Source organism: Bradyrhizobium sp. 14AA, assembly GCF_054185205.1.
The window spans coordinates 905,463-1,013,696 of sequence record NZ_JAVAYM010000001.1 but is presented as its reverse complement, the minus strand read 5'-3'; the positions used below and the strand labels follow the sequence as shown (position 1 = coordinate 1,013,696).

At 64.7% G+C, this 108,234-nt stretch carries 121 protein-coding genes and 3 tRNA genes (2 of these 124 running past the window's edge); 52 read left to right on the top strand and 72 right to left on the bottom strand.

Annotation, left to right across the window (positions count from 1 at the left end):
• From RAD15_RS04840 to RAD15_RS04815, 6 genes are all read right to left on the bottom strand, one after another.
• Positions 1-164, bottom strand: the 5' portion of a protein-coding gene (locus RAD15_RS04840) for a lipid-A-disaccharide synthase N-terminal domain-containing protein (RefSeq protein WP_458174866.1). 175 nt of this gene lie to the left of the window's left edge; 164 of the gene's 339 nt are visible here — the first part of the coding sequence; it begins with the start codon at positions 162-164; the stop codon falls past the left edge of the window.
• Positions 161-913 carry a glycosyltransferase family 2 protein gene (locus RAD15_RS04835; RefSeq protein ID WP_458174864.1) on the bottom strand — a complete coding sequence of 251 codons (753 nt, stop codon included), beginning with the start codon at positions 911-913 and terminating at the stop codon, positions 161-163. Before RAD15_RS04835 ends, RAD15_RS04840 begins: the two co-directional genes overlap by 4 nt.
• A gap of 64 nt (positions 914-977) precedes the next feature.
• The gene (locus RAD15_RS04830) at positions 978-1,823 is read right to left on the bottom strand and encodes a phosphatase PAP2 family protein (RefSeq protein ID WP_458174862.1); all 846 of its coding nucleotides are present in this window, start codon (positions 1,821-1,823) and stop codon (positions 978-980) included.
• 1 nt (position 1,824) lies between these two features.
• Positions 1,825-3,567, bottom strand: a complete 1,743-nt coding sequence (locus RAD15_RS04825) for an ArnT family glycosyltransferase (protein WP_458174860.1) — start codon at positions 3,565-3,567, stop codon at positions 1,825-1,827.
• Positions 3,568-3,617: 50 nt separating this feature from the next.
• Complete coding sequence (pbpC, locus tag RAD15_RS04820; protein WP_458174858.1) at positions 3,618-5,678, bottom strand: penicillin-binding protein 1C; 2,061 nt, start codon at positions 5,676-5,678, stop codon at positions 3,618-3,620.
• A gap of 155 nt (positions 5,679-5,833) precedes the next feature.
• The gene (locus tag RAD15_RS04815; protein WP_458174856.1) at positions 5,834-11,038 is read right to left on the bottom strand and encodes an alpha-2-macroglobulin family protein; all 5,205 of its coding nucleotides are present in this window, start codon (positions 11,036-11,038) and stop codon (positions 5,834-5,836) included.
• 404 nt (positions 11,039-11,442) lie between these two features.
• On the opposite strand from RAD15_RS04815, the gene RAD15_RS04810 reads away from it, so the two are divergent.
• Positions 11,443-11,519: transfer RNA gene (locus RAD15_RS04810), tRNA-Arg, on the top strand.
• Between the two features lie 179 nt (positions 11,520-11,698).
• Entirely contained in the window at positions 11,699-11,917 is a 219-nt protein-coding gene (locus tag RAD15_RS04805; protein ID WP_458174854.1) for a hypothetical protein, read from the top strand.
• A 96-nt stretch (positions 11,918-12,013) separates the two neighbouring features.
• Here RAD15_RS04805 and RAD15_RS04800 read toward each other — a convergent pair whose 3' ends face one another.
• Positions 12,014-13,270 (bottom strand): hypothetical protein, encoded by a 1,257-nt coding sequence (locus RAD15_RS04800; RefSeq protein ID WP_458174852.1) that lies wholly within the window; start codon positions 13,268-13,270, stop codon positions 12,014-12,016.
• Positions 13,271-13,491: 221 nt separating this feature from the next.
• Positions 13,492-13,740, bottom strand: coding sequence for a hypothetical protein (locus RAD15_RS04795; RefSeq protein WP_458174850.1), 249 nt, complete (start codon positions 13,738-13,740; stop codon positions 13,492-13,494).
• A gap of 577 nt (positions 13,741-14,317) precedes the next feature.
• Here RAD15_RS04795 and RAD15_RS04790 point away from each other — a divergent pair.
• Positions 14,318-14,479: a hypothetical protein gene (locus RAD15_RS04790; RefSeq protein ID WP_458174848.1), complete on the top strand. Its 162-nt coding sequence runs from the start codon at positions 14,318-14,320 to the stop codon at positions 14,477-14,479.
• A gap of 89 nt (positions 14,480-14,568) precedes the next feature.
• Here the strand turns inward: RAD15_RS04790 and RAD15_RS04785 are convergent, their stop codons facing one another.
• The 3 genes from RAD15_RS04785 to RAD15_RS04775 form a co-directional block, all read right to left on the bottom strand.
• Complete coding sequence (locus RAD15_RS04785; RefSeq protein ID WP_458174846.1) at positions 14,569-15,342, bottom strand: hypothetical protein; 774 nt, start codon at positions 15,340-15,342, stop codon at positions 14,569-14,571.
• A 172-nt stretch (positions 15,343-15,514) separates the two neighbouring features.
• Positions 15,515-15,763, bottom strand: coding sequence for a membrane protein (locus RAD15_RS04780; protein ID WP_458174844.1), 249 nt, complete (start codon positions 15,761-15,763; stop codon positions 15,515-15,517).
• Between the two features lie 75 nt (positions 15,764-15,838).
• Positions 15,839-16,075, bottom strand: a complete 237-nt coding sequence (locus tag RAD15_RS04775; protein ID WP_458174842.1) for a hypothetical protein — start codon at positions 16,073-16,075, stop codon at positions 15,839-15,841.
• A gap of 262 nt (positions 16,076-16,337) precedes the next feature.
• On the opposite strand from RAD15_RS04775, the gene RAD15_RS04770 reads away from it, so the two are divergent.
• A complete protein-coding gene (locus RAD15_RS04770) occupies positions 16,338-16,685 on the top strand; it encodes a DUF6481 family protein (protein ID WP_458174840.1) in 348 nt (115 codons plus the stop codon).
• Between the two features lie 116 nt (positions 16,686-16,801).
• Here the strand turns inward: RAD15_RS04770 and RAD15_RS04765 are convergent, their stop codons facing one another.
• Entirely contained in the window at positions 16,802-17,044 is a 243-nt protein-coding gene (locus RAD15_RS04765) for a pentapeptide MXKDX repeat protein (RefSeq protein ID WP_458174838.1), read from the bottom strand.
• Positions 17,045-17,399: 355 nt separating this feature from the next.
• On the opposite strand from RAD15_RS04765, the gene RAD15_RS04760 reads away from it, so the two are divergent.
• The 3 genes from RAD15_RS04760 to RAD15_RS04750 are packed head-to-tail and all read left to right on the top strand — an operon-like array spanning position 17,400 to position 20,328.
• The gene (locus RAD15_RS04760; RefSeq protein WP_458174836.1) at positions 17,400-18,422 is read left to right on the top strand and encodes a TRAP transporter substrate-binding protein; all 1,023 of its coding nucleotides are present in this window, start codon (positions 17,400-17,402) and stop codon (positions 18,420-18,422) included.
• Entirely contained in the window at positions 18,419-18,973 is a 555-nt protein-coding gene (locus tag RAD15_RS04755; protein ID WP_458174834.1) for a TRAP transporter small permease, read from the top strand. The genes RAD15_RS04760 and RAD15_RS04755 overlap by 4 nt, the downstream gene beginning before the upstream one ends.
• Positions 18,970-20,328, top strand: coding sequence for a TRAP transporter large permease (locus tag RAD15_RS04750; RefSeq protein WP_458174832.1), 1,359 nt, complete (start codon positions 18,970-18,972; stop codon positions 20,326-20,328). The genes RAD15_RS04755 and RAD15_RS04750 overlap by 4 nt, the downstream gene beginning before the upstream one ends.
• A gap of 153 nt (positions 20,329-20,481) precedes the next feature.
• Here RAD15_RS04750 and RAD15_RS04745 read toward each other — a convergent pair whose 3' ends face one another.
• A complete protein-coding gene (locus RAD15_RS04745; protein ID WP_458174830.1) occupies positions 20,482-21,165 on the bottom strand; it encodes a GntR family transcriptional regulator in 684 nt (227 codons plus the stop codon).
• Positions 21,166-21,394: 229 nt separating this feature from the next.
• Between RAD15_RS04745 and RAD15_RS04740 the strand changes: the two genes are divergently transcribed.
• From RAD15_RS04740 to RAD15_RS04725, 4 genes are all read left to right on the top strand, one after another.
• Positions 21,395-22,003 carry a TRAP transporter small permease gene (locus RAD15_RS04740; RefSeq protein WP_458175041.1) on the top strand — a complete coding sequence of 203 codons (609 nt, stop codon included), beginning with the start codon at positions 21,395-21,397 and terminating at the stop codon, positions 22,001-22,003.
• Complete coding sequence (locus RAD15_RS04735; protein ID WP_458174828.1) at positions 22,003-23,268, top strand: TRAP transporter large permease; 1,266 nt, start codon at positions 22,003-22,005, stop codon at positions 23,266-23,268. Before RAD15_RS04740 ends, RAD15_RS04735 begins: the two co-directional genes overlap by 1 nt.
• Before the next feature lie 24 nt (positions 23,269-23,292).
• A complete protein-coding gene (locus RAD15_RS04730; protein WP_458174826.1) occupies positions 23,293-24,276 on the top strand; it encodes a TRAP transporter substrate-binding protein in 984 nt (327 codons plus the stop codon).
• Between the two features lie 74 nt (positions 24,277-24,350).
• The gene (locus RAD15_RS04725) at positions 24,351-25,277 is read left to right on the top strand and encodes a dihydrodipicolinate synthase family protein (protein ID WP_458174824.1); all 927 of its coding nucleotides are present in this window, start codon (positions 24,351-24,353) and stop codon (positions 25,275-25,277) included.
• Positions 25,278-25,408: 131 nt separating this feature from the next.
• Here the strand turns inward: RAD15_RS04725 and RAD15_RS04720 are convergent, their stop codons facing one another.
• From RAD15_RS04720 to RAD15_RS04705, 4 genes are all read right to left on the bottom strand, one after another.
• Positions 25,409-26,317, bottom strand: a complete 909-nt coding sequence (locus tag RAD15_RS04720; RefSeq protein ID WP_458174822.1) for a hydroxymethylglutaryl-CoA lyase — start codon at positions 26,315-26,317, stop codon at positions 25,409-25,411.
• A 1-nt stretch (position 26,318) separates the two neighbouring features.
• Positions 26,319-28,322 (bottom strand): acetyl/propionyl/methylcrotonyl-CoA carboxylase subunit alpha, encoded by a 2,004-nt coding sequence (locus tag RAD15_RS04715; protein ID WP_458174820.1) that lies wholly within the window; start codon positions 28,320-28,322, stop codon positions 26,319-26,321.
• 4 nt (positions 28,323-28,326) lie between these two features.
• Positions 28,327-29,931, bottom strand: a complete 1,605-nt coding sequence (locus RAD15_RS04710; protein ID WP_458174818.1) for a carboxyl transferase domain-containing protein — start codon at positions 29,929-29,931, stop codon at positions 28,327-28,329.
• Between the two features lie 66 nt (positions 29,932-29,997).
• The gene (locus RAD15_RS04705; RefSeq protein ID WP_458174816.1) at positions 29,998-31,170 is read right to left on the bottom strand and encodes an isovaleryl-CoA dehydrogenase; all 1,173 of its coding nucleotides are present in this window, start codon (positions 31,168-31,170) and stop codon (positions 29,998-30,000) included.
• 113 nt (positions 31,171-31,283) lie between these two features.
• Between RAD15_RS04705 and RAD15_RS04700 the strand changes: the two genes are divergently transcribed.
• Positions 31,284-32,312 carry an AraC family transcriptional regulator gene (locus RAD15_RS04700; protein ID WP_458174814.1) on the top strand — a complete coding sequence of 343 codons (1,029 nt, stop codon included), beginning with the start codon at positions 31,284-31,286 and terminating at the stop codon, positions 32,310-32,312.
• Positions 32,313-32,404: 92 nt separating this feature from the next.
• Here the strand turns inward: RAD15_RS04700 and RAD15_RS04695 are convergent, their stop codons facing one another.
• The 3 genes from RAD15_RS04695 to RAD15_RS04685 form a co-directional block, all read right to left on the bottom strand.
• Positions 32,405-32,701, bottom strand: a complete 297-nt coding sequence (locus tag RAD15_RS04695; RefSeq protein WP_458174812.1) for a DUF3551 domain-containing protein — start codon at positions 32,699-32,701, stop codon at positions 32,405-32,407.
• Positions 32,702-32,937: 236 nt separating this feature from the next.
• The gene (locus RAD15_RS04690; protein ID WP_458175039.1) at positions 32,938-33,420 is read right to left on the bottom strand and encodes an Lrp/AsnC family transcriptional regulator; all 483 of its coding nucleotides are present in this window, start codon (positions 33,418-33,420) and stop codon (positions 32,938-32,940) included.
• A 219-nt stretch (positions 33,421-33,639) separates the two neighbouring features.
• On the bottom strand, positions 33,640-33,945 hold the full coding sequence (locus tag RAD15_RS04685) for an ETC complex I subunit (RefSeq protein ID WP_458174810.1): 306 nt from the start codon (positions 33,943-33,945) through the stop codon (positions 33,640-33,642).
• Positions 33,946-34,199: 254 nt separating this feature from the next.
• Between RAD15_RS04685 and RAD15_RS04680 the strand changes: the two genes are divergently transcribed.
• Complete coding sequence (locus RAD15_RS04680; RefSeq protein ID WP_458174808.1) at positions 34,200-35,372, top strand: OpgC domain-containing protein; 1,173 nt, start codon at positions 34,200-34,202, stop codon at positions 35,370-35,372.
• 62 nt (positions 35,373-35,434) lie between these two features.
• On the opposite strand, the gene RAD15_RS04675 is transcribed toward RAD15_RS04680, so the two are convergent.
• Positions 35,435-35,629 carry a hypothetical protein gene (locus tag RAD15_RS04675; protein WP_458174807.1) on the bottom strand — a complete coding sequence of 65 codons (195 nt, stop codon included), beginning with the start codon at positions 35,627-35,629 and terminating at the stop codon, positions 35,435-35,437.
• 324 nt (positions 35,630-35,953) lie between these two features.
• Here RAD15_RS04675 and RAD15_RS04670 point away from each other — a divergent pair, with 324 nt between their 5' ends.
• Entirely contained in the window at positions 35,954-36,112 is a 159-nt protein-coding gene (locus RAD15_RS04670) for a hypothetical protein (RefSeq protein WP_458174805.1), read from the top strand.
• A 154-nt stretch (positions 36,113-36,266) separates the two neighbouring features.
• Here RAD15_RS04670 and RAD15_RS04665 read toward each other — a convergent pair whose 3' ends face one another.
• The gene (locus tag RAD15_RS04665; protein ID WP_458174803.1) at positions 36,267-36,647 is read right to left on the bottom strand and encodes a hypothetical protein; all 381 of its coding nucleotides are present in this window, start codon (positions 36,645-36,647) and stop codon (positions 36,267-36,269) included.
• Positions 36,648-36,907: 260 nt separating this feature from the next.
• Between RAD15_RS04665 and RAD15_RS04660 the strand changes: the two genes are divergently transcribed.
• Positions 36,908-37,129, top strand: coding sequence for an RNA-binding protein (locus RAD15_RS04660; protein WP_458174801.1), 222 nt, complete (start codon positions 36,908-36,910; stop codon positions 37,127-37,129).
• Positions 37,130-37,281: 152 nt separating this feature from the next.
• On the opposite strand, the gene RAD15_RS04655 is transcribed toward RAD15_RS04660, so the two are convergent.
• The 4 genes from RAD15_RS04655 to RAD15_RS04640 form a co-directional block, all read right to left on the bottom strand.
• Positions 37,282-37,358 (bottom strand) — tRNA-Pro (locus RAD15_RS04655).
• Positions 37,359-37,453: 95 nt separating this feature from the next.
• Positions 37,454-37,939, bottom strand: a complete 486-nt coding sequence (locus RAD15_RS04650) for a DUF192 domain-containing protein (RefSeq protein WP_458174799.1) — start codon at positions 37,937-37,939, stop codon at positions 37,454-37,456.
• 113 nt (positions 37,940-38,052) lie between these two features.
• The gene (locus RAD15_RS04645) at positions 38,053-38,688 is read right to left on the bottom strand and encodes a cold-shock protein (protein WP_458174797.1); all 636 of its coding nucleotides are present in this window, start codon (positions 38,686-38,688) and stop codon (positions 38,053-38,055) included.
• Between the two features lie 198 nt (positions 38,689-38,886).
• Positions 38,887-39,648, bottom strand: a complete 762-nt coding sequence (locus RAD15_RS04640; protein WP_458174795.1) for an SIR2 family NAD-dependent protein deacylase — start codon at positions 39,646-39,648, stop codon at positions 38,887-38,889.
• A gap of 243 nt (positions 39,649-39,891) precedes the next feature.
• Here RAD15_RS04640 and RAD15_RS04635 point away from each other — a divergent pair, with 243 nt between their 5' ends.
• The gene (locus tag RAD15_RS04635) at positions 39,892-40,056 is read left to right on the top strand and encodes a hypothetical protein (protein ID WP_162832225.1); all 165 of its coding nucleotides are present in this window, start codon (positions 39,892-39,894) and stop codon (positions 40,054-40,056) included.
• Between the two features lie 70 nt (positions 40,057-40,126).
• Here RAD15_RS04635 and RAD15_RS04630 read toward each other — a convergent pair whose 3' ends face one another.
• On the bottom strand, positions 40,127-40,408 hold the full coding sequence (locus tag RAD15_RS04630; protein WP_458174793.1) for a hypothetical protein: 282 nt from the start codon (positions 40,406-40,408) through the stop codon (positions 40,127-40,129).
• A 284-nt stretch (positions 40,409-40,692) separates the two neighbouring features.
• Here RAD15_RS04630 and RAD15_RS04625 point away from each other — a divergent pair, with 284 nt between their 5' ends.
• Both RAD15_RS04625 and RAD15_RS04620 read left to right on the top strand, forming a co-directional pair.
• On the top strand, positions 40,693-40,923 hold the full coding sequence (locus tag RAD15_RS04625; RefSeq protein ID WP_458174791.1) for a hypothetical protein: 231 nt from the start codon (positions 40,693-40,695) through the stop codon (positions 40,921-40,923).
• Between the two features lie 77 nt (positions 40,924-41,000).
• Positions 41,001-41,123 (top strand): hypothetical protein, encoded by a 123-nt coding sequence (locus tag RAD15_RS04620; RefSeq protein ID WP_458174789.1) that lies wholly within the window; start codon positions 41,001-41,003, stop codon positions 41,121-41,123.
• Between the two features lie 118 nt (positions 41,124-41,241).
• Here the strand turns inward: RAD15_RS04620 and RAD15_RS04615 are convergent, their stop codons facing one another.
• From RAD15_RS04615 to RAD15_RS04600, 4 genes are all read right to left on the bottom strand, one after another.
• Positions 41,242-41,439 (bottom strand): hypothetical protein, encoded by a 198-nt coding sequence (locus RAD15_RS04615; RefSeq protein ID WP_458174787.1) that lies wholly within the window; start codon positions 41,437-41,439, stop codon positions 41,242-41,244.
• A 355-nt stretch (positions 41,440-41,794) separates the two neighbouring features.
• A complete protein-coding gene (locus RAD15_RS04610) occupies positions 41,795-41,992 on the bottom strand; it encodes a hypothetical protein (RefSeq protein WP_458174785.1) in 198 nt (65 codons plus the stop codon).
• 233 nt (positions 41,993-42,225) lie between these two features.
• Positions 42,226-42,363, bottom strand: a complete 138-nt coding sequence (locus tag RAD15_RS04605; RefSeq protein ID WP_458174783.1) for a hypothetical protein — start codon at positions 42,361-42,363, stop codon at positions 42,226-42,228.
• 510 nt (positions 42,364-42,873) lie between these two features.
• Entirely contained in the window at positions 42,874-43,170 is a 297-nt protein-coding gene (locus RAD15_RS04600; RefSeq protein WP_007591377.1) for an HU family DNA-binding protein, read from the bottom strand.
• A gap of 350 nt (positions 43,171-43,520) precedes the next feature.
• Between RAD15_RS04600 and RAD15_RS04595 the strand changes: the two genes are divergently transcribed.
• On the top strand, positions 43,521-43,823 hold the full coding sequence (locus RAD15_RS04595) for a hypothetical protein (protein ID WP_458174781.1): 303 nt from the start codon (positions 43,521-43,523) through the stop codon (positions 43,821-43,823).
• Between the two features lie 130 nt (positions 43,824-43,953).
• Here RAD15_RS04595 and RAD15_RS04590 read toward each other — a convergent pair whose 3' ends face one another.
• A complete protein-coding gene (locus RAD15_RS04590; protein WP_458174779.1) occupies positions 43,954-44,289 on the bottom strand; it encodes a GYD domain-containing protein in 336 nt (111 codons plus the stop codon).
• A 68-nt stretch (positions 44,290-44,357) separates the two neighbouring features.
• On the opposite strand from RAD15_RS04590, the gene RAD15_RS04585 reads away from it, so the two are divergent.
• Positions 44,358-44,675, top strand: a complete 318-nt coding sequence (locus RAD15_RS04585; RefSeq protein ID WP_458174777.1) for a hypothetical protein — start codon at positions 44,358-44,360, stop codon at positions 44,673-44,675.
• 69 nt (positions 44,676-44,744) lie between these two features.
• Here RAD15_RS04585 and RAD15_RS04580 read toward each other — a convergent pair whose 3' ends face one another.
• The 3 genes from RAD15_RS04580 to RAD15_RS04570 form a co-directional block, all read right to left on the bottom strand.
• A complete protein-coding gene (locus tag RAD15_RS04580; protein WP_458174775.1) occupies positions 44,745-44,963 on the bottom strand; it encodes a hypothetical protein in 219 nt (72 codons plus the stop codon).
• Between the two features lie 14 nt (positions 44,964-44,977).
• A complete protein-coding gene (locus tag RAD15_RS04575; RefSeq protein ID WP_458174773.1) occupies positions 44,978-45,136 on the bottom strand; it encodes a hypothetical protein in 159 nt (52 codons plus the stop codon).
• A gap of 115 nt (positions 45,137-45,251) precedes the next feature.
• Positions 45,252-45,584, bottom strand: a complete 333-nt coding sequence (locus RAD15_RS04570) for a hypothetical protein (protein ID WP_458174771.1) — start codon at positions 45,582-45,584, stop codon at positions 45,252-45,254.
• Between the two features lie 125 nt (positions 45,585-45,709).
• On the opposite strand from RAD15_RS04570, the gene RAD15_RS04565 reads away from it, so the two are divergent.
• Complete coding sequence (locus RAD15_RS04565; RefSeq protein WP_458174769.1) at positions 45,710-46,204, top strand: hypothetical protein; 495 nt, start codon at positions 45,710-45,712, stop codon at positions 46,202-46,204.
• A gap of 39 nt (positions 46,205-46,243) precedes the next feature.
• Here the strand turns inward: RAD15_RS04565 and RAD15_RS04560 are convergent, their stop codons facing one another.
• Genes RAD15_RS04560 through RAD15_RS04550 form a run of 3 tightly spaced genes read right to left on the bottom strand, consistent with a single transcriptional unit; the run spans position 46,244 to position 46,961 of the window.
• Positions 46,244-46,501, bottom strand: coding sequence for a hypothetical protein (locus tag RAD15_RS04560; protein ID WP_458174767.1), 258 nt, complete (start codon positions 46,499-46,501; stop codon positions 46,244-46,246).
• The gene (locus RAD15_RS04555; protein WP_458174765.1) at positions 46,498-46,761 is read right to left on the bottom strand and encodes a hypothetical protein; all 264 of its coding nucleotides are present in this window, start codon (positions 46,759-46,761) and stop codon (positions 46,498-46,500) included. Before RAD15_RS04555 ends, RAD15_RS04560 begins: the two co-directional genes overlap by 4 nt.
• Complete coding sequence (locus tag RAD15_RS04550) at positions 46,761-46,961, bottom strand: hypothetical protein (RefSeq protein WP_458174763.1); 201 nt, start codon at positions 46,959-46,961, stop codon at positions 46,761-46,763. Before RAD15_RS04550 ends, RAD15_RS04555 begins: the two co-directional genes overlap by 1 nt.
• 122 nt (positions 46,962-47,083) lie before the next feature.
• On the opposite strand from RAD15_RS04550, the gene RAD15_RS04545 reads away from it, so the two are divergent.
• Positions 47,084-47,482, top strand: coding sequence for a hypothetical protein (locus RAD15_RS04545; protein WP_458174761.1), 399 nt, complete (start codon positions 47,084-47,086; stop codon positions 47,480-47,482).
• 232 nt (positions 47,483-47,714) lie between these two features.
• Here the strand turns inward: RAD15_RS04545 and RAD15_RS04540 are convergent, their stop codons facing one another.
• On the bottom strand, positions 47,715-48,572 hold the full coding sequence (locus RAD15_RS04540; protein WP_458174759.1) for a hypothetical protein: 858 nt from the start codon (positions 48,570-48,572) through the stop codon (positions 47,715-47,717).
• Positions 48,573-48,714: 142 nt separating this feature from the next.
• Entirely contained in the window at positions 48,715-49,431 is a 717-nt protein-coding gene (locus tag RAD15_RS04535; RefSeq protein WP_458174757.1) for a hypothetical protein, read from the bottom strand.
• A 655-nt stretch (positions 49,432-50,086) separates the two neighbouring features.
• On the opposite strand from RAD15_RS04535, the gene RAD15_RS04530 reads away from it, so the two are divergent.
• On the top strand, positions 50,087-50,539 hold the full coding sequence (locus tag RAD15_RS04530) for a VOC family protein (RefSeq protein WP_458174755.1): 453 nt from the start codon (positions 50,087-50,089) through the stop codon (positions 50,537-50,539).
• A 287-nt stretch (positions 50,540-50,826) separates the two neighbouring features.
• Positions 50,827-51,465, top strand: coding sequence for a glutathione S-transferase family protein (locus RAD15_RS04525; protein ID WP_458174753.1), 639 nt, complete (start codon positions 50,827-50,829; stop codon positions 51,463-51,465).
• A 133-nt stretch (positions 51,466-51,598) separates the two neighbouring features.
• Here RAD15_RS04525 and RAD15_RS04520 read toward each other — a convergent pair whose 3' ends face one another.
• From RAD15_RS04520 to RAD15_RS04510, 3 genes are read right to left on the bottom strand one after another with little or no spacing between them, the layout of a single operon-like run.
• Positions 51,599-51,766: a hypothetical protein gene (locus RAD15_RS04520; protein WP_458174751.1), complete on the bottom strand. Its 168-nt coding sequence runs from the start codon at positions 51,764-51,766 to the stop codon at positions 51,599-51,601.
• A 7-nt stretch (positions 51,767-51,773) separates the two neighbouring features.
• Positions 51,774-52,025 carry a hypothetical protein gene (locus RAD15_RS04515; RefSeq protein ID WP_458174749.1) on the bottom strand — a complete coding sequence of 84 codons (252 nt, stop codon included), beginning with the start codon at positions 52,023-52,025 and terminating at the stop codon, positions 51,774-51,776.
• Positions 52,026-52,082: 57 nt separating this feature from the next.
• On the bottom strand, positions 52,083-52,337 hold the full coding sequence (locus RAD15_RS04510; RefSeq protein WP_458174747.1) for a PilZ domain-containing protein: 255 nt from the start codon (positions 52,335-52,337) through the stop codon (positions 52,083-52,085).
• A gap of 227 nt (positions 52,338-52,564) precedes the next feature.
• Between RAD15_RS04510 and RAD15_RS04505 the strand changes: the two genes are divergently transcribed.
• The 8 genes from RAD15_RS04505 to RAD15_RS04470 all read left to right on the top strand — a co-directional run bounded on the left by RAD15_RS04505 (position 52,565) and on the right by RAD15_RS04470 (position 58,142).
• Positions 52,565-52,639, top strand: a tRNA-Glu gene (locus tag RAD15_RS04505).
• Positions 52,640-52,742: 103 nt separating this feature from the next.
• Positions 52,743-53,393, top strand: coding sequence for a hypothetical protein (locus RAD15_RS04500; RefSeq protein WP_458174745.1), 651 nt, complete (start codon positions 52,743-52,745; stop codon positions 53,391-53,393).
• Between the two features lie 204 nt (positions 53,394-53,597).
• Positions 53,598-54,224: a PilZ domain-containing protein gene (locus RAD15_RS04495; protein WP_458174743.1), complete on the top strand. Its 627-nt coding sequence runs from the start codon at positions 53,598-53,600 to the stop codon at positions 54,222-54,224.
• A 117-nt stretch (positions 54,225-54,341) separates the two neighbouring features.
• Entirely contained in the window at positions 54,342-54,599 is a 258-nt protein-coding gene (locus RAD15_RS04490; RefSeq protein WP_458174741.1) for a hypothetical protein, read from the top strand.
• A 59-nt stretch (positions 54,600-54,658) separates the two neighbouring features.
• A complete protein-coding gene (locus RAD15_RS04485) occupies positions 54,659-54,811 on the top strand; it encodes a hypothetical protein (protein ID WP_458174739.1) in 153 nt (50 codons plus the stop codon).
• 321 nt (positions 54,812-55,132) lie between these two features.
• Positions 55,133-56,173 (top strand): PrsW family glutamic-type intramembrane protease, encoded by a 1,041-nt coding sequence (locus RAD15_RS04480; protein WP_458174737.1) that lies wholly within the window; start codon positions 55,133-55,135, stop codon positions 56,171-56,173.
• 69 nt (positions 56,174-56,242) lie between these two features.
• Entirely contained in the window at positions 56,243-56,821 is a 579-nt protein-coding gene (locus RAD15_RS04475) for an HdeD family acid-resistance protein (RefSeq protein WP_458174735.1), read from the top strand.
• 235 nt (positions 56,822-57,056) lie between these two features.
• Positions 57,057-58,142 (top strand): 3-deoxy-7-phosphoheptulonate synthase, encoded by a 1,086-nt coding sequence (locus RAD15_RS04470; RefSeq protein WP_458174733.1) that lies wholly within the window; start codon positions 57,057-57,059, stop codon positions 58,140-58,142.
• Positions 58,143-58,194: 52 nt separating this feature from the next.
• On the opposite strand, the gene RAD15_RS04465 is transcribed toward RAD15_RS04470, so the two are convergent.
• From RAD15_RS04465 to epmA, 3 genes are read right to left on the bottom strand one after another with little or no spacing between them, the layout of a single operon-like run.
• Positions 58,195-58,452: a hypothetical protein gene (locus RAD15_RS04465; protein WP_458174731.1), complete on the bottom strand. Its 258-nt coding sequence runs from the start codon at positions 58,450-58,452 to the stop codon at positions 58,195-58,197.
• 42 nt (positions 58,453-58,494) lie between these two features.
• A complete protein-coding gene (locus tag RAD15_RS04460; protein WP_458174729.1) occupies positions 58,495-59,589 on the bottom strand; it encodes a lysine-2,3-aminomutase-like protein in 1,095 nt (364 codons plus the stop codon).
• Positions 59,586-60,650, bottom strand: coding sequence for an EF-P lysine aminoacylase EpmA (epmA, locus tag RAD15_RS04455; protein ID WP_458174727.1), 1,065 nt, complete (start codon positions 60,648-60,650; stop codon positions 59,586-59,588). The genes RAD15_RS04460 and epmA overlap by 4 nt, the downstream gene beginning before the upstream one ends.
• Before the next feature lie 162 nt (positions 60,651-60,812).
• Here epmA and efp point away from each other — a divergent pair, with 162 nt between their 5' ends.
• The 3 genes from efp (at position 60,813) to RAD15_RS04440 (ending at position 64,081) form a co-directional block, all read left to right on the top strand.
• Complete coding sequence (gene efp / locus RAD15_RS04450; protein WP_458174725.1) at positions 60,813-61,379, top strand: elongation factor P; 567 nt, start codon at positions 60,813-60,815, stop codon at positions 61,377-61,379.
• A 45-nt stretch (positions 61,380-61,424) separates the two neighbouring features.
• Positions 61,425-63,026, top strand: a complete 1,602-nt coding sequence (locus RAD15_RS04445) for a M23 family peptidase (protein WP_458174723.1) — start codon at positions 61,425-61,427, stop codon at positions 63,024-63,026.
• Positions 63,027-63,172: 146 nt separating this feature from the next.
• Complete coding sequence (locus RAD15_RS04440) at positions 63,173-64,081, top strand: amino acid ABC transporter substrate-binding protein (RefSeq protein ID WP_458174721.1); 909 nt, start codon at positions 63,173-63,175, stop codon at positions 64,079-64,081.
• A 110-nt stretch (positions 64,082-64,191) separates the two neighbouring features.
• Here the strand turns inward: RAD15_RS04440 and RAD15_RS04435 are convergent, their stop codons facing one another.
• Complete coding sequence (locus RAD15_RS04435) at positions 64,192-64,695, bottom strand: cupin domain-containing protein (RefSeq protein WP_458174719.1); 504 nt, start codon at positions 64,693-64,695, stop codon at positions 64,192-64,194.
• 21 nt (positions 64,696-64,716) lie between these two features.
• Positions 64,717-65,196, bottom strand: coding sequence for a carboxymuconolactone decarboxylase family protein (locus tag RAD15_RS04430; protein WP_458174717.1), 480 nt, complete (start codon positions 65,194-65,196; stop codon positions 64,717-64,719).
• A gap of 54 nt (positions 65,197-65,250) precedes the next feature.
• On the opposite strand from RAD15_RS04430, the gene RAD15_RS04425 reads away from it, so the two are divergent.
• On the top strand, positions 65,251-65,781 hold the full coding sequence (locus RAD15_RS04425) for a MarR family winged helix-turn-helix transcriptional regulator (RefSeq protein ID WP_458174715.1): 531 nt from the start codon (positions 65,251-65,253) through the stop codon (positions 65,779-65,781).
• Between the two features lie 27 nt (positions 65,782-65,808).
• Here RAD15_RS04425 and RAD15_RS04420 read toward each other — a convergent pair whose 3' ends face one another.
• Together RAD15_RS04420 and RAD15_RS04415 are read right to left on the bottom strand one after the other, a co-directional pair.
• A complete protein-coding gene (locus tag RAD15_RS04420) occupies positions 65,809-65,943 on the bottom strand; it encodes a hypothetical protein (RefSeq protein ID WP_458174713.1) in 135 nt (44 codons plus the stop codon).
• An 86-nt stretch (positions 65,944-66,029) separates the two neighbouring features.
• A complete protein-coding gene (locus RAD15_RS04415) occupies positions 66,030-66,281 on the bottom strand; it encodes a hypothetical protein (RefSeq protein ID WP_458174711.1) in 252 nt (83 codons plus the stop codon).
• Positions 66,282-66,445: 164 nt separating this feature from the next.
• Here RAD15_RS04415 and RAD15_RS04410 point away from each other — a divergent pair, with 164 nt between their 5' ends.
• On the top strand, positions 66,446-67,675 hold the full coding sequence (locus RAD15_RS04410; RefSeq protein ID WP_458174709.1) for a lytic murein transglycosylase: 1,230 nt from the start codon (positions 66,446-66,448) through the stop codon (positions 67,673-67,675).
• A gap of 6 nt (positions 67,676-67,681) precedes the next feature.
• Here the strand turns inward: RAD15_RS04410 and RAD15_RS04405 are convergent, their stop codons facing one another.
• From RAD15_RS04405 to recJ, 3 genes are all read right to left on the bottom strand, one after another.
• Positions 67,682-68,479: an aldolase gene (locus RAD15_RS04405; protein ID WP_458174707.1), complete on the bottom strand. Its 798-nt coding sequence runs from the start codon at positions 68,477-68,479 to the stop codon at positions 67,682-67,684.
• Positions 68,480-68,576: 97 nt separating this feature from the next.
• Positions 68,577-69,386 (bottom strand): SDR family NAD(P)-dependent oxidoreductase, encoded by an 810-nt coding sequence (locus RAD15_RS04400; protein ID WP_458174705.1) that lies wholly within the window; start codon positions 69,384-69,386, stop codon positions 68,577-68,579.
• 66 nt (positions 69,387-69,452) lie between these two features.
• Entirely contained in the window at positions 69,453-71,294 is a 1,842-nt protein-coding gene (gene recJ, locus RAD15_RS04395) for a single-stranded-DNA-specific exonuclease RecJ (RefSeq protein ID WP_458174703.1), read from the bottom strand.
• Positions 71,295-71,578: 284 nt separating this feature from the next.
• Between recJ and RAD15_RS04390 the strand changes: the two genes are divergently transcribed.
• The 4 genes from RAD15_RS04390 (at position 71,579) to RAD15_RS04375 (ending at position 74,797) form a co-directional block, all read left to right on the top strand.
• Entirely contained in the window at positions 71,579-72,655 is a 1,077-nt protein-coding gene (locus RAD15_RS04390; protein WP_458174701.1) for a methyl-accepting chemotaxis protein, read from the top strand.
• A 243-nt stretch (positions 72,656-72,898) separates the two neighbouring features.
• A complete protein-coding gene (locus tag RAD15_RS04385) occupies positions 72,899-73,411 on the top strand; it encodes a bleomycin resistance protein (RefSeq protein ID WP_458174699.1) in 513 nt (170 codons plus the stop codon).
• A 177-nt stretch (positions 73,412-73,588) separates the two neighbouring features.
• Positions 73,589-74,332, top strand: a complete 744-nt coding sequence (locus RAD15_RS04380; protein ID WP_458174697.1) for an SDR family oxidoreductase — start codon at positions 73,589-73,591, stop codon at positions 74,330-74,332.
• Between the two features lie 48 nt (positions 74,333-74,380).
• Positions 74,381-74,797: a cupin domain-containing protein gene (locus RAD15_RS04375; protein ID WP_458174695.1), complete on the top strand. Its 417-nt coding sequence runs from the start codon at positions 74,381-74,383 to the stop codon at positions 74,795-74,797.
• 40 nt (positions 74,798-74,837) lie between these two features.
• Here the strand turns inward: RAD15_RS04375 and RAD15_RS04370 are convergent, their stop codons facing one another.
• The 9 genes from RAD15_RS04370 to RAD15_RS04330 all read right to left on the bottom strand — a co-directional run bounded on the left by RAD15_RS04370 (position 74,838) and on the right by RAD15_RS04330 (position 83,741).
• The gene (locus RAD15_RS04370) at positions 74,838-75,836 is read right to left on the bottom strand and encodes a L,D-transpeptidase family protein (protein ID WP_458174693.1); all 999 of its coding nucleotides are present in this window, start codon (positions 75,834-75,836) and stop codon (positions 74,838-74,840) included.
• A 12-nt stretch (positions 75,837-75,848) separates the two neighbouring features.
• Positions 75,849-76,910 (bottom strand): glycosyltransferase family 4 protein, encoded by a 1,062-nt coding sequence (locus RAD15_RS04365; protein WP_458174691.1) that lies wholly within the window; start codon positions 76,908-76,910, stop codon positions 75,849-75,851.
• 134 nt (positions 76,911-77,044) lie between these two features.
• Positions 77,045-77,260 carry a hypothetical protein gene (locus RAD15_RS04360; protein ID WP_458174689.1) on the bottom strand — a complete coding sequence of 72 codons (216 nt, stop codon included), beginning with the start codon at positions 77,258-77,260 and terminating at the stop codon, positions 77,045-77,047.
• Between the two features lie 136 nt (positions 77,261-77,396).
• Complete coding sequence (locus RAD15_RS04355; RefSeq protein ID WP_458174687.1) at positions 77,397-78,401, bottom strand: 4-hydroxythreonine-4-phosphate dehydrogenase PdxA; 1,005 nt, start codon at positions 78,399-78,401, stop codon at positions 77,397-77,399.
• Positions 78,398-79,936 carry a tripartite tricarboxylate transporter permease gene (locus RAD15_RS04350; RefSeq protein ID WP_458174685.1) on the bottom strand — a complete coding sequence of 513 codons (1,539 nt, stop codon included), beginning with the start codon at positions 79,934-79,936 and terminating at the stop codon, positions 78,398-78,400. Before RAD15_RS04350 ends, RAD15_RS04355 begins: the two co-directional genes overlap by 4 nt.
• Positions 79,937-79,947: 11 nt before the next feature.
• Positions 79,948-80,430, bottom strand: coding sequence for a tripartite tricarboxylate transporter TctB family protein (locus tag RAD15_RS04345; protein WP_458174683.1), 483 nt, complete (start codon positions 80,428-80,430; stop codon positions 79,948-79,950).
• A gap of 199 nt (positions 80,431-80,629) precedes the next feature.
• Positions 80,630-81,622, bottom strand: a complete 993-nt coding sequence (locus RAD15_RS04340) for a Bug family tripartite tricarboxylate transporter substrate binding protein (RefSeq protein WP_458174681.1) — start codon at positions 81,620-81,622, stop codon at positions 80,630-80,632.
• 55 nt (positions 81,623-81,677) lie between these two features.
• Positions 81,678-82,937, bottom strand: a complete 1,260-nt coding sequence (locus RAD15_RS04335) for a CaiB/BaiF CoA transferase family protein (protein ID WP_458174679.1) — start codon at positions 82,935-82,937, stop codon at positions 81,678-81,680.
• A gap of 9 nt (positions 82,938-82,946) precedes the next feature.
• Positions 82,947-83,741, bottom strand: a complete 795-nt coding sequence (locus RAD15_RS04330; protein WP_458174677.1) for an enoyl-CoA hydratase/isomerase family protein — start codon at positions 83,739-83,741, stop codon at positions 82,947-82,949.
• 116 nt (positions 83,742-83,857) lie between these two features.
• Between RAD15_RS04330 and RAD15_RS04325 the strand changes: the two genes are divergently transcribed.
• Positions 83,858-84,523, top strand: coding sequence for a GntR family transcriptional regulator (locus RAD15_RS04325; protein ID WP_458174675.1), 666 nt, complete (start codon positions 83,858-83,860; stop codon positions 84,521-84,523).
• A 217-nt stretch (positions 84,524-84,740) separates the two neighbouring features.
• Positions 84,741-85,712 carry an MBL fold metallo-hydrolase gene (locus RAD15_RS04320; protein WP_458174673.1) on the top strand — a complete coding sequence of 324 codons (972 nt, stop codon included), beginning with the start codon at positions 84,741-84,743 and terminating at the stop codon, positions 85,710-85,712.
• Between the two features lie 52 nt (positions 85,713-85,764).
• Here RAD15_RS04320 and RAD15_RS04315 read toward each other — a convergent pair whose 3' ends face one another.
• The gene (locus RAD15_RS04315; RefSeq protein WP_458174671.1) at positions 85,765-88,902 is read right to left on the bottom strand and encodes an efflux RND transporter permease subunit; all 3,138 of its coding nucleotides are present in this window, start codon (positions 88,900-88,902) and stop codon (positions 85,765-85,767) included.
• A 5-nt stretch (positions 88,903-88,907) separates the two neighbouring features.
• Positions 88,908-90,110: an efflux RND transporter periplasmic adaptor subunit gene (locus RAD15_RS04310; RefSeq protein WP_458174669.1), complete on the bottom strand. Its 1,203-nt coding sequence runs from the start codon at positions 90,108-90,110 to the stop codon at positions 88,908-88,910.
• Positions 90,111-90,292: 182 nt separating this feature from the next.
• Between RAD15_RS04310 and RAD15_RS04305 the strand changes: the two genes are divergently transcribed.
• On the top strand, positions 90,293-90,964 hold the full coding sequence (locus RAD15_RS04305; RefSeq protein WP_458174667.1) for a TetR/AcrR family transcriptional regulator: 672 nt from the start codon (positions 90,293-90,295) through the stop codon (positions 90,962-90,964).
• A gap of 132 nt (positions 90,965-91,096) precedes the next feature.
• Positions 91,097-92,437: a TAXI family TRAP transporter solute-binding subunit gene (locus RAD15_RS04300; RefSeq protein WP_458174665.1), complete on the top strand. Its 1,341-nt coding sequence runs from the start codon at positions 91,097-91,099 to the stop codon at positions 92,435-92,437.
• A 10-nt stretch (positions 92,438-92,447) separates the two neighbouring features.
• On the opposite strand, the gene RAD15_RS04295 is transcribed toward RAD15_RS04300, so the two are convergent.
• From RAD15_RS04295 to RAD15_RS04275, 5 genes are all read right to left on the bottom strand, one after another.
• Entirely contained in the window at positions 92,448-93,167 is a 720-nt protein-coding gene (locus tag RAD15_RS04295; protein ID WP_458174663.1) for a haloacid dehalogenase type II, read from the bottom strand.
• An 87-nt stretch (positions 93,168-93,254) separates the two neighbouring features.
• The gene (gene glpX / locus RAD15_RS04290; RefSeq protein ID WP_011087135.1) at positions 93,255-94,256 is read right to left on the bottom strand and encodes a class II fructose-bisphosphatase; all 1,002 of its coding nucleotides are present in this window, start codon (positions 94,254-94,256) and stop codon (positions 93,255-93,257) included.
• A gap of 80 nt (positions 94,257-94,336) precedes the next feature.
• Entirely contained in the window at positions 94,337-95,653 is a 1,317-nt protein-coding gene (locus RAD15_RS04285) for a homoserine dehydrogenase (RefSeq protein ID WP_458174660.1), read from the bottom strand.
• Between the two features lie 29 nt (positions 95,654-95,682).
• Positions 95,683-96,903 carry an LL-diaminopimelate aminotransferase gene (locus RAD15_RS04280; protein ID WP_458174658.1) on the bottom strand — a complete coding sequence of 407 codons (1,221 nt, stop codon included), beginning with the start codon at positions 96,901-96,903 and terminating at the stop codon, positions 95,683-95,685.
• Positions 96,904-97,127: 224 nt separating this feature from the next.
• Entirely contained in the window at positions 97,128-97,403 is a 276-nt protein-coding gene (locus RAD15_RS04275) for a hypothetical protein (protein ID WP_458174656.1), read from the bottom strand.
• 254 nt (positions 97,404-97,657) lie between these two features.
• Here RAD15_RS04275 and RAD15_RS04270 point away from each other — a divergent pair, with 254 nt between their 5' ends.
• Together RAD15_RS04270 and RAD15_RS04265 are read left to right on the top strand one after the other, a co-directional pair.
• Positions 97,658-99,469, top strand: a complete 1,812-nt coding sequence (locus tag RAD15_RS04270) for a PHA/PHB synthase family protein (protein WP_458174654.1) — start codon at positions 97,658-97,660, stop codon at positions 99,467-99,469.
• Positions 99,470-99,532: 63 nt separating this feature from the next.
• A complete protein-coding gene (locus tag RAD15_RS04265; protein WP_458174652.1) occupies positions 99,533-99,931 on the top strand; it encodes an MAPEG family protein in 399 nt (132 codons plus the stop codon).
• A gap of 69 nt (positions 99,932-100,000) precedes the next feature.
• Here the strand turns inward: RAD15_RS04265 and argC are convergent, their stop codons facing one another.
• From argC to RAD15_RS04250, 3 genes are all read right to left on the bottom strand, one after another.
• Positions 100,001-100,984 carry an N-acetyl-gamma-glutamyl-phosphate reductase gene (gene argC / locus RAD15_RS04260; RefSeq protein ID WP_458174650.1) on the bottom strand — a complete coding sequence of 328 codons (984 nt, stop codon included), beginning with the start codon at positions 100,982-100,984 and terminating at the stop codon, positions 100,001-100,003.
• Positions 100,981-101,649 carry an FMN-binding negative transcriptional regulator gene (locus RAD15_RS04255; protein ID WP_458174648.1) on the bottom strand — a complete coding sequence of 223 codons (669 nt, stop codon included), beginning with the start codon at positions 101,647-101,649 and terminating at the stop codon, positions 100,981-100,983. The genes argC and RAD15_RS04255 overlap by 4 nt, the downstream gene beginning before the upstream one ends.
• Before the next feature lie 225 nt (positions 101,650-101,874).
• Positions 101,875-102,405: a DedA family protein gene (locus RAD15_RS04250; protein ID WP_458174646.1), complete on the bottom strand. Its 531-nt coding sequence runs from the start codon at positions 102,403-102,405 to the stop codon at positions 101,875-101,877.
• 275 nt (positions 102,406-102,680) lie between these two features.
• Here RAD15_RS04250 and parE point away from each other — a divergent pair, with 275 nt between their 5' ends.
• From parE to RAD15_RS04225, 5 genes are all read left to right on the top strand, one after another.
• A complete protein-coding gene (gene parE, locus RAD15_RS04245; RefSeq protein ID WP_458174644.1) occupies positions 102,681-104,726 on the top strand; it encodes a DNA topoisomerase IV subunit B in 2,046 nt (681 codons plus the stop codon).
• A 457-nt stretch (positions 104,727-105,183) separates the two neighbouring features.
• Positions 105,184-105,966 (top strand): outer membrane protein, encoded by a 783-nt coding sequence (locus RAD15_RS04240; RefSeq protein ID WP_458174642.1) that lies wholly within the window; start codon positions 105,184-105,186, stop codon positions 105,964-105,966.
• Positions 105,967-106,257: 291 nt separating this feature from the next.
• Positions 106,258-107,019: an outer membrane protein gene (locus tag RAD15_RS04235; protein WP_458174640.1), complete on the top strand. Its 762-nt coding sequence runs from the start codon at positions 106,258-106,260 to the stop codon at positions 107,017-107,019.
• 291 nt (positions 107,020-107,310) lie between these two features.
• A complete protein-coding gene (locus tag RAD15_RS04230) occupies positions 107,311-107,496 on the top strand; it encodes a hypothetical protein (protein WP_063194318.1) in 186 nt (61 codons plus the stop codon).
• 21 nt (positions 107,497-107,517) lie between these two features.
• Positions 107,518-108,234 carry the 5' portion of an SDR family NAD(P)-dependent oxidoreductase gene (locus tag RAD15_RS04225; RefSeq protein ID WP_458174638.1) on the top strand. 54 nt of this gene lie beyond the right edge of the window, so 717 of the gene's 771 nt are visible here — the first part of the coding sequence; the start codon lies at positions 107,518-107,520; the stop codon falls past the right edge of the window.

Sequence of the window (108,234 nt, the reverse complement as noted above, 5' to 3'; positions counted from 1 at the left end):
GGCACCACGCTGTTGCCGGCGCGTTCGCTCGCGATCCACTGCACGAGGAAGCGTGCCGTGAAGAACAGCTGCGCGACGAGACCAAACGCCAGCCAGAAATCGAACTTGGCGACGAAGACGTCGTAGAGATAGTTGCTCAGCGCCTGACCGAATTGAATGATCATGCGTTCACCTCAGTCACATCTGGTGTCGGTTTCTTGCGGCGGATCAGCCACCACACGCCGGCGAGATCCATGATGCCGATCCACAGCCGGTCGAAGAAGCCATAATTGGACACGCCGGAACGGCGTGGCCGGTCGATCACGTCGACATAGGCGATGTCGTAGCCTTCGCGGCGGACCAGCGCCGGCAGAAAACGATGCAGCCCGTCGAAATAGGGCATCATCAGGAACACCTCGCGGCGGAACGCCTTCAGCCCGCAGCCGGTGTCGCGCGTGCCATCGTTCAGGATCGTGTTGCGAACCTTGTTCGCCACGCGCGACTGGAATTTCTTGAAGCCGGTATCCTTGCGCCCGACGCGTTGCCCCGCAGCGAGGCCGACGCGCCCTGCCCCCTTCTCGACGGCCGCGATCAGGTCGGGCAGGAAAGCCGGATTGTTCTGGCCGTCGCCGTCGAGCGTCGCCACGATCACCCCGCGCGCCGCACGCACGCCGCTGCGCACGGCCGCCGACTGGCCGCCCGACCTGGCGTGACGCAGCTGACGCAGATTGCTCCGCTGCGCCATGATGGTCTCGAGCCGTTCGCCGGTCGCGTCCGTCGAGCCGTCGTTGACGTAGATGATCTCGTAATCCCAGCGGCCGTCGAGCGCCGTCGTGATCTCCTCGATCAGGGGCGCGATGTTGTCGGCTTCGTTGCGCACGGGAACGATGATGGAAACCGAGGGCTGGGAAACCGAAGGCTGGGACGTCGACAAATGAGGCTCGTGGTTGGAATTGGCCTGCCCTCGGGGAACCGGCGGTCCCGGCAGGCAGCCGCTTTTATGAGGCGGATGCCCCGCGGGCAACCCTTTTGAGACGCCCGCCGACCGGTCCCGGAAGGGCCAAGATGCTGCCGTCGGCGCGGATGGCAAAAGCGAGCCGCCGGGCCGCGAACCAGTAGCGGACGGCCATGGCACCGACCAGGCCGACCAGGGCGCCGGCCGTGACGTCGCTCGGGTGATGGGCCAGCAGCACCAGGCGCGTCAGCAGGATCACGATTGCGTAAGTGAACATGAACACGCGCAGGCGCGGCCACAGCGCCGAGACCGCAAACGCCAATGCGAACGCCGTCACCGCATGGCCCGACGGCAGGCTGGCATAGGCCCCGCTGCCCTCGAACGGGATGAAGTTGAACGGATCAGCCTTGCCGCCGACGAACGGCCGCCCGCGGCCGATCAGATATTTCAGGATCTCGGCGACGAATACCGACACGGCAACAGACAGAAATATGTACTGAAGGCGCGTGCCGAGGCCGAGCAGCAGCGCGCGGCGGGGACCATGAAGCCCGGCCGCAACGAGCGCCAGCGCCACCAGCGCAACTCCGAGCACCGAGAGCACATAGTCGTCCTTGCCGAAATCGGTGAGGATGCGGATCGGCCACAGGCTGGGCGTGCCGCGCGCCGGCATCAGCTGGATCTCGGTCAGGTCGAACGCGACCATCAGCGCGATGATCAAGGCCGCGCCCGCCGCGCTGAGCCACAGCGAGTGCCGCGCCAGCTTTCGCGCGGCCTCGGCGCGGCGCGAATGCGAGGGTGTGCGGACCAGCTGCGCCAGCGCACGCCCCGACACGGAGAGCAATTGCGCGGGGTAGCCCGCCTGCGGCGCGATATCGGTTGAGACCGGCATCCTATTCGGTGCCTTCGGAGCGGAAGATCGAGATCGAGATCGCGCGCCCTTGCGAGAAATTATAGCCGTCGATCCGCGAGCCGACCTTGTAGCGCAGCCCGATCGCCTCGGCGCGCTGCACGAAGCTGCGCTCCGAGCGCTGCTCGATCAGCGCGAAGCGGCAGCTTCCTTGCCGCAGGAAATCCGCAGCGCCCGAGCCGTCGGTGAGCAGCGTCTGGGTGCCCGTCAGGAAGACGAGGCTCGGCTCGTGATAGCCCGCCGCAGCCGCCTTCGGCCCGACACAGGTGACGTTGCGAAGCGCGCGCGCGACCTCGATGCTCGGAAACAGCGGCGTCAGCGACGGCAGCACGATGCCGTAGACCACGACCGCCAGCATCAGGGCCGCAACCAGCGCGTTGAGCACCGAGCGCTCGGCGCGGTTGGTGTCGAACAGCCACCAGGCGAACAGGCCGAAGATCAGCGAGGCCGCGATGAACGGCCAGGCCACGAAAGCCGGCTGCCGAGTCAGCATCACCGCGCCGACAACGGCGATGATCGAGGCGGCGGCGGGGATCGCGAACCACCAGGCCGAGCCGCGCATCAGCCAGGACCGCGACAGCACGCGCCGCTCCACTGCGCCGACGGTGAGGATCGCGATCGCCGGATACAGCGGCAGCACGTAATGCGGCAGCTTGGTCAGCACCGCCTCGAACACGATCCAGGACGGGATCAGCCAGGCCAGCAGGAATTGCGCACCGGGCTCGCGCCGCGCCCGCCACACCGCGGGCGCTGCCATCGCCGCCAGCGGCGCGCCGGGCCAGAAGGTGATCCAGAACAGCGCGAGGTAAAGCCCGGGCGGCGCACCATGGGATTCCTGGGCACCGATCTTGCTCAGCATGTCGCCGCCGACGGAGTCGGCGAAGAAGGCATCGCCCGCGCGCCAGAAGATCGCGACGAACCAGGGCAGCACCAGCACCAGCATCCACATCAGGCCCCAGAGCGGGCGCAGCTTCCAAAGCCAGGAGGCGTCGCGATCCAGGATCGCGAGCGTGACGATGGTGAACCCTGCGAACATCAGGATCAGCGGGCCCTTGATCAGGATGCCGACCGCGAGCGCGGTCCAGAAGATCGCGGGCCAGCTCCAGGGTGGATGCGTCTCGTCTTCGGCGCGTTGCCAGGACAGATAGGCCCGCGCCATCGCCCCCATCGCAGCGACGACGCAGAACAGCAGCATGGCGTCGGTCTTGGCGAGCCGCGCCTCGACGCCGAGCAGCACAGAGGCGCACATCAAGAGCGCCGCGAGCACCGCGGCGCGCCGCGTGACGAAGCCGAGCGCCGCCCAATAGGTCATGAGCACGGCGCCGATCGCACCTAACAGCGACGGCAACCGGTAAACCCAGATCCGCAATTCGGCCTTCGGCAGCTTGAGCGCCGAGGCGGCTTCAACCGCGGCCGACTGCAACCAGTAGATGCCGACCGGCTTCTTGTAGCGGACGTCCTCCTGGAAACGGATGTCGACATAGTCGCCGCTCTCGACCATCTGCTTGGTGGCCTGGGCAAAGCGCGCCTCGTCGCGGTCGACGGGGGGGATGGTGAAGAAGCCCGGCAGGAACAACAGCAGCGCGCACACCAGCAGGAAGCCAACGGCGCGGGCATGGCTGGCCGTGACGATGTCGAGCATGGCCACGAGCCGGCTGCCCGGATTTACGGGCGTTTTCGGCTCACGGGGCGCTCCAAAACGGGGAGTTGGGTAGGTCTCGGCCATTGGTTCCGCTTACGCTGAAACCGCCATCGCCACAACCGCTTGAGGCAGGGTCATTGAATTCGAATGACAACTGTGTCCGCGGCGCCCGTGGCATCGATCACGGTGAGCCGCGCAAAGCCGGGTCCTGGCGGATCGATCAGCCGCTGGCGGCGGCCGTCGATCTCTCCGCGCGTGGTTCCGTTAACCATGACGGTCATGGGCAGGACACCGCCGGCGACCTTGACCGGCATGGCCGCGCTGCCCTCGCCGCCGGAACGATCGACGTCGATGCGTGAGCCGTTCAGCGGGAACTGGATGTGGAGCGCCTGCTCGCCGCCGCTGCGCACCAGTTCCCCGACCGGGCGGAACCGCCTCAGCGGCAACGGCAACTTCGCGTTGCTGGCGACCAGGGTTCCCTTGGGCGACTTCGGCAAGGGAGCCAGCGTCTTGCCGGTCCGGGCGAAAGCATCGAACAGGATCGGTGCGGCGGCGACGCGGCCGATCAGGCCGGGAACCGGCGCGCCATCGGGCCGGCCGACCCAGACGCCAATGGTCATGCGGCCGTCGAATCCGACCGACCAGGCATCGCGATAGCCGTAGGAGGTACCGGTCTTGAAGGCGATGCGGTTGTGGGCAGCGTTCTCCGGCGGCGGCGTGCCCAGCAGCACGTTGCCGATCTGCCAGGCTGCGACCTGATCGAGCAGCCGCAGCGGCTCGCGGTCGTCCTTGGCGGCCATGACCTCGCGCAGCGGTTTGGTGGTGCCGAGCCGGGCGAAGCCCGCATAGAGCTGGACGAGGTCCTGCAGCGTGACGCCGACGCCGCCAAGGCCCATGGCAAGGCCCGGCGCCTCGTCCTTCGGCAAAATCAGATTGCCGCCGGCCTGCCGCAGCCGCGAGGCCAGCCGGCTCGCGCCGACGCGGTCGAGCAGCACGATCGCCGGCACGTTCAGCGACAATTGCAGCGCCTTCTTCACCGGCACCGTGCCCTGGAACGTCATGTCGAAATTTTCCGGCGCGTAGGAGCCGAAGCGGACCGGGCGGTCGTCGATCAAGCTGTCGGGATGGACAAAACCGTCCTCGAAGGCGAGCCCGTAGATGAAGGGTTTGAGCGTTGAGCCCGGCGAGCGGATGGCGCGGGTCATGTCGACCTGCCCTGCCCGGCTCTCGTCGAAATAATCTGCCGAGCCGACGCGCGCCAGCACGTCGCCGCTCTCATTGTCGACCGCGATGATGCCGACCGAGATGTTCGGCCCCAGCGCAATGGCGCGGTCGCGCGCCAGCGACTCCAGCACCTTCTGCAAGTTCGCATCCAGCGTCAGCTTGATGACCGGGGTGTCCTTGACGGTCGAGAGCGCGGTGTCGGAGGCGTGCGGCGCCAGGACCGGCATCGGCTTGCGCAGTTTTGGCACGGGCACGGTCTTGGCCTGCGTCGCGTCCTCGGTGCTGACCACATGCTCCGAGACCATGCGATCGAGCACGCGGTCGCGCGCCTTGCGTGCGGCTTCGGGATAGCGGTCGAGCCGGCGCGTCTCCGGCGATTGCGGCAGCGCGACCAGCAGCGCGGCTTCCGCCAGCGACAATCGTTTCGGCTCCTTGCCGAGATAGGCAATCGAGGCGGCGCGGATGCCTTCGAGGTTGCCGCCATAGGGCGCGAGCGCGAGATAGAGGTCGAGGATCTGCTCCTTGCTCATGCTGCGCGCGATCTCGATGGCGCGAACCATCTGCCGCAGCTTTGCATAGAGCGAGCGCTGCCGCCGCGGCTCCATCAGTCGCGCCAGCTGCATGGTGATGGTCGAGCCGCCCGACACGATGTGGCCGCGCGTTCCCAGCTGCAACGCGGCGCGGCCCAGTGCGAGCGGATCGATGCCGTCATGGGCATGGAAGCGCTGGTCCTCATAGGCGAGCAGCAGCTTCAGATAGGTTGGATCGACGTTTGCTTTGGCGTCAACCGGCAACCGCCAGCGCCCGTCCGCCATCGCATAGGCGCGCAGCAGCTTGCCGTTGCGATCGACGATGGTGGTGGAGACCTGCCGCGCCTCGTCGAGCGGGAGCGGACCGAGCGAGTAGACCCAGGCGACGAAGGCGGTGATGGCGAGGATGAAAGTGAGTGCGAAGGCCGATAGGATACGCATGGTCGCGCGCCGTTCTCCACGGCCGTCATTCCGGGGCGGCTCGAAGAGCCGAACTACGGTGCGCAATTGCGCACCGGAGAATCTCGAGATTCCGGGTCTGGTCCTTCGGACCATCCCGGAATGACGAGAGCTATTATCGGCTTCGCTCATCTCACTCACTTCGCCGCCCGCACCTCAACGGTGCCTGTGCCCGTCCGCCCGTAGCGCGAGGGATTGTACATGTCCTCGACATAGGCTTGCGGCAGCACGTATTTGCCGGGCGAGACCACGCGCACGACATAGGCGACGGTGAACACCGACTTCGAATCCGAGGCGCGATCGACCGCCGCCGTGAAGCGATCGTCGCGGAACTCGGTATCCTCGGGCTCCTCGCCGTCCTCGATCCAGTCCAGCGTGCCGCTGTCACCGGACGAGACCAGCTTCGGGTTGTCGATCTCGAGGCCCGCCGGCAGATAGTCGGACACCATGATGTGGCCGTACTCCGGCTTCGCCTCGGTGATCTTCAGCACCACCGCGAAGCGCTGGTTCTGCTTGACCTTGCTGATGTCGGCCGGCTTGCCGTCGAGCGTGAAGTAATTGCGCTCGATCTTGAAGCCGTTCGATGCCGCCGGCTCCGGCGTCACCGGCGAGCCCGACACCGAGACCACCGCCTGCACCGGTGCGTCGCCGGTGTTGGTGATCTTCAGCGGCTTGCCGTCCAGCGTCGCCGCCTTGTAGCTGCGATAGAGTGCAGTCTTGATCGGCTGGCCGTCGACCTCCATCGACAGGTTCTCCTTGGCGAGCGCGCGCGCCGCCAGCACCAGCCACGCATTCTCCTGCGTGGAGGTGTAGGGCGTGAGCCCGCGCGCGGTCTCGACCCGCGTCACTGCCTGCGTCAGCGTCGCCTTCGGCGCGTTGCCTTCGCTCGCGAGCGAGACCAGCGCTGCCGCATCGCGCAGCTGCGAGCCGTAGTCGGTGCGGCCGAACTCCAGCACCGGTTTTGGCGCGAGGCTGTCGAGCGCGGCACCATAGACGCGTTCGGCGCGGTTGCGGTCGCCGACCAGGGCAAGCGCCGCCGCGAGTTGCGACTTCGCGATCGGTGTTGCGAGGTTGCTGAGCTTGGTGTCGGCGAGATAGCGGAGGTCGCCGATCGGCGCGGCGCCGTTGCGTGCGAGCACGTAGAGGCCGTAGGCGAGATCGCGCCCGCCGTCCTTCTCCGGCTCGTTGCCGTTGACGACGGAGTTGCGGATGCGGTCGAGCGCGTTCTTGAACAGCACGTCCGGCACCGCAAAGCCCTTTTCACGGGCGCGGGTCAGGAAGTCCGTCACATAGGCATCTAACCAGGCGTCGTCGCCGCCGGCCGACCACAGCCCGAACGAGCCGTTCGGGCCCTGGCGCGCCAGCAGACGTTCGATCGCATCGCGAATCCGCTGGTCGACCTCGGTGTCCATGGCCAGATGCGCGCCGGCCGCGAGTTCGTTGACATAGAGCAGCGGCATGGCCCGGCTCGTGATCTGCTCCGAGCAGCCATAGGGATAGCGGTCGAGCGCTTTCAGGATCGTCGCCGCATCGAGCGCGGTCGACAGGCTGGCCGAGACCGAGACGCTGCCCGTGCCCGGCACGAGGTCGGAGAACATGTCCGAGGTCAGCGTCAGGCTCTCGCCCTTCGCTAGCGTCCGGATCGAGCGCCTTGCCAGCACCTGCGTCGCCGCCTTGACGTCGAACGCGTAGTGCCGCGCCAGCGCGAGGCCGTTCGGCCCCTTGATGTCGACGTCGAGTGTCGCCTGCCCCGCCGCGGTCGCGTCGACGGCAAGCGAGAACGCGTTGCGCTGCTTGGCGGCGAGCTTGACCGTGGTGGCGGGATTGCCGGTCATCTTCACCGGCCCGCCGGCCTTCACGTTGATGACGTAGTCGCCCGCCTGGCCCTCGACGTTGTCGATCTCGAGGTTGACCGTTCCGTGGTCACCATTGAGCAGGAAGCGCGGCAGGGTCGTGGTCAGCACCACGGGATCGCGGATCACGACATCCGTATTTGCGCGGCCAAGTTTTGTGGCGGTCCACGCCACCGCCATGACGCGCGCGGTGCCGGCGAACTCCGGAATATCGAAGCTCACTTCCGCGGTGCCATCAGCAGCAACCGTGACGATGCCCGAATAGAGGGCCAGCGGCTTTTGCGCGGGCGGCGAGCCCTGCAATTCACCAGCGCCGGCGTCGCCGCCGGACTTGATCTGTCCGCGCGTGCCCGACATGCCGTCGATGAGCTGCCCATAGAGATCGCGGATCTCCGCGCTCAGCCGGCGCTGGCCGAGATAGTAATCGTCCGGTGCCGGCGGCTTGTAATTGGTGAGGTTGAGGATGCCGACATCGACCGCGGCAATCACCACCTTGGCATCCTCGCCAGGGTTGAGACCGTCCAGCTTGACCGGGATCTTCAGCGTCGCGTTCGGCCGGATCAGCGTCGGCGGGGTCAGCTTCACCTGGAGTGTACGGGCCTGCTTGTCGATGCCGAACCATTTCAGCCCGATCGCCCGGCCCGGCATGCGCTGGGCAGCCGCGTCGAGCGGACGGCGCAGCGTCGCCACCACATAGGCGCCGGTGCCCCAGTCATTGCCGACCGGGAGCTTGACCTGCGCGGTGCCTTCCTTGACGTCGATGGTCTGCGTCGTCAGCAGGCGGTCGCCGAGCACGTTGACGGTGAGCTTGCCCGCGGAGCGGACGTTGATCGACACCGTCATGGTATCGCCGGAGGAATATTGCGGCTTGTCGATCGAGGTTTCCAGCAGATCCGGCGTGTCGGCGCTGCCGTCGGAATACCAGCCAACGTCGAACTGCACCGAGGTCACCGGGCCGTCGGCATCGTTCGACTTCACGTCCAGCCGGTAACGGCCCGGCCGCGGCGTGAGCGATATCCGCGACGGCTTGTCGGCTGCGATCGTGACATCACCGTCGGAGACGCGCGCGGTCGACTTGACCGGCTCGTACTCCCAATAATTGTTCTGGCGGTACCATTGGTAGCGCGACTCCATCTTCAGGAGCTCATAGCGCAGGCCGTCGCGCGGCAGCGTCTTGCCTTCCGGCGAGACGAACACGATGTCGAACTCGGCCTTGTCGCCCTCGGCGACGTTCTTGTCGCCGAACAGCGGCTTGATGCCGATCATCGCGCTCACGGGCGCGACCGGTAGCACGAGCTTGCGCTCCACGGCGCGGCCGCCGGTCTCGACCATGCGGACGAAGATCTGCGCCTCCTGCGGACGCGTCGAAGCCGGCTGCTTGTCCAGCGTCACCGGGAAGGTCGCAACGCCATTGGCGTCGGCCTCGGGCAGGTTCTCCAGCGGCGTGCGCTCGTTCGAAGTGGTCTCCTCGTCGGCGACGCCGAACTGGTAGCCGGCAAACCCCGGCCGTTCGCTCGCCGGCGCGACCAGCATGTCGCCTTCGAGCTGAAGCCCCGAGGCCGGCGCGCCATAGAGGAAATGGCCGTCCGCCTTAAGCTCCACTGGAGCGTTAGCTTTGATCAGCTTGTCCTTGGCGGACAAGTCGAATTCGATCCGATCAGGAACGTAGTCTTCGACCATGAAGGTGGTCTCGCCGACCGACGAGCCCTTCGGGTCGGTGAAGGCGCGCACCCGCCACGTCCCGGTCGGGACAGCGGAGTTGAGCGGCACAGAGAGCGTGCGGCCGCCGGCGCCCTGGTCGGCCAGCACGGCGCGGCGGAATTCGACGCCGTCGGGGCGCTCAATGACGAGCGTCAGCGGCCCGCCGCTGACGGCGTTGCCCTGCCCGTCGCGGAGCAGCGCAGTGAGATAGACGGTCTCGCTGGAGCGGTAGACGCCGCGCTCGGCATAGACGAAGGCGTCGGCGCCAACAGGCACCGCGCGCCCGGAGACGCCACGGTCGGACAGGTCGAACGCGGAGGTCTTCAGGCTGAGGAAGGCGTAGTCGGCCTTCTCGCCTGACACGGTGAGCATCGCCGGCGACAGCCCGCCCTCGCCTCGCGCAAGGCCGGCCTCGAACAGCACATGGCCGCTGTCGTCGGTCTTGCGGGTCGCCAGAATCTCGTTGTTGCGGGCGACCAGCCGTACCTCGGCCTTGCCGATTGGGTCGGTCGAGGCCAGCGAGTTGATGAAGACATGGATGCCGTCATTGCCGGAATAGGCGGAGACGCCGAGATCGGAGACGATGAACCATTGCGTGGCGAGCTGATACTCGTCGTCCGAGCCGGGCCCCTTGGCCGAAGCGGTCATGACATAGACACCGGGCTGGAGTTCGCCGAGCGCCTGATCGACCGGGAATGCGGTGGTGACGTCCTGGTTCAGCGTCATCGCGGTCGCGAGCTCGCCGGTCCAGACCTTGACGCCGCGCTCGTCGCCGAGATCGCTGAGCTGGTATTTCGACAGCGTCTTCTGGAAATCGCTGTCGACCACCGTGTTGATCAGGTTGCGGTCGCCGATCCGGAAGACGTTGATGTTGACCGCGGGCGTATTGACGCTGACCACGGGAATGCCGCGCTGGCCGGTCCTGGGCAGCACATAGGCGCGGCTGGTGAAGCGCACGAAGGGCTTGCGGTCGCGCACATAGATGTTGAACTCGGCCGATTTCGGCAGGCCTTCCTTGACGGTCGACGGCAGGCCGGCGCGCAGATTGATGTTGTAGCGCTCGCCGTGCTTCAGCCCGTCGACACAGAGCTGCTTGCCCTCGGCCGACAATGCCGGCTTGTCCTGCCCCGCCAGCGCCAGGAACGGCGCGAAGTCGGTGCGCTTGGCCAGCTCTTCCGAGAACTGGAAGCAGGCACGCGGGCTCGCCGAGTCCGAATCCACGGTATAGTCGAGCAGCCGGAAGCCGTGCTCGTCGCGCATCTTCTCATATTGCCCGCGGACGTCGGCGACCTCGCGCATGTCGAGCGACAGCCGCAGCGCATCCAGCGCCGGCCGCCACAGTTTCCGTTCGGCCAGCGATTTGCCGAGCACGGCGAGCGCGTCGGCCTCCTCGCCCGGGTTGCCGGCGCGCTGATAGGCGATGTAGGCGGCGGTCGAGGCGCGCTCCAGCAGGAATGTCTGCTCGCTCGAGTTCTTCGGCCAGATCTGGAAGATCACCTTGGCGAGGCGCAGCCAGTTGCCGGCATCGTCGGGCGTGGTGGCCGCGATCTGGCCGAGCACCGACAGGCCGGTGCGGTAATCATTGCGCTTGAAGGCGGCGTCGGCATCCGTGCGCAGCGTCGCACTGGTCTTGGCGACCGGCCCCGCCTCGCTCTTGATCTGCGCCTCCAGCTTGATCGCGGAATCGGCGAGATCGTCGCGTTTGAAGGCTTTGTCGGCGGCCTGCGCAGCCGAAAGGCCGAGCGCCAGCGCGGCGCAGATTGTGACGGCGCGAACAAGACCGATCATGGATGGACTCCCGGAAATCGCGGACGAACGCCGCTTGTCGCATGAAATGCGCGGAAAGGTGACGGACTCAAGGCGATGGAACCAAAGGTGCAAATCGTCGCATTCGCCATGACAAGGCAGGCCCAGAGGAGACCGGCCGAGATACCGCCGCGCACGCCGTCCTGATGGCGCAGCAATACCAGACCAGTCGACCGGCGGCCGTGTCCCGGAAGCTTGCCAGCGTTCCCGGCGATGTGATCCATCGTCCAGTCCGCTGCCGCTCAACCCGGCACCCTGACACCCCACCGTTCCGCTTTGTCGCGCCATTGAGGAAAACGGTTCGGTTCAGGCTTGGCGAAACGCCAGATTTTTCATATTGGCATGCTAGATGAACGGCCAGCCCCCAAACCGGGGCGGCTCAAGACGGTCCCGTAGCTCAACTGGATAGAGCATCAGATTTCTACTCTGAGGGTTGCAGGTTCGAATCCTGCCGGGATCGCCAGCCTCCTTTTTCGCGCACATGCGATGGCCTGATGCGGCACCTGGCTGCCAATCACCGTCTTTCACGAACGCGTGGGGCACCCCACTCCGGACTTTGAACCTCACACATCAGCGCCTACCTAAGCGCCGGGCGAATTGCGCCCGACAAGGACCCCGATGCCGCAATCTGACTGGACGAGAATGGCGATCGCATCTGCGGTTGCCGTGATCGCAATATCGTTTTTGGCCGTTGATGCAGGCGTCGTGAATTCCAGAGCGATCACGGAGCGCGTCGAGGTCGCGCGGGCTTCCATCGCGGGCGCGGCCGTGAGCCGGCATCAGCTCGCCTTCGCGGTTCAGGAGTGGGCGGGCCGCAGCGAGCAGAAGCCGGCCTTGGAAGAATGCCTGGCGACAGACTGATTCAGACGCGGCGATATATCGGCCGGCTAGCCGATCATTTGTTCGGAGGCCCGAACTCAGCGGTCGCCGGCACGCTTCTTTCACCTGCCCAAGCCCTCATTGATTCGACGCCCGCCACCACCGCGCAATCGCTGCGGTGAGATCGTCCCACAGCTCCGTCGGCAAATCCGGGACCGCGACCCGGACGCTGTACCGATCCGTGGTCGCATCGTGAAACCATTCGGTCGCGGCGAAGTCGAAACCGAAGCTGCCGGCGTGGCGAATCGGAAAACCCTCCCCGCTCAGATCACGGCTCATCAACTCGGCGGCCCGGCGCGCGCCGGCCTCATCGAACGGATGCCTGCCGCTCAGCGTGACGTAGAGGCCGTGGGTGAAGTGGAGTTCAGAGGAGAGCTGCGCCAATTGCGCGGCGAAGTATCGGCTCATGCGCCGGCCGTTGCGCAGGATCGCTGCGATGCGCTGTCGTGTCAGCCCCCAATAGGCGGCCGTGCCGACATAGGGCGGAAAGTGTGCCGGCAGAGCCGCGCCGCCGAGCAGGCGCACCGCATCGCTTGTTTCCTGCGCCAGGCGCCCGCACAACGAATGGCCCTCACCCGGGCCCACGAAAACCGCCGAACCAAGCCGGCCGTATTCCGCCCCTAACGAATCCAGCTTGGTATGGCTTCGCACCATCACGACGGGAATACGCCATCGCCGCGCCCATTCGCGGACACGGCGGATGCGGCCCGATCCGCCGGCGAAACATGTCGTGTCGAAAACGAGCAGATCGAGCCCACCCCAATCGGCGCGAAGAGCCGCCTCGAACGCGCCGGCCGGGACGCATGAATCCAGCAGCAGAATCTGCCGCGCGCCCGTCCGCGCGAACGCCTCGCCGGGCGGCAGCTTCAAGGTGACGCGCCGCAAATGCGGCACGAAGCGCTCGATCAACTCGATCGTTTCGCCGTAGCAGCCGGGCGTCACCAGGATGTCGGCCTTGCCGAGGACCCGGGCGCAAGCCAGCAGCAGCGCCGAGATCGCCGCCATGCCCGAGGCCGTGTAGATCGCCGCGTTGCTGCCGTCGCTCTCGCCTTGATAGAATGACGGACCGCGCACCTTCAGGTCCGCGCGCTGATAGTCGTAGCTGAACGTGAACGGGCCACTGCTGGGACGGGCCGCGTGCGACCATGCCGTCTCCGTCGCCTTCCACTGAAGCAATTCGTGCTCAGCCCGCAGTGCCGCCGTCACCTGGAATTTCGATTTGATGACGTCGTCGACCGATCGCGGGCAAGACAGCTGCACCGGATTGCTCAGGCAATCGTTCAACAACCCGAGTTCCCTGTGCTTCCGCCCCAGATAGGCTTGAATGGTCTCCATGCGCGTCTTGGCAAATCCGATCCGCGTTCAACGTTCGGCAAGCGCGTTGGGTCCAACGCGCGCCTGCTGCAGCGAAGATCGGCGATCGCCGACGCCGTGCCGAAGGCGGAAGCGGCATGAGACACTGAGCCCCTTCGGGGGCATTTTGTTTGTTCACGTTCCTGCTCCGCTTCGTTCTTCACAGCGAATCGCGGTCGCGAACTTCGTCGTCCGAACAAATCTTAACGCTGCGTTTCGCACAGCTCGCGCGTCAGGCATCGAAGGGTCACGAGCACGGGCCGAACTCGGTACGCGTCGATTGCCGAGTTCGACAGCAGCAATCTTCGCCTCTCTCCGCGCAGCATCATGCGATCGATTCTGTTCAGGATGAAGCGAGCCGATTCCCTGTGCTCGCCGGTGAGCAGGCCGGACTGGGCGAGAAATCTCCAGGCGATTTCGAAGGACTGCGCGCGCAATTCGGGATCAGTCATAGCCGCCCAACGTCGCCGCGGAACGAATGTTCCTGCGTGCGAGCGTCGCGCGTGACGTCGAGACCGTGGAATTGATGGAAGCGGAACGTACGCGCGACCGGCGCGTTGAGCCTGCGAATTGAGTGGTGCCGATCTGCCAGCCCCGATCGGCTTTGAAGGACCCTGTGCTCGTCCCCCGGGCACAGGGTTTTTCTCATGCTCGCCGATGCGGTTGGCCAAACTCGGCCGGTCATCGCTTGATGCGGGATTTCCCCGAGAGTGGCTTCAGTCCGCCTGCCCTTCGCGCCGATCCCGGGCGAGCTCGTGCCAGGCCAAAGCCAGTTGGATAAGTCTTTGCCGGTCGGGGCCTTCGGTTGCAGCGGCCCGCTTCATCGCGGCCTCGGCTTCGTGCTGTGGATCGTACTTGGGACACATGAGGCCGACACTAGCCGACCGATCTGGACAAGCGGATGGCAATTTCGTCCGTATGAATGCGGGGTGGCTCCACGGATCTGTGAATTGCGTCACAGCCTGCGCCCGGCGTCTGCGCTAACAAGGCATCAACGCGCCGGAAGCGCGACACAGCGTGGTGGCGGTCATGAGACAACAAACAGCAACCGAGGCTCACGCCCGGACAGGCCGGGAGCGGTCGGACCTGTTCGGCGTTACTGTCCTTGCGACGATCGGCGTCGTGATGCTGGCCTGGGTCGCGGGCCTGGTCTGGGCCGCGATCGCGTTCTTCGACTGGCTCGTGGCGTGAGGCGCAAAGCGACCATTGGTCGGCCGGCGCCAAAACAAAAAAGGCGGGGTTTTCCCCCGCCTCTTCGATTCGGATATTCGGCTGAAGTCTCAGTAACAGGCGCGCGGATCGGCCTGCACATACTGTCCGCTCGGATAGCGGTAGTAGCAGTTGCCCTCAGCCAGATAGTAGCCGGGGCGCGAAGCCGCGGTGGCGCCCGCGATGGCGCCGGTTGCGCCGCCGAGAACCGCGCCTGCCGCAGCCCCCGTCGCGTTACCCGAGATCAAGCCGCCCAGCACGCCACCGACGATGGCGCCGCCAAGCGCGCTGGCGCCCGGATCGGCCGGCGGCGGAGGCGGTGGTGGTTCGTAGGCGACCGGAGGCGGCGCCGGGGCATAGGCCACCGGCACGTCGTCGTAATATTCCTCCGAGATGTAACCCGGCGGACCGGCCATCCGCTGCGGATAATAGTACCAGACGCCGCCGACGTCCCACCACCAGCCGGAACGGCCGTTGTGGACTTCGCGGCGCCAGCGCCCGCCATCCCAGGCAACGTTGCCGCGATAGGCGTGTCCGCCCCAGTCGCGCGCCGGTGCGGGGCCCCTGGCGTAATTGCGTCCGGGCGGCGGGCCGCCCGCGGCGTGCGGAGCGGGACCGGGACCTGCGTGGGGCTGTCCGCCGGGCTGCAGTGCGGGCCGGGTCGCCTGCTGCGGCGGGGGGGCCTTGCGCATGGTCTGATTGTTCTGGGGCGGCCCACCGGCGCTGGGCCGGTCCGGCAGCTGGCCGGCATCCCTCGACCTTTCCTGCGCCTGCGCCGAGAGCGCGAGCAAGGACATGGCCGAAACCAAGGGAATGATGATCTTCATGCGGCTGGACGCACTCATGCGTGCTTAACCCCCTACTTTCTCGATTGCCGTGGTCCCTGGCGCGATAGACGATTCGCCCCGCGTCGGGGTGATGCCGGCTGGCATAACTGACCTGCCTGGTCGGCTATGTCCCGTTACAAATGATTAAAATCACGGCATTTTTTCGGCCCGACGGCGCTCTGGAGCGCTTCTAGCGCGCCGGCTCGATCACGTTGCAATTGCTCCGCCCCGACATCAGGCAGTCCTGCATCTTGCTGGCAGAGGTGAGATCGCGGGCCAGCCACCAGCCGACGCCGAGGATCACGATGGCGATGATCAGGCCGGCAATGGTGCCGCGACGGTTGTCGCCGGACTGGCGCCTGGGCTGGGTCTTCGGTCGGGAATTGGGCTTCTCGACGGGGTCAGACTTTGACTCGGATTGGGTCTCGGGCTTGGGCATGGCTACCTGGTCGCGCGGGCGAGCCGGCTTTATCACCTCTGCGGCGTGGCGTCACATCCCGAGCCAGCCCAATTCTCAGCCCCGGGTCGCCCGGATTGCATCCTTGCGCGAGGTCTCGACTGCCGGGATGGCCTGCTGGGCCCGCGGTGCACAGGTGGTCAGCACGAATGCAGTCGTGCTGCATTCCCAACCCGCCCCCAGGACGGCACTTTCGATCGGGTGCGGCCGCGCCAGCAGAAACGCGGCGCCGGCCACGGCTGCCACTGCGACGGTAATTGCGAGCGCCTTCAGGCTCTGTCGGGAGATCGTCATGCCCGTGCTCCGTATCGGGGCGGACGCTAGGCGCCGCCGCAGGTGGCCCTTTATGAGGGACATCACAATTCGGCAGTTTTTCCGGGCTACGAGAGATCGTCGGGGATGGCGATTTTCGTTGACCTGATCGGCTGCGATTATGGGTGGCTTCGCGACGCGCGCCGATGTACACGCTTCTGCGTCGCGTGGTGCCCGCTATGCCCAGCCGACGTACCAACAGGCGTTGATGTAGGATCGAAAGCGAGGAAGACAAGGCTCGTCGATGAGTGGATTCAGGGAACCCGGCTTCGCAGACCGGCAAAAGGCAGCGCAGGACGCTCGCAAAAATCTGTTGAATAAATTCAAGTCGCAGCCGGGGCAAGACGACCCGGCAGTGGCGGCGCGTCGCGCCGAGCGCGAGGCACTTGCGGCCAAGCGCGCCGAGGCAAAGGCCACGCGCGAAGCCGAAAAGGCCGAGCAGAAGCGTATTGCGGAAGAAGCTGCAACCGCTGAGGCCGCGCGGCTCGCCCGCGAAGCGGAAGAAGCGGTCGCCAAGGCGGCTGAACTCGAGGCTGAGCAGAAGGCCAAGCGCGACGCCCGTTATGCCGCCCGCAAGGCCAAGCGCAAGTAGCGTTGACCGGTCACGTTCAATTGAACTTGAACTGACGTCCGGGGCGGCCCACGTGACCGCCCCGGGCTTTTGACGCGCGGTCTGACTGCCGCAAACGCCGCGGCGACGGTAGCGGATCAGTTCTTCTTCATCATCCCGTCGTCTTTCTTCATTCCGTCCTTCGACATCGTGTCTTTCTTCATGCCGTCGTCCTTGGACATGTGATCCTTCTTCATGGCGTCTTTGGACATCGTGTCCTTCTTCATCATGCCGTCATCCTTGCCCATCTTGTCCTGAGCAAAGGCGGCCGGCGACAGCGCGAGGCCAAGCGAGAGAGCGGCAGCCGAGACGCCGAGCACGATGCGGGTACGAATGGTCATGACTAGTCTTCCCTTCGAGATGGTGTGTGTCAGCGACGGACGCCGCTACTCAATCTCGACGGATTGACGGCCGTCGTTGTTACGGCCTCGCCGATAAAATTCCGCGCGACCGGGGCCGTTGACCTCATCACGTCCGCGCGAGCGCGCCGATCCGTCAAACGGGTTGATGCCAGGCCGATGCGAAGTGTGCAGCGCAGCACGGCCGACACTTGCCGCGGCATTCGGTCTCGAACTATCAGATGAGAGAACATCGGGTGAAAGACCGGCTAGGATGGGCCCAAGCACCGGTCTCGAAGACCTGAACCCAATCACACCAACAAGAACCGTTCAAAGAAACGTTCAAGGGGATTACACCATGCTCACGCGCCGTCACCTGATCGCGACAGCCGTCGCCGCACCCGCCATCCTCCGCTTCGGCATTGGCACCGCGCATGCCGCGACCACGCTGAAGATCTCGCACCAATTCCCGGGCGGCACCATCGACAAGGGCGATTTCCGCGACCGCCTCTGCCGCATGTTCGCCGCCGAAGTCAGTAAGCGCAGCAATGGCGACATTGCCGCCGAGATCTATCCGAACTCCTCGCTGATCAAGACCAACGCGCAGTTCTCCGCCATGCGCAAGGGCGCGCTCGACATATCGCTCTATCCGATGCCCTACGCCGGCGGCGAATTGCCGGAAACCAATATCGGCCTGATGCCCGGCCTCGTCACCACCTACGACCAGGGCCTGCGCTGGAAGAAGGAGCCGGTCGGCAAGGCGCTGACCGACTTCCTCGCCGACAAGGGCATCATCCTGCTCACCTGGGTCTGGCAGGCCGGCGGCGTCGCCAGCCGCTCCAAGCCGATCGTTGCGCCGGAAGACGCCAAGGGCATGAAGGTGCGCGGCGGCTCGCGCGAGATGGACATGGTGCTGCAGACCGCCGGCGCCTCGGTGCTGTCGGTGCCCTCGAACGAAATCTACGCGGCGATGCAGACCGGCGCCTGCGATGCCGGCATCACCTCCTCCACCAGCCTGATCTCGTTCCGTCTGGAAGAGGTCGCGAAGTCGCTGACCTCAGGCGCCGGCGCCTCCTACTGGTTCATGCTCGAGCCCTTGATGATGTCGAAGGCGATCTTCGACAAGCTGCCGAAGAACCAGCAGGACGTCCTGCTCACGGTCGGCACCGAGCTCGAAGCCTTCGGCCGCAAGGGCGCGCAGGATGACGACGTCGAGGTCGCCAAGGTCTATGAGAAGGCCGGCGCAAAGGTCTCGGTGCTCGATGCCGCGACCGTCGGCAAATGGCGCGACATCGCCCGCGACACCGCGTGGAAGGATTACAGCGCCAAGACCGCGACGGCGGCGAACCTGCTCAAGCTCGCCACCGACGTCGCGGCATGAGCCACGGTCCGCTTCCGGATCGTGATGACCTGGCGAACGCTGCCGCAGGGACAGGCCTTGCGGCGGCGATCGATCGGGGTCTTGCCGTCCTCAACAGCATCATCGTCGTGTTCGCAGCGATCGCGCTGGTCGCGGCTTGCGCCATCCTCAGCTACAGCGTCCTCAGCCGCGCTTTGTTCAAGGCCGCCAATTACTGGCAGGACGAGGCCGCGGTGTTCCTGCTGGTCGGCGCCACCTTCATGACGGCGGCCTATGTGCAGCAGAACCGCGGCCACATCGGCATCGAGGCCTTTGTCGGCCTGCTTTCGCCGCTGGCGAACCGGATCAGGCTCTGGCTGGTCGACGCCGCGACCTTCCTGTTCTGCGCCTTCTTCACCTGGAAATCCTGGACGCTCGCGCATGAAGCCTATGTCGACGGCCAGGTCTCGAACTCGATGTGGTCGCCGCCGCTCGCCATTCCCTATTCGCTGATGGCGCTCGGCATGAGCCTGCTCTGCGTCCAGATTCTCGTGCAGCTTGTGCTGCCTTTCGCAGGAGCCAGGCGTTCATGAGCGTTTTCGGTATCGGCCTCGCCTACGGGATCGCGACGCTGCTCGTGATGTTTTCGGGCATGCCGATCGCGTTCGCGCTCGGCGCGGTCGCGGTCGTGTTCATGGGCATCTACATGCCCGCGGCGTCCCTCGATACGGTGACGCAGAACGTCTACGAGGAAATGGCCTCGATCACGCTGCTGTCGATCCCGCTCTTCATCCTGAAGGGCGCCGCGATCGGCAAGTCGCGCGCCGGCCAGGATCTCTATTCGGCGCTGCACGCCTGGCTGCACCGCGTGCCCGGCGGCCTCGGCGTCGCCAACGTGTTCGCCTGCGCGCTGTTCGCGGCCATGGCGGGCTCCTCGCCCGCGACCTGCTCGGCGATCGGCTCGGCCGGCATCCCCGAGATGCGCAAGCGCGGCTATTCCGGCGGCTTTGCCGCAGGGATCATCGCCGCAGGCGGCACGCTCGGCATCCTGCTGCCGCCCTCGATCACCATGATCCTGTTCGCGGTCGCGGCCGAGAAGTCGCTCGGACGGCTCTTCCTCGCCGGCATCGGCCCCGGCCTGCTTCTGGTCACGCTGTTCGGTACCTACGCCGTGATCCGCTTCCGCCGGGAATACAAGGCGGCTGAAGCCATCTACAAGAACGGCGGACCGGAGGCTGCGATCCTCGCCCGCGACGAATACACGCTCGCCGAACGCTTCAGCGTATTGCCTCGCGTAATTCCCTTCGTGCTGCTGCTCACCGGCGTCATGATCGCGCTCTATGGTGGTTATGCCACGCCGTCGGAAACCGCCGGCCTTGGCGGCCTCCTCGCGCTGGCGCTGATCGCGGCGATCTACAGCGTGTGGCGACCGAGCGACCTCGCGCCCATCATGAAATCGACGATCCGGGAATCGACCATGCTGATGATGATCATCGGCATGTCGCTGCTCTATTCCTACGTGATGAGCTATCTGCACATTTCGCAATCGGTCGCCGAATCCATCGTCGCGATGCACCTTCCGCGCTGGGAGCTGCTGTTCGCGATCCTGGTCATGGTCGTCGTGCTCGGCTTCTTCCTGCCGCCGGTCTCGATCATCCTCATGACCGCGCCGATCATCCTGCCGCCGCTCCGCGCCGCCAATTTCGACATCATCTGGTTCGGCGTGGTCATGACCATCGTGATGGAGATGGGCCTGATCCATCCACCCGTCGGCCTCAACATCTTCGTCATCCGCAACGTCGCGCCGGATATTCCCTTGCGCGAGGTGATCTGGGGCACCCTGCCCTTCGTGCTGCTGATGATGCTCGCGGTGCTGCTGCTCTGCCTGGTGCCGGGGATTTCGACCGGGCTGCCGGATCTGGTGATGGGACCGGACGGCAGCAGGTAGCGGCAATCCAAACTGCCGTAGGGTGGGTTAGACCTGCGGTCGCGCAAAGCGCGGTCCGCAGGGCGTAACCCACCTCTTCAGTTTCCCCGGAGACGAACAGCGGTGGGTTACGCCTTCCGACTGCGCGTTACGCAGCCGCAAAGCTAACCCACCCTACGATTTCTCCTTCCGCCGCGACCGCGGCGCGATCGCCACGACCTGCAACAGATCCTTGCGCACGGCTTCGATGTGCCGCTCCAGGAAGCGGCAGGCCTCCTCGACCTTCTCTGCACGGCACAGCGCGATCAGATGGGCGTGCTCCTTCTCGGCAGTGCCCATCGCTTTCGTATTGGAGAGCTGGAGGCGCGTGTAGCGGTCGCTGGTCTGGAGCAGCGACAGCACGATCGCGCGCGTGCGCGGTTGCGGCGCGTGCACGTAGAGCGCCATGTGGAAGTCGGCGTTGAGCTGGCCCCAGTCGCTGACATTGCGCGCCTTGATCGCCTTCTCGAAGCTCTTGTGGATGTCGTCGAGCCCGTCGAAATCCTCCGCTGTGAAACGCGGCGCCGACTGCGCCAGCAATCGCGGCTCCAGGATGCGGCGCAGGTCGAACACGTCGTTGATCTCGTCCAGTGACAATTCGGAGACGATGGCGCCCTTCTGCGGAACGATCCGCACCAGCCCCTCGGCCTCGAGCTGGAACAGCGCTTCGCGCACCGGGATGCGGCTGACGCCATAGGCCTCGCCGAGCGCATCCTGGCGCAGCTGCGAGCCGGCCGGATAGGTGCCGTCGAGGATCGCCTGCCTGAGCTGATCGACGATCGCTGCCGACAGGGTGCGATGCTTCAGAGGCTGTTTCATCTGATCGTCTGTTGTCCTTCCCGACTCATCGGAGCGAAGCGGTCCCTCTTCCATGTCGAGGGGGCCAGCAAAAGCCAAGCACCCACAAAAGCAAAGTGCCCAGCAAAAGCGCGCCCTGCCGCCGAAATGACCGCAATCTCCGTTTGACACCCAAAATGTATAAATTATACATTTGGCAATCGCACGACAAATCTTTGGGGGTTGGGGCCTCTTCATGATCGAGCAGACGATGCCGGCCACGCGCGCATTCAGCGTCCGACGTACAATCGTCCGGACCTCGAGCGCCCTGCTCGCCTTCGAGCGCCTGGCGCTGATGGGCCTGATGTACCTGCTCACCGGATTGATCCTGGTGAACGTCGTCACCCGTTACTCGCACTTTCCGATCTACTGGATCGACGAATCCGCGGTTTATTGCGTGGTCTGGCTGACCTTCATCGGCGCCTCCGCGATGACGCGGCTGCGGCTCGACTTCGCGGTCACCATGCTGACGGAACGGCTTTCGCCGCAGCACCAGAAGATCGCCAAAGTGATCTCGACCGGCCTCGTCGTGGTGTTCGGCGTCGCGCTGATCATGACCTGCGTGCTCTGGATGGATCCGGTCGGGCTCGCCCGCGCCGGCTTCGACGGGCGCAAGCTCGCCGCCGAGACCTTCAACTTTCTCTACACCGAGCACACCCAGACGCTGAACTGGCCGACCTGGGTGCTGTATCTGACGCTGCCGATCTTCGCGGTGTCGATGACGGTGCACGGCCTCGCCAACCTGCTGGAAGATCTCGGGCTGGTCCCGCGCACGCCGCCGAAGGGATTCCAGCTCTCCGAGCTCGACGGGGTCAACTGATGGTCACCTCGGCAGCCTTCGTCGCAATCATGCTGGTCGGCGTGCCGATCGGCCTCTGCCTGTGCCTCGCCGGCCTCGTCTATATCGCCGCGTCAGGCAATCCCGTGCTGTTCCAGTCCTATCCGCTCCAATTGTTCGGCGGCGTCGACAGCTACGGCCTGATTGCCATCCCGCTCTTCATCCTGATCGGCGAGATCATGAACGGCGGCGGCATCACCCGCCGCATTGTCGACATGGCGATGGCATTCGTCGGCTCGCTCAAGGGCGGGCTCGCCTACGTCAACATCCTCGCCAACATGTTCATCTCCTCGATCCTGGGATCGGCGACAGCGCAGGTCGCGATCATGGCCCAGATCATGGTGCCGGAGATGGAGAAGAAGGGTTACGACAAGACCTTTGCCGCGGGCCTCACCGCCTATGGCGGCATGCTCGGCCCGATCATCCCGCCCTCGGTGATGTTCGTGGTCTACAGCGTGCTCGCGCAGATCTCGGTCAGCGACATGCTGATCGCCGGAATCGTGCCGGGCGTCATCCTCACGGTGATGTTCTGTCTCGTCATCGCGCTGATGGGATACATCTACAACTATCCGCGCGCGGAATATCAGACGCCGCGCCAGCGCGTCATGACGATCCTGCGGACATCACCGACGCTGCTGATCCCGATCGTCATCGTCGGCACCATCCTCGGCGGCCTCGCCAACGCGACGGAATCTGCCGCGGTCGGCGCCGTGGCCGCAGCACTCGTCGGCAAGTATTGGACGAAAGAATTCGAGTTCTCGCAGCTGCCGCAGATGATGCTGCGCAGTGGCATCTATTCGGCGATCGTGCTGTTCCTGGTGGCGGCCGCGGCGGTGTTCTCCTGGGTGCTGATCTTCGGCAAGGTGCCGCAGGAAACCGCCGGCTGGATCCAGTCGGCCGCCAAGGACCCGATCAGCTTCATGCTGATCTGCAACGTGATCCTGCTGATCATAGGCACCGTGATCGACGGCATTCCCGGCCTGATCATGACGGTGCCGATCCTGCTGCCTGTTGCAACCGAGGTCTACCACATCGATCCCCGGCATTTCGGCGTCGTCGTGGTGATCAACCTCGTGCTCGGCTTGCTGTCGCCGCCGGTCGGGCTCTGCTTCTTCGTCGCGGCCGCCGTCACCGGCGCCAAGCCGGGCAAGATGTTCATGGTGACGCTGCCGTTCTTCGTCATCTCCTGCGTCCTGCTGGTGCTGCTCTCGCTCTATCCCTCGCTCTCGCTGATCCTCATCAAATAGGCCCGCACAAAAGGAAGCCCGACCATGCCGCTTACACGCCGCCGCTTTCTCGCCGCCAGCGCCGCCGCATCGGTGTTCGCGCCGTCGCTGGCACTCGCGCAGGCCAAGGAATTCCGCCTTGGCCTGATCACCCCGAACGGTCATTCCTGGAACAAGGCCGCGCTGAAATTCGGCGACGACCTCAAGGCTGCAACGAACGGCCGCCTGACCCTGACCGTGTTCCACTCCGGCCAGCTCGGCAACGAGCCCGCGATGATGCAGCAATTGCAGTCCGGCGCACTCGACATGGGCTTCATCCAGGCCGCCGAGCTCGGCTCGCGCGTGCCGCACATCGCCGCAATCAACGCGCCCTACATCGTCCGATCGACGCCGGCGGTCGCGAAATTCGTGCGGCATCCGGCAGCCGTCAAGCTGTTCGAGGTGTTGCCGCAGGAGACCGGCACCATCGGACTCGGCTGGGGCATCACCGGCATGCGCGCGGTGTTCTCGTCCAAGGATCTGACCTCGCTCGCCGACATCAAGGGCATGAAGCTGCGCATCAACCCGACGCCGGTCTATCGCGATTTCTATTCCTCGCTGGGCGCGGCACCGACGCCGATCCCGACGCCCCAGGTGTTCGACGCCATGGCCAACGGCCAGGTCGACGGGCTCGAGGCCGATCTCGAATTCTCCTGGAACCAGCGCTTCGACAAGGTCTCGAAGGTGATCCTGCAGATGAACGCCGTCTTCATGCCGATGGCGGCGGTGGTTTCGGGCCGGGTCTGGCAGTCGCTGCCGGCGGCCGACCGCGAGTTGATCGCCAAGACGATCAAGTCCACGTTGGACGCGCAGATCGACGAGCTCGCCGGCAACGAGCCCGCGCTGATCGAGAATTTCAAGAACGCGCCGATCCCGATCCGTCAGGTCCCCGCCGGCGACACCGAAGCCGTCATTGCAGAGTTCGACAAGATCTGGCTGCCGAAGGCACCGGTTCTCGCCGAGCTGCGCAAGGTCGGCGCCACGCTCTGATCCCACCCCGTCATCCTCTTCGCAACTGCCGGCGGCCCCAGCCCCCCGCCGGCAAATCTACCTGGAGTCAAATCATGAGCCGCCGCGTTTCCTGGGAAGGCGTCTTCCCGGCCGTCACGACCCAATTCCACGACGATCTCTCGCTCGATATCGACGCGACCGCGAAAGTCATGGACGGATTGATCCGTGACGGCGTCTCCGGCCTGATCGTCTGCGGCTCGGTCGGCGAGAACACCTCGCTCGAGCGCAAGGAGAAGGTCGCGATCATGGAGACGGCCAAATCCGTCGCCGCGGGCCGCGTGCCCGTGCTGTGTGGCATCGCCGAGTTCACCACGGCCTTTGCGGTCGAGACGGCCAAGGAAGCCGCACGCGTCGGCATCGACGGCGTGATGGTGATGCCGGCCCTGGTCTATTCGTCCAAGCCGCATGAGACCGCCGCGCATTTCCGCGCCGTCGCCAGCGCGACCGACCTTCCCGTGATGCTCTACAACAACCCGCCGATCTACAAGAACGACGTCACCCCGGACATTCTGGTCACGCTCGCCGATGTCGAGACCGTCGTCTGCTTCAAGGATTCCTCCGGCGACACGCGGCGCTTCATCGACACCCGCAACATGGTCGGCGACCGCTTCGTGCTGTTCGCAGGGCTGGACGACGTCATCGTCGAGAGCGTCGCCATGGGCGCCGTGGGCTGGGTCTCCGGCATGTCGAACGCCTTCCCGCGCGAGGGCGAGACGCTGTTCCGCCTCGCCAGGGCCGGGCGCTTCGCCGAGGCCATGCCGCTCTACGAATGGTTCATGCCGCTGCTGCATCTCGATGCACGCCCGGACCTCGTCCAGTGCATCAAGCTGTGCGAGCACATCATGGGCCGCGGCACCGCGCTGACGCGCCCGCCCCGTCTCGCGCTGCTGCCGCAGGAGAAGGCCGAGATCGAGGCCATGATGGTCCGCGCCCTCAAGAACCGGCCGCACCTGCCGGATGTCGGGTTGAAGGCAGCCTAGGCGAAGGTCTCGTAGGGTGGGCAAAGCGAATGCGTGCCCACCATTCAAGACCAAAATCGCGGGGGGATGGTGGGCACGGCGCTACGCGCCTTTGCCCACCCTACGGCACCTGCGCTTACAATGCCGAAGACCTACGAGCTCGCCCGCTTCCTCTTCGCGTTCAGCGCGGACGCCACGCGGCTGACCGGCGGCTTGCCCAGCACGCCGCTCATCTCGTTGGTGGCCGCCAGCAGCTTGTCCATATCGATGCCGGTCCTGATGCCCATGCCTTCGAGCATGTAGACGACATCCTCGGTCGCGACATTGCCGGTCGCGCCCGGCGCGTAGGGACAGCCACCGAGACCGCCAGCGGCGGCATCGATGACGCGGACGCCCTCTTCCAGGCCGGCATAGAGATTGGCGAGCGCCTGGCCGTAGGTGTCGTGAAAGTGCATCGCCAGCTTGGCGGGAGGGATGTTGGCGGCAACCGCGCGCAGCATCTCCTTCGCCTTATCAGGCGTGCCGACGCCGATGGTGTCGCCGAGCGAGATCTCGTAGCAGCCAAGGTCCCACAGCGCACTTGCCAGATCGGCGACCGCCTTGGGCTTGATCTCGCCGTCGAACGGACAGCCCAGCACGCAGGAAATATAGCCGCGCACCTTCACACCGTCGGCCTTGGCGCGCACCAGCACCGGCTTGAACCGCTCGATGGACTCCGCGACCGTGCAATTGATGTTGGCGCGCGAAAAGCCTTCCGAAGCCGCCGCGAACACCGAGACCACCTTCGCACCCGCCGCGCGGGCGGCGTCATAGCCCTTCTCGTTCGGCACCAGCACATGGAATTCGGCGCCCTTGACGTGGCTGACGCCGCGCAGCACGGCATCCGAGCTTGCCATCTGCGGGATCGCCTTGGGCGAGACGAAGGCGCCGACCTCGACCGTCGTGAGCCCGGCCGCGACCAACGCCTCGATGAAGGCGATGCGGGCTTCGACGCTGACGGCCGTCTTCTCGTTCTGGAGGCCGTCGCGCGGCCCCATCTCGATGATGCGGACCTCGCTCATGTCACTCTCCTGAAGGCTCCACGACCGCGAGCTCGACGCCCTCCTGGACGATGTCGCCGACCTTGCACTTGATCGTCTTCAGCACGCCGGCATAGGGCGCGCGCAGCGTCTGCTCCATCTTCATGACCTCCAGGGTGAGGATCGGCGCGCCCTTCTCCAGCTTGGCGCCCTCCTCGGCCAGCACGGCGACGACGGTGCCCGGCAACGGCGCTGCGATCTTGTCCTCGCCGACATGCTCCTCGCTCTCGCCGCCGAACGGATCGACCCAGTGCAGGTCGAAACGGCCGTTGCGGGTGCGCAAGTACAGCTCATGGCCGTCGATCACGGCCGCGACCGTCGATTTGACGCCGTCCAGCGTCAGATCGAAACCGCCATCCTTCGGCGCGATCGCGAACGCCAGCTCGCGTTCACCGATCACCAGCGTCGACGGTCCGCTGCCGTAGTTCAGGACGATCTTCTGCTCGGGTCCGTGACCGACGCGGAAGGCAAAGCTGCGCTGGCGGCGGCCGACCGGCTGCCAGCCGAACGTCTGCCAGGGCGAAGTCGCCACGCCCTGCGCCGCCCGCTTCTCGTCGCTGACGATCGCGGCGACCGCCGCGCAAAGCTCGAGTTCGCTTGGCGCCGGCGAGGCCGAGGTCAGCACCGTCAGCTCGCGCTCGATGAAGCCGGTGTCGATCGCATTGGTCCGCACCTTCGGATGCGTCATCAGCGCCGACAGGAACGGGATGTTGGTGACGATGCCGCGGACGTCGGAGTCCTCCAGCCCGCGGTTCAGCCGCTCGATCGCGACATCCCGCGTCGGCGCCCAGGCGATCATCTTGGCGAGCATGGCGTCGTAGTACGGAGAGACGCTGTCGCCCTCGCGATAGCCGGCGTCGATGCGCAGGCCCCCGGTTTCCGCAGGCAGTCGCCAGGTCGAGATCTTTCCGACCGATGGCATGAAGTTCTTGGTCGGATTCTCCGCGTAGACGCGCGCCTCGACGGCATGGCCGTGGAGCTTGACCTCGTCCTGCTTCAGCGGCAGCGCCTCGCCGAAGGCGACGCGCAGCTGCCACTCGACGAGGTCGATCCCGGTGATCAGCTCGGTCACGGGATGCTCGACCTGGAGGCGCGTGTTCATCTCGATGAAGAACACGTCCTTGCCGTCGGAGACGAATTCGATGGTGCCGGCGCCGACATAGTTCACCGCGCCCGCCGCCTTCCGCGCGGCGGCACAGACCGTCTCGCGCTGCGCGGCATTGAGCGTCGGCGACGGCGCCTCCTCGATCACCTTCTGGTGCCGGCGCTGCAACGTGCATTCGCGCTCGAACAGCGACAGCAGATTGCCATGGCTGTCGCCGATGATCTGCACCTCGATATGCCGGGGATTGTCGACATATTTTTCGATCAGCATGCGGTCGTCGCCGAACGCGGCCAAGGCCTCGCGCTTGGCGCTGACGATCGCGGGCGCAAGCTCGGCCGCCGAGCGTACGATGCGCATGCCGCGGCCGCCGCCGCCGGCGGAGGCCTTCACCAGGATGGGAAAACCGATCTTGTCGGCCGCCTTCGCAAGCGTCGCCTCGTCCTGGGCCTCGCCGTGATAGCCGGGCACCAGCGGCACGCCGGCCTTCTCCATCAGCTCTTTCGAGCCGGACTTCGAGCCCATCGCCGTCATCATCCCGGCGGTGGGACCGACGAACACCAGCCCTGCATCGAAACAGGCCCGCGCGAACTCGGCATTTTCCGACAGGAAGCCATAGCCGGGATGCACGGCCTCGGCGCCGGTCTTGCGCGCGGCCTCGATCAGCCGCTCGACATTGAGATAGCTGTCGCGGGCACGTGCCGGCCCGAGCAGCACGGCTTCGTCCGCGAGCGCGACATGCATCGCATCGCGGTCGGCCTCGGAATAGACCGCGACCGTGCGCAGGCCCATGGCGCGGGCGGTGCGGATGACGCGGCAGGCGATCTCGCCGCGGTTGGCGATCAGGAGCGTGCGAAAACGACGGTAGAGCTTTGAGTGGTCCATCGCATCACATCCTGAACAGGCCGAATTTCGTCGGTTCGATCGGCGCATTCGACGCCGCCGAAAGGCCAAGGCCGAGCACGAGGCGCGTGTCGGCCGGATCGATCACGCCGTCGTCCCAGAGGCGCGCGGTGGCGTAATACGGGTGTCCCTGGCTCTCATACTGGGCGCGGATGGGCTCGCGGAATTTGTCTTCCTCCTCCTTCGACCAGCTATCGCCCTTGGCCTCGATGTTGTCGCGCCGGACCTGGCTCAGCACCATGGAGGCCTGCTCGCCGCCCATCACCGAGATGCGCGCGTTCGGCCACATCCAGAGGAAACGCGGCGAGTAGGCGCGACCGCACATGCCGTAATTGCCGGCGCCATAGGAGCCGCCGATCACGACGGTGAATTTCGGTACCGAGGCGGTCGCGACCGCCGTCACCAGCTTGGCGCCGTCGCGCGCGATGCCGCCGGCCTCGTACTTCTTGCCGACCATGAAGCCGGTGATGTTCTGCAGGAACACCAGCGGAATGCCACGCTGGCAGCACAGCTCGATGAAATGCGCGCCCTTCAGCGAGCTCTCGCTGAACAGAATGCCGTTGTTGGCGATGATGCCGACCGGATAGCCCCAGATGTGGGCGAAGCCGCACACCAGCGTCGTGCCGTAGAGCTTTTTGAACTCGTCGAACTCGGAGCCATCGACGACGCGGGCGATGATGTCGCGCACGTCGAACGGTTTGCGGCCGTCGACGGGCACCACGCCGTAAATCTCTTCCGCGGCAAACAGCGGATCGCGCGGGGGATGCATGTTGAGGTTCGGCCGCACCGACGGCTTCAGCGTGCCGACGATGCGCCGGGCGATGCCGATCGCGTGGGCATCGTTCTGCGCGTAGTGGTCGGTCACGCCCGACTGGCGCGAATGCACGTCGGCGCCACCGAGTTCTTCGGCGCTGACCACCTCGCCGGTCGCCGCCTTCACCAGCGGCGGGCCGCCGAGGAAGATGGTGCCTTGGTTACGCACGATGATGCTCTCGTCCGACATCGCCGGGACATAGGCGCCGCCGGCGGTGCAGGAGCCCATCACGATCGCGATCTGCGGGATGCCCTGTGAGGACATCTGCGCCTGGTTGTAGAAGATGCGGCCGAAATGCCGCTCGTCGGGAAAGATCTCGTCCTGAAGCGGCAGGAAGGCGCCGCCGGAATCGACCATGTAGACGCAGGGAAGATTGTTCTGCCGCGCCACGTCCTGGGCGCGCAGATGCTTCTTCACGGTCATCGGGTAATAGGTGCCGCCCTTGATGGTAGCGTCGTTGGCGACGATCATGCATTCGCGCCCCGAAATGCGCCCCACGCCCGTGACGACGCTCGCCGAATGCACGTCGCCACCATAGAGGCCGTAGGCCGCCAGCGGCGACAGCTCCAGGAACGAGGTGCCGGGATCGACCAGGAGGTCCACGCGCTCGCGCGCCAGCATCTTGCCGCGCGAGGTGTGGCGGTTGCGTGAGGCCTCGCCGCCGCCGCCGGCGACCTGGCTGAGCTTGTCGCGCAAGTTCGCGACGAGGGTGCGCATGGCCTCGGAGTTGCGCGCAAAGTCTGCTGAAGACGGATCGATGCTGGAATGGAGCGGCATGTTGTCCCGCGTGTTGGGTGATTGGTGAGGGGCCGCCCGTTTCGCGGCACCGATTGCGTGAAAGAGCTAGGCCGTCTCGGCCATCAACTCGCGGCCGATCAGCATGCGGCGGACCTCCGAGGTGCCGGCGCCGATCTCGTAGAGTTTTGCGTCGCGCCACAGGCGTCCGACCGGAAATTCGGAGGTGTAGCCGACCCCGCCCAGCGCCTGGATCGCCTCGCCCGCCATCCACGTCGCCTTCTCCGCGGAATAGAGGATCGCGGCGGCCGCGTCCTTGCGCAGACTGCGCGCGTGATCGGCGCGGTCGCAGGCGCGCCCGACCGCATAGACATAGGCGCGCGTGGCTTGCCAGGTCGCATACATGTCGGCGAGCTTGCCCTGCATCAGCTGGAAGTCGCCGATCGGTTGGCCGAACTGCTTTCGCTCGTGCATGTAGGGCACGACCGCGTCCATGCAGGCCGCCATGATCCCGAGCGGGCCGCCCGACAGCACCGCGCGCTCATAGTCGAGGCCGGACATCAGCACCTTGACGCCCTCGCCCACCTTGCCGAGCACATTCTCCTCCGGCACCTCGCATTCGTCGAAGAACAAGGGATAGGTGTTGGATCCGCGCATGCCGAGCTTGTCGAGATGCTGGCCGTGGGTGAAACCCTTGAAGCCCTTCTCGATCAGGAAGGCGGTCATGCCGCGCGGGCCGGCGTCCGGATCGGTCTTGGCGTAGACGACCAGCACGTCGGCATCGCCGCCATTGGTGATCCACATCTTCGAGCCGTTGAGCACGTAGCGGTCGCCGCGCTTGTCGGCGCGCAGCTTCATCGAGACGACATCGGAGCCGGCGCCGGGCTCGGACATCGCGAGCGCGCCGACATAGTCGCCTGAGATCAGCTTCGGCAGATAGCGCTGGCGCTGCGCGTCGTTGCCGTTGCGGCGGATCTGGTTGATGCAGAGGTTGGAATGCGCGCCGTAGGACAGGCCCACGGCCGCCGAGCCGCGCGAAATCTCCTCCATGGCGACGACGTGGGCGAGATAGCCCATGTTCGAGCCGCCGTATTGCTCCGGCGCGGTCATGCCGAGCAGGCCGAGGTCGCCGAAGCGCTTCCAGAGGTCGGCCGGGAACAGATTGGCCTTCTCGACTTCGGCGGCGCGCGGCGCCACCTCCGCCTCCACGAAGGCGCGCAGCGTGTCGCGCAGCATGCTGATGTCTTCGCCCAGATCGAAATCGATGCTCGGAATGTTCAAGGCGATTCCTCCGTATTCTTGTCGCCCGAACCTAGCGGGGTCCGGGCCCTTCCGCCGTCGAAAAGGTTGCATTTTCCGCCAAACTTGGCGAGGATTTTCCCGAGGGAACTCCGATGACTTTTCAAGCCGCAACCGCGATCCCGCGCCGCGCCGTGACCCCCGCCGCCTTCGTCCGCGGCGTGGTTGCCGCCTATGAGCGATACGGCTGCGACCCCACGGAGGCGCTGAGCCGGGGCCAGGTTGCGCCAGACCTTGTCGCTGCTCCGGATGGGCGGGTCACGGCCGCCCAGTTCGAGGCCCTGGCGGGCCATGCCATGCGCGAGCTCGACGACGAGGCGCTGGGCTGGTTCTCGCGCCGGCTGCCGTTCGGCACCTATGGCATGCTATGCCGCGCCTCGATCACCGCGCCGACGCTGGAGGTGGCGGTCAAGCGCTGGTGCCGGCATCATCGCCTGCTCACCGAGGACGTGGTGCTCGATCTCGCGGTCGGCGAGGAGACCGCGACCATCTCCATTCGCGAGCAGCGCGACCTCGGACCCTTGCGGGAATTCTGTCTGGTCACCCTGCTCCGCTATGTCCTCGGCTTCTCCTGCTGGGCGGTCGATTCCAGGATCGCGCTCCGCGCCGCGGAATTCCCGCATCCGGAGCCCGGCCACGTCTCGCTCTATCCGACCATCTTTTGCAGGACCGTCCGCTTCAATGCGGAGCGGGCCTCGATCGTCTTCGACAAGCATTATCTCTCGCTGCCGCTGACCCGCAGCGCCGCCGATCTCGACAACATGCTCAAGGGCGCGCTCAGGCTGACCGTGCTGCCCTACCGGCGCGACCGGCTGCTGGTCGAGCGCGTCCGCCGCGTGCTCCGCAATGCGCGCGGGCGCAGCCTCGGTGCCGAGGATGTCGCGAGCGAGCTCGCGCTCTCCACCCGCACCATGCACCGGCGCCTCCGCGAGGAAGCGACCTCGCTGCGCGATCTCAAGGAAGAGGCAAAATTCGAACTGGCAAAACAGGAGCTGATGCGCGGCCGCACGCCGATCAAGCGGATCGCGGAGATCGCAGGCTTCCGCAACGAGAAGAGCTTTTCCCGCGCCTTCCGCACCTGGACGGGCGCCTCGCCGCGCGAGTTTCGCGGGCGGTATCGTTGAGACGAGCGCGAGCGCGACGTCGCTCATTCCGATGAAATTACGGCCCCCGGGATGAATCCCGGAGGCCGCAATGTCTCGAGACTTGCCTGGCGTCAGTTCGAGTTGGTCTGCGCGCCCGAGCGAAGCTTGGGCTGCTTCGCCTGCTTCGGCTGGAAGGCAAGCGCGTCGTTGTTGGTCTTCGCGCCGCCGCTCTGCGCGCACGAGCCGCCGATACCGCCTGCCGCAGCCCGACAGGCCTCCATCGTCGGATAACCGCAGCCGTGCGCGGCCTGGGCACCGTTGGTAATGCAGTAGTCTTCCGCCTGCGCGGCGGGTGCGGTCATCATGAGAAACGCAGAGGCGAACAGCGTCGCAGCTGACACTGCGAACGTCTTCGAGGTCGAGGTCATGGTGTCTTTTCCTAGCTCAGGGTCCCACAAAAGAGTCCTCGGCATGCGACGCAGGCTGAGGGTTCACACCCTGCATCTAGGCGCCGCACCGGAACCGACAATCACGGCTCAGCGCATTGCAGGACTTCCCAATTCACATGTCACAGTTAGGTGAGTTACTAAGCAATATAGTTCGGGCGCTGATTCGGCTTTTGTGAAATACCAGCGCGGGTCACGCCGGGACAGCATGCAGCTCCCTAGCCCGCCGCCGCGACCTCCAACGGCAGCGGCACGTCCTTCGCAACGCCCAGCACCGGGAAGCTGCGGACGTTCTTGACGTTCGGCATAGCGGCGAAATGCAGCAGTTGCTGGCGCATGCTCTCGACGCTCGGCGCCACGCATCTCAGGAGATAGTCGGTATCGCCCGAAATCCGCCAGCACTGCTGGATGCGCGGGATCGCGCCGATCGAGCTCTCGAATGCTTCCAGCACTGGCTGGGCCTGGCTGCCGAGCTGGATCGAGACGAACGACACCACCTCACAACCGAGCAGCCGCTCGTCGATGACGGCGCGGACCGCCCGGATCACGCCACGGCTGAACAGCGATTTCAGCCGCCGCAGGCAGTTGGGTGCGGACACGCCGACGCGCAGCGCCAGCTCGTTGTTGCGAACCCGCCCATCCTGCTGCAGCTCGGATAATATCCTCAGATCGACGCCGTCGATCTGGTCACGCCCCGCCATAGCCCACCCCGTCATGGTCGTGTCATGGCGCCAGCGAAGCACGCGGGGGAATTGATGCCAAGGGCTGCCCCGGGATACGGCGCTATCGCGTACGAGTGGAATGCCGTGTCCCGGCCATCCACGAGTTTTCACACAGCTCCAAAACGTGGATGCCCGGGACAAGCCCGGGCATGACGAGCGAATCGCGTCAAATGAAGTCGGAGCGGCCAGCGCCGCCCCTTAATGCGTCCAGGGCTCGCCGCGGCGGAACGAGAAATTGTCGGCATAGGCGACCGGGCGGCGGATCGAATCCTGGGGCTCGATGACCTGGTAGGCGATGCCCTTGCGCTCGCAATAGGCGACCGCCTCGTCCTTGCTGTGGAAGCGCAGCGTGATCTGCTGCTTCATGTCGCCGGACGAGGTCCAGCCCATCAGCGGCTCGACCGCGCGCGGCTGCTCCGGCTCGTAGTCCAGCTGCCACTCCTTGGTCTTGGACCGGCCGGATTGCATCGCGTTCTTGGCGGGCTTGAAAATGCGTGCGGTCATTTGGCTGTCCGGCCCCTCGTCTTTTACGTTCGATTTCGATGCGTCACGGTAGCAGTTGGTGCAAACCTCAGGGATAGTATAGAGACACCGGTCGGGAACTGATCGGTGATTCCGGCCCCCCGGCACCCTCGCCGACGGTATAGTCATTATGCTGCACCGTGACAATTGCGTACCCGCCTTCCGCGCCGGGATCCCGCCCGGCGGCACTGCCTCGCTGACGCCTGCGTATCCGTCCCCTCCGAAAGTCCCGTCGCATGGCCTTCCTGAACATCAATGCCACGCTCCCTGAAAAAGGCCGTGACCTCCGGCTCGACCTGTTTCGCGGCGTCGCGAACTGGGCGATCTTCCTCGACCACATCCCCGACAACGTCGTGAACTGGATCACGACGCGCAATTACGGCTTTTCCGACGCCGCCGACCTGTTCGTCTTCATCTCCGGCTACACCGCCTCCTTCGTCTATGCGCGCATGATGCTGGACCGCGGCTTCCTGGTCGGCGCCACGCGGCTGACCAAGCGGGTCTGGCAGCTCTACGTCGCCCACATCATCCTGTTCGTGATCTACATCGCCTCGATCAGCTATCTGGCGCTGCGCTTCGGCGATTCCGAGATGATCAACGAGTTCAACGTTGCCGGCCTCGTCGACAACGCCACCGAGACGCTGCGCCAGGGCCTGTTCCTGCGCTTCAAGCCGCTCAATCTCGACGTGCTGCCGCTCTACATCGTGCTGATGGGACTGTTTCCGCCGGTGCTGTGGTTCATGCTGCGCAAGCCCGATTTGACGATGGTGCTGTCGATCGTGCTGTGGCTCGCCGCCCGCCATTTCGGCTGGAATCTCACCGCCTATCCGGCCGGACAATGGTACTTCAATCCCTATTGCTGGCAGGTGCTGTTCGTGTTCGGCGCCTGGTGCGCCATGGGTGGCGCGCGGCGGTCGATGACGCTGATCAATTCGCCTGTTACGCTGTGGTTCTGCCTCGGATATCTCCTGTTCGCACTGGTCATGACCATGGCCGGCCGCTTTCCGACCTTCGGCGGCATGTTCCCCGAATGGCTGTTCTCGGCCTTCAACCCCAACGACAAGACCAACCTAGCGCCCTACCGCTTCCTCCATTTCGTCGTGATCGTGATCCTGGTGATCCGCTTCGTGCCGAAGGAGTGGCCGGGACTGGAATGGAAGGTGTTCGATCCCCTGATCGTGTGCGGCCAGCAATCGCTCGCCGTGTTCTGCGTCGGCGTGTTCCTGTCCTTCGTCGGCCATTTCGAGCTGTCGATGAGCTCGGGCTCGCTGTTCGCGCAGATCTTCGTCAGCGTCGCCGGCATCGCGATCATGACGACGGTGGCCTATTACATTTCCTGGTCGAAGAAGCAGGACAAGCCGCTGAAGCCGCCACCGCCCAAGCCTGCTGCCGCGGCAAAGGCCGCCTGAGTTGGCGGCAGCGAACCGCGCCGGACGGCAGCGAAACCGCGCCGGACGGCAGCGATGCCGCCTCAGGCCGCTTCTTCGCCGTCGAACTCGGTGAATCTCCTGTAGATCCAGTCGCGGCCGTCGTGGCGGCGCCAGACCTTGCCGACCACGAGCTGCCCGTTGATCGAGCGGCGCGGCACGATCACGGTCCAGAGGTGCCAGATCTCGGTCCAGCTCGAAAGCGGACCGACGGTTCGGGCGTTGCGATCGAAAGACATGACACAGGACTCACAGGATACGAACGCCGCGACGAACTGTGATCTTGCATGAGCACGGATTGTAGGCAGCCCATCGCGAGCCGGGACCGATCTGATAACAGTCACCGGGGCGGCCGCAACAAGCGCCCGCCCTTAACCTAACCGATCAACCTTACTTCCGGTGACGGGGCGGCGAGACCGGTTGAAAGCGGGCGCCGAGTTTTCTAGACTGGATGCGCGATTTGAGAATGAGCGCGCCGTTTGAGGATGCGCCGTGTTTTTGAACTGACCCGAATTTTGAAAACCGAAATTTTGAAGCCAATACACTTGCCGGGACGAACCACAATGAATTTGCAATATCCCTGTTTGCGCCTGGCGCTGCGTTCGACGCCGCCTGCGCGGATCACGAGGACGCCGGCTCAAGAGCCGCCGCAGGCCGCCAATGACAACCAGATCGTCTGGCCGTTCGTCCCGTTTCCGGCCGGCTGGCACGCCTCGAGCTGATCGGCTCCGCCTGAAAAGCGCAACGCCGCTCAAGCGGAATATCATCGCTTGGCGGCGTCCGTTTAGGCATTGGGCGCTGAAATCCCCAACAGAGATATGTCTATCGCGACGTCCAAAGGTTCGATGAAGCTTTGGTAATTCTGCGCAAGTTCGTTCAAAGGCCGGCGCTTGCGCTGGACGCCGCCTGGGCATTGGCACTCAGCGCGCCCTGGGCGTTGTAGGTCTGCCCCGCCTGATTGCCCTGATTGTCTTGTTTGCTCGCCGAGGTCTGGACCTCGGTTGTGCCGTCGGAATAGGTGATCGTCGTCGTGGTGATGCCGCCAACAGTGGTTGAGACCTCGCTGACGATGGTCTTGGCCGAGCCGCCGCCTCCCGACCCCGAGCTGCCACCGGCCGATTGCGCGGACGACGTCTCCGATGTCGCTGACGTCGAGGACGTCGCCGAGCTCGATGATGTCGCGGAGGACGACGTTGCGGCGGTCGACGGAGACGTCGTCACCGCCGCACTGGTGGAAGCAATCGCGCTGATCGACATGAGGACCTCGCCTGAAGGGGGCTCGAAGGACATTCGAGGCGCCGCACCGATCGCGCGCCCTCTCCTTCAACGCAGCGAGCGCGCTAGGCAGGCGCTCGATGCGAGAAAAATCCTTGGCCAGGTACGGATTTCCGCTCGTGGCAGCGCAACCAATTTCCGCGCCGCGAGTTGCAGCTTTTGCCCGCCTGTCCGGGGTGGCATCCGCGCGTCCGCATGGACGGCCGGATCGCCTCACGTCCGTGTGAGCTGGAGCGCGGCGGGTGAATTTTCGCGAGCGAGCCGAGACCAACAAACAGCAGGCCGCAAGGCAAGGGGGCGATGTGAGCCAGATCGATACGACCGAGAAACTCGAAGGCACGCCGGAGGCCGAAAGCTCGCTGCTGGCGCTCTGCGGGCTCGGCGTGGCCGGGATCGTCATGCTGGGCTGGATCTGCGCCCTCGCCTGGATCGCCTGGCGTCTCGCCGACTGGCTGCTGTTCTGACGCCAGAAACGGCCGACCTCGATCACATCAACGCAGGGCTCGCAACACTCCGAACTCTCGCATTGGTTGCGCTCGGGCCGGGACGATGACGGAACGGCGCAAGCGCCGCGTCAGACCCGAAGTGAAAAGCAGAGGAAATTCAACGTCGGGACTGGTCGGGGCAGCTGGATTCGAACCAACGACCTGCAGTACCCAAAACTGCCGCGCTACCAGGCTGCGCTATACCCCGAATGTCCAGCGAGCCCCGTCGATACACGCTTCCAAAGGCGCCAGCAAGCTTACAAACCGGCGCCAGCAAGGCTGGCAATGCCCTCGCCGCCGGCCCTATTTGCTGCCGAACAACGGGTGGCCGACGCGGTCACCGGGCCGGATTCCGTATTTCTGCGCCGTGCCCGCCACCACCTCCAGCACGGCCCGGGCGGGCCCTTGCGACGAGATGATCTTCGTCGACATCGGCTCGGTATTCTCGGCGATGCGCAGGATGCGGCCGTCGGCGCGGATGAAGATCATGTCGAGCGAGACATAGGTGTTCTTCATCCACATCGACACTTCCTGCTCGGGATTGAAATCGAACAGCATGCCTTTGCCGTCGGCCAATTCCTTGCGGTACATCAGGCCGGTCTGCTTCTCCTGCTCCGTCGTCGCCATCTCGACCGAGAACACCTGCACGCCGTTCCTGGTGACGATCTCGAGCGGCTGGAAGCTGGCGGCGTGGACAAGTCCGCTCGCGAGTGCAACGCCGGCAACAACGAGGATGGCGGCAAGCCAGCCCTTTGCAACGGACCAGACAGCCTTTCGATCAGAATTCATGGGGACACTCGGGGCGTGGAACTGGAGCAGTCCTTACGCGGCGGTCGCCGGAAAAGCCAGAGGCGCGCCGGTCTGCCAGCGCGCCTCTGCTCACGATTGCGGGAATTGGAAAGCTAGTGCGACTGCAATCCCGGCGAGCCCGTCTCGGGATGGATTTCTGCCGCCATCATGCCCTTCGAGCCGGGCCCGAAGCGGACCAGAACATATTGGCCGGGGCGCAGCTCGGTCATGCCGAACCGGCGCAGCGTCTCCATGTGCACGAAGATGTCTGGCGTACCCTCGCCGCAGGTCAGGAAGCCGAAGCCGCGCAGCCGGTTGAACCATTTGACCTGAGCCCGCTCCAGCCCGCTGGTCGGAGTGACCGTGACGTGGGTGCGCGGCGGCAGCATCTGCGCCGGATGGATCGCGGTCGACTCGTCCATCGAGACCACGCGGAACGCCTGGTAGCCCTTGGCGCGCTGGATGCACTCGACGACGATGCGGGCGCCCTCGTAAGCCGTCTGGAAGCCGTCGCGCCTAAGCACGGTAACGTGCAGGAGCACGTCGGGCCAGCCATTGTCGGGAACGATGAAGCCGTAGCCCTTTGAGGCGTCGAACCATTTGATGACGCCGTGAACCTCGACGAGGTTGGCGCTGCCCTCACCTAGTCCGGTGAAGGGGCTGAGCGCACTCTCGCGACCGGCGCCGCCGTGTTCGCCCACCGCGGGAACTCCGATCTTCTTGGACTCAAATCCGTCCGACGACCCCATAACCCCGGACCCCACACTGCCATGCAACCCGCCACATTGGCGGCGCTCGAATCACGCGTCTTAAGAGAATGTTCTCAATTCGACGCGACGCGAATCTTTCGACTCAAAAGATAACACTCCCGGTTGCGAGGCATAGATAAAAAAGAGATTCGCCGGAACCTATGAACAGCTTGCACAGCCGCGAATCAAACTAACGCCTCAATTGCCGACGAAGGGTCCGAGCGTTTCGCCGATGTCGTGGTGGATCACGAGGTCGGCGATGTCGTCCTGCTCGGTCGGCTCGCGGTTGATGATCACCAAACGAGCACCGGCGTTCTTCGCCATCATCGGAAAGCCCGCCGCAGGCCACACCACCAGCGAAGAACCGATCGCGATGAAGAGGTTGCAGGCTCGCGCCAGCGCGGTTGCACGCTGCATTTCATCGTCCGGCATCATCTGACCGAATGAGATCGTGGCGGTCTTCACCGGTTCACCGCAGTCGATGCAGTCGGGCGCGGCGCCCTCCTCGATGAAACGGCGCTTCACCCAGTCGAGCTGATAGACCTGCCCACATCCGATGCAGCGCGCATAAGTGGTATTTCCGTGAAGTTCAATCACGTGCTCGGCGGCAACGCCCGAGGCCTGGTGCAGATTGTCGATGTTCTGGGTGATGACGGCGGGAACCTTGCCGGCGCGATAGAGCGAGGCGAGCGCGCGATGGCCGCGTCCTGGCTTCGCCGCGGCGAAGACCTCCTCCATCGCGAAGCGACGGCGCCATGATTCGTCCCGCGCCGACTGGCTGGCGACGAATTCGTCGAACTGGATCGGACGGTTGCGCGTCCAAATTCCACCCGGCGAGCGGAAGTCGGGAATGCCGCATTCGGTCGAGATGCCGGCGCCGGTGAACGGCACGATGACTCTTGCTTCGGCGATCATGTCGCCGAGCCGTTCGACGCCGCTGTGAAGATCCGGTGCAATCATGGCGGCCCCCGATTCGTTTTGCGCCTGGCTGCGACATGCACAAGCGGCAAGATTGTTGACGCTCTTATCCACTGCCGCGCAAGACGTGGTCGGCAATTTTTTCCGACCTTCGCATATCACAATCCTGCAATGCCTCCTCCCCATTGACGCCCCATTCGGAAGCGCCAATGCATATGCGAATGCGACTCAAGACGATGCGGCGGCAATGCTTGAGTTCAGTGAAGTGAACCCGAGGGGATGGTCATGACCGAAGACGAAGAACGCAAAGCCCGTGAGCGCGACGAGATCGCCGCCCGTGTTGCCGCCTTCCGCGCCACGCAGGAAAAATTCAAGCGCGAGCGTGAAGAATATTTCGTGTCGACACTCGAGAATGCCCGCAAGGTCGAACGGCCCTCGCTCTGGCCGTAACACCGCGTCTGATCACCACACGTGAAAAAAGCCCGGAGCATCGCTCCGGGCTTTTCGCATTGTTCAGCCGTCACCAGTGACGGTAATAGTGGTGCCGGTAGTACGGCCCGCCGCCGTAATAGGCGTAGGAACCAGGTCCGTAGTAATAGCCGGGGCCGTCGTAATAGCCGTAGCCCGGACCGTAATAGCCGTACGGATGGGACGCCGCGACCGCGCCTGCGGTGATCGCGCCGGCGGCGAGACCGAATGCGAGGCCCGGCCCGATGCCGCGACCACGCGCCTGCGCAGGCGCTGCGACTGCGGTCACGCCCACGGCTGCGACGGTGGCCAGAACTGCCAGTGTCTTCTTCATGCTTTCCTCCTTCCGTATCTCGCAGGGGTAACGACGGACAGCTGCGATGGTTGCGCGCGGCGCGGAACCGGCGGCGATCAAAAAAATCCGCCGCAGCGGGGGAACGAAACCGCCTCGCGTGGATTGAACCTGCAAGTGCGGAAGCCTCCGCCATCCGGGTTGAGGCAACAGCACGAAGACCCCGTCAGCATCTCCGCGATGCTGGCGGGGTTTTCAATTTCAGGGAAGCAAATGGCAGCAGACGATAAGGGTTGCCAACGGGGCGGAGGAACGAGGAGGAAAGATTGCCGATATCCGCTTTGCTGGCCCGCATCCGCAGGCTCGTTCCGAGATCCGACGACAGGCATTACGACGAGATCGTCCGCAATTTCAGCGTCGGCACGCTGCGTCCGCCGCCGACGCCGATGAGCGACGGCGAGCTGGCGCGGGCCATTGCCGAATTCCTCAAGGAACGGCCCTCCAGCGAGTCCGTTGCGAGCCTTGGCCGGCGGCTCGACCCCTCCTCGCCGCTCTGAAACGGATTCTTTTCGGCTGCGGGGAACCAGGCTTGCGCGCGGACGTTGAGTCCGTCTTCAGTTGAGTGAGGCCCGACATGCCCGCGTGGCTTGAAGTTTTGCTGAACCTGTCCGGCTATGCCGGCTTCGTGGCGCTCGCCTCGCGCGGCGGCTGCGACCGCGCGCGTGCCGAGGACCGCCTCTACGGCGACGAGCGCTAAAGCATGATCCGGACCCGAAGGGCCGCGTTAGCGCAAAGTGCGCAGCGGTTTTCCGAAAAGATCATGCTCAAACAATAACCTAAAGCGCGATGACGATTCATCCCAACTTCATCGCGCCTTAGTTGGCGTGCGGCGCCTGCCCGGCGGTGCGCACCAGCCTGTCGGCCTTGACCGCGACGCGCGTGTCCTCGAGCTGCGGGCGCAGCGAGAAGCTGATCACCACGAAGGCGAGACAGAAGAGCGTGCCGACGATGGCGACGCGCCGGTAGGTCGGCCGGTCGCCTTGATAAAAGGACGGTTCTGAAAAAGGTGTCATGAGAAAACTGCTTCTTGGCAAAGTCGTTCTTGTCTTTGCCGACACACCTATCCCAAGCAGCGCCAAGCGCAACGCGATTGGGCTTTTAACCTAACCGAATAGGGTTATCCGCTTCCCTGCAAGCTTTCGTTAGGACTTGCGCAGCGCTTCGGATCGCAGCCGAGCAGTCTCGGTCAGGTGCGAGCACCGACGCCGAGCACCGACGCCGAGCACCGACGTCATGGCGCGCGGTTCGCCGGCCGGGTTTGTTCCAGCTTCGACGGCATTTCGTTCTCGAAGAACGAATCGGAATCGAAGAAACCGGCGCGGAGCAGGTCTTAACGCAAGGTATCGATTGCACGCGACGAACGCACGATCACATCGCCTCTTCCGACGTCGATCGCGGTGGCACCGGCGGCACCGACGGCTTGCCCTTGCGCAAGCGCGGATGGCGGTCGTGCGAGAAGACCTTGGCGATCTCGACGAACATCTCGACGAACCAGCCCGCATCCATGTCGCTCTCCCACGGCCCGATGTCGTACGCGAGACGACACGACAGGACCGTGCGAGGCATCACGCTGTCTCGTTTCGACACGCGCGTTCGCATCGAGATCGACAGGCGCGGCTTGTTCTGCATCCGACTCCATTTCGTTCTCGAGGAACGAATCGGAGTCGAAAAAATCGGCGGGATGCGAGTCCTAACGATCGGTGAAAGCGCGCGTCGTCGGATGCGATCGCGCTTGCGAATGTCCGCCGGCGCTCCTCCAGCCGCGCTCGCCTCGAGCCGCTCCCGTCACGCCGCGCGCTTCACGCCGCGCGCTTGGCTTTGCCGTTCTCGGAAAAGCATTCCAGGATCTGGATGCGGAGCTCTTCTGCGGCCGGGCCCTCGAGCTTCCGGAGCTGATTCCAGAGCCTGATCACTTCGCGCTGTTTTTCGATGGTCATGGGTCACCTCCAAGGATGACTCACTAGAACAAAATGAGAACAAAAAGTCCAGCCCTCCCCCTCGAAAATGCACGGGGATATCGTTTTGAACTTTTTCGGCGCTGCGCGGACCCATGGAGGCTGGGGATTTCAGCGCCCAGTCAATTCGCAGCGCCGCCTGACGAGCATATTCCGTCATCGCGGCGCTGTTGCTTTTTGGATTTTCAACCTTAAGTTAGAAGGCGATCTTCGTTTTTGAGATGGCTGGCGGCCAGGCGCTGAAATCCCATCGCCGTCAGCGAGAAGGCCCCGTGCGCAAGCGCGGGGTTTTTCTTTTCGGCCGACGTTGCTTCCGCCGTTGAACCTTTTGCACGCTGGCGCGTCCTATTGGATGAAGCGTCCCCAAGCTTCGTCCCCCAAGAAGACCCCGCTTCCCCCAGGCGGGGTTTTCGCTTTTTGCGGCCTCGACGTCGCCGCAGAAGCGTCGCGGCGCTTCGCGCAGGAAGCGGCCGCAACGCTACAGCCTGCCTCTTAGACCGAGTCCTTGGCCACCTTCAGCGGCGAGGCTTTCACCGACTTGCTCGCGGGCTTTGCCGCGAACTGCATCGGCTCCTTGGTGAAGGGGTTGACGCCCATGCGGGCTTCGGTGGCGGGCTTGTTCACCACCGACATCTTCACGAAGCCGGGAATGACGAACTCGCCGGACTCGTTGAGCTCCTTGTATCCGACCGTCGCCATGTACTCGATCACCGACTTCACGTCGTTCTTCGAAAGCTGCGTGCCCTCGGCAATTGCATCGATCAATTGAGTTTTCGTCATCTTCGCCATGTCTGAATTCCTTTTGTGCGAGCGAGCAAACTTTGCTGAGGACGCGGCCTGAACCGCGCGGGCGCGCTCCTGATTCATGCCCGAGGTCATGAAGTGACCGGGCTTAGAGCCCATCAAGTCCGGAAATGCAAGCCGCCGTTCAGTGTATGTTCCGCACTTCCTTTGCAGAGCGCCGCCGCGTTTTGGACCGAATTTTCCGGAACGGATCATCATCCACGGCATCGACCGTAGTGGCAGTAGCCCGCCGCGTCGCGTTTGGGTGAAACCTGTGATCGGCCTTCCGTCGTTCAGACTTCAGTAACCCAACGGCCTCAATCTCGCGTCAGTATCGTTGCGTTGGAGTACCCACAGTGCTGGATTTTAACGAGCTGCGCGAACTCGCGGCGGATGTTCGTGTTTTCATCGACGTCGCCGAAGACAAGGCCGAAGCGCTCCGCGCCGTGATCGCGGCGTATGACGTGGTGCTGGCGATCTTCCCGTCCGAAGAAGGCATGGGCCTCCACGTCATCAAGGGCAAAGAGATCCTGGACGGGATCGCAAACTCGCGGAGCCACGCGGTCTACAGCCACACCGCCATCGCGGTTCCCGACCTGCAACATGCACAAGCGCTGAAATACCTGACCGCTCCCGTCGAACAACGGGTCGCAGCGTAAGTCCAGCCGCCCGCTGCACCAGCCGGGCGCACGGAGACCAACTCGAGCAGACGCGAGGAAGCTTTCGCGAGACCGCCGCCAGGCGCGGTGAGCGGCGGCCTCGCCTCTTGCCGGGGCTATGAGTGAGAGATCAGCCGCCCGGCGGCTTGTAGGACGAGCGCAGCTTGGCTGCGTTCTGCCGCACATGCTTGATCTCGTCCTGCGTGAACAGCCGCGTCAGCTTCACGTTCTGCAAGGTACCGGCCGTGACGGTCAGGCCGGAAATGGCAGGCGCCGCGCTCGGATCGGGCACGTCGAAAATCACGAGAACGCCGGGGCCGTCGGCCGCAACGCTGTACATCGAGACCAGCTTTCCGCCGGCCGCCTCGATCAGCTTCGCCGCGGCTTCCTGACGATTGGTCGTCGGGTTTTCCAGAATGGCATTGAGAGCGCGCGGCGTGTATTGCCCTGTGAGACAGAAATGCATGGCTGACTCCGTTCTGAAATGAAGACGCTCGTCGCGACGCTGACCGTCACGACGATGGGATCTGAAAAATGATGGAGTACATTGCCCGCCGTGGGCATAAACGCCGCCAGGTACTGACGAGGTTTCGGCACACCTCGTTGGCGGCTCACCTGCACGATACATCAGCGGGCGCGTGCGTGAAAGGCGATTTCGCGGGCGGTCGATGCAACGCGGGCGAGATGTCGCACCATCGCCAAACGCGCGACGACAAGGATCGTGTCAACCGATCGATGCGATGGCAGCAAGGTACCGTCGAACGCGTCGCGACATTGCCGATGACGCTTCAGTGCGCGATCAGCGAAGCCGATTTGGATCTGCAGCGGAAGCCCATGATGCAAGCTCCATGACAGCGGCAGCGCGATGGCCTACGCAACCGTCGTCCGATGGCGCGTTGCGTGAACGCGGGCGTCATCGCATCATTTGGGCTTGCCCGCGGCGCGGCTCTTGCACATGGCGAGACTGTTCCAGCGACGGGCCGAGGCATCGGCGCCGTCACCATTGAAGCCGCCTTTGGCTTCCTCGGCTTTGCAGCAGGCTTGCGAGAAACCTGCCTGCAGGCAGAGCGCCATGCTGCCGGCGGCATCGGCCGCGCCAATCGACGCGGCCGTGAGCAGCAAGGCTGCGAGCAGCTTCATGTCGGCCGCTCCGCCTAGCGCTTGTAGGTATCGAAATTGCCGTCCTTCTTGCCGACCTCCCGCGCCTGCTTGGTCGAGATGCCGTCACGGCAGGCGATGTAGGACTGGACCTGCGCGTTCGTCCCCGCACGACGTGCCCGCCACATCTCGGGTGTGAACCCGTTCTTGGCCATGCATTCGACCGCGTGAGGGGTGCTGTTGGAGGCCGCGTGAGCGGGGATGCTGGCCAATGACAAAACTATCGTGGAAATGCTGAAAAGAACTTTCACTTATCCTCCCGATGGCTGGCTATTGTTGCTTGCAGACGAAGGGCGTTCCGTTGGACGTTCGTCCCGTGACCGTCTTGCCCTTTTTGGTCACCGGATAGTTGTTGCCTCTCTCATAGGGCGACAGATGGATGTAGGCGGTATCGCCGCCGGCGTAATTGCCCGACACGATGTTCTTGGCAGAGCATGTCCAGGCCTCGGCCTGCGCACTGCCGCTCATGGCAACGAAGACAAATGCGAGCAACCCCAGGCGCCCCATCATTTCGAATTCCCCCCAGTCGAGAGCAATACGATAGCGGACGCCGCCGAAACCACAAGTGGTCGTTGCCGGAGCGCTCAATTTTCGCGCGGTCAAGCCAGGCACCGGTCACGAGACCGCACCTGTCGCGTCCGCCGTGTCGGCCTCATGACGATCACGCCAAGCCCGACTGGCAGGATGCTCCCGCTGTTGTATGGTCGGATGTATCTCGCGAGGGGCCGATGAAGATTGCCATTGTTGTCGCCGGCTTGATCGTTGTTGCCATTGCCGCCCTCGTGGCGATCCAGCCCGGCTTTTTGAAGCCCGCATCGCTGGCCAGCGTGAAAAAGTCCGACATTCTCGGCTTTTCGCCCGGGATGACATTCGAGGAGACGAACAAGCTCATCACGCAGCGCCGCTACCGCTGCCGCCAGGTTCGCGATTCCTACACTCTCGAATGCGCGGTCGATGGCGCCAAGGTCACGATCGACAGCGATGATGTCGATGCCAGGCATCCGATCTGGCGCGTCAATGCGGAGCTGACCAATCCGGGGCCGCAAGACGCGGCCGTCAAATCGATCTCCGACCAGTTCAACGCCCAGCCGACCAGGGACGCCCGCGAGGGATGGATATGGATCGTCGGCCGCGGCTTGAGGCTGAGCTACGACGGCGCCGCGTTGAAGCTCGTGGACGAGGCTGAAGAGGCCCGGCGCAGCAAGGACGGATCAAGGCGCTAGTGCGCGCGATGCGATGCCATTGAAATCCGCCGGGATCATTCACTCCCGCATGTCCCTGGTCGCGAAGTGACATCCAAACGCCACCATGGCCAGGGTAAACGACGAGCCGAGCAGGACGCGGAGGACGAGTTCAGTCTTTTCGCTCACATACCTGACGTCGTGCCGGTGCGCGTAGCGTTCAGGATGCGCGGCATCAGGCTGCTGCGGCGAACTCGTCAAAAGCACCAGCCACGCGACGGTGCCGCAAAGCGCAGCAATCCTCGCAATCTTTCCGAGCCGTTGCAGCCAGCGCTTCATGTCGCCCGCAGCACTTTTACAGCGCCGAGAATGGCGAAAGCTTCGAAACCATAGATGAGCGCATTCACGAGCCAGGAAATAGCGACGCCTGCGAAGGTGGAGCCTCCGGCCGCTCCCCAGAAAAAATACGCTGCGGTGATGCCAGGCCACTCCAGCGAAAGATAAGCGAAGTCGGTGAGCGGCTCGATGACGAGAAGCGTCAACGAGATGAGCGCCCCGATGGCCAATGCAATGATGAGGTTCGTCTTCACGGAGGGCATCAAAGACCCAGCAAGCCGGCGATCACAGGAATGAGGAAATAGGCGGCGATCCCGAGCAGGCCACCGACGACAAAGCGTGCAGCGCGGCCGTGAATCTTCGTATCGAGCCACGCACAAACGGCCACCGCAGCCTGTCTCAGCCAGCTACCGACGAGGCCTCTGACGAGATCGAACAGGAGTTCTGCAAAGAATGCGGCCATGGCGTTTAGTCGCCCCATCTCTGGCGGGGTTCAACTGCCCAGGGTGGTGCCTGTGCACTAAATTCATCGGCCATCGCCCGGCCGGCTCTGCGGCTTCAGTCCACGCTTAGCGGACGCGCCAATTGAGTGCTTACCGCATGGTTTGCGTGCCGTGCGACCGGCATGTTAATCCGATGGACCAACCGAGACGATTCATGACACGCAAGAATGTCTATCCGTTCGCACTCGCAGTCCTGATGTTCGCAGGTTCGGCCCATTTTTCGATGTTCGTCACGTGGCTGGGATTTCCCGACGGATTCATGTCTCAGCTCGATCGCGCCGAGCAGCAATTGGCCATCTGCCTGACCTGGTTCAGCCTCGCCTTCGGGATCGGATTCCTTGGCCTCGGCGCATGGTCATTCCGTGCAGATGTGAGGAAGCCGCTGATATATGCGAGTATCCTCGTCCTGCTCGTTGCTGCCGGCTCTGTTGTGCTTGATCTGCATTTTCGAAGCTACATGATGGACAGCGCTGGCGGCTGAACGTCAGTATGGTGCGAGCGACAGTGCATTCAATCCATTCTCCGTCGCCCGCCTGCTGCCATTGCGGTGACAGTGCACTCAATTGTTCTCGCCGCGGCTGAGCCGCCGGCGCTCCTGTCGCCGCAATTCCGATAGGTCCACGCTTGGCGGACAGCGCCAATTGAGTGCACTGTCACGGTAATTTAGTTCACTGTTAGGCACAGGAATAGCGTGATTTGGAGCCGCATCGCCGTCAAGGTTTCCGAAGCTCAGTCAATGGCCTCGCATACAGCTCATTCGCTTTGGCCTCGAAATCTTCTTTCTTGGAGTACTTATCGAGGAAATCTGCTGCCTCAGTGGTGTAACCGCCCTTCATCACACAGCCGGTATAGATGCGAAGCACGTCTTGCGCGAACCGTCGGGTGATCTCCAAGTCTTCCTCATCCATCCACTCACTTGGACGAGGGGTCTCGCGCTCCAGCTCCGCTTTCATATCGTAAGTATAGAGGCGCTCGAAAGGATTTTGCCCCCCTTCGCGACGGACCCACTTCGTATAGCCTTCCGAGTGTTTCTCGCGTGCGCCAACGAAAGCTGGCTGCTCTGATCTTGCTCGCTCCACCAGGGCCGTATAGCGAAGGCCACCGTATGCCTCAATGGTCCGAGAGAATATCTGATACAAATCGAAACCGATGATACGCACGATGGGACGGACAACATCCTCCCGCTCATCCGACGCCAAATTAAGGTCCAAAAGCTGCTTCTCGATCTCATCTAGCTGAGCTTTCTTTTCTTTGGCCGTTGGCGAGGCCATCCGGTTTCCCCAAGCCAACTGGCTATAGATTGCCTTTGCGCTATTCATCGAGATACGTCGTAGCTGCGCTATCGACATTTGAGCCTGGTCAAGTTGCTCCTTGAGTTCTACTTGAACCTCCCAAACCTTGAATGTCTTCACCTGCGACAGGAAGACAAACACACCGCACATTATCCCTGTCACGAGCAAGATGCTCGCCGAACCATATTTTTCGTGCCAACCTTGGAAAACGCAGAGGAGCAATGATATTGCACCTAGCCCAAAACAAACGAACGTGAAGAGCTCGCGGAGTTTTTCCATTTCCTCTGACACCGATTGCCCCAACAAAAAAGCCGAGACTTTTGTCCCGGATAACCATAGGTAGCAGATTTGGGTAGTGGGTACTAGCTGAGAACCAGCTAGCGGACCTAGTCACTTCCGTGCCAAGAAAAAAAGGACTGCATCAGAAACAATTGAGCGCCGGTCCCTTTTTTGACGCGAGCTGGCTGCGATATAGATCCTGGACCTTCTGAAAGACGTCCACTCCCTTTCCGGGATCGATGCTCGCGAAATCTTCAAGAGTTAGCCTGGCCTCAACCAGGTCTGAAATCACTTTGGTGCCATATCTTCCGTCGTAGTAGTAATTTTCCGGATACTTGCAGTACATGTCGTAGTAGGCGAGAAATCCGACGATGGCGGCTTTGCCAAGAAGCTCCTCCGTCGGTTTGGCGGGCGTGAACGGCTTGTCAAAGGCCGCCTGGATGATCGGACTTCTGCTCTCTTTGCGAATCCTTTTCGCGATCATCTCAGCCAGCTCGCCCTTTTCGAGCACCAACACTCCGCGCTTGGACTTGTCGTCCTTGTCTGTAAAGGAGCACACAAGTCCCGCAGCACTGTGCGCACAGACATAATGCTCGAGATCGAATCCACGGTCCTTCGCCGGATCATCGATATCCCGATAGAAGCCGTCGTAAACGGTATGAGTCGCCTCGAGCATCGAGGTCAGCGCCGACTGTGCGAATTTCTTGTCCTCATTGTCGTCCGAAACCTTGGCAGCCGCGAACAGGCTGGTGAGCAATGCGGCAAACATCAAGAGAGCCTTTACGCCGTCTCCCGGCTCTTTCCAGAGAATACCCAACCACGCGACGAGGCAGGTGACCGCAATCGCAAGATAGTCCATCAAGCTTTCCTTTCTCGATTGCCGGTGTCGATATTGTCGGCAATGGCATCGATCGGTATGGCACGCGTAGCTCGAGGTTTTGGTTCAGCTCTTCCTCTTCGCCGCGGTACGGCCTTTCGAGCTGTCCTTGGGGCCGCCTGGATAGTCACCATCCAGGCAGGCTTGATACCGCTTGTAGATGGCAGCCACCTCGGGAGATGAGGCCCGTCCCGTATAACCGGGGCCACCTCCGGCAACGCCTTGGCAGAATGCGGTGCTTTGGGCCGAGGCCGGCACCGAAGAAGTTGCGGCCATCAAAACCAGGCTCAGGCAGAGAGCGGTAATCAAAATTCTCACAGACAACGTCCCGTTGAAAGAAGCATCTATGCCCGTAAGGATGTCGCGCGACTAGGTGTCCATGCGTGAACGCTCAGGTTTATTTGATGCCTCGCCTTCCACGCTATTTCCGCCAACGCCTTCGCGGCGGTCCAGGGAGCTCGGACAGAGGCGGGCTCGGCGGATAGAGCTGGCCAAGAGTCTCCACCGGCGCATCAGAGCAAAGTGAGATTTACCCGCACGTATGGCAGTGCCCTCCACTCCGTTTTCCTGCTATTGAGTGCGCCCCGGTGCCCTATCGCACGTAAGAACAACAAACGCTCTCAAGGAGTTCTGCAAAATGAGATACCTCCACACCATGTTGCGCGTGCGCAATCTCGATATCGCGCTGAAGTTTTACCAGGATGCGCTGGGGCTGAAGGAGGTGCGGCGGATCGAGAACGACAAGGGGCGGTTCACGCTGGTGTTCCTGTGCTCGGCGGACGATCTGGAGGCGCTGAAGAAGCAGCCGCAAACGCGCGGCGCGCCGCTGGTCGAACTCACTTACAACTGGGACGAGGAGAAATACGGCGAGGACCGCTTCTTCGGTCATCTCGCCTATGAGGTCGACGACATCTACGCCACCTGCGCACAGCTGCAGAAGGCCGGCGTCACCATCAACCGTCCGCCGCGCGACGGCAACATGGCCTTCGTCCGCTCGCCGGATCTGCACTCGATCGAACTCTTGCAGAAGGGCGAGCCGAAGGCGCCGCAGGAGCCGTGGTCGTCGATGCCGAACACCGGCCACTGGTAAGCATCGCCCGCAGGAACAAGCGCGCGCAACCGGCGTTTTCCCTCCAACGAAGCGATTGGAGGAGAATGCGATGGGACGCGGGATTTTGTTGTGGCTGCTGGGCGTGCCGATCCCGGTGATCATTCTGTTGTGGCTGTTCTTCGGCCACTGATCAACGGGTTCAACGTGTGAAAGCTCCGCCCATGGCGGAGCTTTTTGCATGAGGGGCTCGGCACAATCGCGTGTCGCTGGACTAGCGAAATTCCGCTAACACCCGCGGCAAGCAGAAACGCCGCGGGAGATGCTTCATGCCTGACGCCAAGCTGACGATCTGGGGCCGCGCCAATTCGGTCAACGTGCAGAAGGTGCTGTGGTGCCTCACCGAGCTTGGCCTCGTCTATGAGCGCATCGACGCCGGCATGGCGTTCGGCAAGACGCGCGAGGCCGACTATCTCGCGATGAACCCCAATGCGCGGATCCCGACGCTGGTCGAGGGCGATTTCGTGCTGTGGGAGTCGAATTCGATCATGCGCTATCTCTGCCTCGCGCATGGACGCGGCACGCCGATCTACCCGGAGGCGCCGAGGAGCCGCACCAGCGTCGACCGCTGGCTCGACTGGACGCTGTCGGCGGTGCAGCCGGTCGACCGCCCGGTGTTCTGGGGCGTCGTGCGCACGGCGCCCGCCGAGCGCGACATGATCCAGGTGCAGCGCGATGCCGATGCCGCCGCCGAGGTCTGGGCGATCGCCGACCGCCTGCTCTCCTCGCGCCGCTTCATGGAGGGCGACACGTTCACGCTCGCCGACATCGCGATCGGCTCGTATGCGCGGCGCTGGCTCGGCGTCGAAGGCATCACCCGGCCGGCGCAGCCGCATCTGACGCGCTGGCTCGCCGAGCTCAGCAAACGGCCCGGTTTCGCACAGTTTGTCGCACCGCCGATGTCGTGAGCCGGCGGCGCGGGTTAAATCACGCTGACGTCGCGATGAATCGCCGTCTTGCCGCACGCCTCCGGCGGCGCGGGAGCGCTTGACGGCTACTGTGCATGGGGTTGTTTTCGCGTTTTTTGTTGTGAGGGGCCGTCTAACCCCAGCCGCGCTCGACCAGCACCACGCAGATGATCAGCACCAGCGTGACGACCGCGGTGGCGAGCCTGGCCGCCCAGCTCAGGCCGCGGCCGACCCACCACAGCAGCGCGCAGTACATCACGACGGGGACGATGATATCGAGCCGCATCAGATCCGGCGACATGCGGGCCTCAGCGCCGGATGGTGGTGTCGATGCTAATCGAGCCGCCGATCTTCACGCAGGTGCCGGTCGCCTCGATCATGGTGAAGCGCGGGCCGTAGGCCGCACACGAGTTCGCCCTTGCCGCCCCGGCCTTGCTCTTCAGCGGCAAGGTCTTGCCCGCCTGCGGCCGCTCAGCGGGCGGCAGACGCAGGATCTCGGATGCGGCCGCGGAGGTGGCTATGGCCGGCAGCGAGATGAGGATGAGGAGCAACGCGCGCATCGCGCCGTTCTAGCCCGGACAGGCGCTGCGCGCCATCGGCAGGCCCGGCGTCCGCGATCAGATGAACTTGACGCCGGCCGACTTGCCGCGGCGCCAGACCACCTGGCAGCTTCGCCCGGTGCGGGCATCGCGGGCGAAGGCCATCCGGATCACGCCCGGCAGCTGGCTGGCGTCGTCGTCCATCGTGATCTTGGCGCCCGTGTCCGAGATGTCCTGGACCAGGCAATGCCGCGCCGCGAATCCGCCGGCGAGCGTGATCCAGGCGTGCTGCGACAGCAGCTTGCGGGCTGCGCGCTTCTTCGGCTGTGGCATTGGCCAAAAATCTCCCATCCCAGCGCTAGCGCAGGGAACCCTAAGAAATCGTTGAAATCGGCCCCGAATGATCCCGGGGTGGACGCTATCCACCGGTTCCAAAAGACCGTTCCCGAACGGCTTGCCCGCCGCCCCAAAGGCCACTATACGTTCGCCCGCTGCAAGCCGCCGGGCACTGTTCGGGCGGCCGGCGGCCGTGCCGCGAAAAGCGGCGGGGCCCAGTGTTAGCTCCCTTCGTCTATCGGTTAGGACGCCACCCTTTCACGGTGGAGAGAGCGGTTCGATTCCGCTAGGGAGCGCCACGATCCGAAGCAATCGGATCACGCGGCGAAATCAGCCGCCACCGCATGAACCTCCCCGCCCCCGACCTCCGACCAATCTCCGATCGAAACCGGTTGCAGGTCCATGGAGCAGCGCGAATCCCCCTCGGAAGGTCCGTCCGGCGCTGCCTCGCAGCTGCCGCCCTGGATTCGCCGCACCACGCCCTATGCACCGGACCGGCGCGCCAGAATGCTCGAGCACATGGCGCGCGCCAGATCGCTCCCTCGGGCCACGGCCACGCCGCAGCCCCCGCTCGCGTCTGGCTGGAACATCCTCGGTGACGCCTACGGCTACACGATCCTGTTCGGCATCATCGCGCTCCTCTTCAGGTCCCCCGTGCCGCTCTACCTCGGCGCGTTTCTCTTCCTGACCGACGGCGAGCGCCTCGAGAGCGCGCTTCGCGCGATCGGCATCCGGTTCGACCCCGATACGATCGGGCCTGACATCATCAAGGGCTCCGTGTCCTGGTTCGGATGGTTCGCACTGCTGGCATCCATGCGAGGCTCCGTCCCCGCCTGGCTCGCGCCATGGCTGCCGCCGGCCGACTCATGGTCTTTCATTGCCGGCATCGCTCTCGCGCTCGCCGTCGTCGAGGCGTTCGCAGCGTTGACGATCCGGCGCGCCGGGCCGTGGTTCGGATGGGCGATCAATCCGGACAGCCTGATCTGGACGACGATCAAGCTCGTTATTGCCGTTGCTGCACTGGCTCTGCTGGTGCTGCTCGGAGCGGTCTGAACGCCCGCGGTTCGCGCCGCGCGATGACGACGTTGTGAACCCTCACAGCTGCAAATCGGCAATTTGTCGCGCAGGCCCGGCGCATCACCGGCTCATGCGTTTACCGGAAATTTACCCCTGCTCATGAGCGCCGGTATCATTTGCTTAGAATTTGACCGCTACCGTGCATTTACGGAAACGCCCCAAAAAACACGATTGGCACTCATGTCCGTCACGGATTTCCTCAGGCAGCGTGCGGTGGACGTCACGGTGAGCGGCAGCTACTCGCTGCCCCGCTGGTACGATTGCGAGGGCAAGCTGCGCACCTTCGCCTGCCGGACCAAGCGCGTCTCGCCGTTCCGCATGATTGTGGACGTGCCTGTCGTCGGCAAGATCGGCGAGCGCGTGACCTCCTATTTCCAGGATTTCGGCGAATTCCAGTGCACGATCAGCGCGACGCTGAAATCGGGTTTCCTGATGGAACTCGACATGACGCGGGCGCGGCGGGCCTGGATGTCGGAAAAGCTGACCTGGCTGGAGAAGAAGCAGAAGGACGCCAGCGTCCAGGAGCTGCGCAACGATGCGCGCTTCGTTCCGCAGGTCGCGCACACCTTCCTGACCCTCGCGGACGGCGGCACCCATCCCTGCTTCATCATCGACGTCTCCACGGCCGGCGTCGCTGTGTCCTGCGAATACGACCCGCCGGTTGGAACGCCGCTTGCGGTCGGCGCCTGCGTCGGGCGCGTCATCCGCAAATTCGACAACGGCTTTGCGGTCAAATTCGCTGAGAAGCAGCAGCGGGACGACCTCGTCCGCCTGATCGTGCGCCAGGCCGTGCTGCAGTCGGCCTGAGGCCAGCCGGCCGATTCCTCCGCTCGCTGCCCTATCGCGGCCCCATTGCGGGATCAGCCTTTGCGGGTCCGCGCCTCGTGCCGGACGTGACGTGCAGACTTGCGATCGGGGGACCGGATGGCAGTCGACAAGATCACAGTTGATAAGATTACCTGGGACAGGGTCGGCCGGGTCACCGAGCCCGGACGCTACATTTACACGTTCGGCTGGCTCACCATCACCGCCGGCGATCTCGCGATCTGGAAGCAATACCCGCAGGCCGCCTTCACGCTGCTCGCGCAACCTGCCGAGCCGGACGAATCCATCGGCGAGGAATTCCATCTCGGCGCCTTCGACGTTGCCCCCGACGCGGCGCCGCCGTTCACCACCCACTGAAAGCGGAGAACGCCGGCCGCCGCGGGAGAGCGTGGCATGCGCGTTGCTTCATCATCGCCATGATACAGATCCCAGCCGTCGACCAGGCCTTCCTGCTGCTGCTCGTCGTCTCCTGCCTCGGCACGTGCCTCGTGCGCGCCTTCTGGGAGCTGGAGCAGGTGCGGGCCCGCCGGGTCGCGCCGTCCCGCAGGCGTGCAGCCAAGCGTGACTGAGGCCGCCCGGCCAAGCGTGCCCGCAGGCAGGCGGCCTCGCCTCCGGACTGGCCGCAGCGACAGATGCTTCGTGAATCGAAGAAGCCGGCGTATTCTGTTGATCTGGCTTGGCAATCGCCATCCGCCATCGAACCTGCGCGATCATTGCCATGGATGACGAGCAGGTTCTGTCATGCAATTGATCGCGCTTGATTTCTACCTTCCACGGACCGATGAACGCCACCTGTCGCGCTCGTTAAGCGACGCGACAGCAATTGCATGACACATGGTCGCACCGGTGAATGTAGATAAGCGGATCAAGGGAACCTATTTTCGGCGCCGATGTACCTGATTGAAGCGTTACCCACCGTCATCGGAACTGCTGCCATCGCCCCGGCGCTGCTGATGCTGTGGCTTGTCATTGCCGCCGAGGAACGCCCCGGACCGCCCGCCCAGGTCTGGACCGCGTTCCTGCTAGGGGCGGCCAGCATTTCGTTGCTGGGCCTCGCCCGCGCCCCCTTCGCCAAGATGGTCGCCGCCCCCGACAATCCCTGGGCGGCGCTGGCCATGCATTCGGTCTTCGGCGTCGCGCTGCCGGAGGAAGCCGTCAAGGTGATCGCCATCGTGCTGGTCTCCTCGACCAAGCGGCGGACCTTTGCCAACCCCATGGACACCGTGGTCTATGGCGCCGCCGTCGGCCTCGGCTTCGCCGCCTACGAGAATCTCGCTTATCTCGTCCAGCATGCCGAGATGTGGCGCTCGCTGGCCGCCTTGCGCAGCGTGCTGACCGTGCCGTTCCACGGCGCCCTCGGCATCATCGCCGGCGCTTACCTGACGATCGCGCGCGCCGGCACGGCGCTCGGAGCCAACCGCCACCACCGCGACTGGGCCCGCCTCTCCAGCCGCCTGCTGATCTTCGCCGGCCCGCTTGCGCTGCATTCGGCTTTCGACTTCCCGCTGCTCACGCTCCAGCGCATGCCGGATCTGGACCCGACACTGCGGATGTGGCTGGGTGCCGCGAGCCTCCTGATCGGATTCAGCTCGATCGCCTTCGCCATCCGCCTCGTCCGCCGCGTCGCGCGCCATCACGCGCCCCGGACCGACGTCGCGCGGGAGCGGCTCAGCCAGCTGCGCCGGATGTGGGCGTTGCTGCTCGCGGGCGGCGGCGTCGGCTTTCTCGGCCTCGCTTTCGTGCTGACCTCGATCCATCACTGGCTCATCAACCCCGAGCGCAATCTGACGCTGGCCCTGATCCCGATCGGCCTTACCTCGATCCTGCTCGGCCTGGCGCTTCTGGTTGTCACAACGGCGATTTACGTTCTTGGCCGCAACCGCATCCGCACCAGCGCGGAAGGCTTTTCCTCGGCGCCCGGCGGCGGCTGAGCCGCGGGATGGCGAGCGCGCCGTGCGCATACTAGACTGAGCACAGATCTCTCGATCCGGAGTCTGCCGATGACATCGCCCGAGGACTTTTCACGGCTGCAATCCGCCATGAGCCAAACGGTGAAAGCGCATTGGAAGGCCTTTTTGTTCGAAGGCATTTTGCTTGCTGTTCTCGGCATCGCCGCGCTGATCCTGCCGCCGCTCGCGAGCCTTGCCATTGCGATCTTCCTGGGCTGGATGTTCCTGATCAGCGGCATTGGCGGACTGATCGTGACCTATTGGGCGCGCAGCACGCCGGGCTTCTGGTGGTCGCTGATCTCGGCAGCGCTCGCCGTGCTCGCCGGCATGCTGCTGCTGGCGCGGCCGATGCAGGCCGTGCTGACGCTGACCATCGTGCTCGGCGCCTACTTCCTCGCCGAAGGCGTCGCCACCATCATGTACGCTCTGGAGCACCGCCGCGAGCTCAGCGGCCGCTGGTCCTGGCTCCTGATCTCGGGCCTCGTCGACATCGCGATTTCGTTCATGGTGATCACGGGACTGCCGAGCTCGGCGGAATGGGCGATCGGCGTCCTCGTCGGTATCAATCTGCTGTTCGGCGGCGCCACCCTGATCGGCATGGCGCTGGCGGCGCGCAACAGCAACACCTGAGGGCTCTCGTCGCCCGCCGAGCCGATTGGGGGGTGACAACCCGCCAATGGCACGCTATATGGCGTCCCATGATCACCCTCGTCACCAGCTATTTTTGGTACTTTAGCTACGACAGCTCGCTGGCGGCAGGAGGATCGCGCTCAATCTGAATATTGAAGCAAACGTCCGAACAAGCCGCCAGACCTGGCGGCTTTTTTATTGGCCGGCAGGTTCTCTAAACAAACAGGAGCCCGCCGTGCTGAGCACGACCGACGATCTTCGTATCCGCGAACTGAAAGAGCTGAGCACGCCGGATGAGGTGATGCGGGAGGTCCCGCGCACGCTCACCGCCACCCGCGTGGTGATGGCGGCGCGCAACGCCATCCATGCCATCCTCAACGGCCTGGACGACCGCCTCTTGGTCGTGGTCGGTCCCTGCTCGGTGCATGATCCCAAGGCGGCGCTCGAATATGCCGAGCGTCTCGCGACTTTGCGCGAGGACCTCGCCGATCAGCTCGAGATCGTGATGCGGGTCTATTTCGAGAAGCCGCGCACCACCGTCGGCTGGAAGGGCCTGATCAACGATCCCGATCTCGACGGCAGCTTCGACATCAACAAGGGCCTGCGGCTGGCGCGCAACGTGCTGTCGGCCGTCAACAATCTCGGCCTGCCCGCCGGCACCGAATTCCTGGACATGACGACGCCGCAATACATTGCCGATCTCGTGTCCTGGGCCGCGATCGGGGCGCGCACGACCGAGAGCCAGATCCATCGCGAGCTGGCCTCGGGGCTGTCCTGCCCGGTCGGCTTCAAGAACGGCACCGATGGCAATGTTCGCATTGCCGCCGACGCGGTGAAATCAGCCTCGCATCCGCATCATTTCATGGCCGTTACAAAACTCGGCCGCTCGGCGATCGCCTCGACCGCCGGCAACGAGGACTGCCACATCATCCTGCGCGGCGGCAGCAAGCCGAACTACGATGCGGCAAGCGTCGCGGCGGCCTGCAACGATCTGGCGAAAGCGAGCGTCGCGCCGCTGGTGATGGTGGATGCGAGCCACGCCAATTCGAGCAAGAAGCCGGAAAACCAGCCGCTGGTCATGGCCGACATCGCCGGTCAGATCTCGGGCGGCGAGAACCACATCATGGGGGTGATGATCGAGAGCAATCTCGTCGCCGGCCGCCAGGACGTGGTGCCGGGCAAGCCGCTGACCTACGGCCAGAGCATCACCGACGGCTGCATCGACTGGGCAACGACGGCGACCGTGCTCGAGCAGCTCGCCGACGCGGTCGAGATCCGCCGCAACACCAGAGGTGCGGGCCTGCACGAGCGCTCGGCTTAGTTCGGCAAACGCGGGCGGGGCGAGCTGTCGCGCCCTGCCCGCCGGGTGCCGCCTAGCAGCCCCGGCAGATGCTCTTGATCTTCTTGTCGAGCAGGGCGTCTTCCTTGTTCGCGGGACTGTTCGGATCGCTCAGATTCTTCTCGCTCGGCACATCGCCTGCGCGCGGCTGGCGATGACCGACGGGCGCCGGTGGCACCGATGATCCGGAGGATGCGCCGCCGGAGGTCGACCCCTTGGAGCCGCCGGTCTGTGCAACCGCCGCGCCGCCGAGCAAGACCACGAGCGATGCTGCCACCATGATCTTCTTCATTTCTGTTCCTCCATTCTCAACCGGCGTCCTCTTCGCCACCGCTCAGGTCTCGGGCGGATAGAGATGAACGTCGCCGCAATAGTCCACGATACGATAGCGCGTTTCCGCCTCCGCATCACGCGCGTCGGGTGCGGTATTTTGTGCCGCCAACACATAATTCGGCCCCACCGGGGACTTGCCGGCGCCGCCGGGAATATCAATGACATAGTCGGGCTGACACAGCCCTGACACCCGCCCGCGCAACTGCCGCATCAACTCCTGCCCCTCGGCCAGCGTCGTTCGCAGATGCGCGGTGCCCGGTGCGAGATCGCCATGATGCAGGTAGTAGGGCTTGATCCGGCATTCGACGAAAGTTCGCATCAGATCCGACAGAGCGGTGATGTTGTCGTTGACGCCGCGCAAGAGCACGGACTGGCTCACCAAGGGAATTCCGGCATCAGCGAGCCGTGCACAGGCGGCGCGCGCCGGTTCCGTCAGCTCGCGCGCATGATTGGCGTGCAATGCCACCCAGGTGGTGGCACCCGTGACCTTCAGCGCCGCGACCATCTCGTCGCTGATCCGGGCAGGCTCGGCCACGGGCACGCGGGTGTGAAGGCGTATGATCTTGACGTGATCGATCGCGGCCAGTTCAGCCATGATCTCGCTCATCCGCCGCGGCGACAGCATCAAGGGATCGCCGCCGGTCAGGATCACCTCCCAGATCTCGCTGTGCGAGCGGATGTAGTCGATGGCCGCGCGATAGGCGCCGTCCGACAGCGCGTTCTCCTTGCCGGGTCCGACCATCTCGCGGCGGAAGCAGAAGCGGCAATAGACCGCGCAGACGTGAACGAGCTTGAACAGCACACGGTCGGGATAGCGATGCACGATGCCGGGAACCGGCGAATGCGGGTGATCGCCGATCGGATCGGCGCTCTCGCCTGGCTGCATCTCCAATTCGCTTGCGCTCGGAACAAATTGCCGCGCGATGGGATCGTCCGGATCGGATGTGTCGATCAGTTCGACCAACGCCGGCGTGATCGCAACGGCATAGCGCGCGGCGACACGCTCGAGGGCGGACAGCGCTTCGGCCGGAGCAAGCTGCTCGGCCACGAGTTCGGCCGGCTCACGCAAGGTTCGTGCAAGGTTCGTCTTCGTCATGTCTCACTTAACGTTTCATTTGCAGGCGGTGTCCACACCACCTGATCAATCCGCGAAGCGCCGCTCGCCAGCATCACCAGCCGGTCGAACCCGAGCGCAACGCCGCTCGCTTCCGGCATTGCGGCGACCGCGGCTAGAAAGTCTTCGTCCAGCGGATAGGCCTCGCCGTAGCGGCGCTGCTTCTCCGCCATCGCTTCCGTGAAGCGCTTGCGCTGCTCCTCGGCGTCGGTCAGTTCGCCAAAGCCGTTGGCAAGCTCGACGCCGCAGGCATAGACCTCGAACCGCTCCGCAACCCTGGGATCGTCGGCCTTCGCGCGCGCCAGCGCCGCCTCTGGAGATGGGTATTCGAGCAGAATGGTCAAACGCCCCTGCCCCAGATGAGGCTCGACATGCTCGACCAGGACCTTGCTGAAGATGTCCGACCAGGTGTCGTCCTCGGCGATGCGGACCTTTCCGGCTGCCGCCTGGGCAAGCGCGGCGCGGTCCCCCTCGCCACCCGAAATGGTCGCCAGCAGGTCTATGCCTGCGAACCGATCGAAGGCACCGGAGACCGTCACGAGCTCCGGCTCGGCGAAAGGATCGGCGGTCCGGCCGCGGAAGGAGAAAGTCCCGATACCGGTGGCCTGCGCCGCCCGGGCGATGACGACGACGCAGTCGGCGATGATGGCATCATAGGGGGCGCCCACCCGGTACCATTCCAGCATGGTGAATTCGGGCAGATGCAGGTCGCCGCGCTCGCGGTCCCGGAACACCCGGGCGAACTCGAAAATCCGCTCTTCGCCCGCCGCCAGCAGCTTCTTGCAGGCGAATTCCGGCGAAGTCCGCAGATAACGGCTGGCACGGCTGCCGTCGGGCCGCATGATCTCGGTCCGGGGGGCGTGCAGATGGGTCTCGTTGCCCGGGGAGACCTGGAGAACGGAGGTTTCGACCTCGACGAACCCCTGCTCGGCGAAAAAGCCCCGTAGAGACCCGGTAATGGCCCCCCTGGCCCGGAGGAACGGCCGCCGGTCGAGGTGTCGGCCAGGCGTCCAGAACGGCGATATCGGCTTGTCCCCAGCCATTAACCCACCGCTCCGCGGGGCAGCAAAGTGCTGGCATCCAACGGCAAAATCAGTATGTTGCGGCCCGAAACGGGCGCCGAGGTCTGATTTGAGGCCCCAAGTCCCCCATCGATTTGACCACGTCCTGGCCGATGCCGGGCCAAGCAAGCAGGAAATATAGCTTTGAGAGTCATCGCCAGTTCTATTCGCAAGGGCAACGTGATCGAGCAAGACGGCAAGCTTTATGTCGTCGTGAGCGCCGAGAACATCCATCCCGGCAAGGGCACCCCGGTCAGCCAGATCGAAATGCGCCGAATCTCGGACGGGGTAAAGATCTCCGAGCGCTACAAGACCACCGACCAGGTCGAAAAGGCCACGATCGAAGAGCGCAACTACACCTTCCTGTATGAAGATGGCGACGGCTATCACTTCATGAACCCCGAGACCTACGATCAGGTCCAAGTCTCCAAGGACGTGATCGGCGACGCGGCCGCCTATCTTCAACCGGAAATGACCGTCAAGCTGTCGACCCACGACGTCAACGTGGTCTCGATCGCGCTGCCGCAGCGCGTCACGCTGGAAGTGGTCGAGACCGAGCCGGTGACCAAGGGCCAGACCGCCTCGTCCTCCTACAAGCCGGCCGTGCTCTCCAACGGCATCCGCACCACCGTGCCGCCGCACATCGCAGTCGGCACCCGCATCGTCGTGATGACGGAAGACGGCTCTTACTCAGAGCGCGCCAAGGACTGACGGGGAACGGAGCGATCGCAACAGGCGCCGCCGGGGGGCGAGACAGTGGTTGGGAAGGGTTTCCGCTTCGTCTCGCAGCTGCTGGCGTTGCTGTCGCTCCTCGCTGCCATCCCGCTCGCTGCGGATGAATTCCGCAGCCCCTCGCTCACGGCCCTGCGCGTCGATTGGCGCGTAGCGCTCGACCAGCTCCGCACCGAGATCAACGGCCATCCCCGGGTCGCGGACGATTTCATCTTCGTCCCCCGCCGTTCGGTCCCGCGCTACGATCCGCGCGCGATGCCGGCGCTGGTGCAGCTCAACGCCCTCTCCTCGCAATTCTTCACCGGCATCGCCCGCAGCTCGGTGCCCGTGCTGCTGCCGTTCGACGCCGCCGCCTACCTCGAGGCGCAGCGCAGCGGTGCGCCGGCAACGCTCGCGCTGTCGCGCTACCAGGCTGACTTCAATTCCGTCGACATGTTCGATGCCGGCCCGGCCGGCTACAGCGCGACCTTCTCGTTCGAACCCGGCGCCGGCGACGGCATGCCGAGCCGGGTGTTCGCAAGGCCGGTCGAGGTGCAGATCACGGGCTCGGCGCTGGTCTACGACATCGCCGATCCCTCGGGCGGCAAGGGCGAGCAGGTCAAGCCGCTCACGACGCTCTATCCGGACCTGCGCAAGTTCATCCGCGAAGGCTATGTGCGCTACGCCTTCACCCGCTTCGGCGTCGCCTATGTGGTATCGGTCCAGTGCCTGGACAGCGTCGCCAAGCCCCGGCGGCTCGCCTGCAAGGAAGCCTATCCGGTCGCCGAACGCTTCCTGAAGGCCCTGCACGTCGCGGGTGGCCAGCGCATGCGGCCACTGATGGACATTGCCTCCAACATTCTCGCTCGTCCCGCGGAGCGCTCGCCGGATTTCAGCTACCGGCCGAGCGGCGACATCATCCCCAACACCGGCTATCGAAACAAGGCCGGCCATCCCGACGTGATGGCCTACGCGCAGATCCGCTTTCCGCTCGAAAAGGCGCCAGCGTTCATCCGCTCGCAATCCTACGGCAAGCGCGACAAGAACGACGGTCCGACGGCCTACCCCTGGCGTGACAATTTCTGCGAGTCCCGCAGTTTTGAGGTTTGGCAGTGCGGCGGCGGCTACGGCCACCAGGGCGAAGACATCCGCGCCGCCGACTGCCCGCCGTCCGGCGAAGGCCGCGAGGCCTGCGATCCCAAGCAGCGCGGCGTCGTCGCCGTGCGCGACGCCATCGTGATCCGCGCGGCCAAGGACCAGGCGGCGACGCTTCAAGTCAACAGCCGGACCGAGCACATCCGCTTCCGCTACATGCACATGAACCCGCAGGTCATGAACGCCGATGGCCTGCTCAACGGTCGCCTCGTCACCGAAGGCGAGAAGATCGGCGTGGTCTCGAACTATCTCGACCATCCCGCCGGCACCTCGATGCATCTGCATTTCGACGTGCAGGTGTTCACCCGCGACGGCTGGATCTGGGTCAGCCCCTACGTCACGTTGGTCTCGGCCTATGAACGCCTGATCCACGGCCGCGGCCGCGAGGTCGGCCCGGAGATCGCAGTCACGGCGCAGCCGGTGGCCCATGCGCTGCCGGAGGACGTGATCAAGCCGGACCTGCGCGAGGGATCGAGCAGCGAGGAGAATTGAGGCAATTCGCGCCTCACCGCGCAGCCCCCCGCCTCATGCACGCGCAGACTGGCCGGATCAGCGTGAGGACCATCCCGAAGCATCGCGCCTTCTCTGGCCCCGGAATTGCTTTGCTCCCGCCGGGCAAACTGGAAGAAGGGAAGCACATGCGTCGTCTCACCACGGCGGTCGTTCTGGCCGTTGCATTCACCGTGCCGGCTCATGCGGACGAATTGACCGGCACGCTGAAGAAGATCAAGGACACCGGCGCGATCACGCTCGGCGTGCGCGACAGTTCCGTGCCCTTCAGCTACATCGACGAGAAGCAGAAGACGGTCGGCTACGCCATCGACATCTGCATGAAGATCGTCGAGGAGATCAAGGCCGAGCTCAAGCTGGACAAGCTCGCGGTCAATGAGAATTTGGTCACTTCGTCCAGCCGCATTCCACTGATGGCGAACGGCACCATCGACCTCGAATGTGGATCGACCACCAACAACGCCGAGCGCCAGAAGCAGGTGTGGTTCACCAACACGCATTTCCTCACGGCGAGCCGCTTCGTGTCGAAGAAGGCCTCGAAGCTCGACCAGGTCGATGATCTCAAGGGCAAGGCCGTCGTGTCGGTCTCGGGGACCACCAACATCACCCAGCTCAACAAGGCCAATGCGGCACGCTCGCTCGGCATCACCGTGATGAACGCAAAGGACGTCCCCGAGGCGTTCCTGATGGTCGAGACCGATCGCGCTGAGGCCTTCGTCATGGACGACATCCAGCTTGCGGCGATGATCGCGTCCGCGAAGGATCCATCGCTCTACGCCATCAGCAACGGCGCTTTCTCCGATCCCGAGCCCTATGGCATCATGCTGCGCAAGGACGACGTCGCGTTCAAGACCGTGGTCGATCGTGCGACCGCAAAGCTCTACAAGAGCCCGGAGATCGAGAATGTCTACAACAAATGGTTCATGGAGCCGGTGCCGCCGCGCGGCCTGAATTTCCACGTTCCAATGCCGGTGTCGATGAAGAAGTCGTTCGAGCACCCGTCGGACAATCCTGATCCGGCGTCGTACGGGGGCTGACGGCAAGTATCCTCCGCCGAGTAGCCCGGATGAGCGAAGCGACATCCGGGATTCTCGCGGCGGCCGTTCCCGGGTATCGCTTCGCTCACCCGGGCTACAGGATCGTGCGATTACTCCAGCAATGTCGTCAGCTGGGCGCCCTCGTCGGCTACGAACACCGCGATCAATTCCGCCGGCTCCGTCGCGCTGGCGTTGGCCGAGACCAGATGCGTCGAGCCCGGCGGCTCGAAGAAGGATTGGCCGACGCCAAACGTCTCGACCGGGCCGCCGCCGAGCTGCGAGCGGATCTCGCCCTTGGTGATGTAGGCGGTCACCGAGCCGGCGTGGCGATGCGGCCGCGTGAATCCGCCGGGACCGTAGAACACGCGGACGATCGTGACGCGCTTGCCCGGGACGTTCGGCAGCGCGTAGGAGCCGATCTGCTCGACCTTGTCGAGCGGCGAGCTCTCGGCGGCGGTGGCGCAGAGCGGGGCGAATGCGCCTGACACGGCATCCATCGTCAGCGGCAGGGCCTTACCGATCGCGAGTGCGCAGGCGAGCCCGCCCATGACCGCCAACGCCATCGCACGCGATGGCACCGGGCGCTGCGCGGCAGTCAAACTCATTGCTGTCATGACAACCTCCCCTCGTAGCGATCAGGACGCCGCGGCATTCGCGGCAACGGGCCGCTTCGCCGGTGTCCAGCGGTATGCCGCGCCAAAACGGTTCCAGACGTTGATCGAGGCGACCGCCGAGGTCAGGTACATCAGCTCCGTCTCGGAGAACGCGCCAGATGCCTCCGCATAGACCTCTTCGCTGACCCCGTCGGGCAGGAAGGTCAGCGCCTCGGCCCAGGCCAGCGCGGCGCGCTCGCGCGCGGAAAAGATCGGCGCCTCGCGCCAGACCGCGACCAGGTGGAGCTTGTCCACGGCCACGCCGATCCGTTCCGACAACAGGACGTGATGTTGCACGCAGAAGGCGCAGCCATTGATCTGCGAGGCGCGCAGCTTGACGAGCTCGAGGAGCTCCTTGTCGAGACCGGCCTTGGCCGCAAGCTGGCCCAGCGCCAGCACCAGATCATAGGCATCAGGCGCGATCTTCCTGAAATCCTCGTATTCGCCGCGGGCGTGAGACATTGCCGTTCACCTCGTCTTATTATAAGAGTGCTTATATCTTATAAGAGCCCTTACATGCCACGCAAGACCACCGACATCACAAGATCGCAGACCGCGCGGAAGATGCCTTCCCCTGCAGCCAACGGCGCGGTGCGCGTTCCCGCCCCCGGCGAAGGCAAGCGCGGCGAGCAGGGCTATCTCGGCTATCTGCTGCGCCAGGCCCACGCCGCAGTCCGCCTCACGATGGAACGGGCGCTGGCCGATCTCGGCGTGACGTCGCCGCAATTCGCCGTGCTGACGATGCTCAACGCCTACCCGGGCCTGTCGGGCGCCGACGTCGCCCGCCTCACCTTCCTGACGCCCCAGACCGTCGGCGTCATCATTCGCAACCTCGAACGCGACGGCGCTATTCTGATGACGCCCCATCCCGTTCACGGCCGCATCCAGCAATGGACGCTGACGCCGCGCGGCGCGACCCTGTTGAAAGCATGCCGGGAACGGGTGATGGCACTGGAGAAGCGGCTCGCCAGGGGGCTGGATGCCGCGGCGGAAACCTCGATCCGGCGTTGGCTCGCCGGAATCGCGGCTGATTTGCAGGAGGACTAGGCGATCCGCATTCGCCGCGGACGAAGCCTAGTCGCCGCCCGCCCCGCCGTCGCCCTGAATGCCGCGACCAAAATTCTCGGCAATGATCATCAGGATCACGACGAACAGCCCCGCGCCGAACGGCCAGGGATTGGCACGGATGATGTCGAGCAGCTCCCGCATGCGTACATTTCTGCGTAGACGGAAGCGAACCGACCGTAAAGCGGCACGCTTAAATTTGGGGATATGTGAGCTGGCGTCGGGGCGTCCTACCCGTCCTTCAACGCATTCTTAACCTCACCGTCCGGCCACGTCTCGCCCGCCGCGATCACCCGCACGCGGCTCTGATCGGCGGTATTCACCAGCACATGCGAACTCACCCGATCACCCGCGCGCTCGAGGCGCAGATCGGTTTCGGGTTTCCAGCTCAGCGTGGTCGCGAGATCGCCGGGAAAGATCTGCCATTGCGATCCGTCGTCGAGTTCGACGACATGACTTTCCGCATGCATGCGTATCTTCATTCAACCCCGAATTCTCGATGAACCGACAGCATGCATCTCCTCCTCCAATCCAGTGCGGAGGGAATGCAGCAGTGCGACGGTTTGTTCCGGCAAACGCCGCCCCCTGTTCCTCGCGTTCCAGGAACCGTCCCACAGGCACCATGTTTTCCCGCTAGAATGGGTTCATGAAACCAGCTGATTCCTCGGCCCATCCCAGTCGCCGCGCCCTGCTCCAATCCACGCTTGGCGCAGCCGCACTCCTGACACTCCCGACACAAGGTTTCGCCGCGCCTCCGGGCTTCGACGAATGGCGCGAGAGTTTTCGCGCGCGTGCAATGGCCAAGGGCATATCGGCTGCGACCTGGCAGCGCGCGATGGCGCGGGTCGAGCCCGACATGAGTGTCTTCAAGCAGATGCGCAACCAGCCCGAATTCCACGAGCAGGTCTGGCAATACATCAACCGCCGCGTCTCGGACTGGCGCGTCATCAACGGCAAGATCGCGTTGAAGAACAACGAGGCGCTGCTCGCGCGCATTGAGCGCGATTTCGGTGTCGAACGCGGCACGCTGCTGGCTTTGTGGGGTGTCGAGTCCGCCTATGGCGATCCCCTGGTGCAGCAGAACCACATGACGCCGGTGTTTGCCTCGCTCGCCGCGCTTGCCTGGAACGAGCCGCGCCGCAAGGCCTATTGGGAGACCGAGCTGATCAATGCGCTGCGCATCGTCGACAAGGGTTGGAGCACCCCCGAGGAGATGAATGGCTCCTGGGCCGGCGCGATGGGGCATTCGCAGTGGATGCCGGAAGTCTGGCTCAATGTCGGCATCGACTATGACGGCGACGGCAAGGTCTCGCCATTCGGCAGGCCGGATGATGCGCTCGGCTCGACCGCAAAATATCTCGTCAAACGCGGCAAATGGCATCGCGGCGAGCATTGGGGCTACGAAGTGCGCGCGCCCAGTGAGATGAGCGGCAGCCGGACCTATGCGGCGTGGCAGGCGGCCGGCGTCACCCGTGCCGACGGCCAGCCGTTTCCGCAGGCCAATGCGTCCGCGCAGATGTGGACGCCGGTCGCGGGCGGGCCGACCTTCCTGCTGGGACCGAACTTCTACTCGGTGAAGAGCTACAACCCTTCCATGAACTATGCGCTGGCGATCTGCCATCTCGGCGACCGCTGTCTCGGCGCGCCGCCCTTCATCCAACCCTTCCCCGGCTCCGAGCGTGCGCTGACGCTCGCCGAGGTGCAGGAGATGCAGACGCGGCTGACCAAGGCCGGCTTCGACACCGGCGGCACCGACGGCCGCGTCGGCAACGACACCATGAAGGCGATCAAGGATTTCCAGCAGCGCGCGGGGATCACGCCGGCAGACGGCTATGGCGGGCTGAAGGTGCTGGCGAAGCTGCGGCAGGGATCGTAGGCGGTCTCAGTGCCGGTACTGCGGCTCTTCCGCGTCGAGCTGGCGACGGACCGCGGCCAAGTGCAACCGCGCGGATTCGGAATCGCCCTCTCGCATCTGCCTGTAGGTATCGGCCGCGATCGCGGCATCGACCGGCAGCACTTTCCGACCCGTCGACATCGCCAGCACCTGCACCTCGGCGGCGCGCTCGAGGTAGTACAGATCGTCCCAGGCCTCCGCGATCGTCGGCGCCAGCACCATCACGCCGTGATGCTTCATGAAGACGATGTCGGCATCGCCGACGGCGGATGCGATGCGCGCGCCTTCGCGGCCATCGAGCGCGAGGCCGTTGTAGTCGCGATCGACCGCCGTGCGGCCATAGAATTTCAGCGCGGTCTGGCCGGCCCAGATCAGGGGATCGCCCTCGGTCATCGACAGCGCGGTCGCATAGGGCATGTGGGTGTGGAAGGCGACTTTCGCGCGCGGCAGCAATCTGTGCATCTCGGCATGGATGTAGAACGCGGTCGCCTCGGGCACGCCCTCGCCCTCGAGCACGTTGCCGTGGAAGTCGCAGACCAGCAGCTTCGACGCCGTCAGTTCGCGGAAGGCGTAGCCATAGGGGTTGACCAGGAAGAGATCGTCATGGCCCGGCACCACGGCGGAGAAATGGTTGCAGATGCCCTCCTCAAAACCGTTGCGCGCAGCCATGCGGAAGCAGGCGGCAAGGTCCTCGCGCGCTGTGCGGATCGCGTCGGTGGCAAGGTCGGGCCGGTTCGAGCGGATGGGCTCAGGCGCGGACGAAGACGAATGAAGGCTGTGCGCCATGGCGAAGGACACCTCTGTCGGTCGGAAAGCTCCTCGCCTTGTACAGGGGCTGCGCTTGTGCGTCAGCCCCTGCGATCGCCACCCTGTCCTGCGCGGCTCAGGCGCGCCGCGGCACGCCGCCGGCGTTCATGCCGCCGTCGATGACGAGCTCGCTGCCGGTGACGTAGCGCGAGGCATCGGAGGCCAGATACAGCACGCCTGAGGCGATCTCGGCGGCCTGTCCGGCGCGGCCGAGCGGGGTTGCGACCTTGGCGCGCTCATCCGGATCGATCGGCGCGTTCTGGCCGGCGCCGGTCGCCCCCGTCGGGATCTTGCCCCATATCGGGGTGTCGATGATCCCGGGATGCACGGAGTTGACGCGGATACCGTCGCCCGCCGCCGCGCACTCCATCGCAATCGATTTGGCGAACAGCCGGACGCCGCCCTTGGTCAGCGAATAGGCCGAGAGGCCCGGCGCGCCGCGCAGGCCCGCCAGCGAGGACATCATGACGATCGAACCGCCGCCGGTTTTGCGCATCAGCGGCAGGCAATGTTTCACGGACAGAAACACGCCGTCGAGATTGATCGCATTCTGCTTGCGCCAATCGCTGAGCGTCATGTCGACGATCGAGGGCACGGCAATGCCGATCCCGGCATTGGAGACCATGACGTCGAGCCGGCCGTAGCGCTTTGCGACCTCAGCAACGATCTCGATCCAGCGCTCCTCGCTGCTGACGTCCTGCTCCAGGAAGATCGCCTTGCCGCCGGCTTTTATCACTCGCTTGGCGAGTTCGGGCCCGCGTAGCTCGTCGATGTCGGTGATGACGACGGTGGCGCCCTCGCGCGCGAACAGCTCGACGATGGCCTCGCCAATGCCGGAGGCGCCGCCTGTCACCAGCGCGACCTTGCCCTCAACCTGCCCTGCCATGTTCACTCCCTTTTCTTGTTGTTTGAGCGACGTATTGTCTGCTGCCTGATCTCGTCAGATCTTGCGTTATCTAATCACGGATGGCCCCTGGTCCGGTAGCGCGACGTCCACGACGCGGAATTGCACGCGCTCGGCGCCCTGGTAGCGATCGACCGACAGCGAGCCCGCGACATGCAATTGCTGGCCGCGATTGGCGAGGAGCGCATTGCCGAGCTTCTGGCCGACCGCGCGGAACGCGATGCCATTGACGATCGAACCGTCGCCCGACTTGAAGCGCAGGCGCAGATGTGCCTGGCCGACCTCGTCGGCAAAGACGAGCTGATGCGCCGGCAGCGCCAGCACGGCTTCCGGATTGCCGCTGCCGAAGGGACCGGCGCGGTTGAGTGTGGTCGCGAGCTCCGTCGTCACCGCGCGCGCGGAGACCGCGCCGTCGATATAGAGCTCGTTGACATGGCGGGCCTCGGCGACGTCGCGCGCCAGCGCGTTTTCGAGATAGGCGCGGAATTCCGCGAGCTTCTCCTTCCGCAGCGTTACGCCCGCGGCCATGGCGTGGCCGCCGCCTTTCAGCAGGATGCCGTCGGTGACCGCCTGCCGCACCGCCTTGCCGATATCGACGCCTGCGATCGAGCGGCCCGAGCCGGTGCCGATGCCGCCGGGCTCGAGCGCGATCGCAAAAGCGGGCCTCGAGAACTTCTCCTTCAGCCGCGAGGCGACGAGGCCGACCACGCCGGGATGCCAGCCTTCGGACGCCGTGACGATGATGCCGAGCTTGTCCTCGAGACCGATCGAGGCGAGCGCCTCGGCCTCGGCCTGCGCTTCAGCCGCCTGCTCGATGATGCGGCGCTCGCTGTTGAGACGGTCGAGCTCGGCGGCGATCCGCGCGGCCTCGACGCTGTCGCCTTCGAGCAGTAGCCGCACGCCGAGATCGGCGCGGCCGATGCGGCCGCCAGCGTTGACGCGCGGACCCAGCATGAAGCCGAGGTGCCAGGCTTCGGGCGGCCCGTTGAGCCGCGCCACGTCCATCAGCGCGGTGTGGCCGACATGGTCGCGCCGCCGCATCGCGATCAGCCCCTTGGCGACGAAGGCGCGGTTCAGGCCAATCAGCGGGGCGACGTCGGCGACCGTGCCCAGCGCGACGTGATGCAGCATGCCGAGCAGATCGGGCTCCGGCATCTCCGCAGTCCAGAAGCCGCGCTGGCGCAGCTCGCGGTTGACCGCCACCAGCGTCACCAGCACGAGGCCGACGGCGGCGAGATGGCCGAGGCCGGAGAGATCGTCGAGCCGGTTCGGATTGACCAGCGCATCGACCTCCGGCAACTCCGTGCCGGCCTGGTGGTGATCGATCACGACCACGGACATGCCGAGGCGTTTGGCTTCGGCGAGCGGCTCGATGCTGGTGGTGCCGCAATCGACGGTGACGAGCAGCGTGGCACCCTTTGCGGCCAGCCCGCGCACGGCTTCGACATTCGGCCCGTAGCCCTCGAAAATGCGGTCGGGAATGTGGATCAGCGGATCGAGGCCGCAATGGCGCAGATGCCAGGCGAGCAACGCCGCCGAGGTGGCGCCGTCGACATCGTAGTCGCCGAAGATCGCGACCTTCTCGCCCTTCGCCGCGGCATCCGCGATCCGCTTGGCGGCAGCTTCCATCTCCGTCACCGTGAACGGGTCCGGCAGAAGCTTGCGGATGGTCGGATCGAGGAAGTCTGGCACGGCGTCGATATCGACCCCGCGGCCCGCCAGCACCCGTGCCAGCAGTTCGGGAAGCTGGTGCCGCTGCACGATGGCGAGCGCCTGGGCCGCCCCGCGGGCATCGAGCCGGTCGCGCCACAGCTTGTCGGTGAGCGAGCGCGCCACCCCCAGGAAGGCCTGGGGCGCTTCGACAGGCAAGGCTGTGGCAGGCGGCGTCATGACGAGGCTATCGGTTGGGAACTCGGATCCGGGCGATCACGCTGGCGGCCCGGGATCTGGCTTCAGGGGATTGGCGCGGAAACCCCGGCGATTTGCAACGGCCGGGACGCACAAAGCGGTGGATGGCCGGCCGGCAGGCCGGAGTGACTATCATTTGGGCATTCCGCGGAACAGCAAATTAAGCAGGCGTTAGGCGGAATCTTCGAAAAAGACTCGTATTCGATCTGTAATCGGTTGTTCCGGGTTCGTTGCAGATCAGACCTCATTGCCAAGGGAAGCCCCCGATGTCTGCTGCGCTGGGTCTGAAGGCCAAGCCGATCACCGCCGAACCCGCTGACGACGATTCCGACATCTCCGCACTGATCAATCGCCTCACGGCGGAGGTCAACCAGATCGCGGTCGACAAGACCAAGGCGATCCAGCAGATCACCAACCAGATGAAGATGCTGGCGCTCAACGCGCTGATCGAAAGCTCGCGCGCCGGCGCGCAAGGAGCCGGCTTCGCCGTGGTGGCGCAGGAGGTGCGCGGCGTCGGTCAGCAGGTCGAGACCATTGCGCGCGAGCTCGAAAGCCAGCTGACGAAGCGCACCGGGGATCTGGTCGCCTCGATCGACCGCATGAGCCAGCGCTCCCGCGGCGAGCGCATGGTCGATCTGTCGCTCAACGCCATCGAGCTGATCGACCGCAACCTCTATGAGCGTACCTGCGACGTGCGCTGGTGGGCGACCGACTCCGCCGTGGTCGATTGCGCGGCCTCGCCGAGCACGGCGGCCGTCTCCCATGCCTCGCAGCGCCTGGGCGTGATCCTCGGCGCCTACACCGTCTATCTCGACCTCTGGCTCTGCGACCTCGACGGCAATGTCATCGCCAACGGCCGCGCCGACCGCTTTCGCGCCGTCGGCCAGAACGTCGCCCACACCAAATGGTTTCGCGAGGCGCGCACCTTGCGCTCCGGCGACGACTATGTCGCCGGCGACGTCGAGAACCAGCCGCTGCTCGGCAACGCGCAGGTCGCGACCTACTGCGCCAGCGTCCGCGCCGGCGGCCAGGCCAACGGCGCCCCGATCGGCGTGCTCGCCATCCATTTCGACTGGGAGGCGCAGGCCCGTGCCATCGTGCAGGGAGTCCGTGTCGGCGACAGCGACAAGGCGCGTGTCTTGCTGGTCGACTCGAATTTGCGCGTGATCGCGGCCTCCGACGGCCAGGGCATCCTCAGCGAGCGCCTCTCGATCTCGCTGAACGGTCAGCGCTCCGGCTTCTACCACGACCGCACCGGCGCGCTGGTCGCCTTCCATGCAACGCCTGGCTACGAGACCTATCGCGGGCTCGGCTGGTACGGCGTGATCGTCTGCGGGGCGTGAGGCCGGGCGGCGCCGGTCAGCAGACCGGCGTACCCAGTCAAAACCGCGAAAACAACCCCATGCACAGTAGAGCGAGGGTTGCTTTCATTGCAGTTTTGCGCTCGCCTAAACGCCTCGCCGAAAAGCTCACCAGAGCGCCTCGTCAGAACGCTTTGACACGTCGGGCAAAACACTGGCATTCTGCGATCATGGCGTTGCGCACGAGCCTGGCTGCTCGCCGCGGCGGGAGTACGCCTTTCAGTCATGACATCGAGCGACGCTGCAACGAGCAAACCGCTCCTCTCAGACCCGGTCGCCCGTGCGACCTCCAGCAGCACGGGACGCGCGCCGCAAGGCGGCTTTGCCGACCTCGTTCCCGAACTCGGCGTTTCCAGCATTCAAGACAGCCTGTCATTCTGGCGAGACCTGCTCGGTTTTGAAATCGCTTACGACCGTCCCGCCGCCCGCTTTGCGTATCTCGTCAGGGGACGTTTGCAGGTGATGCTCTGCGAATTGAACGGACGCTGGGAGACGGAGCAGATGCAGCGACCGTTCGGACGCGGCATCAATTTTCAGATGGCGGTGGATCGCATCGAGCCGATGCTGAAGACTCTCAGCGCCGCCAAATGGCCGCTCTACGAGCAGCCGAATGAAGCCTGGTATCGGGTCGGCGACCAGGAATACGGGCAGCGCGAATTCCTCGTTCAGGACCCGGATGGTTACCTGATCCGCTTCATCGAACGCCAGGGAATGCGCGCACCTCGTGACAGGGAATGAACCCTTACGCAATCGCATCGCGCCCCGATGTCTTGAGCATTTTTCGACAACGCAGGCCGTTTACAGGCAAGAGCTCGCCCCATTGTCTGGGTAAGCTGCTGATCGCATCACGTTGATCGACGTGACGGCGTGAGCGCCAGATCGTTCCGCGCCCGGCACATGCCAAGGAGACATGCCATGAAGATCGTCGTGATCGGCGGAACCGGATTGATTGGATCCAAGCTCGTGGCGAAGCTCAAGCAGCAGGGCCATGGCGCCGTGCCGGCCTCGCCGAAATCGGGCGTGAACGCCGTGACCGGAGAAGGCCTGGCCGCCGCGCTGGCGGGCGCGGATGTCGTGGTCGACGTGGCCAACGCGCCGTCCTGGGAGCCCGCCGCCGTGCTCGAATTCTTCGAACGTTCGAGCCAAAATCTTGCTGCGACCGAGGCTGCCGCGGCGGTCAAGCATCACGTGGCACTGTCGATCGTGGGGACTGATCGGTCGCCCGACATCGCCTATTTCCGTGCCAAGCTCGCTCAGGAGACCATCGTCAAGGCATCTGCGGTCCCCTACTCGATCGTCCGCGCCACCCAATTCTTTGAATTCCTCGGCGCCATTGGCGAAGCGGGAGTGATCGGGGGCAAGATCGTGGTGCCATCGGCGCTGTTTCAGCCGATCGCGGCCGACGACGTGGTCGATTGCCTCGCAGAGATCGCAACGGGGCGGCCGCTGAACGGCACCATCGATATCGCAGGCCCCGAGAAGGCCCCCTTCAACGAGTTCGTTGCGCGCCGCCTGAAAGCGTCCGGCGACGGCCGTCCGGTGGCGGGCGATCCAAACGCGCAATATTACGGCGCTCCCATTCACGACACATCGCTGAACCCGCTTGGCGAGGCACGGCTCGGGAAAACGCCGCTCGCAACATGGCTCGCGCGGGTCTGAGATTCCGCCGGTCCTGCACAATACAGCCACGGCAATGAAGGACATCCCATGCGCAGATTGCTGATCGCAGCGGCGGTTTGTGCCGCAACTTTCCCGACGGCCCATGCGGCCGAGACGGCAGCGCCAGCGGCCAAAATCACCGTCGTGTTCGACCAGGCGCTGCCGAATGTCCCGGGCAAGAGCATGAAGGGCGTGCTGGTCGAGTATGGTCCCGGAGGCTCTTCGCCGGCACACATTCACGCGCCCTCCGCCTTCATCTATGCCACGGTGCTCGAAGGCGCGATCCGCAGCCAGGTCAATGACGGCCCGGCCAAGGTCTTTCACAAGGGGGAGAATTTTTCCGAAAGACCCGGCGACCGCCACGGCGTCAGTGCCAATGCCAGCGATACCGAGCCGGCGAAGCTGCTTGCCGTGTTCGTGGTGGATACCGCCGACAAGGAACTGACGACGCCGATCGCGAAGTAGTACCGGATCGGCAGCAGGCGGCAGGCGATGGCCACCAGCGTCAATTGGGACTCTCAACGAAAGCGACTGGCGTGCCTTTCGAGAGGCTCGCCGCGACACGTTCGGCGTCCCAATTGGTGAGACGCACGCAGCCATGAGATTCAGCCTTGGAGATCTTGTCCGGCGAAGGCGTGCCGTGAATGCCGTAGCCTTCGGCTGACAGGTTGATCCACACCGTTCCAACCGGATTGTTCGGACCTGGCTTGATGGTAAAGGGCTTGCGCGAACGGACGCCCTTGAAGTGATAGGCGGGATTGTAGCGATAGAGCGGATTCTTATTGACTTCGGTGACCTTGAGCATGCCTGAGGGCGACGGCTTGTCCTCGCTTCCGACCGTCGCGGGATAGAATCCGATCAGGGCATTCGACTTGTCGAACAACTTCACGGTCTGCCTGACCTTGTCGACCTCGACCCTGTCGGCCTTGGCAGGTGCACCATTGCCCTCGTTGCCGATGTTCACCACGACGATGCTCTCGCCCGCCCGGTCGAAATGGCGCCCGGGGTTGAGCATCTCCAGGAGTTGCTCGCTCATGTGAAATTTCTCGGCCAGCGCTTCGCGCGGGCTGGTGTAGCCGAGCTTCGGGATGTCCTTCATGTCTTCCATCTTCGACGGGAGCTTGTTCAGGAAAGGACCCGCCACGTCCTGCTGGGCGATGGTGTAGGCCGCGGTCGCCGGCCGGTCATCCGCTTGCAGCGCCTTCCAGACATCGTCCGATAGGGCATCAGCACTCGGCAATTGCTGCGCTTCCGCATAGGCCCGCAGCGCTTTCCTGGCATTCTCTCCGAACTTGCCGTCGATCTCGCCTGGGGAGAAATGCGCCCGATCCAGCAGAACCTGCAATCGCACGCCCGCCGGGGTCGGCTTCTCATTCGAAAGGCTCTTCTTCGCTGGCTGGGCAGAATTGACGGCATCCGCCGTCATCTCGGCAGCAAACGCCGGCGAGGCCGCCAGCGCAAATACAAGTAAGATGCAAATCTGTCCCGCTTTCGTCAGCGACATCGCCGCCTCCTCTCAGGTTTCCTGCGATTGCGTGTTGAATCCTCGGGCTGCAGCGGCAACCAGCTCGCGATACCGTTGTTCATACTGCCGCGCCATTCGACCTCCGGTGAAGCGTTCCTCGAAGCGGGCACGCACCTTCCTTCGATCCAGCTTGCTCAGTTCGTCGACGGCCTTGACCGCCTGCTCTTCGTTCTCGACGATGAAGCCGGTCACACCGTGCTCGATCACCTCAGGGACGGAGCCGGAACGGTAGGCGATCACGGGCGTTCCGCAGGCCATCGCCTCGATCATGACCAGCCCGAAAGGTTCCGGCCAGTCGATCGGAAACAAAAGCGCGGCGGCCTGGCCGAGGAACGCCTGCTTTTTGATGTCATCGACTTCACCGACAAGCTGGATCTTCTCGCCGTCGATCTGGGGCTCGAGTTGCTTCTTGAAGTAGGCGGTCTCGGCGCGTGGGATCTTCGCGGCGATGCGGAGAGCCATCCGCGCCGCGTGCGCGATCCGGATAGCGTCCTCCGGCCCCTTCTCGGCGGTAAGGCGACCAAGAAAAGCCAGATAGGATCCCTCCTCATAGGAGGGGCGCAACAGCTCCGACGGCAATCCGTGCTGAATCGTTCCGATCCATTTCGCATCGGGAAGCGGCAAGCGCTGGTGATCGGAAATCGACACGAAGCTTGCCTCGGGGAATTGCCGGATCACGTCCGGTAACCCCGGCAGGTCGAGGCGGCCGTGCATGGTCGTGAGGAACGGCACGTCAAGGCGAGTGAGCAGCGGCAGTGGCACCCAGTCGACATGCGCGTGGATCACGTCGAATTCCCTCGCCCGCTTCGCGATCGCTTCCAGCAGCATCGCGCTGGCCGCCCCGGGATCCGCGCCCTTTCGGCCGAGTCGCAGCGCGCGTGGCCATACCGGGTGAAGCTTGCCGGTCGTTCGGGAGTCGCCGCTCGCAAACAGCGTGACGTCATGTCCGAGCTTGACCAGCTCATCGACCAGCCAGGCGACCACCCGCTCGGTGCCGCCGTAGAGCTTTGGAGGGACGCTTTCGGCCAGGGGAGCAAGCTGAGCGATGCGCATGATAGCCCGCCGCTATATCGCTGATCGGACGATCAGCACGATGGCTGCGGACAGCAGGTTCGAAATCGCGAGCAGCGTCCAAGCCGGCCTGGCGCTTGCGCTCGCCAGGCGGCACACGAGGCTTTCAACGGACCTCAGCATGAGTCATCGGAAAGCCGCTCGAGATAGACAAGCCCGAAACCTGTGAGTTCCTGGGCGTCGCCATTACTCTCTCGCGCTTCCCGTCTCCCTCGCAGGTGGCGCTCGAGCAGACAACGGCGGCCGTCCGCAGCATCGACATCGCGATGCCGGGCGCGGTACACGCACCAAGCGGTATCGACCGCTGTTCGTAGCGGGCCGTCGTCGACCATGCTCCCAGCTCCGACGTGGAGATCTTCATGGGACGCCAACTCGTTGCGAGGGCGGAAGTTTCCAGTTTTTCCCTAAAGTCTAAGTCTGCGCGCGAGGCGAGCGCAGCCGGCGCTCGCTCCATTGCTGCGTGCAAAATCAGCTGGGACGCCCCGCCGCCATCTCCGCGGCGAGCAGCAACGCGGCCCGGCTGGCGCCGATCGACGCGATTCCTTGTCCTGCGATATCATACGCAGTGCCGTGCGCGGGCGTGCAGATCGGGAATGGAAAGCCGCCGAGCAAAGTCACGCCGCGATCGAAGCCCATCAGCTTCATCGCGATCTGGCCCTGGTCGTGATACATCGTAAGCACGGCATCGAAGGCGCCGCCCCTGGCGCGCAGAAACACGGTATCGGCGGGAAACGGTCCCTCCACGGCAATGCCTTCGCGCTGGCCGGCCGCGACGACGGGCGCGATCACGTCGATTTCCTCGCGACCGAAATTGCCGCCATCGCCGGCATGCGGATTGAGGCCGGCGACCGCGATGCGCGGCCGCGCGAAGCCGGCGTTGCGCATGCAGGCGTCCGTCAGCTTGAGCGCGCGATGGATCCGTTCGCTGGACAGCTTTGCAGCGACGTCCTTCAGCGGAATGTGGGAGGTGACCCGTGCGTTCCAGAGCCGGTCGAGCACGTTGAATTCGCTTGCCGGGTTCTTGAGGCCGACGACTTCCGCGGAAAACGCGATCTCGTCGTCATACTCGGCGCGGGCGAGCCGCATCGCCTGCTTGTTGAAGGGGGTGAAGCAGACCGCATCGACGCGGCCGTCGCGTCCGAGCTCGAGCGCGTGCTTGTAGTTCGCCAGCGCGAATTGTCCGCCGGCAAGGGTAGCGGTCTTCGGCTCGACCTCCTTGGGATCGAGATGGCGAAGATCGACAAAAAGCGCATTGCCCTTCTCTGCCCGCAGATCCGCGCCCTGCTCCACCCTGGTCAGCTCAGGCTCGACGCCCGCGACGCGTGCCCCCTCGTCGACGACGCGGCGGTCGCCGATCACGACGAGCCGGCAGCTCGCGCGGATGTCGTCCTGCACCACCAGCTTCGCCGTCAGCTCCGGGCTGATGCCGGCGGGATCTCCCATCGCCAATGCAATGAGCGGCTTTGCTGTCATATGATCACCTTCTCCTGGCTCGTCGTGTCGGTCGCGGGCGATGCGGGCTTGCGCCAGAGGCGCGTGAGCTGCAAGGCGAGCGGAAGCAAGAGCAGCGCGATGCCTGCCACGATCAGGCAGGTCACCAGCTTGTTTGCAAAGAAGATCCCGAGCGATCCCCTGGACATCAGCATCGACTGCCGGAACGCATCCTCGGCCTTGTCGCCGATGACGATCGCGAGCACGAGCGGCGCCAGGGGATAGAACAGCTTCTTGAAGAGATAGCCGACGATGCCGAAACCCAGCATCATGACCACATCGAGATAGGAGTTCGACACCGAATAGGCACCCACGACGCAGATGATCACGATCAGCGGCGCGATGACCACGAAGGGAATCCGCATCAAGGCTGCGAACACCGGGACGGTCAGCAGCACCAGCGCGACGGCGACGATGTTGCCGACATACATCGAGGCGATCAGGCCCCAGACGAAATCCTTCTGGTCGACGAACAGCATCGGTCCGGGATTGAGGCCCCAGATCATCAGCCCGCCCATCATCACGGCGGCGGTCGCAGAGCCGGGAATGCCGAGCGAGAGCATCGGCAGCAGCGCGCTGGTGCCGGCGGCATGATCGGCCGTCTCCGGCGAGATGATGCCTTCGACCTCGCCGGTGCCAAAATATCGGCCGCGGCGCGAGAAACGGCGGGCGATACCATAGCTCATGAAAGAGGCCGCCGTCGGGCCGCCCGGCGTAATCCCCATCCAGCAGCCGATTGCGGCGCTGCGCAACAGCGCAACGCTGTGGCGCGGCAGGCGGCCGACGGCGCGGAACACCTCGCGCCAATCGATCTTCGAGGACACGGCGCGGGCATGAAACTCCTCCTCGACCGCGACCAGCAGCTCGCCAATGCCGAACAGGCCCATGACAGCAACCACGAAGCTCACGCCCTTGACGAGTTCATCGACACCCATGGTGAGGCGGACGCTGCCGGAGACGGTGTCGATGCCGATCGCCGCGATCGCAAAGCCGATCGCGAGCGCCACGACAGTCTTGATCGGGGCCGCACCGCCCATGCCGACGAAGCTGGCGAAGGCCAGGAAATAGACGGCAAAGTATTCCGCCGGGCCGAAGGCGAGCGCGACCTGCGCCACCCAGGATGCGAGGAAGGTGATCAGGATGACGCCGATCAGCGCGCCGAACGCGGCCGAGCCAAAGGCGGTGGCGAGCGCCGTGGTCGGCCGGCCGTCGCGCGCCATCGGATAGCCGTCGAAGGTCGTGGCGACCGACGACGGTTCGCCCGGAATGTTGAACAGGATCGAGGTGACGGAGCCGCCGAACAGCGCGCCCCAATACATGCTGGAGAGCAGGATGATCGCCGAGACGGGCTGCATGCCGAAGGTCAGCGGCAGCAGCAGCGATACCCCGTTCGGCGCGCCCAGCCCCGGCAGCACGCCGACGAGAATGCCGAGCAGCACGCCGACCGCCATCAGGACCAGATGCGGCACCGTGACCGCAATAGTGAAGCCGTGCAGGAGCTCCCCGAGATTGTCCATCGGCCCCTCCCTCAGAAGCCGAGCGCGGCAGCGAGCGCGCCGTGCGGCAGACTGACCTGGAACATGCGCTCGAACACGACGTAGAGTGCGAGCGCCGTGGCCGCGGCCATGGCGAGCGCGCGCGGCAAGGATTGGTGCCGCGGGATCGCCAGCACCGCGAAGACGTACAGGGCCGATGCCAGATACATCCCGAGCAGCGGGATCGCGGCGACGAAGATCGCGGCCGGCACGAACAGGCCGGCAAGGCGGCGCAGCTCGATCGGCGTGATGGCGATCGGGACATTTGCGAGCGTTGCGGCCGGCAGGACGCCTCGCACCAGATTGTAGAGGCTCCCGAGCACGACGATGATTCCGGTCAGGAATGGGAATGTGCCCGCATCCACGCCCGCGCTCGACCAGCCGATGCCGTTGTCGAGACTGGAGACGACGACGGCCACACCAAAGCTGCCGGTGAGGACGGCAGTCGCAAGTTCAAGCGCGCGGCGCGAGATCATCGGGGGCTCCAGGCGAGCGGCGGACCCAACATTCGGAGTCGTCCCGGCGAAAGCCGGGACCCATAACCACAGGGAGGAGTTTGACGAAGACTGGGAGTTAAATTCACGTCGGTACGGTGACTTGCACTCCTCGATAGATCACGCGGTATGGGTCCCGGCTTTCGCCGGGACGACGGAGAAGTTTGAAAGACGCCCCTTCTCACTTGACGAGCCAGCCCTGCTCGCCCGCGACCTGCTTGACGTGTTCGAGGTCCTCCTTGATGAACTTGTCGAACTCGGCGCCGGTGAGGAACGTGTCCACCTGGGAGGTCTTCTCGATGTAGTCCTTCCACTCCGGCGTCGCCTGCACCTTCTTCATGAGGTCGACATAGAACGCGGCCTGGTCCGGCGTGACCTTGCCGGGCAGCCACACTGTCCGCGGCTGCTCATATTGCTTGATGTCGAGGCCCTGCTCGACGCAGGTCGGAACGTCGCCCCAGCCTTCGGTCGCGGTGATCTTGGCGCCCTGCGGCAGCCGCTTCGGGCTGAACACGCAAAGCGGTCGCTGCGTGCCGCCACGCCATTGGCCGAGGCTCTCGCTGGGATTGTTGACGTGGGAGTCGAGGTGTCCGCCGGCGAGCTGCACGGCGGTCTCGGCGCCGCTCTTGAAGGGGATGTAGGTCAGCTTGACCTTGCCGGCCTTCTCGATCATGCGGGTCAGGACTTCGTCGGTGTCCTTCGACTGCGCGCCGCCCATCTTGAATTCGCCCGATGCGGCCGCCTTCAGATAATCGCCCGCATTCTTGTAGGGCGCGTCCTGCTTGACCCAGAGCAGGAACTCGTCCTGCGCCATCGCCGCGATCGGGGTGAGATCGGTGTAGTTGAACGCAACCTTGGAGACGAGCGGCTGCTGCCATGCGTTCGACGTGCCGAAGATCACCTTGTAGGGATCGCCGGCGGAGGCCTTGCCGTAGACATAACCTTCCGCGCCGCTGCCGCCGCCCTTGTTGACGACGACGATCGGTTGCTCCGTCAGCTTGTGCTTGGTGATGATGTTCTGCACCGCGCGCGCGAGGTTGTCGGTCCCGCCGCCGGGACCGGCGGTGGCGACGAACTCGATCGGCTTTTGCGGTTGCCAGGCACTGAGCGCCGGCATCGTGCCGGCAAGCACGATCGCGGCTGCGGAGAGCAGAAATGTTGACGTCCGACCCATGATGTCCTCCAGCTGATTTTTGTCTTTTGTTGTTGTCCGTCGTATCGACGTCCGATCAGGCGACGCGTTCTTCGCGCTCCCTGGACGCCGACACGATCGCGCCTTCTTTTTCGAGCGCTTCGATTTTTGTGTCGTCAAATCCGTATTCTGCCAGCACCTCGCGCGTATGCTCGCCATAGACGGGAGCGCCGGTGCGCACCTTGCCCGGCGTCTCCGAAAACTTGACCGGAAGCCCGATCGTCTTCACCGGGCCGAGCGTGGAGTGCTCGACCTCGACGACCATCTCGCGCGCCAGCGTCTGCGGATCGCCGAGCGCCTCGAGCATGTTGTGCACGGGACCGCACGGCACGCCCTTCTCGTCCAGCGCAGCGAGCCAATGCGCGCGCGATTGGGTGCGGAAGCGCTCGCTGAGGACCGCCTCCAGCTCCTTCAGGTTCGCCATGCGGTCGGCGCCGTTGACGAAGCGCGGATCGGAGGCGAGCTCGTTCGCGCCGAGCGCTTCCAGCATCAAGAGCCAATGTTTCTTGTTGGCGCCGCCGACCACGAGCCAGCCGTCCGAGGCCTCGAAGGCCTGATACGGCGCGTTGAGCGGATGCGCCGAGCCCATCGCGCGCGGCGCGGTGCCGGCGGCGAGCGCGATGGTCGACTGCCAATAGGTCTGCACCAGCGCGGCCTCGTAGAGCGAGGTCTCGACCCACTGCCCCTCGCCGGTCTTGAGGCGGTGCGTATAGGCGGCGAGGATGCCCATGCTCGCGAGCAGGCCCGCCGTGATGTCGGACAGCGGCGGACCGCATTTGACGGGCGGGCCATCCGGGCGTTCGCCGGTAAAACTCATGATGCCGCTCATGGCCTGGGCGACCAGGTCAAAACCGCGGCGATGCTTGTAGGGGCCGGTGCGACCAAAGCCCGACAGCGAGCAGTAGATCAGCGCCGGGAATTGCGCGTGCAACGCCTCGTAGCCGAAGCCGAGACGCTCCATCGCGCCCGGCGCAAAGTTCTCGACCAGCACGTCGGCATCAGCAATCAGCCGCCGCAGCACTTCTTTGCCGCCCTCGGTCTTCAGGTCCAGCACGATGCCGCGCTTGTTGCGGTTCATCATCAGGAACGAGGCCGCCTCCTCGCCGATCTTCGGCGGCACCGAATGGCGGGTGTCGTCGCCGTTCGGCGATTTCTCGATCTTGATGACGTCGGCGCCCATGTCGGCGAGCATCAAGGTGCAGGTCGGCCCCGCCATGACATGGGTGAGGTCGACGACCTTGAGGCCGGCCAGCGGCCCCGAACGGCGGGAGTTGGATTGCGAGCGATCGCTTTGCATCGGGGCGTCCTATTGGCCGCGCCATTGCGGCGCGCGCTTGGTGAGGAAAGCATCGAGCCCTTCGCGAAAATCCTGGCTCGTGTAGCACATCAGGATGAGGTCTTCGCCTTCGTCCCGCGTCAGCCGTCGTTGCAGGCGGGCCACCGCCTGCTTGGTCGCAGTCAGCGTCAGCGGCGCATGACTGGCGAGCAGCCGGGCAACCTCGTCGGCGCGCTTGTCCAGCGCCGCAATGTCATCGACGACCTCGCCGAGCAGCCCGACGCTGGCGGCCTCCGTGGCATCGACCAGGCGCGCGGTGAAGATCATATCCTTGACTCGCGCGGCGCCGATGAGCGCCGTGAGGCGGCTGACATTGGACATCGACAGGCAATTGCCGAGTGTCCGGGCGATCGGGAATCCGATTTTCGCGCTTTTCGTGCCGATGCGCAGGTCGCAGGCCGCGGCGATTCCCGCGCCGCCGCCCGTGCAGAACCCGTTGATCGCCGCGATCGTGGGTACGCGGCACTGCTCGATCGTGGTCAGGACCCGATCGATACGGTCCTCGTAGTCGACCGCGTCCTGCGGCGTCTCGAACGCGCGAAACTGGCTGATGTCGGTGCCGGAGGCAAAGGCCTTGTCGCCGGCTCCGCGCAGCACCAGCACCTTGAGCGTGGGGTCGCGGTTGGCCTCCTCGCAGATCGCGGCGAGCCGTTCGTACATCGCGAAGGTGAAGGCGTTGCGGGCCTGCGGGCGGTTGAAGGTGATCCGCCCGATGCCGTCCTGGCGCTCGAAAACGAGGTCTTCTGCCTCTGCTTGTAGGTCCATTTCCTCTTGCCCCTTTGTTTTTTACATTTTTGAATTCAAAATTTGGGAATATCAAGCTGGAACTTGGAAATAATACCTCATATCCTCGTTTTTGAATTCAAACTTGAGAGCGCCCCATGCTCCACGAAGACGTTGTCAGCCGCATCCGCACCATCCTGCTCGATGGCGAAATCCCGCCCGGCGCGCGGATTCCGGAGCGCGAGCTGTGCGAGCGGCTCGAGATCTCGCGCACGCCACTGCGCGAGGCGCTCAAGGTGCTGGCCGCCGAAGGCCTGGTGCAACTGCTGCCGCATCGCGGCTCGCGCGCGGCGAAGCTGACCGACAAGGACATGCGCGACCTGTTCGAGGTCTGCCAGGGCCTCGAGGCCCTCGCCGGCGAGCTCGCCTGCGAACGCATCAGCGACGCCGAGCTCGACGAGATCGCGGCCGCGCACGCGGCGATGGTGCAGCATTATCGCGAGGGCGATCTGATCCAGTACTATCGCGGCAACCGCGCCATTCACGAAGCCATCGTCACTGCGGCCGGAAACCCCGCGCTCACGGGGCTCTACACGTCGGTGACCGCGCGCATCCGCCGCGCGCGCTACGTCACGCCGATGACGCCGCAGCGCTGGGCGCTCGCCGTGAAGGAGCATGACGCAATCCTGAACGCACTCCAGCGCCGCGACGGCGTCGGCCTCGCCCACATCCTGCGTGCGCATCTCCGCCACAAGCGCGAGGAAGTCCTGCAGGCTGGCTTTGCCGAGACCGAGGGAAGCGACGTCGCGCTGAAAATTGCGTAAGGCGCAATTCGTGTCGTCCTGATCAGCAGCGTCCACACGCGGCCTTCCCGTTCCGCGGCACGTTCCCGCTGCACGTGCATCTGACCAGTAATTCCACTTGCTAGCCTGTCGCGGCGAGCGCAGCATCCTTGCCTGCCGACCTGCGGCCACGTGGCCGGTCAGGCCGGACGCAACGCGCGAACAATCGCGCAAAACAAAAGACAAAAGCGAGGAACGCATGACAATCGATGTCTCACGTCGCTCCCTTCTCACACTCGGAGCTGGCCTCGGTGCCAGCGCAATGTTCGGCAGCAGCGCGCTGGCGCGGGCTCCCAAGCTCGGCACCCAGACGCCCTACTGGCACCGCTTCGTTCTCGGCGATGCCGAGGTGACCGTCGTCTCCGACGGGCCGCTACCCCTTGGTGATCCCTCCGGGACGTTCACCGGCGTTCCCAAGGAAGACGTGAAGAAGATGCTGGCGGACAATTTCCTGTCGCCGGACAATGTCGTGCTCGAACAAAATTCCCCGATCGTGAACACCGGCGACAAGCTGATCCTGTTCGATACCGGCATGGGCTCATCCAAGATGTTCGGCGCCACCACCGGCCGGCAGCAGAAGAGCATGGCGGAAGCCGGCATCAAGCCGGAGGACATCGATGCCGTGGTCTGCTCGCATGCCCATATCGACCACATCGGCGGCATCGTGGATGCCAACAACAAGCCCTTGTTCCCGAACGCCCAGATCTACATCTCCCAGACCGATTTCGACTTCTGGACCGACGAGGGCAAGCTCGGCAGCCCGGCCAAGGACTTCGTCGTTCACGCCCGCAAGAACCTGCTGCCGGTCCGCGACCGCATCGTGTTCTTCAAGGACGGTCAGGAATTCCTGCCCGGCGTGCAGGCGATCGCGGCGCCGGGTCATACTGTCGGCCACACCATCTTCATGGTCTCGTCGGCCGGCAAGTCCTTTGCCTTCCTCGGCGATCTCTCGCACCATTCGGTGCTGCTGCTGGAGCGGCCGCGGATGGAGTTCTCCTACGACAGCGACCCCAAGCAGGCGGCGGAATCGCGCGTCAAGCTGCTGACCATGCTTGCGGCGAACAAGACGCCGGTGATGTCCTATCACTTTGCCTGGCCGGGCTACGGCCACGTCGCCAAGGCCGGTGACGGCTTCCACTATTATCCCGAACCGATGCAGATGACTCTGTAGGTTCTCAAGATCAGGTCCGGGCGGCGCGTGCCGTCCGGACCATCGGCGTGCCCTATTCCGCGGGCTCCGCAACCACACCAGCGGCTGCGTCCGCCCGCTTCCCAGGAAATATCCGTCGGACCAGAACGAACAGCGCGGGGACGAAGAAGATGCCGAGCACGGTCGCCGCGATCATGCCGCCGGCAACGCCAATGCCGACCGCGTTCTGGCTGGCCGAGCCCGCGCCGGTCGCCACCGCCAGCGGCAGCACGCCGAGGATGAAGGCGAGCGAGGTCATCAGGATCGGGCGGAGCCGCTGACGCGCGGCGTGCAGCGTGGCGTCGACGAGGCTGCGGCCGGCCGCGATCTGCTCCAGCGCAAACTCGACGATCAGAATCGCGTTCTTCGAGGCGAGACCGATCGTGGTGAGCAGGCCGACCTGGAAATAGACGTCGTTGGCCTGGCCGAACAACGTCGCGGCGAGCAGCGCGCCGAGCACGCCGATCGGCACCGTCAGCATCACCGCGAACGGGACCGACCAGCTCTCATAGAGCGCGGCGAGGCTGAGGAAGACGATCAGCAGCGAGATCGAATAGAGATACAGCGTCTGGCTGCCGGTGAGCCGCTCCTGGAACGACAATCCGGTCCATTCGTGGCCGTAGCCCTTGGGCAGCTTGGCCATCTGCTCCTCCACCGCCTGCATGGCGACGCCCGAGCTGATACCCGGCCCCGCCTGCCCCTGGAGCTCGACGGCGGCAACGCCGTTGTAGCGCTCGAGGCGCGGCGAGCCGAAGCTCCAGCGATCGGTCGCGACAGCCGAGAACGGCACCATCGAGCCGGTGGCGTTGCGCACGTACCAGCGGCCGATGTCGCTGGTATCCATGCGGAACGGCGCATCGCTCTGCACATAGACCTGCTTGACGCGGCCGCGATCGATGAAGTCGTTGACATAGGCGCCGCCCCAGGCCGCCGACAGCGTGGTGTTGAGATCGCTGAGGTTCACGCCGAGCGCGGTGGCCTTGGCCTGATCGACGTCGAGGTTGAATTGCGGCGTATCATCCTGGCCGTTCGGCCGCGCCTGCGCCACGCGCCTGTCCGCCGCGAGCTGGCCGAGCAGCTGGTTGCGGGCCTGGATCAGTGCCTCGTGACCGTTGCCGCCGGTGTCCTGGAGATAGAGGTCGAAGCCGCCGGCATTGCCGAAGCCGGGAATCGAGGGCGGCAGGACCGCGAACACCATGGCGTCGCGGATCTTCGCGAATGCGCCCATGGCGCGGCCGACCACGGCCTGCGCCGAGGTCCCCGGATGCTTGCGCTCGTCGAACGGCTTCAGGCTGACGAAGGCAAGACCGACATTCTGGCCCTGCCCGGCGAAGCTGAAGCCGCTGACCGCGAACACGCCCTCCACCGCATCCTTCTCGTTGTCGAGATATTGGTGCTCGACCTGCTTGATCACGTCGAGCGTGCGTGCCGAGGTCGCGCCGACAGGAAGCTGGATCAGGGTCATGATCGTGCCCTGGTCCTCTTCGGGCAGGAACGAGCTCGGCAGCCGCTGGAACAGGACAACCATGCCGGCAACGATCGCCACGAAGGCGATGATGACGACGGCGACGCGCCTGATCGCGCCGCCCGCGGTGCGCTGATAGCCGTCGGCCATGCGGTCAAAACCGCGGTTGAACAGGCCGAAGAAGCCGCGCTGCGTGCCATGATCTTTCGGCGGCCGCAGGATCGTGACGCACAAAGCCGGCGTCAGGATCAGCGCCACCAGCACCGAGAGCACCATGGCCGTGACGATGGTGAGCGCGAACTGCCGGTAGATGATGCCGACCGAGCCGTTGAAGAACGCCATCGGGATGAACACGGCCGAGAGCACGACGCCGATGCCGACCAGCGCGCCCGTGATCTCGCGCATGGATTTCTCGGTCGCCTCGCGCGGACCGAGATGCTCCTCGACCATCAGTCGCTCGACATTCTCGACCACGACGATCGCATCGTCGACCAGGAGGCCGATCGCCAGCACCATCGCGAACATCGTCAAGGTGTTGATGGAATAGCCGGCAAGCGACAGCACGCCGAACGTGCCGAGCAGCACCACCGGCACCGCGATGGTCGGAATGAGGGTGGCCCGCCAGCTCTGCAGGAACACGAACATCACGACGAACACGAGCACGATCGCCTCGAACAGCGTGTGGATCACCTTCTCGATCGACAGCTTGACGAAGGGCGTGGTGTCGTAGGGATAGACGACGCGAAGCCCCTCCGGCATGGTGGCACTGAGCTGGGCAACGCGCGCCTTCACCGCTTCCGAGGTTGCGACCGCATTGGCACCGGTCGCAAGGCTGATGCCCATGCCCGCGGCCGGCTTGCCGTTGTAGCGCGCCGCTGAATCATAGGACTTCGAACCGAGCTCGATACGCGCGACGTCGCCGATGCGCACGGTCTGGCCAGTCGTCGCGGTGCGCAGGATGATGTCCTTGAACTGCTCGACGGTCTGCAAGCGGCTCTGCGAGGTGATGGTGGCATTGAGCTGCTGGCCGCCGACGGACGGCAGTCCGCCGAGCTGGCCGGCCGTGACCTGCGTGTTCTGGGTCTGGATCGCCGCGATCACGTCGCCGGGCATCAGATTGTACTTCGCCAGCTTGTCGGGATCGAGCCAGATGCGCATGGCGTATTCGGCGCCGAACAGCGTCACCTGGCCGACGCCGGCGACCCGGCTGATGGGATCGTTGACCGAGGACGCCACGTAGTCGGCGATGTCGCTGGCGGCGAGCCGGCCGTCCTCGGAGACGAAGCCGAGCACCATCAGGAAGCTCGCCGACGACTTCACGACCTTGATGCCCTGCTGCTGCACGACCTGCGGCAGCAGCGGGGTCGCGAGCTGGAGCTTGTTCTGCACCTGCACCTGGGCGATGTCGGCGTCGGCCTCGTTGGTGAAGGTCAGCGAGATCTGCACCTGGCCGGTCGAGGTGCTCGACGACGACATGTACTGGAGATAGTCGAGCCCGGTCATGTTCTGCTCGATGACCTTGGTCACCGAGTTTTCCGCGGTCTCGGCGTTGGCGCCGGGATAGGTCGCGGTGATGGTGACGACGGTCGGCGCGATCTGCGGATATTGCGCGATCGGCAGGCGCATGATGGCGAGCACGCCGCCCAGCATGATCAGGATGGCGATGACCCAGGCGAAGATCGGCCGCTTGATGAAGAAGTGCGACATGGCGGTTACTGCTCGGTTGCGGCGGGTGCGGGCCGCGCGTCGGCCTGCCGCGTCGGGTTCACGGTCAGGCCGGTTGCCGGATCGACCGCGACCTCGACGGTCTTGACCGGTGCGCCGGGGCGCGCCTTCTGCGTGCCCTCGACGATCAGGCGGTCGCCCGCCTTGGCGCCGGCGCGGACCAGCCAGTTGCCGTCGATGTCCTCGCCGAGATCCAGTGTGCGCTGCTCGACCTTGCCGTCCTTGTCGACGAACATCGCCACCGCCTGCCCCAGCGGATTGCGCGAGACCGCCCGCTGCGGCACCAGGATCGCCGCCGGATCGACGCCGGCGACGACGCGCGCGCGCACATACATGCCGGGCAGCAGCGCGCGCTCGGGATTGGCGAAGATCGCGCGCGAGGAGACCGAGCCGGTGCTCTCGTTGACGCTGGCATCGGTGAAGCCGTACTTGCCCTTGTGGCCGTAGGCCTTGCCGCTCTCCATCAGCAGTTCGACCTGCACGCCCTCCGCCGGGCGCTTAAGCTGGCCGCCGGCGATCTGGTTTCGCAGGCGCTCCATCTCGGAGGTCGACTGGTCGAGATCGACATAGACGGGGTCGAGCTGCTGGATCGTCGTCATCGCGGTCGCCTGGCTGGCGGTGACCAGCGCGCCGGGCGTGATGCTCGACTTGCCGATCCGGCCCGAGATCGACGCGGTGACCTTGGTGCGGTCCAGCGAGATCGTGGCGGTGTCGCGGTTCGCTTCGGCGGCCTTCAGGTCGGCCTCGCCCTGCTTGTAGGCGGCAACGGCATCGTCGACGTCCTGCTGGCTGGCGGCGTTGGTTTGCAGGAGCTGGGTCTTGCGGGCGGCCTTCAGCTTGACGCTGACGAGCGTTGCCTCGGACCTCTGCACCGCAGCCTCGGCGCTCGCCAGACCGGCCTTGTACTGCACCGGATCGATCTCATAGAGCAGGTCGCCCTCCCTCACCTCGGCGCCCTCCACGAAGTCGCGCTTGAGCAGGATGCCCGTGACCTGCGGCCGGACCTCGGAAACCTGGTAGGCGACGACGCGGCCCGGCAGGACCGTCGAAATCTTGGCTTCCTGCGGCTTTAAGGTCACGATGCCGACCTCCGGCACCATCTGTGGGAATGCCGCTTGCTGGCTCTGGTCCCCGCAAGCTGCAAGCAGCAGGGCAATCAACGGAACAGCACGGGCGATCGGGGGGCGCATGATGACGATCCATGGGTGAGATTGCGGTCCCTCGACGGGGAACGCGCACGGAAACATTTGGAAACTAATCAGTTTCCATCAGGAAACTTTGTAGTTTCCATCCCCGAAGTCAAGTGCTAGGCTGCCCGCATGGTTGCGTTCAAGCAGTCGTGAAGGCTGCTTACATGCGAGGCAGGTTCGACATGGCGAGGAATCCCGGCAGTCAGCGCAGCGACGGCAGTCCCCCTTCGGCACGGGACCGGCAGAGCAACGACCTGCCCGCCCCGGACGCGCGCATGACGCAATTGATGGCGGTGGCGAAGGACACCTTCACCAGCAAAGGCTTCGCCGCGACGACGATGGACGACATCGCCGGCGCCGCGGGGATGTCGAAGAAGACGCTCTACAAATTGTTCGAGAGCAAGACCGAACTGTTCCGCGCCATGCTGCTGAGCAGCCTGCCCCAGGCCGACTACGCGGACGCTCCTTCGGAAGGCTCACCGGCGACCCGGCTTCGCAACATGCTCCGGGAGGCCGCAGACGTGGCGCTATCGCCCAGTGAGATCGCGCTGCAGCGCCTGATCATCGGTGAACGTCAGGCCTCACCCGCGCTGGGGCGCATGTTCGCCGAGGTCATCATGGAGTCCGGTACGGACCATATCGTCGACCTGCTCAAGACGGTTCGCCTGGAGCCCCGCTTCGAGGGCGTGCCGCTGCGCCTCATCGCCGAAATGCTATTCGGCATGGTGTTCGGCCACGATCATTTCAGGCTGCTGACCGACACCGGATTCAAGCTCAATCGCCGCGTGCTGGACAGGCGGATCGACCTTGCGATCGCGACGTTCTGCGCAACCGAAGAGGCGCAAGCCTCATAATATTCTGGCCCTTCGCAACCCCGGAGTCGGACCAAACAGGTTCGAGGGAGCCCGAGCGTTGCTTGACGCAAATCAACATCCGACCGCTCGCGGCAACAATGCTGGCCCACGGAAACCCGAGCGAGCCGTGTCATGGACGATCTCTCGAAAATCGGGATTGATGCCGCCAGGCTGCCGGGCTGGCTCCGCTTCGTGGTGGTGATCGTGATCGTAGCGCTCGCCGCCGGCGCGAGCCTCGCTGCCTATCGCTGGTACATCCGACCGGTGACACTGTCGATCGCAGTCGGATCCCTGGATGGCGACGCTCCCAGGATCGTCTCGGCGCTCGCGAGCAGGCTGGCCGTCAACAACGCGCCAGTGCGCCTCAAGCTGGTCGAGACCAGCGGGCCCATCGAATCCGCCGCGGCGTTCTCGTCGGGCAAGACCGACCTCGCCGTGGTGCGCGGAGATGTCGGCGATCTCTCTCAAGCGCAAGCGATCGTCGTGCTCACCGAAGCCGTCGCCCTGCTGGTGGCTCCGCCGGGATCGGCGATCTCGGATATCGCCGGCCTGAAACGCACGACGGTAGGGGTTGTCGCCGGCGAGACGAACCAGAAGGTGGTCCGCGTCCTCACCAGCGCCTACGACCTTGGCCGCGCCAATGTCGTCTTCAAGAACATCGCGATGGACGACGTTCGCCGCGCGCTGGACGCGAAGGAGGTGCGCACGGTGCTTTTCGTCATGCCGCTCAGCGAGCGGTATCTGTCGCTGCTGCGCGGCCTGTTCTCACAGACTGCCAAGACCGCGCCGGTTCTGATCCCGATCGAAAATGCAGGCGCGATTGCGGAGAAGGAGCGCGCCTATGAGAGCTTCGACATCCCCAAGGGAACGCTGCGCGGGTCCCCGCCTGTTCCCGCGGACGACGTCACAAGCTTGCGCGTCGCCTTCTATGTGGTCGCCAAGAAGAGCCTCGACAACGACGTGGTCGCCAGCTTCACGCAGGCCATCACTGCCGCGCGCAGGGACATCCTGTCGGAATGGCCGGTCCTCGCCCAGTTCAAGGCGCCCGATACCGATGCCGGCGCATATCTCCCGGTCCATGCCGGCGCCGCCGAGTTCTACAATGGCAGCCAGGTAGGCTTCCTCGACAAGTGGAGCAACGTGATTTTTCTGGCGCCGATGGCGCTGGGCGCGCTTGCATCGATCGCGGCGGCGCTGTGGCGGTTTCTCAGGTCGGACGAACGCAAGCCGCGCGAACCGGCACTGGACTCTCTGTACGCGCTCGGCCGACAGATCCGCGAGGCCAAGAACGAAGCCGATTTGCTGGCGATCGAAGACCAGATCGACAATGTGTTGCGTAACCAGCGCGCGAGATTGGACGGCGACGACAACGCGCTGGATGCTACCACCCTCAACGTGGCGGCCCACCGCCTCGAGAACCTCATTCACGAGCGCAGGGCCGTGCTGACTGCGGCGCCCGCCGAGTCGCGGTAGCAGCGCGCTGTCAGCAGCCGAGCTTGTCGGCGACGCCGCCAAAATCCTTGGCGACGATGTCCCAATTGCCGGTCGCCTCGAAGTCGACCTTCTGATGCGGGCCGTATTCGGTCGGCCGCGCCACGAACGCGGTCTTGAGACCGTTCTTTTGCGCAGCCGCGAGATCGCCGTTGTGGGCGGCGACCATCATCACCTCTTCCGGCTTGAGGCAGAGCAGCCGCGCGGCGCCGAGATAGGTTTCCGGATCGGGCTTGTAGTGCTCGAACAGCTCGGCCGACATGATGAGGTCCCACGGCAGACCTGCGAACTTCGCCATGTTGGTGAGCAGCGCGACGTTGCCGTTCGACAGTGGCGAGATCACGAATTTTGTTTTCAGCCGCGCCAGGCCGGCGACGCTGTCGGGCCAGGGATTGAGGCGATGCCAGCCCTTGGTGAGATGATCGAGATCGGATTCGGTCAAGCCCTTGATCGCAAACTCCTCGACCAGCTTTTCCAGCGAGCGGCGATGCAGATCATCTAACATGACGTAGCCGCGCTCGGGATGCTGGCGCACGTCGTCCATCGAGGCCATGTACATGCCGCGCCAGCCGTCGACCAGAGCGGTCCAATCGGCGCTGATGCCGCGGCCCCTCGCCCACCACATGAAGTCGGTGATGAGGCTGGTGCGCCAGTCCACGACCGTGCCGAACACGTCGAAGACGAGGGCTTTGACGGCGGAGAGATCGGACATGGGCGCTTCCCTGAATCTTGCTTGTTCTTGGTCATTCCGGGATGCGCCGCGAAGCGCAGGCCCGGAATGAGGGTCGCGTGTCGTGACTTAGTCCAGGTGGAACTTCGCGAGCTCGCGATGCTCGGCCTTGATGTAGCGCACGGTGCCGGTGACGGAGCGCATCACGACCGTCTCGGTCTCGATCACGCCGTCCTTGCGGAACTTGACGCCCGAGAGCAGCGAGCCCGTGGTGACGCCGGTGGCCGCGAACAGGCAATCGCCGCGCGCCATGTCCTCGATGCCGTAGATCATCTTGGGATCGTTGACGCCCATCTTGGCGGCGCGCTCGCGCTTCTCGTCGGAATCGAGGATCAGGCGGCACTGCATCTGGCCGCCGATGCAGCGCAGCGCCACGGCCGCGAGCACGCCTTCCGGCGCACCGCCGGTGCCGAGATACATGTCGACGCCGGTGTTGTCGGGGTCGGCGCAGTGGATCACGCCGGCGACGTCGCCGTCGGTGATGAGGCGCACGGCGGCTCCGGTCGAGCGCACGCTCTCGATGATGCTGGCATGACGCGGACGATCGAGCACGAGAACGGTGATGCCGTCAGGCTGGACACCCTTGGCCTTGGCGAGGCGGCGGACGTTGTCGGCAGGGCTCGCATCGAGATCGACGACGCCCTTGTCGTAGCCCGGCCCGATCGCAAGCTTCTGCATGTAGACGTCGGGGGCATGCAGCAGCGTGCCGCCGTCGGCCATCGCCATGGTGGCGATCGAACCCGGCATGTTCTTGGCGCACAGCGTGGTGCCTTCGAGCGGATCGACGGCGATATCGACCTGCGGGCCGGCATTCATGCCGACCTTCTCGCCGATGAAGAGCATCGGCGCCTCGTCGCGCTCGCCTTCGCCGATCACGATCGTGCCCTCGATCGGCAGCTTGTTGAGCTCGCGCCGCATCGCGTCCACCGCGGCCTGGTCGGCGGCCTTTTCATTGCCGTGCCCGCGCAACCGCGCCGACGACACTGCCGCCCGCTCTGTCACCCGCACGATCTCCAGCGTCAGGATGCGCTCGAGCAACGCGTGCGGCGGGACTGAAATATGGGTCGACATCGGCTCACTCCTTCGAAACGTTTGGGACGGAAATCTCCGTCCGCATCAACTCGTAACACCCACAGTTCGTTCGAACCGTGTCAGTTCTTCTCGATTCGTATGACCTGCGGCCGTCCGCTGATCACCTTGTCCTTCTGCACGGCAGCGAGCGCGCGGCGCACCGCGTCCTCATGCGTTGCATAGGTGATCAAGATGACGGGCACGGGGACCGCCTTGCCGTCCGCGGGCGCAGCGCCGCCATTGGGATGACGCTGCACGATCGATTCGATCGAAATCTTCTGTTCCGCAAGCCGGGTCGCGATCGCAGCCGCGGTGCCCGGGAAATCGCGCGCCAGCAGGCGGATGTAATAGCCGCCCTCGTGTCGCTCCATCGGCGCCTTCTTGGTTTCGCGGAGCTGCGCAATCGGCCGGCCGAACGGATTGGCGCGGATGCCACGCGCAACATCGGCGATATCGGCGACGACGGCGGATGCGGTCGCTGCTCCCCCGGCACCGGGGCCGACCAGCGTGATCGGCGGAATGCCCTCGCCATCGATCGTGACCGCATTGGTGACACCCATCACCTGCGCGATCGAGGAGGACTTTGGAACCATGGTCGGGTGCACGCGCTGCTCGATGCCCTTGGCGGTGCGAACCGCAACGCCGAGCAGCTTGACGCGGTAACCGAGATCGGCGGCCGCGCGCAGATCTTCCGGCGCGATGGAGGAGATACCTTCGACATACACCGCGCTTTGAGCAACTTTTGTGCCGAAAGCGAGGCTGGCGAGAATGGCGAGCTTTTGCGCGGTGTCGTGGCCATCGACATCGAAGGACGGATTGGCCTCGGCGTAGCCGAGCCGCTGCGCATCCTTCAGACATTCGGCGAAGGACAGGCCCTCCTGCTCCATCCGCGTCAGGATGTAATTGCAGGTGCCGTTGAGGATGCCGTAGACGCGGTTGATGCCGGTTCCGGCGAGACCTTCGCGTAACGTCTTGATGACGGGGATCGCGGCGCCGACGGCTGCCTCGAAATTCAGCGCGCCGCCGTGCTTTTCGGCGGCCTTTGCCAGTTTGATCCCGTGCTTGGCGAGCAAGGCCTTGTTCGCCGTGACGACCGACTTGCCGGCGTTCAGCGCGGCTTCCACTGCCGACAGCGCGGGATCGCCGGCGCCGCCCATCAGCTCGACGAAGCAATCGATGCCGGGATGCATGGCCAGCGCCATCGGGTCCTTCACCCATTCGACGCCGCGCAGATCGACGCTGCGCTTCTTGGCCTTCGAGCGCGCGGTCACCGCGACGACGCGGATGCCGCGGCCGCTGCGGCCGGCAAGCACGCGGGCTTGCGCTTCAATCAAACGGACAACTTCGGCGCCCACGGTGCCGAGCCCCGCTATGCCCACTTTCAGGGGTGCGACCATGATGCTTCAGAAAACCTGCAGAAGAGAACTTAACGCCGATTGGCGAGCGGAACGACGTTGTGCAACGTTTCGATGCCGCTTTCAAGGAAGCGGCGCACGCCGCGCGCGGCCTGCCTGATCCGTTGCTCGTTTTCCACCATGGCGATGCGGACATATCCTTCACCATGCTCGCCGAAGCCGACGCCGGGCGAGACCGCGACGCCGGATTTCTCCACCATCAGGGTGGCGAACTGCATGCTGCCGACGCTGCGGAAGGCCTCCGGCAGCGGTACCCAGGCGAACATCGAGGCCTCCGGCGGCGGAATCTCCCAGCCGGCACGGCCGAACGATTCCACCAGCGCATCGCGCCGCTTGCGATAGGTGTCGCGCATCTCCTTGATGCAATCGTCCGGGCCGTTCAGCGCAGCGGTGGCGGCGACCTGCACCGGCGTGAACGCGCCGTAGTCGAGATAGGATTTGACGCGGGCGAGTGCCGCGATCACCCGCTCGTTGCCGACCGCGAAGCCCATGCGCCAGCCGGCCATCGAATAGGTCTTCGACATCGAGGTGAACTCGACGGTGACGTCCATCGCTCCGGGCACCTGGAGCACCGAGGGCGGCGGGTTGTTCTCGTCGAAATAGACCTCGGCGTAAGCGAGATCGGACAGGATGAGAATCTCGTGCTTCTTCGCGAAGGCGACGAGGTCCTTGTAGAAGTCGAGGCTCGCCACATAGGCGGTCGGATTCGAGGGATAGCAGACGACGAGCGCCAGCGGCTTGGGGATCGAATGCACGATCGCCCGCTCCACCGCCTCGAAGAATTGCGGCGTCGGCTCCGAGGGCACCGAGCGGATCACCCCGCCCGCCATCAGGAAGCCGAAGGCGTGAATCGGGTAGCTCGGGTTCGGGCAGAGGATGACGTCGCCGGGCGCCGTGATCGCCTGCGCCACGTTGGCAAAGCCCTCCTTGGAGCCGAGCGTCGCCACCACTTGGGTGTCGGGATTGAGCTTCACACCGAAACGGCGGTCGTAATAGGCGGCCTGGGCCCGGCGCAGGCCGGGGATGCCGCGGGAGGCCGAGTAGCGGTCGGTGCGCGGCTTGCCGAGCGTCTCTTTCAGTTTCTCGAGCACATGCGGCGGCGCCGGCAGGTCCGGATTGCCCATGCCGAGGTCGATGATGTCGGCGCCGGCATTCCGCGCGGCCGCCTTGGCCCGGTTGACCTGCTCGAACACGTAAGGCGGAAGGCGGCGGATGCGGTAAAACTCTTCCATGGCTCTCTGGGCTCCGGGCAACCGGTCAGGACAGAATCGACAGGCCAAGACGGCCGTTCGGAAACGCGCCCAGCCCCTCTCGAAAATTACTCAAAATCAAATACTTGGAGCAATTCTCGACGATAGAGGCTGAAGTCGTTCGCCCTGACTCTCGGCTGAACCCAAGTCTTTTAGCACGGCAAGACGAGGGCGCCAGCGCTTACCTGCGCCTGATTTGGCGCCCTTTACTTCGCATCCTTGGCGGCAACGGCCTGGCGATCGCGCGCCGCGGCAAGCTCGGCCTCGATCTTGGCGCGCTGGTCCGGCGGGATCACCGCCTGGTCACGATCCGGCGGCAGATCATGCACCGGCAGATAGCTGCCCGGCTCCCTGGGATGCGCCTGCGCATCCGCGGGCGTCATATCCGCGAGCTGACTCGAGCAGCCGCCCAGCGCGAACGCCACGCTCAGCAGCGCGCCACAGATCAGCAGCGACTTTTGCAGGTCCCTAAACGCCAACACTTGGGAAATCCCCTACTCGTCCCAAAGCACGGCCCCGGGCAAGTCTTACCCGACCCCGCGCCCAAGCTCAAACCATTGCTGCCCAAATGGTGCGAGCGAGAAAACAGCCCGGGACCACCAAACCGAGCGGTGCGGCTCGATTGTGACGGAACCAAGAAAATTTGTCGCACTGCAACACATCTTCGAGAGTGTTTAACGCCAAAGATGCGAGCTTCGCGGTGACGAATACGGAATGACTCGTTACTGTTCTGCTCATGAGCATGGCCACGACCGACACGCCCAAACCCGAGACGAAGTTCGATGCGGAAGCCTTCGCGATGAATGTCGCGCGGGCGATGGAGAGCGGCGGCAAGGCGCTGGCCGCCTACCTCAAGCCGCGCGAGAGCGGCGAGGTGCAGGATCGCCCGCCGGCCGAGCTTGCCGAGGTCGTCAAGACCTTCACCTCGGTCGCCGAATACTGGCTGTCGGATACGTCCCGCTCCTCCGATCTCCAGACCAAGCTCGCGAAGGACTATCTCGACCTCTGGGGGTCGGCGGCGCGCCGCATGGCAGGCCAGCAGGACGCCCAGCCCGCGATCGCGCCCTCGCCGCGCGACAAGCGCTTTGCCGATCCGGAATGGAAGTCGAACCAGTTCTTCGATTTCCTGATGCAGCTTTATCTGCTCACGACCAAATGGGCGCAGGAGCTGGTGCGCGACGCCGATGGTCTCGATCTGCAAACCCGCCGCAAGGCGGAGTTCTACATGCAGCAGCTTACCAACGCGATCTCGCCATCGAACTTCGTGCTGACCAATCCGGAAGTGCTGCGCGAGACGGTCGCCAGCAGCGGCGAGAACCTGGCGCGCGGCCTGAAGATGCTGGCCGAGGACATCGCGGCCGGCAAGGGCATGCTGAAGATCCGCCAGTCCAACCCGGACAACCTCGTGGTCGGCGTCAACATGGCGACGACGCCGGGCAAGGTGATCTACCAGAACGAGATGATGCAGCTGATCCAGTATTCGCCGACCACGGAGACGGTGCTGCGCACCCCGCTCCTGATCGTGCCGCCCTGGATCAACAAGTTCTACATCCTCGATCTCAAGCCGGAGAAATCCTACATCAAGTGGTGCGTCGACCAGGGCATCACCGTGTTCGTGATCTCATGGGTCAATCCCGACAAGCGGCTCGGCACCAAGAGCTGGGAAGACTACATGAAGGAAGGCCCCCTCACGGCGATGGACGTGATCGAGAGGGTCACCGGGGAGATGAAGGTGCATACCGCCGGCTATTGCGTCGGCGGCACGATGCTCGCGACCACCCTGGCCTGGCTCGCCGAGAAGCGCCGCCAGCGCGTGGCGTCCGCGACGTTCTTCGCGGCGCAGGTCGACTTCACCCACGCGGGTGATCTGCTGGTCTTCGTCGACGAGGATCAGATCTCAGCGCTCGAGCAGGACATGAAGGCCGCCGGCGTGCTCGAGGGCTCGAAGATGGCGATGGCCTTCAACATGCTGCGCTCCAACGATTTGATCTGGTCCTATGTCGTCAGCAATTATCTGAAGGGCCAGCAGCCGAGCGCGTTCGACCTGCTGCACTGGAATTCCGACGCAACCCGCATGACCGCGTCGAACCATTCCTATTACCTGCGCAATTGCTATCTGGAGAACCGGCTCTCCACCGGCACCATGGTGCTCGACAACACCCTGCTCGATCTCTCCAAGGTCAAGGTGCCCGTCTACAACCTCGCCACCCGCGAGGACCACATCGCGCCGGCGGAATCGGTGCTGTACGGCTCGCAATTCTTCGGCGGCCCGGTGAAGTACGTGCTGTCGGGCTCGGGCCACATCGCCGGCGTCGTCAACCCGCCGGCCTCGAACAAGTACCAGTACTGGACCAACGACAACGTCAAGGACATCAACGTCGCCGAGTGGATGAAAGGCGCGGTCGAGCACAAGGGCTCGTGGTGGCCGGACTGGCGGCAATGGCTGGGCGGGCTCGATCCGGAGGAAGTCCCCGCGCGCGCCGTCGGTAGCGACGCCCTGCCGGCGATCGAGGACGCGCCCGGCAGCTATGTCAGGGTTCGCGCATAGCGGAATCTGCCGCGCTTTCGTATAGACTCGCTCTCGACACAGCGACCACAGAGGGGACGGACTATGACGCGCGAATTATTCTGGCTGACACTGACGGTGATCCTGACCGGAATCCTCTGGATTCCCTACACCATCAACCGCTGCCAGGTTCGTGGTCTCACCGGCGCGATGGCCAATCCCTCCCGCGGCGACAAGCCTCAAGCCGAGTGGGCAAACCGGTTGATGTTCGCGCACGACAACGCCGTCGAGAACCTCGTGCTGTTCGCCCCGCTGGTCCTGATCCTGAACGCGATCGACTATTCCTCGAAATGGACCGTGCTCGCCTGCGCCGTCTATTTCTGGTCGCGCGTCGCGCATCTGATCGTCTACGCGCTCGGGATCCCGGTGTTCCGCACGCTGGCCTTCACCGTCGGCTTCCTGGCGCAGGCCGTGCTGGCGCTGGCTATTTTCAAGGTGTTTTGAGCCCCCGTGTCCCAGCTCTGCAGCGCACCGCCAAGTGGCGTTGCGCTGCGTCCGGGGCACGAGACCGCCCTACTCGTCCGCCAAGCCCAACATCAGCCGCATGTTCTGCACGGCTGCGCCCGAGGCGCCCTTGCCGAGATTGTCGAGCCGGGCGACCAGCACCGCCTGGTGATATTTGTCGCTGGCGAAGACGTAGAGCTCGAGCATGTTGGTCTCATTGAGCGCTTCCGGCTCCAGCCGGCCGCCCTTTGACGCCTCGTTCTGAAGCGGCATCACCGAAACGTACTTTGAACCGGCATACCGCTTGGCCAGCGCGGCCTGCAGGTCGGCACCACCGGGCTTGCCCGGCAGCGTGTCGAGCTGGAGCGGCACCGAGACCAGCATGCCCTGCCGGTAGTTGCCGACCGAGGGGATGAAGATCGGCCGCCGCGTCAGGTTCGAATAGAGCTGCAGCTCTGGCAGATGCTTGTGCTCGAAGCCGAGACCGTAGAGCTCGAACGACGGCGCGCTGCCGTCTTCAAAACTCGCGATCATCGACTTGCCGCCGCCGGAATAGCCGCTCACCGCGTTGACGGTGATGGGATAGTCAGGAGGCAAAAGGCCCGCATCGACGATCGGCCGCAGCAACGCAATGCCGCCGGTCGGATAGCAGCCGGGATTGGAGACCTTCCTGGCGGCCTTGATCTTGCCGGCCTGCTCCGGCGTCAGCTCGGGAAAGCCGTAGGCCCAGTCAGGCGCGACCCGGTAGGCGGTCGAGGCGTCCAGCACCTTCGGGCCCGCAGCGCCCATGCTGTCGACCAGCGCAACCGTTTCCTTGGCGGCATCGTCGGGCAGGCAGAGGATGACGAGATCCACCTCCTCCATCAGCGCCTTCTTGGCCGCGGGGTCCTTGCGCTTGTCGTCGGCGATCGTCTTCACGACGACGTCGTTCTGGAGCTTCAGCCGCTCGTTGATGCCAAGGCCGGTGGTGCCGGAGCCGCCGTCGACGAAAACGGTGGCCGGCTTCTTGGCCGCGCCGGTGGTCGGTGCTTGCTTGGTGTCAACGAGGCTCATGGCGCGCTCCTTTCTAGCATATTGGTTTCGTTCGCGAAGGCTTCCGGCCTCACGTCCTGCATCAATTGTGCGATTTCCCTGGCGTCGGCGTGAGCTTGCGCACCGAGCGCATTGGCGATCGCCGCGTAGTCGGCGTCGGACTTGTGCTGGTTGAGCTTGAAGCTGCCTTCGACCTCTTCAACTATCATGACCAGCCCCACGATCCCCTTCTTCATCGCTTCCAGCCGGCCCGCCGTCATCTTGCCCGAGGTCCACGGCTTCTTTGGCAGAAGCCAGTTCTCGAACTTGTCACTGAGCGTGTCGATCTGCACCGCCAGCTCGTCGTCCGACAACAGCCGCACCGGCCCGCTCAGATGCACCGACTGGTAGAGCCAGGTCGGCACCTGATCCGGGGAGACGTACCAGTCCGGCGATACATAGGCATCGGGGCCATTGACCGCGAGCAGCCAGGCCGCCTCGCCGCCCGCAAGCTTTAGCAGCGGATTGTGACGGGCGACATGAAAGGCGGCCTGCGGCGTGCCGTCGGCGGCGTAGGTCAGGTAGAACGGCAGCGGCGAGGCGACCGGCTTGTGGCCGTCAAAGGCGCACATGGTGCCGAAGCCGCGCTCGTCGGCGAATTTCAGGCTCGCGGCGCGGTCCTGCTTGAAAAACGGTGGCGTGTACATCGTGGTCTCCTGCTGGGCCTCCTTGGGGGGCCGCCGGATCAGATCGCGCTGACAGGAGAGAGAATGCCGCGGATCGGATCCAGCGGCAAAGACGATGATCTCAAACGCGATCGACCGCCCAAACCGCTAAAGAGCGGCGGCGGCGACGGGCGAACAGGATGGTCGCGGCGTTGATCATGGCGCGCGGCTATAAGGCCAGTTGCGGTTCCCGTCAAGGATCAGGCGTCAGATCACCCGCCAGATCCATTCCATGATCTTCGCGATCACGTCGCCGAACAGCAGCAGCGCCGCCGACCAGATCAGGGCCGAGACGAAATTGGCGGCCTGGAAGCTCCAATAGGGCATTTCGAAAATGCCCGCGGCGAGCGGTACCGAGGCGCGCAAGGGACCGAAGAACCGGCCGATGAAGATGCTGGGCACGCCCCAGCTCCGCACGAAGGCCTCGCCCCTGGGCAGGAGTTCCGGATAGCGCGAGAGCGGCCACATCTGGGCAACATGCTCCTTGTAGCGGTAGCCGAACCAGTAGGAGACCCAGTCGCCGAGCGCGGCTCCGAGGCCGCCGGCAATCCAGACCGGATAGAAGCTGATGCCGCTGGCCCCGATCAGCGCACCGATCGCAACCAGCGCCCCCCAGGCCGGGATCAGCAGCGAGATGAAGGCGAGCGACTCCCCGAAGGCGAGCAGGAACACGATGGGGGCTGCCCAGGCCTGGTGAGCGCGCACGAAATCGGCCAGGGCGTGCGCATACTGCTCCATTCCAGATTAGCCTTCCCGCCCTGTCTCAAGGTGCTGCTCGATGAAAAGGACTGGTAAGCCAAGGACTTGTGTGACATCAAGTCACAAAACCCGGCTGAAGCCGGACCGGGACGTCAAATTGCCGGGAATAGATGGGCCCGCGGCGTAAAATTGCCGGGATTGGCTCCCAACCACACCGCCCGGCCCGCCCCTGCGGTAACCTTTCAAGACCAGCCGTGGCATAGTCGGCCTAACCGATTCGCCGCTCAGGCGGCCCTCAAAGCGCATCAAGATATATGTCCAAGCAGTTGAAGTCCAAAGCAAAAGACGATTTTTTCGGCGGCGATGAGCCAAAGCCCCGCGCGGCCGCCAAGGCGGCGCCGCGCGCAAGCGGCGGAGAAGCCGACTACACCGCGGCCGACATCGAGGTGCTCGAAGGCCTGGAACCGGTGCGCCGCCGGCCCGGCATGTATATCGGCGGCACCGACGAGAAGGCGCTGCATCACCTGTTCGCCGAAGTCATCGACAACTCGATGGACGAGGCGCTGGCGGGACATGCGACCTTCATCGGCGTCGAGCTCTCCGCGGATGGTTTCCTGACCGTCACCGACAACGGCCGCGGCATCCCGATCGATCCGCATCCAAAATTCCCGAAGAAGTCGGCGCTCGAAGTCATCATGTGCACGCTGCATTCGGGCGGCAAATTCGACTCCAAGGTCTATGAGACCTCGGGCGGCCTGCACGGCGTCGGCATCTCCGTGGTGAACGCCCTCTCCTCGCTGCTCGAAGTCGAGGTCGCGCGCAGCCAGAAACTCTACCGCATGACGTTCGAGCGCGGGCACCCCAAGGGCAAGCTCGAGGACCTCGGCAAGATCAACAACCGCCGCGGCACGCGCGTGCGCTTCAAGCCCGACACCGACATTTTCGGCGCCAAGGCCGCGTTCAAGCCGCAGCGCCTGTTCAAGATGACGCGCTCGAAGGCGTATCTGTTCGGCGGCGTCGAGATCCGCTGGAACTGCGCGCCCGAACTGCTGAAGGGCGTCGAGGACGTCCCGGCGGAAGCGACGTTCCACTTTCCCGGCGGCCTCAAGGATTATCTGGCCGCGGCGATCCACGCCGACACGCTGGTGCATCCGGATATCTTCTCCGGCAAGTCGGGCCGCAACGGCGCGCATGGCGCCTGCGAATGGGCTGTGGCCTGGACCGCGGATGCCGACGGCTTCCTGTCGTCCTACACCAACACCGTGCCGACGCCCGATGGCGGTACGCACGAATCCGGTCTGCGCAGCGCGCTTCTGCGCGGCCTGAAGGATCACGCCGAACGCGTCGGCCAGGGCAAGCGGGCCTCGTCCATCACGTCGGAAGACGTGATGGTGGGTGCAGCCGTGATGCTGTCGGTGTTCGTGCGCGAGCCTGAATTCCAGGGCCAGACCAAGGACCGCCTCGCAACGGCCGAGGCGCAGCGCATCGTCGAACAGGCGATGAAGGATCCGTTCGACCATTGGCTGTCGGGCAATCCGAACATGGCCAACAGGCTGCTCGACTTCGTGGTCGACCGCGCCGAGGAACGGCTGCGGCGGCGGCAGGAGAAAGAGACCGCGCGCAAAACCGCCGGCAAGAAACTGCGCCTGCCCGGCAAGCTCGCCGATTGCACCGACGCCGGCACCGAAGGCTCCGAGCTCTTCATCGTCGAGGGCGACTCGGCCGGCGGCAGTGCCAAGCAGGCGCGCGATCGCAAGACCCAGGCCGTGCTGCCGCTGCGCGGCAAGATCCTCAACGTCGCCTCCGCCGGCAAGGACAAGCTGACGGCGAACGCCCAGCTCTCCGACCTCGTGCAGGCGATCGGCTGCGGCCAGCTCCTGCAATATCGCGAAGAGGATCTGCGCTACCAGCGCATCATCATCATGACCGACGCCGACGTCGACGGCGCGCACATCGCTTCGCTCTTGATCACGTTCTTCTACCGGCAGATGCGACCGCTGATCGACGAGGGCCACCTCTTCCTCGCGGTGCCGCCGCTCTACAAGCTCACGCACGGCTCGAAATCGGTCTACGCCCGCGACGACAAGCACAAGGAAGCGCTGCTCAAGAGCGAGTTCAACGCCAACGCCAAGGTCGAGGTGAACCGCTTCAAAGGTCTCGGCGAGATGATGCCGGCACAGCTCAAGGAAACCACCATGGATCCGCGCAAGCGGACGCTGCTCAAGGTGGTGCTGCTCGCCGACGACCGCGACACCACCGCAGATTCGGTGGAGCGGTTGATGGGCACCAAGGCCGAAGCGCGCTTCGCGTTCATCTCGGACAAGGCCGAGTTCGCCAGCGAGGAATTGCTGGACGTCTGATCCGCCGGCGCCAGGCGCCGCCCGTCCATCGGAGCCCCGGCGCGAAGCCGGGGCTCTTTTTTGTGGGGACGACACCGGCCATGTCCGGGGATCATGTCCGGCCATCCTGCCAAGGCCGCCGCGCACCCTCGATTCCCGCCGCGTGCCTGGCGACTCGGCCAACGACTCACGGAGCCAAGACCGAGGTACGATCGCCTCCATTTCGGACAAAGCCGAATTCGCTAATGAGACCTTAACGGAATTCGTGATTTCGAGATCCGATTAATGCGTTGAAATCACGTCGCTATTTTCAATCTCAGTCGCCAGACCCCAGATCACCACCGAGCGGCGTTTTCGGCCAACTGTGCCTGTCCGGCAACAGCATTTCGGCGGGAAACGTCTATAGTCCGGGCATCAGATCACACGGACTTCAGTGCGCTCGCGCCTGCTACGACAGACCAAGGTTGGGGATTTTATCATGAAGAAGATTTTGCTCGCTCTGACCGCGGTTGCGGCGATGACCGGTTCGGCCTCGGCTGCCGACCTTGGGGCCCGCCCCTACGTGAAGGCCCCGATGCCGGCGCCCGTCGCCAACTGGACCGGCTTCTACATCTTCGGCGGTGCCGGCGGTGGCATCTCGGCCTCTGACCAGAGCGTTGTGGATACGGTTACCGGCACGCCGCTGACGATTACGCAGCGCCAGGGCGGTTCGGGCTGGTTCGGCACCGTCGGTCTCGGCTACGACTGGCAGTTCAGCGGAACCTGGGTCGCCGGCGTGTTCGCCGACGGTCAGTTCGGCAGCATCCGCGGCACCGTTCAGGATCCGCTCAACGGCATCACCGGTAGCCAGAAGCTGGAAGACTCGTGGGCCGCCGGCGTGCGCCTCGGCTGGCTCGTCGCTCCGAACGTTCTCTCCTACGTCAACGGCGGTTACTCGGGCGCCCACTTCGGCCGCACCAGCTTCACCGACTTGGCTGGCGTTCCGGTCGGTGCCCATCTCAACGGCTACAACCGCAACGGCTGGTTCATCGGCGGCGGCGTGGAAAACAGCCTGAACATCTTCGGCATCTCTTCGCCCGGTTGGTTCATGAAGACCGAATATCGCTCGGCCTTCTACAACGCGAAGACCCAGAACGAGCTGTTCGACGTCACCAACCTCCCTGTCGGCAACAGCATCCGCGCCAACAGCTGGAACCAGACGGTCTCGACCTCGCTGGTCTACCGCTTCAACTGGACCGGTCCGGTCGTCGCGAAGTACTGATCTGATCTGAACTTCAATTCAGACGTCAAAGCCCCGGCATCGCCCGGGGCTTTTTCGTTGTGTCGACTTGTCTGCCGAGGTCGCGGCTCGATTCGTCGAAAGCTGCGTGCGGTGCACGACGCGCCAATGGGTCGCGCAAGCCTAGACGGGTCGCCTGAGGCCAGGCGTTCCACGTCGTATGTCTCTGACCGGCAACATCTTTTTGGAGGGAACCGTCTATAGATCGGTCATCGGATGACGCGGGAATTCTGTGCGCTCGCGCCGAACAGACCAAGGTTGGAGAATTTGGACATGAAGAAGTTTTTGCTGGCTCTGACCGCGGTTGCGGCGACGACGGGCACGGCTTCCGCCGCTGATCTGGCTGCCCGCCCCTACACCAAGGCTCCGGTCGCCGTTGCGCCCGTCGTCAACTGGACCGGCTGCTACGTTGGCGCCGGCGGTGGCGGCGCGATGACCAACAACGACAACAACGTCTACGATCCGGTGACGGGTGCCGCCTTCACCTCGAACCAGACGAACGGTGCACGCGGCTGGTTCGGTACCGTGCAGGGCGGTTGCGACTACCAGTTCCAGAACTGGGTGGTTGGCGCCTTCGCTGACTACGATTTCATGGACGTCCGCGGCGACACCACCCTGGGCACGTTCGCCACCGGCAAACAGAAGCAGGATTGGCAGTGGGCCGTGGGCGCTCGCGTCGGCTACCTGATTCTACCTCAGTTGCTGGCCTATGTTTCGGGCGGCTACACACAGGCGCACTGGAAGGACACGACCTTGAGCCTCACCGGGATCCCGCAGTTTACCTCGCCTGGCTTTACCAAGAGCGGCTGGTTCATCGGTACTGGCCATGAGTACGCGCTGACCGGCTTCCTGCCCGGCCTGTTCTGGAAGACCGAGTATCGCTACTCGGAATTCGATCGCCAGAATAGCTCCATCAACGATTTCGCGACGGGTGCCCTCCTTGTCAAATCCGCCCAGAAGTTCAGTGAGCACAGCGTCCGCAGCGAGCTCGTCTACCGCTTCAACTGGGGTGGCTCGGGCGGCGCCAAGTACTGATCCGACCTGGTCTCAGATAATCGGAAAGCCCCGGCAATGTCCGGGGCTTTTTCTTTGCGGGAATCGCAGGCGCAGGCGAGCTGAGCTTGATCGCAAAGCCCAGTCCATCAGTGGTCGCCCTGCTCCGCGCATCACGAAGCGCCATCGCTTCCGCCCGCGCTTCCTGCGGCCCTGCTTCCGCAGCCATTGTGTCCGAACCGAAGCTACGGCTAGTCTGGCCCGAAGTTTTCGTGGCCGCGCGGTCGTTCGTGCCGTGGACCGCGGCAGAATCAGACCGATGGGGAGGAATGCATGCGCAGATTTCTGCTTGTAGCAGGCCTGTTTGCCCTCGCCGTCGGGCTGCTCTGGATCGGACAGGGCACGGGCACGATTGCCTGGCCGCGATCGAGCTTCATGGTCAACCAGCTGCAATGGGCCGGCTATGGCGCAGCCATGGCCGGCTTCGGCCTGGTCCTGATCTGGCAGAGCAACCAATAGAAGAAACCAGGAAGTAAAAGCATGACATCCAACCGGTTCGATCTCCGCGGCAAGGTCGCGATCGTCACAGGAGGCAATGGCGGCATCGGGCTCGGCCTGGCCCACGGTCTCGCCGACGCCGGCGCCGATATCGCGGTGGTCGGACGCAACGAAACCAAGTCGGCCGCGGCCGTCGCCGACCTCAAGGCGCGCGGCGTGAAGGCGATCGCCGTCACGACCGACGTCACCGACAAGGCGGCGGTCGCTTCCATGATCGACCGCGTCGTCAGGGATCTCGGCCGCATCGACATCCTCATCAACAATGCCGGCATGAGCATCCGCAAGCCGCCGCACGAGCTCGAGCTCGACGAGTGGAACAAGGTGATCGACACCAACCTCACCAGCGCCTTCGTGTGCTCGAAGCTGGCCTATCCGGCGTTGAAGGCGTCCGGCAACGGCAAGGTGATCAACATCGGCTCGATGATGTCGATCTTCGGCGCCAGCTTCGCGACGGCCTATGCGGCGAGCAAGGGCGGCATCGTGCAATACACGCGCGCCTGCGCCAATGCCTGGGCGCCCGACAACATCCAGGTCAACGCCATCCTGCCGGGCTGGATCGACACCGATCTCACCCGCGGCGCGCGGCAGCAGGTGTCGGGATTGCACGAGCGGGTGCTGGCGCGCACGCCTGCGGGGCGTTGGGGCGACATCGACGACTTCGCCGGCATCGCGGTGTTCCTCGCCTCGCCCGCGTCGAAC

Bases quoted from the DNA above. Each gene is read 5' to 3' on its own strand.
- argC (WP_458174650.1), bottom strand. From the start codon at position 100,984: ATGAGCCTCGTTGACACCAAGCAAGCACCGACCACCGGCGCGGCCAAG.
- RAD15_RS04490 (WP_458174741.1), top strand. From the start codon at position 54,342: ATGGCAGTCGACAAGATCACAGTTGATAAGATTACCTGGGACAGGGTC.
- RAD15_RS04300 (WP_458174665.1), top strand. From the start codon at position 91,097: ATGGACGATCTCTCGAAAATCGGGATTGATGCCGCCAGGCTGCCGGGC.
- RAD15_RS04830 (WP_458174862.1), bottom strand. From the start codon at position 1,823: ATGCCGGTCTCAACCGATATCGCGCCGCAGGCGGGCTACCCCGCGCAA.
- RAD15_RS04635 (WP_162832225.1), top strand. From the start codon at position 39,892: ATGACCGAAGACGAAGAACGCAAAGCCCGTGAGCGCGACGAGATCGCC.
- RAD15_RS04495 (WP_458174743.1), top strand. From the start codon at position 53,598: ATGTCCGTCACGGATTTCCTCAGGCAGCGTGCGGTGGACGTCACGGTG.
- RAD15_RS04280 (WP_458174658.1), bottom strand. From the start codon at position 96,903: ATGGAAGAGTTTTACCGCATCCGCCGCCTTCCGCCTTACGTGTTCGAG.
- RAD15_RS04320 (WP_458174673.1), top strand. From the start codon at position 84,741: ATGACAATCGATGTCTCACGTCGCTCCCTTCTCACACTCGGAGCTGGC.
- RAD15_RS04515 (WP_458174749.1), bottom strand. From the start codon at position 52,025: ATGCGCGCGTTGCTCCTCATCCTCATCTCGCTGCCGGCCATAGCCACC.
- RAD15_RS04755 (WP_458174834.1), top strand. From the start codon at position 18,419: ATGAGCCACGGTCCGCTTCCGGATCGTGATGACCTGGCGAACGCTGCC.
- RAD15_RS04550 (WP_458174763.1), bottom strand. From the start codon at position 46,961: ATGGCCGCATTCTTTGCAGAACTCCTGTTCGATCTCGTCAGAGGCCTC.
- RAD15_RS04530 (WP_458174755.1), top strand. From the start codon at position 50,087: ATGAGATACCTCCACACCATGTTGCGCGTGCGCAATCTCGATATCGCG.
- RAD15_RS04695 (WP_458174812.1), bottom strand. From the start codon at position 32,701: ATGACCTCGACCTCGAAGACGTTCGCAGTGTCAGCTGCGACGCTGTTC.
- RAD15_RS04725 (WP_458174824.1), top strand. From the start codon at position 24,351: ATGAGCCGCCGCGTTTCCTGGGAAGGCGTCTTCCCGGCCGTCACGACC.
- parE (WP_458174644.1), top strand. From the start codon at position 102,681: ATGTCCAAGCAGTTGAAGTCCAAAGCAAAAGACGATTTTTTCGGCGGC.
- RAD15_RS04480 (WP_458174737.1), top strand. From the start codon at position 55,133: ATGTACCTGATTGAAGCGTTACCCACCGTCATCGGAACTGCTGCCATC.
- RAD15_RS04710 (WP_458174818.1), bottom strand. From the start codon at position 29,931: ATGCCGCTCCATTCCAGCATCGATCCGTCTTCAGCAGACTTTGCGCGC.
- RAD15_RS04465 (WP_458174731.1), bottom strand. From the start codon at position 58,452: ATGAAGAAGATCATGGTGGCAGCATCGCTCGTGGTCTTGCTCGGCGGC.
- RAD15_RS04630 (WP_458174793.1), bottom strand. From the start codon at position 40,408: ATGAAGAAGACACTGGCAGTTCTGGCCACCGTCGCAGCCGTGGGCGTG.
- RAD15_RS04435 (WP_458174719.1), bottom strand. From the start codon at position 64,695: ATGACAGCAATGAGTTTGACTGCCGCGCAGCGCCCGGTGCCATCGCGT.
- RAD15_RS04730 (WP_458174826.1), top strand. From the start codon at position 23,293: ATGCCGCTTACACGCCGCCGCTTTCTCGCCGCCAGCGCCGCCGCATCG.
- RAD15_RS04575 (WP_458174773.1), bottom strand. From the start codon at position 45,136: ATGGCCAAGAACGGGTTCACACCCGAGATGTGGCGGGCACGTCGTGCG.
- RAD15_RS04270 (WP_458174654.1), top strand. From the start codon at position 97,658: ATGAGCATGGCCACGACCGACACGCCCAAACCCGAGACGAAGTTCGAT.
- RAD15_RS04510 (WP_458174747.1), bottom strand. From the start codon at position 52,337: ATGCCACAGCCGAAGAAGCGCGCAGCCCGCAAGCTGCTGTCGCAGCAC.
- RAD15_RS04675 (WP_458174807.1), bottom strand. From the start codon at position 35,629: ATGTCTTTCGATCGCAACGCCCGAACCGTCGGTCCGCTTTCGAGCTGG.
- RAD15_RS04560 (WP_458174767.1), bottom strand. From the start codon at position 46,501: ATGAAGCGCTGGCTGCAACGGCTCGGAAAGATTGCGAGGATTGCTGCG.
- RAD15_RS04340 (WP_458174681.1), bottom strand. From the start codon at position 81,622: ATGGGTCGGACGTCAACATTTCTGCTCTCCGCAGCCGCGATCGTGCTT.
- RAD15_RS04235 (WP_458174640.1), top strand. From the start codon at position 106,258: ATGAAGAAGTTTTTGCTGGCTCTGACCGCGGTTGCGGCGACGACGGGC.
- RAD15_RS04765 (WP_458174838.1), bottom strand. From the start codon at position 17,044: ATGACCATTCGTACCCGCATCGTGCTCGGCGTCTCGGCTGCCGCTCTC.
- RAD15_RS04750 (WP_458174832.1), top strand. From the start codon at position 18,970: ATGAGCGTTTTCGGTATCGGCCTCGCCTACGGGATCGCGACGCTGCTC.
- RAD15_RS04555 (WP_458174765.1), bottom strand. From the start codon at position 46,761: ATGCCCTCCGTGAAGACGAACCTCATCATTGCATTGGCCATCGGGGCG.
- RAD15_RS04390 (WP_458174701.1), top strand. From the start codon at position 71,579: ATGTCTGCTGCGCTGGGTCTGAAGGCCAAGCCGATCACCGCCGAACCC.
- RAD15_RS04440 (WP_458174721.1), top strand. From the start codon at position 63,173: ATGCGTCGTCTCACCACGGCGGTCGTTCTGGCCGTTGCATTCACCGTG.
- RAD15_RS04525 (WP_458174753.1), top strand. From the start codon at position 50,827: ATGCCTGACGCCAAGCTGACGATCTGGGGCCGCGCCAATTCGGTCAAC.
- RAD15_RS04360 (WP_458174689.1), bottom strand. From the start codon at position 77,260: ATGGTCGACGACGGCCCGCTACGAACAGCGGTCGATACCGCTTGGTGC.
- RAD15_RS04670 (WP_458174805.1), top strand. From the start codon at position 35,954: ATGAATTTGCAATATCCCTGTTTGCGCCTGGCGCTGCGTTCGACGCCG.
- RAD15_RS04420 (WP_458174713.1), bottom strand. From the start codon at position 65,943: ATGCGGGAGCTGCTCGACATCATCCGTGCCAATCCCTGGCCGTTCGGC.
- RAD15_RS04485 (WP_458174739.1), top strand. From the start codon at position 54,659: ATGATACAGATCCCAGCCGTCGACCAGGCCTTCCTGCTGCTGCTCGTC.
- RAD15_RS04365 (WP_458174691.1), bottom strand. From the start codon at position 76,910: ATGCGCATCGCTCAGCTTGCTCCCCTGGCCGAAAGCGTCCCTCCAAAG.
- RAD15_RS04415 (WP_458174711.1), bottom strand. From the start codon at position 66,281: ATGAAGATACGCATGCATGCGGAAAGTCATGTCGTCGAACTCGACGAC.
- RAD15_RS04775 (WP_458174842.1), bottom strand. From the start codon at position 16,075: ATGACGATCTCCCGACAGAGCCTGAAGGCGCTCGCAATTACCGTCGCA.
- RAD15_RS04680 (WP_458174808.1), top strand. From the start codon at position 34,200: ATGGCCTTCCTGAACATCAATGCCACGCTCCCTGAAAAAGGCCGTGAC.
- RAD15_RS04285 (WP_458174660.1), bottom strand. From the start codon at position 95,653: ATGGTCGCACCCCTGAAAGTGGGCATAGCGGGGCTCGGCACCGTGGGC.
- RAD15_RS04795 (WP_458174850.1), bottom strand. From the start codon at position 13,740: ATGACTGATCCCGAATTGCGCGCGCAGTCCTTCGAAATCGCCTGGAGA.
- RAD15_RS04430 (WP_458174717.1), bottom strand. From the start codon at position 65,196: ATGTCTCACGCCCGCGGCGAATACGAGGATTTCAGGAAGATCGCGCCT.
- RAD15_RS04610 (WP_458174785.1), bottom strand. From the start codon at position 41,992: ATGCCTCGCACGGTCCTGTCGTGTCGTCTCGCGTACGACATCGGGCCG.
- recJ (WP_458174703.1), bottom strand. From the start codon at position 71,294: ATGACGCCGCCTGCCACAGCCTTGCCTGTCGAAGCGCCCCAGGCCTTC.
- RAD15_RS04615 (WP_458174787.1), bottom strand. From the start codon at position 41,439: ATGACACCTTTTTCAGAACCGTCCTTTTATCAAGGCGACCGGCCGACC.
- RAD15_RS04535 (WP_458174757.1), bottom strand. From the start codon at position 49,431: ATGGACTATCTTGCGATTGCGGTCACCTGCCTCGTCGCGTGGTTGGGT.
- RAD15_RS04600 (WP_007591377.1), bottom strand. From the start codon at position 43,170: ATGGCGAAGATGACGAAAACTCAATTGATCGATGCAATTGCCGAGGGC.
- pbpC (WP_458174858.1), bottom strand. From the start codon at position 5,678: ATGCGTATCCTATCGGCCTTCGCACTCACTTTCATCCTCGCCATCACC.
- RAD15_RS04370 (WP_458174693.1), bottom strand. From the start codon at position 75,836: ATGTCGCTGACGAAAGCGGGACAGATTTGCATCTTACTTGTATTTGCG.
- RAD15_RS04540 (WP_458174759.1), bottom strand. From the start codon at position 48,572: ATGGAAAAACTCCGCGAGCTCTTCACGTTCGTTTGTTTTGGGCTAGGT.
- RAD15_RS04620 (WP_458174789.1), top strand. From the start codon at position 41,001: ATGCCCGCGTGGCTTGAAGTTTTGCTGAACCTGTCCGGCTATGCCGGC.
- RAD15_RS04815 (WP_458174856.1), bottom strand. From the start codon at position 11,038: ATGATCGGTCTTGTTCGCGCCGTCACAATCTGCGCCGCGCTGGCGCTC.
- RAD15_RS04345 (WP_458174683.1), bottom strand. From the start codon at position 80,430: ATGATCTCGCGCCGCGCGCTTGAACTTGCGACTGCCGTCCTCACCGGC.
- RAD15_RS04350 (WP_458174685.1), bottom strand. From the start codon at position 79,936: ATGGACAATCTCGGGGAGCTCCTGCACGGCTTCACTATTGCGGTCACG.
- RAD15_RS04640 (WP_458174795.1), bottom strand. From the start codon at position 39,648: ATGATTGCACCGGATCTTCACAGCGGCGTCGAACGGCTCGGCGACATG.
- RAD15_RS04760 (WP_458174836.1), top strand. From the start codon at position 17,400: ATGCTCACGCGCCGTCACCTGATCGCGACAGCCGTCGCCGCACCCGCC.
- RAD15_RS04770 (WP_458174840.1), top strand. From the start codon at position 16,338: ATGAGTGGATTCAGGGAACCCGGCTTCGCAGACCGGCAAAAGGCAGCG.
- RAD15_RS04740 (WP_458175041.1), top strand. From the start codon at position 21,395: ATGCCGGCCACGCGCGCATTCAGCGTCCGACGTACAATCGTCCGGACC.
- RAD15_RS04825 (WP_458174860.1), bottom strand. From the start codon at position 3,567: ATGGCCGAGACCTACCCAACTCCCCGTTTTGGAGCGCCCCGTGAGCCG.
- RAD15_RS04805 (WP_458174854.1), top strand. From the start codon at position 11,699: ATGGCGATCGCATCTGCGGTTGCCGTGATCGCAATATCGTTTTTGGCC.
- RAD15_RS04335 (WP_458174679.1), bottom strand. From the start codon at position 82,937: ATGCAAAGCGATCGCTCGCAATCCAACTCCCGCCGTTCGGGGCCGCTG.
- epmA (WP_458174727.1), bottom strand. From the start codon at position 60,650: ATGGCTGGGGACAAGCCGATATCGCCGTTCTGGACGCCTGGCCGACAC.
- RAD15_RS04645 (WP_458174797.1), bottom strand. From the start codon at position 38,688: ATGGGGTCGTCGGACGGATTTGAGTCCAAGAAGATCGGAGTTCCCGCG.
- RAD15_RS04410 (WP_458174709.1), top strand. From the start codon at position 66,446: ATGAAACCAGCTGATTCCTCGGCCCATCCCAGTCGCCGCGCCCTGCTC.
- RAD15_RS04475 (WP_458174735.1), top strand. From the start codon at position 56,243: ATGACATCGCCCGAGGACTTTTCACGGCTGCAATCCGCCATGAGCCAA.
- RAD15_RS04400 (WP_458174705.1), bottom strand. From the start codon at position 69,386: ATGGCAGGGCAGGTTGAGGGCAAGGTCGCGCTGGTGACAGGCGGCGCC.
- RAD15_RS04650 (WP_458174799.1), bottom strand. From the start codon at position 37,939: ATGAATTCTGATCGAAAGGCTGTCTGGTCCGTTGCAAAGGGCTGGCTT.
- RAD15_RS04520 (WP_458174751.1), bottom strand. From the start codon at position 51,766: ATGTCGCCGGATCTGATGCGGCTCGATATCATCGTCCCCGTCGTGATG.
- RAD15_RS04500 (WP_458174745.1), top strand. From the start codon at position 52,743: ATGGAGCAGCGCGAATCCCCCTCGGAAGGTCCGTCCGGCGCTGCCTCG.
- RAD15_RS04405 (WP_458174707.1), bottom strand. From the start codon at position 68,479: ATGGCGCACAGCCTTCATTCGTCTTCGTCCGCGCCTGAGCCCATCCGC.
- RAD15_RS04585 (WP_458174777.1), top strand. From the start codon at position 44,358: ATGATGGAGTACATTGCCCGCCGTGGGCATAAACGCCGCCAGGTACTG.
- RAD15_RS04385 (WP_458174699.1), top strand. From the start codon at position 72,899: ATGACATCGAGCGACGCTGCAACGAGCAAACCGCTCCTCTCAGACCCG.
- RAD15_RS04590 (WP_458174779.1), bottom strand. From the start codon at position 44,289: ATGCATTTCTGTCTCACAGGGCAATACACGCCGCGCGCTCTCAATGCC.
- RAD15_RS04310 (WP_458174669.1), bottom strand. From the start codon at position 90,110: ATGCGCCCCCCGATCGCCCGTGCTGTTCCGTTGATTGCCCTGCTGCTT.
- RAD15_RS04460 (WP_458174729.1), bottom strand. From the start codon at position 59,589: ATGACGAAGACGAACCTTGCACGAACCTTGCGTGAGCCGGCCGAACTC.
- RAD15_RS04380 (WP_458174697.1), top strand. From the start codon at position 73,589: ATGAAGATCGTCGTGATCGGCGGAACCGGATTGATTGGATCCAAGCTC.
- RAD15_RS04605 (WP_458174783.1), bottom strand. From the start codon at position 42,363: ATGACCATCGAAAAACAGCGCGAAGTGATCAGGCTCTGGAATCAGCTC.
- RAD15_RS04700 (WP_458174814.1), top strand. From the start codon at position 31,284: ATGACTTTTCAAGCCGCAACCGCGATCCCGCGCCGCGCCGTGACCCCC.
- RAD15_RS04690 (WP_458175039.1), bottom strand. From the start codon at position 33,420: ATGGCGGGGCGTGACCAGATCGACGGCGTCGATCTGAGGATATTATCC.
- RAD15_RS04375 (WP_458174695.1), top strand. From the start codon at position 74,381: ATGCGCAGATTGCTGATCGCAGCGGCGGTTTGTGCCGCAACTTTCCCG.
- RAD15_RS04240 (WP_458174642.1), top strand. From the start codon at position 105,184: ATGAAGAAGATTTTGCTCGCTCTGACCGCGGTTGCGGCGATGACCGGT.
- RAD15_RS04305 (WP_458174667.1), top strand. From the start codon at position 90,293: ATGGCGAGGAATCCCGGCAGTCAGCGCAGCGACGGCAGTCCCCCTTCG.
- RAD15_RS04685 (WP_458174810.1), bottom strand. From the start codon at position 33,945: ATGACCGCACGCATTTTCAAGCCCGCCAAGAACGCGATGCAATCCGGC.
- RAD15_RS04715 (WP_458174820.1), bottom strand. From the start codon at position 28,322: ATGGACCACTCAAAGCTCTACCGTCGTTTTCGCACGCTCCTGATCGCC.
- glpX (WP_011087135.1), bottom strand. From the start codon at position 94,256: ATGTCGACCCATATTTCAGTCCCGCCGCACGCGTTGCTCGAGCGCATC.
- RAD15_RS04250 (WP_458174646.1), bottom strand. From the start codon at position 102,405: ATGGAGCAGTATGCGCACGCCCTGGCCGATTTCGTGCGCGCTCACCAG.
- RAD15_RS04790 (WP_458174848.1), top strand. From the start codon at position 14,318: ATGAGACAACAAACAGCAACCGAGGCTCACGCCCGGACAGGCCGGGAG.
- RAD15_RS04255 (WP_458174648.1), bottom strand. From the start codon at position 101,649: ATGTACACGCCACCGTTTTTCAAGCAGGACCGCGCCGCGAGCCTGAAA.
- RAD15_RS04355 (WP_458174687.1), bottom strand. From the start codon at position 78,401: ATGACAGCAAAGCCGCTCATTGCATTGGCGATGGGAGATCCCGCCGGC.
- RAD15_RS04265 (WP_458174652.1), top strand. From the start codon at position 99,533: ATGACGCGCGAATTATTCTGGCTGACACTGACGGTGATCCTGACCGGA.
- RAD15_RS04330 (WP_458174677.1), bottom strand. From the start codon at position 83,741: ATGGACCTACAAGCAGAGGCAGAAGACCTCGTTTTCGAGCGCCAGGAC.
- RAD15_RS04780 (WP_458174844.1), bottom strand. From the start codon at position 15,763: ATGCCCAAGCCCGAGACCCAATCCGAGTCAAAGTCTGACCCCGTCGAG.
- RAD15_RS04425 (WP_458174715.1), top strand. From the start codon at position 65,251: ATGCCACGCAAGACCACCGACATCACAAGATCGCAGACCGCGCGGAAG.
- RAD15_RS04295 (WP_458174663.1), bottom strand. From the start codon at position 93,167: ATGTCCGATCTCTCCGCCGTCAAAGCCCTCGTCTTCGACGTGTTCGGC.
- RAD15_RS04785 (WP_458174846.1), bottom strand. From the start codon at position 15,342: ATGAGTGCGTCCAGCCGCATGAAGATCATCATTCCCTTGGTTTCGGCC.
- RAD15_RS04580 (WP_458174775.1), bottom strand. From the start codon at position 44,963: ATGAAGCTGCTCGCAGCCTTGCTGCTCACGGCCGCGTCGATTGGCGCG.
- RAD15_RS04745 (WP_458174830.1), bottom strand. From the start codon at position 21,165: ATGAAACAGCCTCTGAAGCATCGCACCCTGTCGGCAGCGATCGTCGAT.
- RAD15_RS04800 (WP_458174852.1), bottom strand. From the start codon at position 13,270: ATGGAGACCATTCAAGCCTATCTGGGGCGGAAGCACAGGGAACTCGGG.
- RAD15_RS04315 (WP_458174671.1), bottom strand. From the start codon at position 88,902: ATGTCGCACTTCTTCATCAAGCGGCCGATCTTCGCCTGGGTCATCGCC.
- RAD15_RS04230 (WP_063194318.1), top strand. From the start codon at position 107,311: ATGCGCAGATTTCTGCTTGTAGCAGGCCTGTTTGCCCTCGCCGTCGGG.
- RAD15_RS04325 (WP_458174675.1), top strand. From the start codon at position 83,858: ATGCTCCACGAAGACGTTGTCAGCCGCATCCGCACCATCCTGCTCGAT.
- RAD15_RS04720 (WP_458174822.1), bottom strand. From the start codon at position 26,317: ATGAGCGAGGTCCGCATCATCGAGATGGGGCCGCGCGACGGCCTCCAG.
- RAD15_RS04735 (WP_458174828.1), top strand. From the start codon at position 22,003: ATGGTCACCTCGGCAGCCTTCGTCGCAATCATGCTGGTCGGCGTGCCG.
- RAD15_RS04565 (WP_458174769.1), top strand. From the start codon at position 45,710: ATGAAGATTGCCATTGTTGTCGCCGGCTTGATCGTTGTTGCCATTGCC.
- RAD15_RS04665 (WP_458174803.1), bottom strand. From the start codon at position 36,647: ATGTCGATCAGCGCGATTGCTTCCACCAGTGCGGCGGTGACGACGTCT.